The sequence below is a fragment of the Agrobacterium tumefaciens genome (assembly GCA_025560025.1).
GTDB lineage: Bacteria > Pseudomonadota > Alphaproteobacteria > Rhizobiales > Rhizobiaceae > Agrobacterium.
Window position 1 is genome coordinate 1 of record CP048485.1, and the last position, 115,343, is coordinate 115,343.

At 59.2% G+C, this 115,343-nt stretch carries 107 protein-coding genes, 3 tRNA genes and 1 riboswitch; of the genes, 76 read left to right on the top strand and 34 right to left on the bottom strand.

What is annotated here, in order from left to right:
• On the top strand, positions 1-1,464 hold the full coding sequence (dnaA, locus tag FY152_00005) for a chromosomal replication initiator protein DnaA (GenBank protein UXS30548.1): 1,464 nt from the start codon (positions 1-3) through the stop codon (positions 1,462-1,464).
• A 222-nt stretch (positions 1,465-1,686) separates the two neighbouring features.
• On the opposite strand, the gene FY152_00010 is transcribed toward dnaA, so the two are convergent.
• Genes FY152_00010 through rph form a run of 3 tightly spaced genes read right to left on the bottom strand, consistent with a single transcriptional unit; the run spans position 1,687 to position 4,269 of the window.
• Entirely contained in the window at positions 1,687-2,886 is a 1,200-nt protein-coding gene (locus FY152_00010) for a coproporphyrinogen III oxidase (protein ID UXS33165.1), read from the bottom strand.
• A gap of 5 nt (positions 2,887-2,891) precedes the next feature.
• Positions 2,892-3,536, bottom strand: coding sequence for an RdgB/HAM1 family non-canonical purine NTP pyrophosphatase (rdgB, locus tag FY152_00015; GenBank protein UXS30549.1), 645 nt, complete (start codon positions 3,534-3,536; stop codon positions 2,892-2,894).
• Positions 3,537-3,552: 16 nt separating this feature from the next.
• Positions 3,553-4,269, bottom strand: coding sequence for a ribonuclease PH (gene rph / locus FY152_00020; protein UXS30550.1), 717 nt, complete (start codon positions 4,267-4,269; stop codon positions 3,553-3,555).
• 136 nt (positions 4,270-4,405) lie between these two features.
• On the opposite strand from rph, the gene hrcA reads away from it, so the two are divergent.
• Positions 4,406-5,497: a heat-inducible transcriptional repressor HrcA gene (hrcA, locus tag FY152_00025; GenBank protein ID UXS30551.1), complete on the top strand. Its 1,092-nt coding sequence runs from the start codon at positions 4,406-4,408 to the stop codon at positions 5,495-5,497.
• Positions 5,498-5,610: 113 nt separating this feature from the next.
• Positions 5,611-6,246 carry a nucleotide exchange factor GrpE gene (grpE, locus tag FY152_00030; GenBank protein UXS30552.1) on the top strand — a complete coding sequence of 212 codons (636 nt, stop codon included), beginning with the start codon at positions 5,611-5,613 and terminating at the stop codon, positions 6,244-6,246.
• A gap of 88 nt (positions 6,247-6,334) precedes the next feature.
• Here grpE and ptsN read toward each other — a convergent pair whose 3' ends face one another.
• The 6 genes from ptsN to FY152_00060 form a co-directional block, all read right to left on the bottom strand.
• Positions 6,335-6,796 carry a PTS IIA-like nitrogen regulatory protein PtsN gene (ptsN, locus tag FY152_00035; protein UXS30553.1) on the bottom strand — a complete coding sequence of 154 codons (462 nt, stop codon included), beginning with the start codon at positions 6,794-6,796 and terminating at the stop codon, positions 6,335-6,337.
• Positions 6,797-6,879: 83 nt separating this feature from the next.
• On the bottom strand, positions 6,880-7,452 hold the full coding sequence (gene raiA / locus FY152_00040; GenBank protein UXS30554.1) for a ribosome-associated translation inhibitor RaiA: 573 nt from the start codon (positions 7,450-7,452) through the stop codon (positions 6,880-6,882).
• A gap of 245 nt (positions 7,453-7,697) precedes the next feature.
• Entirely contained in the window at positions 7,698-9,248 is a 1,551-nt protein-coding gene (gene rpoN, locus FY152_00045; protein ID UXS30555.1) for an RNA polymerase factor sigma-54, read from the bottom strand.
• Positions 9,249-9,400: 152 nt separating this feature from the next.
• The gene (lptB, locus tag FY152_00050; protein UXS30556.1) at positions 9,401-10,159 is read right to left on the bottom strand and encodes an LPS export ABC transporter ATP-binding protein; all 759 of its coding nucleotides are present in this window, start codon (positions 10,157-10,159) and stop codon (positions 9,401-9,403) included.
• Positions 10,160-10,219: 60 nt separating this feature from the next.
• Positions 10,220-10,777: a hypothetical protein gene (locus tag FY152_00055; GenBank protein ID UXS30557.1), complete on the bottom strand. Its 558-nt coding sequence runs from the start codon at positions 10,775-10,777 to the stop codon at positions 10,220-10,222.
• Positions 10,778-10,790: 13 nt separating this feature from the next.
• Positions 10,791-11,456 carry an LPS export ABC transporter periplasmic protein LptC gene (locus FY152_00060; GenBank protein UXS33166.1) on the bottom strand — a complete coding sequence of 222 codons (666 nt, stop codon included), beginning with the start codon at positions 11,454-11,456 and terminating at the stop codon, positions 10,791-10,793.
• A gap of 245 nt (positions 11,457-11,701) precedes the next feature.
• Between FY152_00060 and sppA the strand changes: the two genes are divergently transcribed.
• The 27 genes from sppA (at position 11,702) to trmB (ending at position 40,968) form a co-directional block, all read left to right on the top strand.
• Positions 11,702-12,655, top strand: coding sequence for a signal peptide peptidase SppA (gene sppA / locus FY152_00065; GenBank protein UXS30558.1), 954 nt, complete (start codon positions 11,702-11,704; stop codon positions 12,653-12,655).
• Between the two features lie 26 nt (positions 12,656-12,681).
• Entirely contained in the window at positions 12,682-12,984 is a 303-nt protein-coding gene (locus FY152_00070; protein UXS30559.1) for an integration host factor subunit beta, read from the top strand.
• A gap of 63 nt (positions 12,985-13,047) precedes the next feature.
• Positions 13,048-13,389: a LapA family protein gene (locus FY152_00075; GenBank protein ID UXS30560.1), complete on the top strand. Its 342-nt coding sequence runs from the start codon at positions 13,048-13,050 to the stop codon at positions 13,387-13,389.
• A 92-nt stretch (positions 13,390-13,481) separates the two neighbouring features.
• Entirely contained in the window at positions 13,482-14,615 is a 1,134-nt protein-coding gene (locus FY152_00080; protein ID UXS30561.1) for a class I SAM-dependent rRNA methyltransferase, read from the top strand.
• The gene (locus FY152_00085) at positions 14,612-15,472 is read left to right on the top strand and encodes an RNA methyltransferase (protein ID UXS30562.1); all 861 of its coding nucleotides are present in this window, start codon (positions 14,612-14,614) and stop codon (positions 15,470-15,472) included. Before FY152_00080 ends, FY152_00085 begins: the two co-directional genes overlap by 4 nt.
• A complete protein-coding gene (locus FY152_00090) occupies positions 15,472-15,960 on the top strand; it encodes a signal peptidase II (GenBank protein UXS30563.1) in 489 nt (162 codons plus the stop codon). The genes FY152_00085 and FY152_00090 overlap by 1 nt, the downstream gene beginning before the upstream one ends.
• 55 nt (positions 15,961-16,015) lie before the next feature.
• Positions 16,016-18,265, top strand: a complete 2,250-nt coding sequence (locus FY152_00095; protein ID UXS30564.1) for a response regulator — start codon at positions 16,016-16,018, stop codon at positions 18,263-18,265.
• A gap of 94 nt (positions 18,266-18,359) precedes the next feature.
• Positions 18,360-19,241 carry a GNAT family N-acetyltransferase gene (locus FY152_00100; GenBank protein ID UXS30565.1) on the top strand — a complete coding sequence of 294 codons (882 nt, stop codon included), beginning with the start codon at positions 18,360-18,362 and terminating at the stop codon, positions 19,239-19,241.
• A gap of 127 nt (positions 19,242-19,368) precedes the next feature.
• Complete coding sequence (gene mutS / locus FY152_00105; GenBank protein ID UXS30566.1) at positions 19,369-22,083, top strand: DNA mismatch repair protein MutS; 2,715 nt, start codon at positions 19,369-19,371, stop codon at positions 22,081-22,083.
• A 96-nt stretch (positions 22,084-22,179) separates the two neighbouring features.
• Entirely contained in the window at positions 22,180-25,008 is a 2,829-nt protein-coding gene (locus tag FY152_00110) for a [protein-PII] uridylyltransferase (GenBank protein UXS30567.1), read from the top strand.
• 7 nt (positions 25,009-25,015) lie between these two features.
• Entirely contained in the window at positions 25,016-26,605 is a 1,590-nt protein-coding gene (gene murJ, locus FY152_00115) for a murein biosynthesis integral membrane protein MurJ (protein UXS30568.1), read from the top strand.
• Entirely contained in the window at positions 26,605-27,009 is a 405-nt protein-coding gene (locus FY152_00120) for a VOC family protein (protein UXS30569.1), read from the top strand. Before murJ ends, FY152_00120 begins: the two co-directional genes overlap by 1 nt.
• A 103-nt stretch (positions 27,010-27,112) precedes the next feature.
• Complete coding sequence (gene trpS, locus FY152_00125) at positions 27,113-28,177, top strand: tryptophan--tRNA ligase (GenBank protein ID UXS30570.1); 1,065 nt, start codon at positions 27,113-27,115, stop codon at positions 28,175-28,177.
• Between the two features lie 114 nt (positions 28,178-28,291).
• Positions 28,292-28,783: a universal stress protein gene (locus FY152_00130; GenBank protein ID UXS30571.1), complete on the top strand. Its 492-nt coding sequence runs from the start codon at positions 28,292-28,294 to the stop codon at positions 28,781-28,783.
• Between the two features lie 145 nt (positions 28,784-28,928).
• Positions 28,929-29,492: a NifU family protein gene (locus tag FY152_00135; GenBank protein ID UXS30572.1), complete on the top strand. Its 564-nt coding sequence runs from the start codon at positions 28,929-28,931 to the stop codon at positions 29,490-29,492.
• 21 nt (positions 29,493-29,513) lie between these two features.
• On the top strand, positions 29,514-30,182 hold the full coding sequence (gene tsaB / locus FY152_00140; GenBank protein ID UXS30573.1) for a tRNA (adenosine(37)-N6)-threonylcarbamoyltransferase complex dimerization subunit type 1 TsaB: 669 nt from the start codon (positions 29,514-29,516) through the stop codon (positions 30,180-30,182).
• 52 nt (positions 30,183-30,234) lie between these two features.
• The gene (locus tag FY152_00145; protein UXS30574.1) at positions 30,235-30,729 is read left to right on the top strand and encodes a GNAT family N-acetyltransferase; all 495 of its coding nucleotides are present in this window, start codon (positions 30,235-30,237) and stop codon (positions 30,727-30,729) included.
• Between the two features lie 70 nt (positions 30,730-30,799).
• Positions 30,800-31,228 carry a transcriptional repressor gene (locus FY152_00150; protein ID UXS30575.1) on the top strand — a complete coding sequence of 143 codons (429 nt, stop codon included), beginning with the start codon at positions 30,800-30,802 and terminating at the stop codon, positions 31,226-31,228.
• Positions 31,229-31,258: 30 nt separating this feature from the next.
• On the top strand, positions 31,259-32,053 hold the full coding sequence (locus FY152_00155) for a 1-acyl-sn-glycerol-3-phosphate acyltransferase (GenBank protein ID UXS30576.1): 795 nt from the start codon (positions 31,259-31,261) through the stop codon (positions 32,051-32,053).
• A gap of 65 nt (positions 32,054-32,118) precedes the next feature.
• Complete coding sequence (gene miaB / locus FY152_00160; GenBank protein ID UXS30577.1) at positions 32,119-33,522, top strand: tRNA (N6-isopentenyl adenosine(37)-C2)-methylthiotransferase MiaB; 1,404 nt, start codon at positions 32,119-32,121, stop codon at positions 33,520-33,522.
• A 40-nt stretch (positions 33,523-33,562) separates the two neighbouring features.
• On the top strand, positions 33,563-34,618 hold the full coding sequence (gene phoH, locus FY152_00165; GenBank protein ID UXS30578.1) for a phosphate starvation-inducible protein PhoH: 1,056 nt from the start codon (positions 33,563-33,565) through the stop codon (positions 34,616-34,618).
• Between the two features lie 10 nt (positions 34,619-34,628).
• The gene (gene ybeY / locus FY152_00170) at positions 34,629-35,135 is read left to right on the top strand and encodes an rRNA maturation RNase YbeY (protein ID UXS30579.1); all 507 of its coding nucleotides are present in this window, start codon (positions 34,629-34,631) and stop codon (positions 35,133-35,135) included.
• A gap of 15 nt (positions 35,136-35,150) precedes the next feature.
• Positions 35,151-36,290 (top strand): HlyC/CorC family transporter, encoded by a 1,140-nt coding sequence (locus tag FY152_00175; protein UXS30580.1) that lies wholly within the window; start codon positions 35,151-35,153, stop codon positions 36,288-36,290.
• Between the two features lie 210 nt (positions 36,291-36,500).
• The gene (gene lnt / locus FY152_00180; GenBank protein UXS30581.1) at positions 36,501-38,090 is read left to right on the top strand and encodes an apolipoprotein N-acyltransferase; all 1,590 of its coding nucleotides are present in this window, start codon (positions 36,501-36,503) and stop codon (positions 38,088-38,090) included.
• A gap of 134 nt (positions 38,091-38,224) precedes the next feature.
• Positions 38,225-38,644 carry a helix-turn-helix transcriptional regulator gene (locus FY152_00185; protein UXS30582.1) on the top strand — a complete coding sequence of 140 codons (420 nt, stop codon included), beginning with the start codon at positions 38,225-38,227 and terminating at the stop codon, positions 38,642-38,644.
• Positions 38,645-38,834: 190 nt separating this feature from the next.
• A complete protein-coding gene (locus FY152_00190) occupies positions 38,835-40,097 on the top strand; it encodes a methionine adenosyltransferase (GenBank protein UXS30583.1) in 1,263 nt (420 codons plus the stop codon).
• 172 nt (positions 40,098-40,269) lie between these two features.
• Positions 40,270-40,968 carry a tRNA (guanosine(46)-N7)-methyltransferase TrmB gene (trmB, locus tag FY152_00195; GenBank protein UXS30584.1) on the top strand — a complete coding sequence of 233 codons (699 nt, stop codon included), beginning with the start codon at positions 40,270-40,272 and terminating at the stop codon, positions 40,966-40,968.
• A 12-nt stretch (positions 40,969-40,980) separates the two neighbouring features.
• On the opposite strand, the gene FY152_00200 is transcribed toward trmB, so the two are convergent.
• Both FY152_00200 and FY152_00205 read right to left on the bottom strand, forming a co-directional pair.
• Positions 40,981-41,880 (bottom strand): ribokinase, encoded by a 900-nt coding sequence (locus FY152_00200; protein ID UXS30585.1) that lies wholly within the window; start codon positions 41,878-41,880, stop codon positions 40,981-40,983.
• Positions 41,881-41,933: 53 nt separating this feature from the next.
• The gene (locus FY152_00205) at positions 41,934-43,127 is read right to left on the bottom strand and encodes a DNA recombination protein RmuC (GenBank protein ID UXS30586.1); all 1,194 of its coding nucleotides are present in this window, start codon (positions 43,125-43,127) and stop codon (positions 41,934-41,936) included.
• A gap of 149 nt (positions 43,128-43,276) precedes the next feature.
• Between FY152_00205 and FY152_00210 the strand changes: the two genes are divergently transcribed.
• The 3 genes from FY152_00210 to truA are packed head-to-tail and all read left to right on the top strand — an operon-like array spanning position 43,277 to position 45,575.
• The gene (locus FY152_00210; protein UXS30587.1) at positions 43,277-43,789 is read left to right on the top strand and encodes a peptide deformylase; all 513 of its coding nucleotides are present in this window, start codon (positions 43,277-43,279) and stop codon (positions 43,787-43,789) included.
• 50 nt (positions 43,790-43,839) lie between these two features.
• Positions 43,840-44,775, top strand: a complete 936-nt coding sequence (locus FY152_00215) for a methionyl-tRNA formyltransferase (GenBank protein ID UXS30588.1) — start codon at positions 43,840-43,842, stop codon at positions 44,773-44,775.
• Positions 44,775-45,575 carry a tRNA pseudouridine(38-40) synthase TruA gene (gene truA / locus FY152_00220; GenBank protein ID UXS30589.1) on the top strand — a complete coding sequence of 267 codons (801 nt, stop codon included), beginning with the start codon at positions 44,775-44,777 and terminating at the stop codon, positions 45,573-45,575. The genes FY152_00215 and truA overlap by 1 nt, the downstream gene beginning before the upstream one ends.
• Before the next feature lie 21 nt (positions 45,576-45,596).
• Here the strand turns inward: truA and FY152_00225 are convergent, their stop codons facing one another.
• From FY152_00225 to dapD, 3 genes are read right to left on the bottom strand one after another with little or no spacing between them, the layout of a single operon-like run.
• On the bottom strand, positions 45,597-46,193 hold the full coding sequence (locus tag FY152_00225) for a hypothetical protein (protein UXS30590.1): 597 nt from the start codon (positions 46,191-46,193) through the stop codon (positions 45,597-45,599).
• Positions 46,177-47,373 carry a succinyl-diaminopimelate desuccinylase gene (gene dapE / locus FY152_00230; GenBank protein ID UXS30591.1) on the bottom strand — a complete coding sequence of 399 codons (1,197 nt, stop codon included), beginning with the start codon at positions 47,371-47,373 and terminating at the stop codon, positions 46,177-46,179. Before dapE ends, FY152_00225 begins: the two co-directional genes overlap by 17 nt.
• Positions 47,374-47,387: 14 nt before the next feature.
• Positions 47,388-48,242, bottom strand: coding sequence for a 2,3,4,5-tetrahydropyridine-2,6-dicarboxylate N-succinyltransferase (gene dapD, locus FY152_00235; protein UXS30592.1), 855 nt, complete (start codon positions 48,240-48,242; stop codon positions 47,388-47,390).
• Between the two features lie 143 nt (positions 48,243-48,385).
• On the opposite strand from dapD, the gene FY152_00240 reads away from it, so the two are divergent.
• Together FY152_00240 and FY152_00245 are read left to right on the top strand one after the other, a co-directional pair.
• Entirely contained in the window at positions 48,386-49,246 is an 861-nt protein-coding gene (locus tag FY152_00240; protein UXS30593.1) for an LOG family protein, read from the top strand.
• Positions 49,247-49,412: 166 nt separating this feature from the next.
• Positions 49,413-51,746, top strand: coding sequence for a methyl-accepting chemotaxis protein (locus tag FY152_00245; protein UXS30594.1), 2,334 nt, complete (start codon positions 49,413-49,415; stop codon positions 51,744-51,746).
• 70 nt (positions 51,747-51,816) lie between these two features.
• Here FY152_00245 and FY152_00250 read toward each other — a convergent pair whose 3' ends face one another.
• Positions 51,817-52,761: a nucleoside hydrolase gene (locus FY152_00250; protein ID UXS33167.1), complete on the bottom strand. Its 945-nt coding sequence runs from the start codon at positions 52,759-52,761 to the stop codon at positions 51,817-51,819.
• Between the two features lie 195 nt (positions 52,762-52,956).
• Here FY152_00250 and FY152_00255 point away from each other — a divergent pair, with 195 nt between their 5' ends.
• A complete protein-coding gene (locus tag FY152_00255; protein UXS30595.1) occupies positions 52,957-53,382 on the top strand; it encodes an Hsp20 family protein in 426 nt (141 codons plus the stop codon).
• A gap of 56 nt (positions 53,383-53,438) precedes the next feature.
• Positions 53,439-53,696 (top strand): DUF1150 family protein, encoded by a 258-nt coding sequence (locus FY152_00260; protein ID UXS30596.1) that lies wholly within the window; start codon positions 53,439-53,441, stop codon positions 53,694-53,696.
• 41 nt (positions 53,697-53,737) lie between these two features.
• On the opposite strand, the gene FY152_00265 is transcribed toward FY152_00260, so the two are convergent.
• Positions 53,738-54,355: a hypothetical protein gene (locus FY152_00265; GenBank protein UXS30597.1), complete on the bottom strand. Its 618-nt coding sequence runs from the start codon at positions 54,353-54,355 to the stop codon at positions 53,738-53,740.
• Between the two features lie 95 nt (positions 54,356-54,450).
• A complete protein-coding gene (locus tag FY152_00270; protein UXS30598.1) occupies positions 54,451-55,164 on the bottom strand; it encodes a pyrimidine 5'-nucleotidase in 714 nt (237 codons plus the stop codon).
• 106 nt (positions 55,165-55,270) lie between these two features.
• On the opposite strand from FY152_00270, the gene FY152_00275 reads away from it, so the two are divergent.
• Complete coding sequence (locus tag FY152_00275) at positions 55,271-56,188, top strand: DMT family transporter (GenBank protein ID UXS30599.1); 918 nt, start codon at positions 55,271-55,273, stop codon at positions 56,186-56,188.
• 52 nt (positions 56,189-56,240) lie between these two features.
• Here the strand turns inward: FY152_00275 and argB are convergent, their stop codons facing one another.
• Positions 56,241-57,125, bottom strand: a complete 885-nt coding sequence (argB, locus tag FY152_00280) for an acetylglutamate kinase (GenBank protein UXS30600.1) — start codon at positions 57,123-57,125, stop codon at positions 56,241-56,243.
• Positions 57,126-57,483: 358 nt separating this feature from the next.
• Between argB and FY152_00285 the strand changes: the two genes are divergently transcribed.
• Positions 57,484-57,861 (top strand): hypothetical protein, encoded by a 378-nt coding sequence (locus FY152_00285; protein ID UXS30601.1) that lies wholly within the window; start codon positions 57,484-57,486, stop codon positions 57,859-57,861.
• A gap of 13 nt (positions 57,862-57,874) precedes the next feature.
• Here FY152_00285 and FY152_00290 read toward each other — a convergent pair whose 3' ends face one another.
• Genes FY152_00290 through rpmH form a run of 4 tightly spaced genes read right to left on the bottom strand, consistent with a single transcriptional unit; the run spans position 57,875 to position 60,881 of the window.
• Positions 57,875-58,528 carry a YihA family ribosome biogenesis GTP-binding protein gene (locus tag FY152_00290; protein ID UXS30602.1) on the bottom strand — a complete coding sequence of 218 codons (654 nt, stop codon included), beginning with the start codon at positions 58,526-58,528 and terminating at the stop codon, positions 57,875-57,877.
• Positions 58,525-60,324 carry a membrane protein insertase YidC gene (gene yidC, locus FY152_00295; protein UXS30603.1) on the bottom strand — a complete coding sequence of 600 codons (1,800 nt, stop codon included), beginning with the start codon at positions 60,322-60,324 and terminating at the stop codon, positions 58,525-58,527. The genes FY152_00290 and yidC overlap by 4 nt, the downstream gene beginning before the upstream one ends.
• On the bottom strand, positions 60,324-60,707 hold the full coding sequence (locus FY152_00300) for a ribonuclease P protein component (GenBank protein UXS30604.1): 384 nt from the start codon (positions 60,705-60,707) through the stop codon (positions 60,324-60,326). The genes yidC and FY152_00300 overlap by 1 nt, the downstream gene beginning before the upstream one ends.
• Before the next feature lie 36 nt (positions 60,708-60,743).
• Complete coding sequence (gene rpmH / locus FY152_00305) at positions 60,744-60,881, bottom strand: 50S ribosomal protein L34 (GenBank protein UXS30605.1); 138 nt, start codon at positions 60,879-60,881, stop codon at positions 60,744-60,746.
• 351 nt (positions 60,882-61,232) lie between these two features.
• On the opposite strand from rpmH, the gene FY152_00310 reads away from it, so the two are divergent.
• The 17 genes from FY152_00310 (at position 61,233) to FY152_00390 (ending at position 80,835) form a co-directional block, all read left to right on the top strand.
• Complete coding sequence (locus FY152_00310; protein ID UXS30606.1) at positions 61,233-63,260, top strand: HAMP domain-containing protein; 2,028 nt, start codon at positions 61,233-61,235, stop codon at positions 63,258-63,260.
• 255 nt (positions 63,261-63,515) lie between these two features.
• Complete coding sequence (locus FY152_00315) at positions 63,516-64,934, top strand: HAMP domain-containing histidine kinase (protein UXS33168.1); 1,419 nt, start codon at positions 63,516-63,518, stop codon at positions 64,932-64,934.
• A gap of 217 nt (positions 64,935-65,151) precedes the next feature.
• Positions 65,152-65,228, top strand: a tRNA-Arg gene (locus FY152_00320).
• A 172-nt stretch (positions 65,229-65,400) separates the two neighbouring features.
• Entirely contained in the window at positions 65,401-66,213 is an 813-nt protein-coding gene (locus FY152_00325) for a class I SAM-dependent methyltransferase (protein UXS30607.1), read from the top strand.
• Positions 66,214-66,432: 219 nt separating this feature from the next.
• The gene (locus tag FY152_00330) at positions 66,433-67,578 is read left to right on the top strand and encodes an ABC transporter ATP-binding protein (protein UXS30608.1); all 1,146 of its coding nucleotides are present in this window, start codon (positions 66,433-66,435) and stop codon (positions 67,576-67,578) included.
• Complete coding sequence (locus FY152_00335; protein ID UXS30609.1) at positions 67,575-68,501, top strand: sugar ABC transporter permease; 927 nt, start codon at positions 67,575-67,577, stop codon at positions 68,499-68,501. Before FY152_00330 ends, FY152_00335 begins: the two co-directional genes overlap by 4 nt.
• Complete coding sequence (locus FY152_00340; protein ID UXS30610.1) at positions 68,501-69,322, top strand: carbohydrate ABC transporter permease; 822 nt, start codon at positions 68,501-68,503, stop codon at positions 69,320-69,322. The genes FY152_00335 and FY152_00340 overlap by 1 nt, the downstream gene beginning before the upstream one ends.
• 42 nt (positions 69,323-69,364) lie before the next feature.
• Positions 69,365-70,657 (top strand): ABC transporter substrate-binding protein, encoded by a 1,293-nt coding sequence (locus FY152_00345; GenBank protein ID UXS30611.1) that lies wholly within the window; start codon positions 69,365-69,367, stop codon positions 70,655-70,657.
• Between the two features lie 66 nt (positions 70,658-70,723).
• The gene (locus FY152_00350) at positions 70,724-71,524 is read left to right on the top strand and encodes a phosphodiesterase (GenBank protein UXS30612.1); all 801 of its coding nucleotides are present in this window, start codon (positions 70,724-70,726) and stop codon (positions 71,522-71,524) included.
• A gap of 286 nt (positions 71,525-71,810) precedes the next feature.
• Entirely contained in the window at positions 71,811-73,307 is a 1,497-nt protein-coding gene (locus FY152_00355; GenBank protein UXS30613.1) for an acetyl-CoA hydrolase/transferase family protein, read from the top strand.
• A 182-nt stretch (positions 73,308-73,489) separates the two neighbouring features.
• Positions 73,490-74,812, top strand: coding sequence for an alpha/beta hydrolase (locus tag FY152_00360; protein ID UXS30614.1), 1,323 nt, complete (start codon positions 73,490-73,492; stop codon positions 74,810-74,812).
• Positions 74,813-74,938: 126 nt separating this feature from the next.
• A complete protein-coding gene (locus tag FY152_00365; protein UXS30615.1) occupies positions 74,939-75,976 on the top strand; it encodes a proline racemase family protein in 1,038 nt (345 codons plus the stop codon).
• A 113-nt stretch (positions 75,977-76,089) separates the two neighbouring features.
• Complete coding sequence (gene pyrC / locus FY152_00370; protein UXS30616.1) at positions 76,090-77,127, top strand: dihydroorotase; 1,038 nt, start codon at positions 76,090-76,092, stop codon at positions 77,125-77,127.
• A 167-nt stretch (positions 77,128-77,294) separates the two neighbouring features.
• On the top strand, positions 77,295-77,993 hold the full coding sequence (locus FY152_00375; GenBank protein UXS30617.1) for an orotate phosphoribosyltransferase: 699 nt from the start codon (positions 77,295-77,297) through the stop codon (positions 77,991-77,993).
• 100 nt (positions 77,994-78,093) lie between these two features.
• Positions 78,094-79,020 carry a carbohydrate kinase gene (locus tag FY152_00380; protein ID UXS30618.1) on the top strand — a complete coding sequence of 309 codons (927 nt, stop codon included), beginning with the start codon at positions 78,094-78,096 and terminating at the stop codon, positions 79,018-79,020.
• A gap of 124 nt (positions 79,021-79,144) precedes the next feature.
• The gene (locus FY152_00385; GenBank protein UXS30619.1) at positions 79,145-80,110 is read left to right on the top strand and encodes an acetylxylan esterase; all 966 of its coding nucleotides are present in this window, start codon (positions 79,145-79,147) and stop codon (positions 80,108-80,110) included.
• Positions 80,107-80,835, top strand: coding sequence for an esterase family protein (locus FY152_00390; GenBank protein UXS30620.1), 729 nt, complete (start codon positions 80,107-80,109; stop codon positions 80,833-80,835). Before FY152_00385 ends, FY152_00390 begins: the two co-directional genes overlap by 4 nt.
• 61 nt (positions 80,836-80,896) lie before the next feature.
• Here the strand turns inward: FY152_00390 and pgi are convergent, their stop codons facing one another.
• Together pgi and FY152_00400 are read right to left on the bottom strand one after the other, a co-directional pair.
• Positions 80,897-82,522 (bottom strand): glucose-6-phosphate isomerase, encoded by a 1,626-nt coding sequence (pgi, locus tag FY152_00395; GenBank protein ID UXS30621.1) that lies wholly within the window; start codon positions 82,520-82,522, stop codon positions 80,897-80,899.
• A 142-nt stretch (positions 82,523-82,664) separates the two neighbouring features.
• Positions 82,665-84,377: a long-chain fatty acid--CoA ligase gene (locus FY152_00400; GenBank protein ID UXS30622.1), complete on the bottom strand. Its 1,713-nt coding sequence runs from the start codon at positions 84,375-84,377 to the stop codon at positions 82,665-82,667.
• Positions 84,378-84,732: 355 nt separating this feature from the next.
• On the opposite strand from FY152_00400, the gene FY152_00405 reads away from it, so the two are divergent.
• From FY152_00405 to FY152_00430, 6 genes are all read left to right on the top strand, one after another.
• Positions 84,733-85,782, top strand: coding sequence for an ABC transporter ATP-binding protein (locus FY152_00405; protein ID UXS30623.1), 1,050 nt, complete (start codon positions 84,733-84,735; stop codon positions 85,780-85,782).
• Positions 85,783-85,937: 155 nt separating this feature from the next.
• Complete coding sequence (locus FY152_00410) at positions 85,938-86,954, top strand: extracellular solute-binding protein (protein UXS30624.1); 1,017 nt, start codon at positions 85,938-85,940, stop codon at positions 86,952-86,954.
• Positions 86,955-87,113: 159 nt separating this feature from the next.
• Positions 87,114-88,790 (top strand): iron ABC transporter permease, encoded by a 1,677-nt coding sequence (locus tag FY152_00415; GenBank protein UXS30625.1) that lies wholly within the window; start codon positions 87,114-87,116, stop codon positions 88,788-88,790.
• Between the two features lie 179 nt (positions 88,791-88,969).
• Complete coding sequence (locus tag FY152_00420; protein ID UXS30626.1) at positions 88,970-91,159, top strand: TonB-dependent siderophore receptor; 2,190 nt, start codon at positions 88,970-88,972, stop codon at positions 91,157-91,159.
• A 102-nt stretch (positions 91,160-91,261) separates the two neighbouring features.
• Positions 91,262-92,143, top strand: a complete 882-nt coding sequence (locus FY152_00425; protein ID UXS30627.1) for a helix-turn-helix transcriptional regulator — start codon at positions 91,262-91,264, stop codon at positions 92,141-92,143.
• A gap of 127 nt (positions 92,144-92,270) precedes the next feature.
• Positions 92,271-92,663, top strand: coding sequence for a PRC-barrel domain containing protein (locus FY152_00430; GenBank protein ID UXS30628.1), 393 nt, complete (start codon positions 92,271-92,273; stop codon positions 92,661-92,663).
• A 105-nt stretch (positions 92,664-92,768) separates the two neighbouring features.
• Here the strand turns inward: FY152_00430 and FY152_00435 are convergent, their stop codons facing one another.
• The 4 genes from FY152_00435 to FY152_00450 form a co-directional block, all read right to left on the bottom strand.
• Positions 92,769-93,011 (bottom strand): DUF982 domain-containing protein, encoded by a 243-nt coding sequence (locus tag FY152_00435; GenBank protein UXS30629.1) that lies wholly within the window; start codon positions 93,009-93,011, stop codon positions 92,769-92,771.
• Between the two features lie 339 nt (positions 93,012-93,350).
• Positions 93,351-93,509, bottom strand: a complete 159-nt coding sequence (locus tag FY152_00440) for a YqaE/Pmp3 family membrane protein (protein UXS30630.1) — start codon at positions 93,507-93,509, stop codon at positions 93,351-93,353.
• 161 nt (positions 93,510-93,670) lie between these two features.
• A tRNA-Thr gene (locus FY152_00445) sits at positions 93,671-93,746 on the bottom strand.
• 136 nt (positions 93,747-93,882) lie between these two features.
• Positions 93,883-94,845, bottom strand: coding sequence for a nitronate monooxygenase (locus tag FY152_00450; GenBank protein UXS30631.1), 963 nt, complete (start codon positions 94,843-94,845; stop codon positions 93,883-93,885).
• A gap of 255 nt (positions 94,846-95,100) precedes the next feature.
• Here FY152_00450 and FY152_00455 point away from each other — a divergent pair, with 255 nt between their 5' ends.
• Entirely contained in the window at positions 95,101-96,237 is a 1,137-nt protein-coding gene (locus FY152_00455) for a hypothetical protein (GenBank protein UXS30632.1), read from the top strand.
• A gap of 66 nt (positions 96,238-96,303) precedes the next feature.
• Here FY152_00455 and ppk2 read toward each other — a convergent pair whose 3' ends face one another.
• Positions 96,304-97,185, bottom strand: coding sequence for a polyphosphate kinase 2 (gene ppk2, locus FY152_00460; GenBank protein ID UXS30633.1), 882 nt, complete (start codon positions 97,183-97,185; stop codon positions 96,304-96,306).
• 234 nt (positions 97,186-97,419) lie between these two features.
• Here ppk2 and phoR point away from each other — a divergent pair, with 234 nt between their 5' ends.
• From phoR to phoB, 7 genes are all read left to right on the top strand, one after another.
• On the top strand, positions 97,420-98,685 hold the full coding sequence (gene phoR, locus FY152_00465; GenBank protein ID UXS30634.1) for a phosphate regulon sensor histidine kinase PhoR: 1,266 nt from the start codon (positions 97,420-97,422) through the stop codon (positions 98,683-98,685).
• 195 nt (positions 98,686-98,880) lie between these two features.
• Positions 98,881-99,915, top strand: coding sequence for a phosphonate ABC transporter substrate-binding protein (locus FY152_00470; GenBank protein UXS30635.1), 1,035 nt, complete (start codon positions 98,881-98,883; stop codon positions 99,913-99,915).
• 272 nt (positions 99,916-100,187) lie between these two features.
• Positions 100,188-101,672, top strand: coding sequence for a phosphate ABC transporter permease subunit PstC (gene pstC / locus FY152_00475; GenBank protein ID UXS30636.1), 1,485 nt, complete (start codon positions 100,188-100,190; stop codon positions 101,670-101,672).
• Positions 101,669-102,988 carry a phosphate ABC transporter permease PstA gene (gene pstA, locus FY152_00480; GenBank protein UXS30637.1) on the top strand — a complete coding sequence of 440 codons (1,320 nt, stop codon included), beginning with the start codon at positions 101,669-101,671 and terminating at the stop codon, positions 102,986-102,988. Before pstC ends, pstA begins: the two co-directional genes overlap by 4 nt.
• A gap of 14 nt (positions 102,989-103,002) precedes the next feature.
• Positions 103,003-103,818: a phosphate ABC transporter ATP-binding protein gene (locus tag FY152_00485; GenBank protein ID UXS30638.1), complete on the top strand. Its 816-nt coding sequence runs from the start codon at positions 103,003-103,005 to the stop codon at positions 103,816-103,818.
• A 96-nt stretch (positions 103,819-103,914) separates the two neighbouring features.
• Entirely contained in the window at positions 103,915-104,640 is a 726-nt protein-coding gene (phoU, locus tag FY152_00490; GenBank protein ID UXS30639.1) for a phosphate signaling complex protein PhoU, read from the top strand.
• Between the two features lie 31 nt (positions 104,641-104,671).
• Entirely contained in the window at positions 104,672-105,355 is a 684-nt protein-coding gene (gene phoB, locus FY152_00495) for a phosphate regulon transcriptional regulatory protein PhoB (GenBank protein UXS30640.1), read from the top strand.
• Between the two features lie 387 nt (positions 105,356-105,742).
• On the opposite strand, the gene FY152_00500 is transcribed toward phoB, so the two are convergent.
• Positions 105,743-106,276, bottom strand: a complete 534-nt coding sequence (locus FY152_00500) for a GcrA cell cycle regulator (GenBank protein ID UXS30641.1) — start codon at positions 106,274-106,276, stop codon at positions 105,743-105,745.
• A 433-nt stretch (positions 106,277-106,709) separates the two neighbouring features.
• Between FY152_00500 and FY152_00505 the strand changes: the two genes are divergently transcribed.
• The 3 genes from FY152_00505 (at position 106,710) to FY152_00515 (ending at position 110,120) form a co-directional block, all read left to right on the top strand.
• Entirely contained in the window at positions 106,710-107,909 is a 1,200-nt protein-coding gene (locus tag FY152_00505; GenBank protein UXS30642.1) for an aspartate aminotransferase family protein, read from the top strand.
• A 57-nt stretch (positions 107,910-107,966) separates the two neighbouring features.
• Positions 107,967-108,884: an ornithine carbamoyltransferase gene (gene argF / locus FY152_00510; protein ID UXS30643.1), complete on the top strand. Its 918-nt coding sequence runs from the start codon at positions 107,967-107,969 to the stop codon at positions 108,882-108,884.
• A gap of 246 nt (positions 108,885-109,130) precedes the next feature.
• Complete coding sequence (locus FY152_00515) at positions 109,131-110,120, top strand: Hsp33 family molecular chaperone (protein ID UXS30644.1); 990 nt, start codon at positions 109,131-109,133, stop codon at positions 110,118-110,120.
• 60 nt (positions 110,121-110,180) lie between these two features.
• On the opposite strand, the gene apaG is transcribed toward FY152_00515, so the two are convergent.
• From apaG to FY152_00530, 3 genes are all read right to left on the bottom strand, one after another.
• Positions 110,181-110,573, bottom strand: coding sequence for a Co2+/Mg2+ efflux protein ApaG (gene apaG / locus FY152_00520; GenBank protein UXS30645.1), 393 nt, complete (start codon positions 110,571-110,573; stop codon positions 110,181-110,183).
• Between the two features lie 245 nt (positions 110,574-110,818).
• Positions 110,819-112,003: an O-succinylhomoserine sulfhydrylase gene (locus tag FY152_00525; GenBank protein UXS30646.1), complete on the bottom strand. Its 1,185-nt coding sequence runs from the start codon at positions 112,001-112,003 to the stop codon at positions 110,819-110,821.
• The gene (locus FY152_00530; protein UXS30541.1) at positions 112,000-112,200 is read right to left on the bottom strand and encodes a hypothetical protein; all 201 of its coding nucleotides are present in this window, start codon (positions 112,198-112,200) and stop codon (positions 112,000-112,002) included. Before FY152_00530 ends, FY152_00525 begins: the two co-directional genes overlap by 4 nt.
• Positions 112,047-112,125, bottom strand: a riboswitch (SAM riboswitch). (Overlaps the previous gene by 79 nt.)
• Here FY152_00530 and FY152_00535 point away from each other — a divergent pair.
• The 3 genes from FY152_00535 (at position 112,199) to FY152_00545 (ending at position 114,810) form a co-directional block, all read left to right on the top strand.
• The gene (locus tag FY152_00535) at positions 112,199-113,299 is read left to right on the top strand and encodes a 2'-deoxycytidine 5'-triphosphate deaminase (GenBank protein ID UXS30647.1); all 1,101 of its coding nucleotides are present in this window, start codon (positions 112,199-112,201) and stop codon (positions 113,297-113,299) included. The two genes, FY152_00530 and FY152_00535, sit on opposite strands and share 2 nt — an antisense overlap.
• Before the next feature lie 53 nt (positions 113,300-113,352).
• Positions 113,353-113,426, top strand: a tRNA-Gly gene (locus FY152_00540).
• 163 nt (positions 113,427-113,589) lie between these two features.
• Entirely contained in the window at positions 113,590-114,810 is a 1,221-nt protein-coding gene (locus FY152_00545; protein UXS30648.1) for an integrase arm-type DNA-binding domain-containing protein, read from the top strand.
• On the opposite strand, the gene vsr is transcribed toward FY152_00545, so the two are convergent.
• Positions 114,792-115,196, bottom strand: a complete 405-nt coding sequence (vsr, locus tag FY152_00550; GenBank protein UXS30649.1) for a DNA mismatch endonuclease Vsr — start codon at positions 115,194-115,196, stop codon at positions 114,792-114,794. The two genes, FY152_00545 and vsr, sit on opposite strands and share 19 nt — an antisense overlap.
• Positions 115,197-115,343: the final 147 nt, after the last annotated feature.

Below are 115,343 nucleotides of genomic sequence, written 5' to 3' on the forward strand. Positions count from 1 at the left end.
ATGAAGCACGATGCGCTGTTTGAACGTTTTAGCGCGCGGCTCAAGGCACAGGTTGGTCCCGAGGTCTATGCAAGCTGGTTTGCACGGCTCAAACTCCATTCCGTTTCGAAAAGCGTCGTCCGTTTTACCGTTCCGACGACATTTCTGAAGTCCTGGATCAACAACCGTTATATGGATCTGATCACCAACCTCGTGCAAAGCGAGGATGCGGATGTGCTGAAGGTGGAAATTCTTGTCCGCTCTGCCAGCCGTCCGGTCCGTCCCGCGCAGGCCGAGGAGAGGGTGCAGCCGGTTCAGGACATGGGCACTGTTGCGCGCAACAAGTCCTTCATTCCGTCGCAGCCCGCGACGACGCCTGCTGCGCAGCCCGCGGCGGCCCAGGCAACCCTGCGTCAGGGTAGCTCCGGCCCGCTATTCGGCTCACCGCTTGATACACGTTTCACCTTCGATACCTTTGTCGAAGGCTCGTCTAACCGTGTGGCTCTTGCGGCGGCGAAGACAATCGCGGAAGCGGGTGCTGGCGCCGTGCGCTTCAACCCGCTGTTCATCCATGCGGGCGTCGGCCTCGGCAAGACGCATCTTCTGCAGGCGATTGCCAATGCCGCCATCGACAGCCCGCGCAATCCACGCGTGGTCTATCTGACGGCCGAATATTTCATGTGGCGTTTCGCGACCGCGATCCGCGACAATGACGCGCTGACGCTGAAGGACACGCTGCGCAATATCGATCTGCTCGTCATCGACGACATGCAGTTCCTGCAGGGTAAGATGATCCAGCACGAATTCTGCCACCTGCTGAACATGCTGCTCGACAGCGCCAAGCAGGTCGTGGTCGCTGCTGACCGGGCGCCCTGGGAGCTGGAATCGCTCGATCCGCGTGTCCGTTCGCGTCTTCAGGGCGGTATGGCCATCGAGATCGAAGGTCCCGACTACGACATGCGTTATGAAATGCTCAACCGTCGCATGGGTTCGGCGCGTCAGGACGATCCGTCTTTCGAGATTTCGGACGAAATCCTGACCCACGTTGCCAAAAGCGTGACGGCAAGCGGGCGTGAGCTTGAAGGCGCCTTCAACCAGCTGATGTTCCGTCGCTCTTTCGAGCCGAACCTCTCGGTTGACCGCGTCGATGAGCTGCTGTCGCACCTCGTCGGAAGCGGTGAGGCCAAACGCGTCCGCATCGAGGATATTCAGCGCATCGTCGCCAAGCACTATAATGTGTCGCGGCAGGAGCTGGTATCCAACCGCCGTACACGCGTCATCGTTAAGCCGCGCCAGATCGCCATGTATCTGGCCAAGATGCTGACGCCGCGTTCCTTCCCCGAGATCGGTCGCCGTTTCGGCGGTCGCGACCACACCACGGTTCTCCACGCGGTGCGAAAGATCGAGGAATTGATTTCCGGCGATACCAAGCTCGGCCATGAGGTTGAGCTGCTGAAGCGCCTGATCAACGAGAACAACGCCTAATAAAAGCGGCCTTCGGGCCGCTTCAGCCTTTTGACAATCATATCCTGACACGCGATGTCATCCTCGGGCTCGTCCCGAGGATTCAACCACGTTTCGGAAAGTCAATCGTTTGCAGATGCTCGGGACAGGCCCGAGCACGACGCGAGGAGAGGTTTTCGGACTGTGTTATTACTCTCAGCGGCCTATGGGCCGCTTTTTTATTGGCTTTTCGGGTCCCGCAGGTCAGCAGGCGAGATCGGCCACCACCGCATCCAGAATGAGCATGCCGGAAGGCGTGCAGCGCAGGCGGGAATTGCCGAGCCTTTCCACGAAACCGTGCTGGAGAAGGAATTCTTCCTTTTCCGGGTCGAGATCGCGGCCGGAGAGGTCGCTCCAGCGGGCAAGATCGATACCCTCGCGCAGGCGAAGCCCCATCAGCAGCAATTCGTCTGCCTGCTCATCCACGCCGAGCATTTCCTGGTCGACCATGCCATGGCCTTCCCGCTCAACGGTTTCGAGCCAGTTTTCCGGATGCCGCTCGGTGGCGGTTGCGAGCTTGGAAGCGCCTCTCGTCAGGCGTCCATGCGCGCCGGGCCCAATGCCGGCATAATCGCCATAACGCCAATAGGTGAGGTTATGGCGGCTTTCCGCGCCAGGCCGGGCATGGTTGGAAACCTCATAGGCCGGCATGCCGTAACGCTCGGTGATTTCCTGCGTCGCCTCATAAAGCACGGCCGAATGCTCTCCATCCGGCACGATGAGCTTGCCTGCCTTGTGCAGCCCGTAAAAGGGTGTGCCTTCCTCAATGGTCAACTGGTAGAGCGACAGATGGTCGACGGCATAGGAAACCGCCTCCTTCAGTTCGGCGTCCCATTCGGCCACCGTCTGGTTCGGGCGGGCGTAGATGAGATCGAAGGACATGCGCGGAAAAATCTCCCGCGCCAGCCGTATGGCTTTCAAGGCATCGGCAACATCATGCAGGCGGCCGAGGAACTTCAGATCGCGATCGTTCAGCGCCTGTACGCCGAGCGAGACGCGGTTGACACCCGCTGCCCGGTAACCGCGAAAGCGCTCCGCCTCAACGCTGGAAGGGTTCGCCTCCATCGTGATCTCGATACCGTCGGGCACATGCCAGAAGCGTGAGACGCCATCAAGAAGTGCTGCGACCGTCTGCGGGTCCATCAGCGATGGCGTGCCGCCGCCCATGAAGATGCTGGTGACGACGCGCGGGCCGCTCAATGCCCGCATATGTTCCATTTCACGGAGAAAGGCAGCCGTAAATCGTTCCTGATCCACCGGGCGGTGGCGGACATGGCTGTTGAAATCACAATAGGGACATTTGGCCGCACAGAAGGGCCAATGCAGATAGATCCCGAAGCCGGGATCGCCCGTATCCGGCAGAAGCGATGCGCCGGGGGCAGAAAAATGATGCTCCCCGACCATCGGGTTCATGCCTCCAGGCAGGTTTCTACGAATTTTTTAAAGGCGCGGGCGCGATGCGACAGCGCTGCCGCGTCACCCGGCTTCCAGCCGTGTTTTTCGTCCGCCGTCATCTCACCGAATGTAGTGTCATAGCCTTCAGGTTTGAAGACGGGGTCATAACCGAAACCACTCGTTCCGCGCGGCGGCCACACCACAGTGCCCTCCACCTCGCCACGGAAATATTCGACATGCCCATCCGGCCAGGCGAGGCAAAGCACGCTCACGAAGCGCCCCGTGCGATCTTCCGGCTTTGATGCGCCACGCTCGGCAAGCGCATCCTCGACCTTCTGCATCGCCATGGCGAAGTCGCGCGTGCCATCGGCCGTTTCCGCCCAATTGGCGGTATAGACGCCCGGTGCTCCATCCAGCGCATCGATGACCAGACCGGAATCGTCGGACAAGGCGGGCAGACCCGATGCCTTTGCGGAGGCAAGCGCCTTGATGGCGGCATTGTCCTCAAAGGTGGTGCCCGTTTCTTCCGGCTCTTCGAAATTCAGCTCGGCAGCCGACTTGGCAGAGAAACCGAAAGGTCCGATCAGGTCAGCGATTTCGGCGATCTTGCCCTTGTTGTGGCTGGCGACGACGATCGTTCTGGTATCGAGCTTGCGCATGACGTTTTCCCGTGGCTCAGGCGATCGCCTGTTTCTGAAGGGCGACCAGTTCGCCGCAGCCCGTCTTGGCAAGGCTAAGCAGCGTCAGGAATTCCTCTTCGGAGAAGGGGGCGCCTTCCGCCGTTCCCTGAACCTCGACGATGCCGCCGGAACCGGTGATGACGAAATTCGCGTCGGTCTCGGCAGAGGAATCCTCCAGATAATCGAGATCGATGACCGGCTGTTTTGCGAAGATGCCGCAGGAGATCGCCGCGATATGATCCTTGAGGACCTTCTCGACCTTGATCATGTTGCGGGTTTCCATCCACTTCAGGCAATCATGGAGGGCTATCCAGGCGCCGGTGATCGAGGCGGTGCGTGTGCCGCCATCGGCCTGAATGACGTCGCAGTCGATGCTGATCTGGCGCTCCCCGAGCGCCTGCAGGTCGACCACCGCACGCAGCGAACGGCCGATGAGGCGCTGGATTTCCTGGGTACGGCCGCCCTGCTTGCCGGAAGCGGCCTCACGCTTCATGCGCTCATGGGTGGAGCGCGGCAGCATGCCATATTCGGCGGTGACCCAGCCCTTGCCGCTGTTGCGCAGCCACGGCGGCGTCTTTTCCTCAAGGCTTGCGGTGACGAGCACATGCGTGTCGCCGAATTTGACCAGACAGGAGCCTTCGGCATGTTTCGAGAAATTGCGCTCGAAGGAAACCTTGCGCATCTGATCGGTTTTTCTGCCTGAAGGCCGCATATGATCCACTCTCCATGTTGGTTCCTGCCTTCTAAGGCGAGGCCCGGGCATTTGCAAAGCCAATTTCCGTTTTGCCGCGGCGGCGCGACGCATTATATTGATGCAAACAGGATTTGGATGACAAAGAACGGACGAGATGGGCTTTTCTGCACCGCTTTCAAAAGATCAGGCATCGCTGCTGGATGAACGGTCGCGGGAGATTTTCCGGCGCATCGTTGAAGGTTATCTCGACACGGGTGAACCCCTGGGGTCGCGCAGCCTGTCGCGGCTGCTGCCCATGTCGCTCTCGCCGGCTTCCGTCCGCAACGTGATGAGCGATCTGGAGGAGCTGGGCCTCATCTATTCGCCGCATATCAGCGCCGGGCGCCTGCCCACCCAGACGGGACTACGCTTCTTCGTTGACGCCTTCATGCAGGTGGGCGATCTGCCTGCTGAGGAACGGGCAAACATCGACCGGCAGATCGGCCCGGTCGCCGGCCACGAGCAATCGCTGGAAGGGCTGCTGACGGAGGCGAGCCGCATGTTATCAGGCATGTCGCGCGGCGCTGGCCTCGTGCTGACGGCCAAGAACGACGTCATCCTCAAACATGTGGAATTCATCCGGCTGGAACCCACCAAGGCGCTTGCCGTGCTGGTGGGCGACCACAATCAGGTCGAAAACCGCATCATCGAGTTACCTGCGGGCATTTCCTCGTCGCAATTGATAGAGGCGGCGAATTTCATCAATGCGCATCTGTCCGGCCAGACGCTGCAGGAGTTGCGAACTCAGTTCCAGAGGCAGCAGGCGGAGTTGCAATCGGAGCTCGGCACGTTGGCGCAGGATCTCATCGAGCGCGGCCTGGCTGTCTGGGCGGGCGACAATGAGGAGGGCAAGCTCGGCCGCCTCATCGTGCGCGGGCGCTCCAACCTGCTCGAGGGTCTCGCCGGTGAGGAAGACATTGATCGCGTGCGCCTGCTGTTCGACGATCTCGAGCGCAAGGAAAACCTCATCGAAATCCTCAATCTCGCGGAAAGCGGCTCGGGGGTCAGGATTTTCATCGGTTCGGAAAACAAGCTGTTTTCGCTGTCCGGTTCCTCGCTGATTGTCGCGCCCTACCGCGATGAGGAAAATCGCGTTGTGGGTGCGGTCGGCGTCATTGGTCCCACCAGGCTCAATTACGCCCGTATCGTACCTATGGTGGACTATACTGCGCAGATCATGGCCCGCCTTTCCCGGAAGCAGAGATAGGATAAGCCCGCAAGGCCAGAGAATGCGGCAAGCTTTTCGCCGCAAGCCTTGATTTTTGCCCGTCAAACCTCGATATCGGGCGCAACCAACAACATTCAAATCTGGAGAACGTCATGACCGACGATACAAAAAAGCCCGGACCTGACGCTGATGTCGCCGAAGAGTTTGTCGAACCCACGCTTGCCGGGGAAGAGCCGTCTGAAATCGCCGAACCCGATCCGGTCGAGCTGCTGAAGTCTGAAAATGCCGATCTGCGCGACAAGTTCCTGCGCCTCGCAGCCGAAATGGACAATCTTCGTCGCCGTACCGAGCGTGACGTCAAGGACGCCAAGTCCTATTCGCTCGCCGGTTTTGCGCGCGACATGCTCGCCGTTTCCGATAATCTTCGCCGCGCTCTCGAGGCCATTCCCGACGAACTCAAGACCAATGGCGAAGCTGGTCTCAACGGCCTGATTGAAGGCGTGGAAATGACCGAGCGCTCGATGCTGTCGACGCTGGAACGCCACGGCGTCAAGAAGATCGATGCTGAAGGCCAGAAGTTCGACCCGAATTTCCACCAGGCCATGTTCGAAATCCCCAACCCGGCGGTTCCGAACAATACCGTGGTTCAGGTGGTTCAGGCCGGTTTCACCATCGGTGATCGCGTGCTGCGCCCCGCCATGGTCGGTGTCGCCAAGGGCGGCCCGAAGGCGGAGACCGCCGCATCGGCCGAGCCGGGCACCTCTTCTCTCAATGAAAAGGATGCCTGAGGCATTCTCTTCATTACCCTAATAAAAAACGCGCCTTAAGGGCGCGTTTTTTATGTCATGAAAACTGAGGCCAGCAGGGAAGCGGCGATCAGGCCGCCGTCGCCTGCTCCTGATTGAGGAAGGCGTAGATTGCCGTGTCGGAATCGGTGGCGCGCAGCTTGGCCACCAGTTCGGGGTCGCGCAGGGCGCGCGCAATTCTGGACAGGGCCTTGAGGTGATCCGCGCCGGCACCCTCGGGCGCGAGCAGCAGGAAAACCAGATCGACCGGCTGGTCGTCCAGTGCTTCGAAATCGACCGGCGTTTCAAGACGTGCGAAAACACCGGTGATCTGATGAATGCTGTTGAGCTTGCCATGCGGAATGGCGATGCCGTGGCCCACACCGGTGGAGCCGAGCTTTTCACGCTGGAGGATGACGTCGAAAACTTCCCGTTCCGAGACTCCGGTAATTCTGGCTGCCTTTGCGGCCAGCTCCTGAAGCAATTGCTTTTTGGAATTCACCTTGAGGGCGGGAATAATCGCATCTTGTTGCAGCAAATCTGCCAACGCCATTCTCTTTTTCCTTCATGCCATCGAGACGATGTGGGAGGCAGATACGCTTTCGCGCCCTGCCTCCCACAGTCCTGTCAGACTGTTCAGCTCTTGATCGTTTCCGCGTCGATCCAGCCGATATTGCCGTCATGACGTCGGTAGACGATGTTGAGATATTCCTTGCCCGGGCTGCGGAAGAGCAGAACCGGTTCGTCCGTCATGTCGAGCGCCATCACGGCGCTTGCAACGGACATTGTCTTTATCTGTTTCGAACTCTCTGCCACGATGGTGGGTGCGTAATCTTCAGGGACCTCGTGATCCTCATCTGGAATAGCATCCATCACCGTATAGGCGATTTCCGGCATCACGCCATTTGCGCCGCTATGATGGTCTTTCAGCTTGCGCTTGTAGCGACGCAGGCGCTTTTCAATCCGCTCTGCGGCGGCATCGAAACTCGCTTGCGGATCATTTGCCTGACCCGCCGCATGCAATACAACGCCCGTATCGAGATGCAGCTTGCAATCGGCGGCAAAACGCGATCCCGACTTCTCCACGGTCACTTGGCCTGAATACCCCCCATCGAAGTATTTGGTAACCGCCAGACCTATATTGTCCTCAATCCGCTGACGGAAAGATTCACCGATCTCCATATGTTTACCAGATACACGCACACTCATGGAAATTTTCCTTTTTGTAGTGATTTGCGAGTACCAGCTTACGTCAAGCCGCGCGCGCATCCAAGCGTTTCGAAGACCTTAAAAAGCCCCCATTCGAATTTTACGCCCATGGACGGTGGAGATGAATCCGTTACAAATGACCTTGCTTACGTGTGCGGCGGGCTTCTAGCCCCTGGCGTGGCAAGAGTCAATGGTGCAGCCGGGATGCGGCAGCCAAGCCCTGAAAACGTGATCGTTTTCGCTGCTCAGTAGGCTGAGGCCCTCGCCAGCGCTTTCTTTTCCCGGCGCCTTTGCACGGAGGAGGGGATGTTCATCGCCTCGCGATATTTGGCGACGGTGCGGCGGGCGAGATCGATGCCGCTCTTTTTCAGATTGTCGACGATATCGTCATCGGAAAGCACGGCGTCGGCAGACTCCTGCGCAATCATGCCCTTGATGCGGTGGCGCACCGCTTCCGCCGAATGGCTGTCGCCGCCTTCCACGGAACTGATCGACACGCTGAAGAAATATTTGAGCTCGAACAGACCGCGCGGCGTCAGCATGTATTTTTTCGACGTCACGCGGCTGACGGTGGATTCATGCATCTTGATCGCATCGGCCACCGTCTTCAGGTTCAGCGGGCGCAGGTGATCAACGCCGTTGACGAGAAAGGCGTCCTGCTGGCGAACAATTTCGGTTGCCACCTTCATGATGGTGCGGGCGCGCTGGTCCAGGCTGCGGGTGAGCCAATGTGCAGTCTGCATGCACTCGGCCAGAAAATCCTGATCCTCGCCCTGACGGACCTTGTGCCGTGAGACCTCGGCGAAATAGGTCTGGTTGATGAGCACGCGAGGCAGCGTTTCGGGATTGATTTCCACAAGCCAGCCGCCTGTAGAGGAGGGGCGCACGATGATATCGGGGACGATTGTCTCCGAAACGGTCGAATCGTAGCCCGCGCCGGGGCGTGGATTGAGTGTGCGGATTTCCGCCAGCATGTCGAGAAGGTCTTCTTCATCGACGCCGCAGAGTTTTTTCAGAGCCGCAAAGTCCCGTTTGGCCAGAAGTTCCAGATTGTCGACAAAGGCCCGCATCGCCGGATCGAGCCGATCTTTCTGGGCGAGCTGGATTGCCAGACATTCGCTCAGCGAGCGGGAAAACACGCCCGGAGGATCGAAGCCCTGAAGGGTTTTCAAAACCTGCTCAACCGCCGAAGGGGTTGCTCCCAGCCGTTCGGCGACATCATCCACAGCATCCGTTGCGATATAGCCGGTTTCGTCGAGCTGGCCGATCAGCGCATCGGCGATCATCCGCTCCTCCGGGGAAGAAATGGCGAGCGGCAATTGCTGATTGAGATGGTCACCAAGGCTCTGTTTTGCGGCAACGAAGTCGTCGAGATCGTAACCTTCGCCGGACTCCTGTCCGGGCATGGATTTCCACTGGCCCGCCAGCTCGGGGGCGTCGGCTTTTCTGGGTTCGCCGTCGTCGGGAAAGACGTTTTCAAAGCTGGTATCCAGCTGTTCGCCAAGATTGGCGGCGCGCTCACCGTACCAGTCGTCGCTGTCAGCCGTTATCGCAGCGGATTTATCCGAAGCCTCGCTATCGGCATCGCCGAAATTCTCCGCATCCGCCGGGCTGTCACCGCCCAAATCGCCGTCGTTTGCCGCAATTTCAAGCAGCGGATTGCGTTCGACCTCCTGCGCAATAAACTGCGTCAGCTCGAAATGCGTCATCTGAAGCAGCTGGATGGACTGCATCAGTTGCGGTGTCATCACAAGAGACTGGTTTTGACGCAGCAAAAGGCTGGCAGATAATGCCATGGCGGACGCGAAACTCCCCTTACAGCTTCTCCATTGCCACAGTTTTCATAAATTTTGCGGAGGCAAGAGAACTTGGCCCAAAAATTGCTTTTTTATCTTGTTTGGTCAAGCGTCAGGGCGGGGCGCGATGAAGAATCTTTCGCGCCCGGGGGCTACAGGCTAAAATTATTGCCGAGATAGAGGCGGCGAACGTCCGGATTATTGACGATATCGTCCGCGCGGCCATGGGTCAGAACCTCACCGGCATGGATGATATAAGCACGGTCGATGAGGCCGAGCGTTTCGCGGACGTTGTGGTCGGTAATGAGAACGCCGATCCCGCGTGCGGTCAAATGCCGGACAAGATTCTGGATGTCGCTGACGGAAATCGGGTCGACGCCCGCAAAAGGCTCGTCCAGGAGCATGAAGGTCGGATCGGTCGCGAGAGCACGGGCGATTTCGAGGCGGCGGCGTTCACCACCCGAAAGTGCGACTGCCGGCGATTTGCGCAGCTGCGCAATATGAAACTCTTCCAGCAACTCATCGAGCTTGTGGTTGCGCTTGACGCTGTCCGGTTCGTGGACCTCCAGCACGGCGCGGATGTTTTCTTCCACCGTCAGTCCGCGGAAAATCGAGGCTTCCTGCGGCAGATAACCGACGCCGAGGCGCGCACGCCTGTACATCGGCATGCCGGTAACATCATTGCCGTTGATGGCGATCTTGCCGGTATCGACGGGCACGAGGCCGGTGATCATGTAAAAACAGGTGGTTTTGCCCGCGCCGTTGGGGCCGAGCAGCCCCACCGCCTCGCCGCGGCGCACGACCAGGGAAACGCCGTTGACGACCCGGCGCGTATTATAGGTCTTCGTCAGACCATGCGCGATCAGGGTGCCTTCATAACGAGCCTTGTCGGCTTGCGATGTCGCTTCCACGGATCGGTTGCGCCCGCCGCCAAATATTTTTGAGATCGAGGGTATCTTCACGAGGTGAGACTACTGTTTTTTCTGCGATTTCGGATCGAGCATGATCCGAACGGGGCCGCCGCAGCTTTCGAGCTTCGCCTGTCCCGTATTCATCAAAACAGTCAGCTTGCAGCCAGTGAAGACATTCGTGCCTTCAGACAGCACAACCTGCTTGCCCGTCAGGATGAAGGTCTGGGCCGCCATGTCGAATTCGCCGTGATCAGCCGTGGCCTTCTGGGTCTCGGACGTCAGATAGACATTATTATCGACGAAGATTTTTTCGATATTGGCATCGCCGCTGGTGAGCGACGAACCCTCTCCCTTGTAATTCACCGTCATCTTGCCGGCCTGAAGGGTGGTCGTGCCCTGCACCACTTTCACATTACCGGTGAAATAGGCCTTGCGCTCCTGATCCCGGATTTCGAGCTGATCGCTTTCAATGGCGATCGGCTGGTCGCCGGAGAGCTTGACGCCCTGCATGTTGCTCGTGGTGTTCTGGGCGAAAGCCACGGTTGCAAGACAGGAGAAAACAAAGGCCGTAAGGCCCGCGGATTTGCCAATGGAAACGGGACGGGAAATTTGCATCATCTGGACCGGGCTCTCACTTGCCTTCATTCTTGATATTGGATGCAGCGATACGTGCCCGTACCTGCCCCGAAAATGTAATCGTCTTGCCATTATCGGCGATATCAATCGATTGCGCAACAATCGAGCCGTCGTTTGTTTTGATCGAAACGGGCTCCTGGCTGCTCATTTTTCCGGCCTTCAAATCGACATCCGCAGACTGGAACTTCGCTTGTATGCCATTGCTGAGATTGATGTCAAAAGGTGCTGTCATCTTCAGCGTGTTGGTGGCCCTGTCGAAAATGCCTTCCTTGGCAATCACCTGGGCGACGCCATCGTTCACCGGCACTGCGGCCAGAACCTTCTCGAGCGTCATGAGGTTGGGGTTGGCGATATCCTGCAACGCACGGTCGGCGTTCATGGAATAATCGATCCCCTTCTCGTTGCGGCCGGCAACCGCGGGTTTTTCCATCACGATCTTGCCGTCCTCGATCCTCGCGCTTTCAAGCGAGACCTCATCGGGCGCCCAGGTCCGGATAAGCGAAACGGCGATGAAGGCAAGCGAAATGACCGCCGCGCCGAGGGGCAGGATGATTTTCAGCCGCTTCACGCGCGCAGAATGCCTGAGCGCGCGCTCGTAAGCGCCGTTCTGGTCATTGGGCAGCGGAAATGCTGGCGCTGGTTCGCGAAGTCTTTCAAGCATAAGAGTGGATCCGGAAACTTCCTGGGCACCATTCTGGCGCACAATTGAAGCTTGTATGTTTATCTTAAAGTCTTTGGCACGAGTGCTTTGTCCTGCCAATATGGTTTTTGTCTGGAAAGGTGCAAGGGAAATGCGAATTTTATCGTAATTCTGGTTTCCTTATTGTTTCCTTGCGGCTTCGCGCTAGAAGAACCATATGGCCGTGATGCTCATGTCGCTCAAAGGCCGGATGGCAGAGGTTTTCGATGGATAATATGGCGATAGCGGATCGCAGGCAATTGCGCCGCAAGCTGACTTTCTGGCGGGTTGCCGCCGTTCTCCTGCTCGTCGCCGGCATTTTCGGCCTTTACCGGTTTTTATGGACCGAGCCTCAGCAAAGCGCCAGACCGCACATTGCCCGTGTCGAGGTTTCCGGTCTGATCCAGGATAACACCGAACTTCTCGAGCGGCTCGACAAGATTGCCAAGAGCGACAATGTCAAAGGCCTGATTGTTTCGATCTCCTCGCCCGGCGGCACAACCTATGGCGGCGAGCGTATCTTCAAGGCCATTCGCGGCGTTGCGGAAAAGAAGCCGGTCGTCTCCGATGTCCGCACTTTGGCGGCCTCCGCTGGGTATATGATCGCGTCGGCCGGCGATACCATTGTTGCCGGTGAAACCTCCATCACCGGCTCGATCGGTGTGATCTTCCAGTATCCGCAGGTTGGCCAGCTTATGGAAAAGCTCGGCGTCTCGCTTCAGGAAATCAAGTCGTCGCCGATGAAGGCAGAGCCTTCGCCTTTCCATGAGGCGCCGGAGGAAGCGAAGACGATGATCCGTGCCATGGTGATGGACAGCTACGGCTGGTTCGTCGATCTTGTGGCCGATCGCCGCAAGTTGCCGCGCGAAGATGTGCTGAAACTGGCGGATGGATCGATTTTCACCGGCAGGCAGGCGCTCGCCAACAGGCTGGTCGATACGCTGGGCGGCGAAAAGGAAATTCGCGGCTATTTCGAAACACGCGGTGTTGCCAAGGATTTGCCGATCGTCGAATGGCGCGCGCCGTCGTCCCGTTCGCCTTTTGCGCTTTTCAGTGTTGCGCAAATAGCGAAGTTTCTGGGATATGACGATTTAATTCCCTTCGCAGGCCCCGGCCAGCTCGGTGCGGACAAGTTGTTTCTTGACGGTCTTGTTTCCGTTTGGCAGGTTGAGCCGCGTTAAAAATCCAATTCTTTCAGGGGGCAACCGTGATCAAGTCTGAACTGGTGCAGATCGTTGCTGCGCGTAACCCGCACCTTTATCACCGCGACGTGGAAAACATCGTCAATGCGGTGCTGGATGAAATCACCGATGCCCTTGCGGCAGGAAATCGTGTCGAGCTTCGTGGTTTCGGCGCATTTTCGGTGAAAAACCGTCCTTCGCGATCCGGCCGGAACCCGCGCACGGGTGAGTCGGTTTTCGTCGAGGAAAAATGGGTGCCTTTCTTCAAGACGGGCAAGGAACTGCGCGAGCGCCTCAACCCCGGCATGGGTGACGAAGAGGACGATTGATCGTCCTCACGCACGCGCCGGAAACGGAGCTAGCGGAGCCCCGCAGCGATGGAGTATTCTCGGATGTCGAAAAAAATCATCAACCTCATCATCCTGCTTCCGCTGGCGATTATTCTCGTCATCCTGTGCGTTGCCAATCGTCAGGCCGTGACGCTGGCGTTAAATCCCTTCCGGCCCGAAGATGGCGTTCTCTCTTTCACCGCGCCGTTTTTCGTCTTCCTGTTTCTGGCCGTCATTTTCGGTGTGCTGCTGGGGTCTTCGGCCACCTGGTTTGCGCAGGGCAAACATCGCAAACGCGCCCGTATCGAGGCGAAAGAAGCGGTTCGCTGGCATGATGAGGCCAACCGGCAGAAAGCCGCTGCGACCGGCCATGTTACCAATGTCGGTCAACTCCCGGCAAAGTGATGTAGCCGACATTCGTTCCGGCTCTAGGCGAGCGGCGCGTGGAATGCTATTTGCTGCGCCATAAGACGCGGGCAGAAGCGGAAAGATTTCCATTGAAGAAAAAAGACAGCCGGCCGGGCAATCGTGCACGTGCCGGGAGCGAGAAAAAACAGGTTCATGCCGCAAAGCCGGCACGGCGGGCGGAAGTGGCACCGAAAAAGCGCGAGCCGGACGCAGTCCGCAGCGTGCCAAAACCCGCGCCGAGGGAAAAGGTTACGCCGGCGGCAGCCGTTGAGCAGGTGCCCGCGCGGCCGCTCAAGCCTCGCACCGGCGAACGTCCCGCAGAACAGGTTCCGGTCATTCTGGAATCGAGTGGCGCTGGCGATTTTCACCTGATCGACAGTGGCAACGGCCTGAAGCTTGAACAATACGGCGAATACCGCGTCGTCCGTCCCGAGGCGCAGGCGCTGTGGCAACCGTCGGTCCCCGACCGCGTGTGGCAGAATGCCGATGCCATTTTCACGGGTGATACCGATGAGGACGGCATGGGCCGCTGGCGTTTTCCAAAGGCGGCGCTTGGCGAAACCTGGCCACTATCCCTGCTCGGGGTCGATTTTCTTGGCCGTTTCACCGCTTTCCGTCACGTTGGTGTCTTTCCGGAACAGATCGTCCATTGGGAATGGCTGAAAAACGCCGTCGAGACCGCCGACCGACCGCTGAAAGTGCTGAACCTGTTCGGTTATACCGGCGTCGCTTCGCTGGTCGCGGCGGCTGCGGGCGCCGAAGTTACCCATGTCGATGCTTCCAAGAAAGCGATCGGCTGGGCAAAGGAGAACCAGGCGCTTGCCGGGCTCGAACAGGCACCGATCCGCTGGATTTGCGAAGACGCGATGAAATTCATCCAGCGTGAGGAACGGCGCGGCAGCACCTATGACGTCATCCTCACCGACCCGCCGAAATTCGGCCGTGGCACCCATGGCGAAGTCTGGCAATTATTCGACCATCTGCCGCTGATGCTGGATATCTGCCGTGAAATCCTGTCGCCCAGAGCGCTCGGCCTTGTGCTGACGGCCTATTCCATCCGTGCCAGCTTCTATTCGATGCACGAACTGATGCGCGAAACCATGCGTGGCGCCGGTGGCGTTGTCGCATCCGGCGAACTCGTCATTCGCGAGGCCGGTCTTGATGGCAAGACGCCGGGCCGGGTGCTTTCCACATCGCTATTCAGCCGCTGGGAGCCGAAATGACGAAGGATATGCGCGAAAACACGACGCGCCGGGTTGGCCAGGTCAAGGAAGTGACCAGCCTTGCCAATCCCATTATCAAGGATATCAAGGCGCTCACCCAGAAAAAGGGCAGGGAAGAGACCGGCACTTTCATGGCGGAAGGCCTGAAGCTGGTCATCGACGCGCTTGAACTGGGCTGGACGATCAAGACGCTGGTTTATGCCAAGGCCGCCAAGGGCAAGCCGCTGGTGGAGCAGGCGGCGGTGAAGACGGTCGCATCCGGCGGTCTGGTGCTGGAAGTCAGCGAAAAGGTTATCGCCTCGATCACCCGCCGCGACAATCCGCAGATGGTCGTCGGCATTTTCGAGCAGAAATGGAAATCGCTGAAGGATATTCGCCCGGAAAAGGGCGAGACCTATATCGCGCTCGACCGGGTCCGCGATCCCGGTAATCTCGGCACCATCATCCGCACGGCTGATGCGGCAGGCGCTTCGGGCGTCATTCTGGTCGGCGATTGCACCGATCCCTTCTCGCTGGAAACGGTTCGCGCTACCATGGGTTCGGTTTTCGCCACGCCTGTTGCCCGTGCTTCGGTCGAGGAGTTCCTCTCCTGGAAAAAATCGGCCAATGTGAGCGTTGTCGCCACCCATCTCGCCGGTTCCGTGGATTATCGAAAGATCGACTACACCGGCAAGCCGGTCGTGGTCTTGATGGGCAATGAACAATCGGGCCTGCCGCCGGAACTGGCCGGCAAGGCCGACCAGCTGGCCCGCATTCCGCAGCAGGGCCGTGCCGACAGCCTCAATCTCGCCATCGCAACCGCCGTCATGCTTTTCGAAGCGCGGCGACATCTCCTCGAACTGACACCGGTGAAGTAATGGCCAAAGCGGCGTTGTTTTCGAAATTTGGCCCGGCTTTCGCGCTGATCGTCGCCGCACTGGTGCTGGACCAGATCGTCAAGCAACTGGTCGAAGCCTATCTGCCGTTACAGGAGATGGTGCCGGTCGTTCCGTTCCTGGCGCTTTACCGCACCTATAATCTCGGCGTGGCGTTTTCGATGCTGTCTGACATGCATGGCTGGTTCATCGTCAGCATGCGGCTCGTCATCGTGGTCTTTGTGCTATGGCTCTGGCGCAAGACGGCGGCGGACCGAACCTTTGCTCATCTGGGTTTTGCCTTCATCATCGCAGGCGCGGCCGGCAATCTTCTCGACCGCTTTTTCTACGGACACGTCATCGATTATATCCTGTTTCACACCGACACATGGTCTTTCGCGGTCTTCAATCTGGCCGACACTTTCATAACCATTGGTGCGGGTTGCGTTATTCTGGATGAGTTTCTGCACGCTCGCGCGGCAAAAAAGTAAAATTTTAGGGTTTCAGCCAAACATATCAAAACCGCTGCCGTGGTAGCGGTTGTTTATGAGCGAACCGGCAAGACTTCGGGAAAGAGTTTCAGATGGCCTCCACGCGGCTGCCCCGGCCGCGCAGCCGATGGATCATGCCAAGGCGACACCTCACCGCACTGATACGGCCCGTGAGATCAATGCTGGATCGATCGCGCTCCATGTCGCCGTTTCCTTGTCAGTCGGTGCGTTCTCTGCGGCGCTGATTGCGCTCGCGGTGCCCTATGCGGTCACCGTCGCGCTGGCATCCTTCTTTGCCGCCGTGCTCGTCGGCCTCCTGTTCTACGCGCTCTTCGGCAAAACGTCCCCTCAGCCCGGCGAACTGCAAGCCGATTATTCGGATGTGCGGCTGCGGCAAATGCAAAACCGGTCGCTGATCGCCGAGATGCAGGAAGCCATGGGCGATATTGTCGTGATCCGTAACATGGACCGGCGCATCGTCGAGGCGAACGCCGTCTTTCGCGAAATGACGGGTTGCTCGGCTCCCGAGGGACTGAGTTGCGAGGAAATTGGCATCGCGTTCCGGCCGGGCGGTAAAGCCCACGTTTATGACGTAGAAATCGCGACCCCCTTTGGCCAGCGCATTTTCTCCTGGCATGATGCCGTGACCCGCGATCTCGCAAGCAGCCGTCTTCTTATCAGCAGCATCGCCAGGGACGTGACCGAAGAGCGTCTGGCGCTTGGCGAAAGGGAGGACGCACGGTTGCGCGCCGAAAAGGCCGATGCCGAAAAAGCGCGATTGCTGGCCACCGTAAGCCACGAAATCCGCCTGCCGCTGTCAGGCATGCTCGGCATGAACCATCTTCTGTCGCAGACGAAGCTCAATGAAGAGCAGCGGAATTATCTCGATGGCATGAAACAGTCCGGCCAGTCGCTGGTGCAGCTGGTCGAGGACCTGCTGGACTATTCGACCATGGAGGCGGGCCGTTTCAAGCTCAATCCGCGGGCGGAGAACCTGCGACGGCTGATCGAGAGCATTGTCGAGATGCTGGCGCATCGCGCCCATGAAAAGGGCATCGAAATCACCTCCTTCGTCACGCCCGATGTGCCCGATTATCTGGATTTCGATCCGGCAAGGCTGCGTCAGGTCCTGTTCAACCTGCTTGGAAACGCCGTCAAATTCACCCGGGACGGCGGAGTCGTCATCCGGGCGCGCATGGTCGAGGGTGAATTGCTGATCACCGTCGAAGATACCGGCCCGGGCATGAGTGCGGCGGAGCAGGCCCGTATCTTCGGTGAGTTCGAGCAGGCTGGCCCCATGTCGCAGAGAAGTGCAGGAACCGGACTCGGGCTGGCCATTTCCGCTCGCATCGTGCGGGAATTCGGCGGCAGTCTCACCGTATCGAGCCGCAAGGGCAAGGGCAGCACCTTCACGCTCGCCTTCCGCCCCGGCAGCGCGCCTGCCGGAATGCCGGACCAAGGCCGGCGTCATTGCCTTCAGCATACGAATGTCCTGCTGGTCGCCCCCAGGGGGGTGGCGGCAGCGGTGACGATGGAGGCGATAGAGGCTTTCGGCGGCAAATGTATTCTCATCCATCAGCCGGAGGATCTGGAAAGGCTGAAGGACAAGACGGGTAGTTTGGCCGCCAGCCTCACCGATATCATCGTCGATCAACGCATTTCTGCTCTCTTCAGGGACGATCTGAAGGAGTGGCCACAACAAAATGTTCGCCGCACGCTGCTGGTCAGTCCCGAAGAGCGGCCTTCGACGATGCATGTATCCTTCGATGCGTGGCTGATCCGGCCGCTGCGCGAAAAATCCCTGATCGACGTCCTTTGCGGCCGCCTGCGTGGAATAGAACGGCGCGACGCCATCAACGACAATCACCCGGATGTGGGGTTTTCGTCGCGGGTGAGTGAAGGCGCAAGCGGCATCGAGATCCTCGTGGCCGAGGACGACGCCGTCAATGCCCGCATCATTCGCGCCGTGCTCGAAAAAAGCGGCTTTATTGTCCGCACCGTTGACGATTTTCACGCCCTGCAGCAGTCGGTGGCGCCGGGCGCCTCTCGATTGCCGCACCTCATCATTTCCGATCTCAATATGCCGGGTGGTGAGGGGCTGGAGGTGTTACCCGACCTTCTCCTGACGCTGAAGGGCGAGGCAAATGTTCCCGTTATCGTGCTGAGCGGCGATGCGAGTGCCGCGACCGCTGAAATCTTGCTGGAGGCCGGTGCGGCCAAGGTTTTGACCAAGCCTGCCGACCCGAGGCGGCTGGTCGAGGAAATTCGCCGCCTGCTGGAGGCGAAACGTGTGTCGCCATCATAATTTAACAGACTCGCTCTGGCTGCATTTTGTCACTATTCTGTCGTCAATTAGTGATTTATGACAGGAAAATTCTTTGGTGGCGGAGCGATTCCCCATGGTTGCCGAAATACTCAATCACGACATTTGTGAAAACAATGTTGTCATTCATCCTCGTCCTGAGACTGTGCAGGATAATGAGGGTCTTTTCGGTCGTATCGGTACACTTGAAACACGGCTCGCAAGAAATGAGCGTGAGATCGATGCCGCACAATCCGTGCGTTACCGGGTCTTTGTCGAGGAAATGAAGGCGCGCCTTCCGGCAGAAGCGATGCGCCGCAAGCGCGATATCGATGCCTGGGACAGCGTCTGCGATCATCTGCTCGTGCTCGACAAGGCGATCGAAGGCGACAGCGAGGACCAGATCGTTGGCACCTACCGTCTTCTGCGTCAGGAAACGGCGCTCGCCAATAACGGTTTTTATTCCGCCAGCGAATTTGATATTGCCGGTCTCGTTGCGCGCCATCCGGGCAAGCGCTTCATGGAGCTTGGCCGTTCCTGCGTGCTGCCGGAATATCGCACCAAGCGCACCGTCGAGCTTCTGTGGCAGGGCAACTGGGCCTATGCCGTGAAACACCGCATGGATGCCATGATCGGCTGTGCCTCCTTCCCCGGCGTGCAGCCGGAAGCCCACGCGCTTGCCCTGTCTTTCCTGCACCATAATTGCGTGGCCAAGGGTGAGTGGGAAGCCTCCGCCCTTCCCGAGCTTTACCATGAGATGGACCTCGTGCCGGCTGAGGCGCTCAACGCCCGCAAGGCGCTGAACGCCATGCCGCCGCTGATAAAGGGCTATATGCGCCTTGGCGCAATGTTCGGCTCCGGCGCGGTTGTGGACCATGCCTTCAACACCACCGACGTCCTCGTAGTCCTGCCGGTTTCGTCCATCGCCGGTCGTTACATCAGCTATTACGGTGGCGAGGCCGAGCGCATCAACGGCTGACCGGGTTTTGGCGCAGCCGGGCGGGATGTTCCTGTGGGCAGCGTCCCTGCGCGTGTTGTCTTAAGGTGGAGATTGCCGCTAGTGTCGGCGCTCCTTTTCCGCAACACGATATGACATCGGCAGGCCATTGACGGACGTTCTGACAACCGCTTCCCTGATCTCGGAAGAGAGCCGCGCGACGGCCACTCCGATGATGGAGCAATATATCGAGATCAAGGCGAACAATCCCGGTTCGCTGCTCTTCTACCGCATGGGCGATTTTTACGAATTGTTCTTCGACGATGCGGTCGAAGCCTCTCGCGCTCTCGGCATCACGTTGACGAAACGCGGCCAGCATATGGGGCACGATATTCCCATGTGCGGTGTTCCCGTCCATGCAGCGGATGATTATCTGCAGAAACTCATCCTGCGCGGTTATCGCGTCGCCGTCTGCGAGCAGGTGGAAGATCCGGCGGAAGCCAAGAAGCGCGGATCGAAATCCGTGGTCAAGCGTGATGTGGTGCGGCTTGTCACGCCCGGCACGCTGACTGAAGAAAAACTGCTCTCACCGACGGAATCCAACTATCTGATGGCGCTTGCCCGCATTCGCGGCAGTGCCGAGGCGCAGTTTGCGCTCGCCTGGATCGATATTTCCACCGGCGTCTTCCGCCTGGCGGAGACAACGCTGACACGGCTGCTCGCCGATATCTGGCGCATCGATCCGCGTGAGCTGATCGTCGCCGATAGCCTTTTCCATGACGAGGAACTGCGGCCGGTCTTCGATGTGCTTGGCCGCGTAGCAGTGCCGCAGCCGGCGATCCTCTTCGACAGCGCCACGGCGGAAGGGCGCATCGCGCGTTATTTCAACGTTTCGACACTGGATGGTTTCGGCGCCTTTTCGCGGGTGGAAATGGCGGCCGCCGCCGCTGCCGTCGCCTATGTCGAGAAGACCCAGATCGCCGAGCGCCCGCCGCTCGGTGCACCGGAGCGTGAAAGTGCCGCCTCCACGCTTTTCATCGATCCCGCCACCCGCGCCAATCTGGAACTGGTGAAGACGCTATCGGGCGAAAGGGACGGATCGCTGCTGCATGCCCTGAACCGCACGGTAACCGGCGGCGGTGCACGGCTTCTGGCCGAGCGGCTGATGTCGCCCTTGACCGACCCGGAAAGGATCAACGCCCGCCTCGATGCCGTCGCCTATCTCATCGATGACGTCTCGCTGTGCGACGGCCTGCGTGATGCGCTGAAACATGTCGCCGATATGCCGCGTGCGCTTTCGCGTCTGGCGCTGGAGCGCGGTGGGCCACGCGATCTCGGCGCCATCCGGCTGGGACTGGTTTCCGCCGAAAAAATAGCGGCCATTCTCGATGACGGGTTGTTGCCGGATGAGCTGGCAACGGCTCTGAAGGATTTGAAAGCCTTGCCCGGCGGGCTGGAAGCCATGCTCGGCTCGATGCTTGCCGACGATCTGCCGCTTCTGAAGCGTGACGGCGGTTTCCTGCGTGAAGGCGCCAATCCCGAACTCGACGAGGTGCGGGCGCTGCGCGACCAGTCGCGTCGGGTGATTGCCGGGTTGCAGCTCAAATATGCCGATGAGACCGGCATCAAGTCGCTCAAGATCAAGCACAACAATGTGCTGGGTTATTTCATCGAGGTGACGGCGGGCAATGCCGATGTGATGATGGCGACGGATGAGGCCAAGGCGCGCTTTATCCACCGCCAGACCATGGCAGGCGCCATGCGCTTCACCACCACTGAGCTTGCCGATCTCGAAAGCCGCATCGCCAATGCCGCTGCGCAGGCTTTGACCATGGAACTGGAAGCCTTTGAGCGCATGGTCAAGGCCGTGGTGCAGCAGGCGGAAGCGATCAAGGCCGGCGCACTGGCGCTTGCGGTGATCGATGTCGCCTCGAGCCTTGCCTATCTCGCAACCGAACAGGCCTATTGCCGACCGATCGTCGATGCTTCCATGACCTTTGCGATCAAGGGCGGGCGGCATCCGGTGGTGGAGCAGGCGCTGCGGCGGCAGTCGGCCGGACCCTTCATCGCCAACAACTGCGATCTGTCGGCCGTCAATGGCGGCAAGAACGGTGCGATCTGGCTGCTCACCGGCCCGAACATGGGCGGTAAGTCGACCTTCCTGCGCCAGAATGCGCTAATCGCCATTCTCGCGCAGATCGGCTCCTTCGTTCCGGCGGAAGCCGCCCATATCGGCGTCGTCGACCGGCTGTTTTCCCGTGTCGGCGCATCGGACGATCTGGCGCGCGGCCGCTCGACCTTCATGGTGGAAATGGTGGAAACCGCCGCCATTCTCAATCAGGCGACGGATCGCTCGCTGGTCATTCTGGACGAGATTGGCCGTGGCACGGCGACCTTTGACGGTCTTTCCATCGCCTGGGCGGCGGTGGAGCATCTGCACGAGGTCAATCGTTGCCGTGGTCTCTTCGCCACCCATTTCCATGAGTTGACCGTGCTGTCGGAGAAACTCGGCCGCCTTTCCAATGCCACGATGCGGGTGAAGGAGTGGGAAGGCGACGTCATCTTCCTGCACGAGGTCGGACCGGGCGCTGCGGATCGTTCCTATGGCATTCAGGTGGCCCGGCTTGCGGGCTTGCCCGCATCGGTGGTGGAGCGCGCCCGCGAGGTGCTGACGAAGCTCGAAGATGCCGACCGCAAGAACCCGGCCAGCCAGTTGATCGACGATCTGCCGCTGTTCCAGATCGCGGTTCGCCGCGAGGAAACCCGCAAGGCCGGACCATCGAAGCTGGAGGAAGCTCTGAAAGGCTTCAACCCTGACGAAATGACGCCGCGTGAGGCATTGGATGCGCTCTATGCGTTGAAGAAAGAACTTGGCAAGGCTTGAAGGGATAGATTGCCTGTCCATCGCCTTTAAAACTCGCTATAGGACACTCCCATCGCAAGTGGTGGGATTTCCCACAGGACATGGATACCGGCATAGATGGCCATCAAGGACCTGGATTTTTCCGACATTCTCGATGTATCGGCGCTGAAGCGCGAATGCGACATCATCTTCAAGGAAGACGGCAAACGCATTGCCGATATTCGCTCCGATCTGCTGCCGATCTTTCGCAAGGCCAGCACGGAAGGCCGGGAAAAGGCCAGGGAACTGCTGAAAGCCGATGGCAGCGGCATCGATTGCGCCAGACGCATTTCCTGGCTTCAAGATCGGCTGATCGAAATCCTCTATGATCTCGCCTGCCAATATGTTTATCCGAAAGATACGCCGCAGATCGCGGTCGCTGCGGTCGGCGGTTACGGTCGCGGCACGCTGGCGCCGGGATCGGACATCGATCTCCTGTTCCTGCTGCCGGCCAAGAACACACCTGACATGCACAAGGCCGTGGAGTTCGTGCTCTACCTCCTCTGGGACCTCGGTTTCAAGGTCGGCCACGCCACCCGCACGGTGGATGAATGCATCCGCCTGTCCAAATCCGATATGACGATCCGCACCGCCATTCTGGAAGTGCGGGCGATTTGCGGCAAAAAATCCCTGACCGACGATCTTGAAAAACGCTTCGAGTCGGAAGTCGTCACCGGCACCGGTCCGGAATTCATTGCCGCAAAGCTCGCCGAGCGCGACCAGCGCCACCGCAAGGCGGGCGATACGCGTTATCTGGTGGAGCCGAACGTCAAGGAAGGCAAGGGCGGGTTGCGCGACCTGCATACGCTGTTCTGGATCGCCAAATATTATTATCACGTCCGCGATACGGCCGATCTGGTGAAGCTCGGCGTCCTGTCGCGGCGCGAACTCAGGCTGTTCGAAAAGGCCGATGATTTTCTCTGGGCCGTCCGTTGCCAGATGCATTTCATCACCAATAAGGCCGAAGAGCGCCTTTCCTTCGACATTCAGCGCGAAATCGCCGATGCGCTCGGTTATCAGCCGCGCCCCGGCCTTTCCGCCGTCGAACGTTTCATGAAGCATTATTTCCTCGTGGCGAAGGATGTGGGCGACCTGACCCGCATCGTCTGCGCCGCCCTTGAAGATCGGCAGGCGAAGGATGTGCCGGGTCTTTCCGGCGTTCTCAGCCGCTTCGCCCACCGTGTGCGCAAGATTCCCGGCTCGGTGGAATTCGTTGAGGATCGCGGCCGCATTGCGCTCGCCAAGCCCGATGTCTTCAAGAACGATCCGGTCAATCTGATCCGGCTGTTCCACATTGCCGATATCAACAATCTGGAACTGCATCCCGATGCGCTGCGTGTCGTCACGCGTTCGCTGTCGCTCATCAATGACGAGCTGCGGGAAAACGAAGAGGCAAACCGGCTTTTCCTGTCGATCCTGACGTCGCGGCGCGATCCGGCGCTGACCCTGCGCCGCATGAATGAGGCCGGCGTTCTCGGCAAGTTCATCCCCGAATTCGGCAAGATCGTCGCGATGATGCAGTTCAACATGTATCATCACTATACGGTGGATGAGCATCTGATCCGCTCTGTCGGCGTGCTCTCGGAAGTGGATAAGGGAACGGCTGTCGATGCCCATCCGCTTGCCAACCAGCTGATGCCGAGCGTCGAGGAACGTGAGGCGCTTTATGTCGCCGTTCTGTTGCACGATGTGGCGAAGGGCCGGCAGGAAGACCACTCGATTGCCGGCGCGCGTGTCGCCCGCAAGCTCTGCCAGCGTTTTCGCCTCACCGGCAAGCAGACCGAAACGGTGGTCTGGCTGATCGAGCAGCATCTTTTGATGTCCATGGTCGCCCAGACGCGCGATCTGCATGACCGCAAGACGATCACCGATTTTGCCGACAAGGTGCAGTCCATGGAGCGGCTGAAGATGCTGCTCATCCTGACGGTCTGCGATATTCGCGCCGTTGGTCCGGGCGTGTGGAACGGCTGGAAGGGGCAGCTGCTGCGTTCGCTTTATTACGAGACCGAATTGCTGCTCTCGGGCGGCTTCTCGGAGGTCTCCCGCAAGGAGCGCGCGCAGATCGCCCGGCAGGCGCTCTACGACGCGCTCGAAGACTGGGGCCAGAAGGCGCGGCGCAAATACACCAAGCTGCACTACGAGCCCTATCTGCTGACGGTGGCGCTCGAAGACCAGGTGCGCCACACCCGCTTCATCCGTGAGGCCGACAAGCAGGAAAAAGCGCTGTCGACCATGGTGCGCACCCATTCCTTCCATGCCATCACCGAAATCACCGTGCTGGCGCCGGACCATCCGCGTCTGCTGTCCATCATCACCGGCGCCTGTGCGGCGGCCGGCGCCAATATCGCCGATGCGCAGATTTTCACGACGTCCGACGGGCGGGCGCTCGATACGATCCTGATCAACCGCGAATTTCCGATCGACGAGGACGAGACGCGGCGCGGCAACAATGTCGGCAAGCTCATCGAGGAGGTTCTGTCCGGCAAGCAGCGCCTGCCGGAAATGATTGCCACACGCACCAAAAGCCGCAAGAAGAAAAGCGCCTTCACCATTCCACCTTCGGTCACCATCTCGAATGGTTTGTCCAACAAGTTCACCGTTATCGAAGTCGAGTGCCTCGACCGGCCGGGGCTTCTGGCTGACATGACGGCTGTGATTGCCGACCTGTCGCTCGATATTCATTCCGCCCGCATCACCACCTTCGGCGAAAAGGTCATCGATACCTTCTATGTGACTGATCTCTTCGGCCAGAAGGTGACGAATGACAACCGGCAGGCCAGCATCGCCACGCGCCTGAAGGCCGTGATGAGCGAGCAGGAAGACGAATTGCGAGACCGTATGCCGAACGGCATCATCGCCCACCCAGACGTGGCGGCCCTGCCGGCCGCGCGCACGGCAAAGGCTTGAAGCGCCCATGAGTCTGATCGGCAAGTTCGCCACCGTCGGCACCGCCACGCTCGGCAGCCGCATTTTCGGCTTCCTGCGCGAAACCCTGATGGCAGCCGCCGTCGGCACCGGCCCGGTGGCGGATGCCTTCAATGCTGCTTTCCGTTTCCCCAATACCTTCCGGCGGCTCTTTGCCGAAGGTGCGTTCAACTCGGCTTTCGTGCCGCTTTTCGCCAAGGAAATCGAGGCGAACGGCATGGAAGGGGCAAGACGCTTTTCCGAGGAAGTCTTCGGCGTCCTGTTCACCGTGCTTCTGGCTCTGACGATCCTGATGGAACTGTCGATGCCGTTCATCGTGCGCACGGTGATCGCGCCGGGCTTTCTGGAAGACCCGGTGAAATTCGACAACACCGTCCATCTCGCCACCATCATGTTCCCCTATCTCGCCTGCATGTCTCTGGCGGCAATGATGGGCGGCATGCTGAACTCGCTGCATCGTTATTTCGCAGCCGCAATTGCTCCCGTTTTCCTCAACATCATCCTCATCGGCGTGCTCGCGCTTGCATGGTGGAAGAACTACGATCCGCTTCAGGTAGGCTATGCGCTCTCCTGGGGCGTGATGGCGGCGGGCGTGGTGCAGCTTGCCATCGTCTGGATTGCCGTGCGCAATGCCGGCATGCGCATCGGTTTCCGCAGGCCCCGGCTGACGAAGAATGTGCAGCGCCTTCTGGTTCTTGCCCTGCCGGCAGCCATCACCGGCGGCATCACCCAGATCAATCTTTTGATCAACACCAATATCGCCTCTGCCGGCGAGGGCGTGATCTCGTCGCTTGCCTATGCGGACCGGATTTATCAGCTGCCGCTCGGCGTGGTCGGCATTGCGGTGGCCACCGTGCTTCTGCCGGAGCTGGCGCGGGCCTTGCGCGGCGGGCATATGGTTGAGGCCGGAAGCCTGCAGAACCGCTCGGTCGAATTCGTACTGTTCCTGACATTGCCGGCTGCTGCAGCACTTCTCGTCATGGCGGAGCCTATCGTTCGTTTTCTTTATGAACGCGGCAACTTCTCGCCTTCGGCCACCATCACCGTCGCGCAAATCCTCGGTATCTATGGTCTTGGTCTGCCGGCTTTCGTGCTGATCAAGGCCTTCATTCCGGGCTTCTTCGCCCGCGAGGATACCCGCACGCCAATGATCTTCGCAGCGATTTCCGTCGTCGTGAACGTCTCCCTGGCGCTGACGCTGTTTCCGCGTCTTGGGGGCCGGGGCATCGCCATTGCCGAAATCACTGCCGGCTGGGTGAACGCCGCCCTGTTGTTCGGCATGCTTTTGTGGCGCGGTCACTGGCAGGTGGATATTCCGCTGCTCACCCGCATTCCGCGTTTGCTGCTGGCTGCGGCGTTGATGGCCGGTTTCGTGCACTATGCGCTGACCTGGCTGACTTTCGAACTGTCTTCCGCCTCGTCCATTTTCGTGCGGGCGGGCACCATCATGGCTCTCGTTTTCGCAGCCATGCTGGTTTATTTCGTGCTCGCTTTCGTTTCCGGCGGAGCCGATATCGGCATGGTCAAGCGAGCCATCCGCAAGCGCGGCAAAAAGAACGTCGAAACGGAGGCGGGCTGATGTCCTTTGCCGAAAACCGCCGCATCGCGCTTGTTACGCTTGTCGTGGATAACTACGATCGGGCAAAAGCGTTTTATTGCAATGTTCTCGGGTTCGAGTGCCTGTCCGATCAGCCGCTTGGTGATGGCAAGCGATGGCTGGTGGTGAAACCTGAAGGCAGCGATGGCGGTGCCCTGCTGCTTGCCCAGGCGGATGGTGAACCGCAGAGGCTTGCCATCGGCAACCAGACGGGCGGGCGTGTCGGGTTTTTCCTGCATACCGACAATTTCCAACGCGATTACGAGACCATGCTCGCCCGCGGCGTGCGCTTTCTGGAAGAACCGCGCCACGAGGTTTACGGCTCCGTTGCGGTCTTTGCCGACCCTTACGGAAATCGCTGGGATCTTCTGGAACCGCGCGGCTGACATGCCCTGAAACCGCTTGATTGCTGGGGGCTGCGGGTGCATAAGCGCGCGTGCAATTCCAACCATGGGGCGGGGCCCTCCACAAGCCTTTTCGAGGACGACAATGAACGCATTCAAGCCGCTGGTTTTCTCGGGCGTCCAGCCGACCGGCAATCTGCATCTCGGTAATTATCTCGGCGCCATCCGCAAATTCGTGGCGTTGCAGGAAGATAACGACTGCATCTATTGCGTCGTCGACATGCACGCCATCACCGCCCAGCTCGTTCATACGGACCTGAAGGCGCAGACCCGCTCGATTGCGGCCGCCTTCATCGCCGCCGGTATCGACCCCGTAAAACATATCGTCTTCAATCAGTCGGCCGTGCCGCAGCATGCGGAATTGGCATGGGTGTTCAACTGCGTGGCGCGCATCGGCTGGATGGAGCGCATGACCCAGTTCAAGGACAAGTCCGGCAAGAATGCCGAGCAGGTCTCGCTCGGCCTGCTCGCCTATCCGAGCCTGATGGCCGCCGACATTCTGGTCTATCGCGCCACGCATGTTCCGGTCGGTGACGACCAGAAGCAGCATCTGGAACTCGCCCGCGATATCGCCCAGAAATTCAACATCGATTTCAGCGACCATATCCGCAAGGCCGGTCTTGGCCTCGATATCACAGTCGGCGATGAGCCGGTGCACGCCTATTTCCCGATGGTGGAGCCGTTGATCGGCGGTCCGGCCCCGCGCGTGATGTCGCTCAAGGACGGCACCAAGAAGATGTCGAAGTCCGACCCTTCCGATCTGTCGCGCATCAACCTGATGGATGATGTCGACGCGATCTCGAAGAAGATCAAGAAGGCAAAGACCGACCCGGACGCGTTGCCGAGCGAAGTGGAAGGCCTGAAGGGTCGCCCCGAGGCCGAAAACCTCGTCGGCATCTATGCCGCGCTGTCCGACAGGACCAAGGCGGATGTTCTTTCCGAATTCGGCGGACAGCAGTTCTCGGCCTTCAAGCCGGCTCTGGTCGAGCTTGCCGTCAATGTTCTGGCCCCCGTCAACAACGAGATGCGCCGCCTTCTCGATGACCCGACCCATATCGACGCCATTCTCAGCCAGGGCGGCGAGCGGGCTCGCGCGATCGCTGAGAAGACGATGAACGAGGTGCGCGATATCATCGGCTTCCTGCGCTGAGCACAGGCCGCCTGCGAACGACGGCAGGCGGTTTGCGCCTGCCGTGATTTGATATAATCTCCGCCCGAACCGTCGGGCGGTTTTTTGGATCACGGCGGACTTAGGGAGTGCGGAATGGTTTCAAAACGGCTGTCGCGTCTGGAAGGGCATCGTCGCAAATTTCTCGCCGTTATCGATGACACACCGGAATGCGAAAGGGCCGTGCACTATGCCGGCCGTCGCGCCAAGAACTCCAATGGCGGACTGGTCCTGCTTTACATGATCCCGGAAGGGGATTTCCAGCAATGGCTGGGTGTCGAACAGATCATGCGGGCCGAGGCGCGTGAGGAGGCGGAAGCCACGCTTGCCAAGATCGCCCAGAAGGTGCGCGAGACAATCGGTATCGAACCGGAGTCGGTCATTCGCGAAGGCAGCGCCACCGAGCAGATCCACGGGCTGGTCGAGGAAGACCGCGATATCGCCATTCTCGTTCTGGCAGCAGGCTCGACCAAGGAAGGGCCGGGACCGCTGGTGTCCTCCATCGCCGGACGCGGTGCAGCCTTTCCCATTCCGGTCACCGTGCTGCCGGATACGCTGTCGGACGAGGAAATCGACGCGCTCTGCTGATCCTGGTTTCGGGCAAGATCTTGGGGCTGACGATTTCTTGAATGTAATTATCATGTCAGGGCTTGAAGTACGGCTTCGCCGGGCGTATTTTTTGGAAGAATTCTAAATTGCGGGGCGTGAACGGCGACCTCGAAGGAGACAGACGATGTTCATTCAGACGGAAGCCACGCCGAACCCCACGACGTTGAAGTTCCTGCCGGGCAAGGTGGTGCTGGAAAGCGGCACGGCAGAGTTTCTCAACCCGTCGCAGGCGCAGGCTTCGCCGCTGGCGGAGCGCCTCTTCACCATTCCGGGTGTGACCGGCGTTTATTTCGGTTTCGATTTCATCACCGTCACCAAGGATGGTGCGGAATGGCAGCACCTGAAGCCTGCTATTCTGGGCTCGATCATGGAGCACTTCATGTCCGGCCGCCCGATCATGGGCACGGCCGTTGCGGCCGAAGTGTCGGATGAGGAGGGCGAATTCTTCGAAGAGGGTGACGAAACCATCGTCGCCACCATCAAGGAGTTGCTGGATACCCGCGTCCGTCCCGCCGTGGCGCAGGACGGTGGCGACATCACCTTCCGCGGTTTCCGCGACGGTACTGTGTTCCTCAACATGAAGGGTGCCTGCTCGGGTTGCCCGTCCTCCACCGCCACGCTGAAGCATGGCGTTCAGAATTTGCTTCGCCATTTCGTGCCGGAAGTGCGCGAAGTCGAAGCGGTATGACATTGTAAGCCAGGCCACGCCATGATTGTTCTAGCACTCGACACGTCAGGTGTGGATTGTTCCGCCTGCGTTTATGACAGCGCCTCCGACAAGGTACTCGGCGAAGTGTGCGAAACAATCGGCAAGGGCCATGCCGAAAGGCTGATGGCCGTCATTGATGGTGCTCTGGAGCAGGCGCAACTGCCGCTCCAGAATGTCGAACGCATCGGCGTGACCATCGGTCCGGGGTCTTTCACCGGTATCCGTGTCGGTGTTGCCGCTGCGCGTGGTTTTGCCCTGTCCCTCGGCATTGAGGCCTTGGGTGTAACCACGCTGGAGACGCTTGCGCTGCATTACCTGCTTGCGAATCCCGGCCGGCCCGTGGCCGTCGGGCTGGATGCCAAGCGCGATGAAGCCTACCTCCAGACATTTTCGGCGGATGGATCGCCGCTTCGCGATGCCTCCCTCCTGTCTCTGGAGGACTCCAGACTGGCCATCGAAGGTTTCGATGGCGCCGTCATCGGCTCCGCTGCGCCGCTTTTCGCCGGGGCAGAGGCTGGTTCCGGACCGGATCATTTCCCGATTACCTCGGTGGCGCGCGCCGCCGCGCGCAAGCCGGCAGGCCAGCCGAAACCTGCGCCGCTTTATCTGCGCGGGCCGGATGCCCGGCCGCAGACCGGTTTTGCGCTGGCACGTCAGGGCGTTGCCTGATAGGGCATGGCTGAATGCCTGCGAATGATTCCCGTGATGCCCGATCCTTGCTATGTTTGATGATTATCTAAGCTGGAAGCCCTATTTCGAAATCGTGCCGATGCAGCATGAGGATTGCGGCGCGGTGGCGGAACTGCATGCGCTGCGCTTTCCGCGCCCCTGGAATGACGGCGAGTTTTCCGGCCTGTTGACGCAGGGATCGGTTTTCGGTGCCGTCGCCCGTCAGACCAACGCATTTTTCAGCAGGCCGCTCGGTGGCTTCGTGCTGGCGCGGGAGGTGGCTGGCGAGGCGGAAATCCTCACCGTCGCCGTCGCCGACAAGTTCGCGCGCGCCGGCCTCGGCTGGCGTCTGATGCAGTCGGCCATTCGCGAAGCGATGATGCGCGGTGCGGAAACCATGTTCCTTGAGGTGGACAACAGCAACGCTTCCGCCCTTGGGCTTTATAAAAAGCTCGGCTTCAAGACAGTCGCGGAGCGCAAGGCCTATTATACCGCCAAGGATGGAACCAAGTCGACGGCGCTTGTCATGCGCCGCGATCTTCGCTAGTTCCCTGCGACAGGCATTTTTTCGGCGAAAGCCGCAAAATTCAACCGGAATACTCAAAAGGCCAGAAGACGTGATAGACCTTTCGAAAACGCTGGAGGAGCTTTGTGCCGAACGCGGCATGCGGATGACGGACCAGCGCCGCGTCATTGCCCGTGTCCTGCAGGAATCGGCCGATCATCCCGATGTCGAGGAACTTTACCGCCGTTCCTCCGCCGTGGACCCGCGCATCTCGATTTCCACCGTCTACAGAACGGTGAAGCTGTTCGAAGACGCCGGCATTATCGAGCGTCACGATTTTCGTGATGGCCGCTCGCGTTACGAGACGGTGCCCGAGGAACATCACGATCATCTGATCGATCTGAAGAACGGCGTCGTCATCGAATTTCATTCCGCCGAGATCGAGGCCCTCCAGGAGAAGATCGCCCGCGAACACGGCTTCAAGCTCGTGGATCACCGGCTGGAACTTTACGGCGTGCCGTTAAAGCCCGGCGAACGCTGAGACGCCGGTGAACAGACGGGCGTTCCAATCATGATGTGGCTCCGGACAGCCTATATCGCGGTCGTTCTTCTGATCGTCACGCTCATATTGCTGCCGCTGCAACTATTGGGCCTCGCCTTCGACTGGCGGCTTCGTCGCCGCATTCCACGCATCTGGCATCGCATCGCCTGCCGTGTTCTCGGCATTCGCGTGCATGTCCATGGTGATGTGGAGCGGGCAAAACCACTGATGCTGGCGGTCAACCACGCCTCGTGGAAGGACATCCTCGTTCTCGGCAGCATTGCTGATGTCGTGTTCATCGCCAAGACGGAGGTGAGGGACTGGCCGGTTTTCGGCTGGCTCGCCCGCCTGCAGAAAAGCATCTTCGTTCAGCGCGAGCAGAAGCGTAGCACCGGCGAGCAGGTTGGCGAGATTGCCAGCCGCATGGCCGATGGCGAGATCGTCGTCCTGTTCCCCGAAGGTACCACCTCGGACGGCAACCGCATGCTCGCCGTCAAATCCTCGCTGTTCGGCGCGGCCTCCACGGCGGCCGAGCAGGTCCCGGGCAAGCTGGTTTACGTGCAGCCGGTCGCCATCGCCTATACGCGGGTACACGGCATGGCCATGGGTCGTTATCATCGGATCATTGCCGCTTGGCCGGGCAGCATAACGCTGATGCCGCATCTGCTTGGCGTCATCAGGGCAGGCGCCATCGATGTCGATGTGACCTTCGGTGACAGCGTTCCGTTCCACAGCACGGATAACCGCAAGCGCCTTGCGACCGATATCGCCGCTTCCATCCGTTCGATGCTGGCCTTCAGCCTGCGCGGTGGATGGCGGAAATAGCGAGATCATAGCTTTTCCGGCATTTTTCTGTTTAATCTGGCCGTGAAAAACACTAGATAGCCGCCATGACCCAGGAAACCATCAGCCTCGACGCCCCCCAATCGATCGCCCGCGAGGGTTCGAACAGCCGCAAGGTTTTTATCAAGACCTACGGCTGTCAGATGAACGTCTACGATTCCGTTCGCATGAGCGATGCGCTGGCGAAGGATGGTTACGTTCAGACCGAGGATATGGGCGAGGCGGATCTGGTTCTGCTGAACACCTGTCATATCCGCGAAAAAGCGGCTGAAAAGGTCTATTCAGCGCTTGGCCGTCTGCGCGACATGAAAAAATCGCGCGAAGAGCAGGGCCGTGAATTCATGATCGGCGTTGCCGGCTGCGTGGCGCAGGCGGAAGGCGAGGAAATCCTTCGCCGTGCGCCAGCCGTCGATGTCGTCATCGGCCCCCAGACTTACCACCGCCTGCCGGAAGCGCTGAAGCGGGTACGCGGCGGCGAGCGGGTCATCGAGACGGAATATGCGGTTGAGGACAAGTTCGAGCATCTGCCGGTCGCCGAAAAGGCGACGCTGCGCACGCGTGGCGTGACGGCGTTTCTGACGGTGCAGGAAGGCTGTGACAAATTCTGTACCTTCTGTGTCGTGCCCTATACGCGCGGTTCGGAAGTGTCGCGCCCCGTTCGCCAGATCGTCGATGAGGCGATGAAGCTGGTGGATGCCGGTGTGCGCGAGATCACGCTGCTCGGCCAGAACGTCAATGCCTGGCAGGGCGAAGGTCCGAAGGGCGAAAAATGGGGTCTGGCTGAGCTGCTTTACCGGCTGGCGGAGATTCCGGGTCTCGCCCGGCTTCGCTACACGACCAGCCATCCGCGTGACATGGATGATCGGCTGATCGGCGCGCATCGCGATCTGCGCATCCTGATGCCCTACCTGCATCTGCCGGTGCAATCAGGGTCGGATCGCATCCTGAAGGCGATGAACCGTCGTCATACGGGTGAGGAATATATCCAGCTTATCGAAAAAATCCGCGCTGCCCGCCCTGATATCGCCATGTCGGGGGACTTTATTGTCGGCTTCCCCGGTGAGACGGATCGCGATTTCGAAGATACGATGGCGATTGTCGAGCAGGTGAAATATGCGCAGGCCTTCTCCTTCAAATATTCCACCCGTCCTGGTACGCCGGGGGCTGACCTTACGGATCAGGTTGAGGAAGAGGTGAAGGCCGAGCGGCTGGAACGATTGCAGGCCCTGCTGCTGCGGCAGCAGAAGGAATTTGCGGAATCGCTGGTCGGAAAGACCATGGATGTGTTGCTGGAAAAGCCCGGCCGCATGCCTGAACAGTTGATAGGTCGCTCTCCCTGGCTGCAATCCGTGAATCTTGATGCAAAGACTTTGAAAATCGGTGACATTGTTCATGTACGAATCACCGCAACGGGTCCAAACAGCTTGTTTGCCGAGGTGGCAGGGAGTTAGAGTGAGGAGCCGACACTGATTGGGACAGGAGCCTGACCGCTTGAACGCACATGAATTGGTATCACCTTCATCGCGCCAGCCACGCCAAGCCGCGACCGACGCCAATCACTTCGTCCTCACGTTCGAGAATAACAGGATAGCGGGAGAGCTATTCGGTCAGTTCGATCAAAACCTCAAATTGCTGGAACAGCGCCTCAATATTGATGCGCGCCCGCGCGGCAATTCGGTTGCCATTACCGGTGATGTGGTCGCCACCAATCAAGCCCGTCGCGCGCTGGATTTCCTTTACGAGCGCCTGCTCAAGGGCGGAACCGCTGAGGTTTCCGACGTGGAGGGCGCGATCCGCATGGCGATGGCGGCAGACGATCAGCTGACCTTGCCGACGATGGAACGCAAGGCGAAGATTTCCATGGCGCAGATTTCCACCCGCAAGAAGACCATCGCTGCCCGCACGCCGACGCAGGATGTCTATATGCGGGCGCTCGAGCAGTCCGAGCTGGTTTTCGGCGTCGGCCCCGCCGGCACCGGCAAGACCTATCTTGCCGTGGCGCATGCGGCGCAGCTTCTGGAGCGTGGTGCGGTCGACCGCATCATCCTGTCGCGCCCCGCCGTCGAAGCGGGCGAGCGTCTGGGCTTCCTGCCCGGCGACATGAAGGAAAAGGTCGATCCCTATCTGCGCCCGCTTTATGATGCGCTTTATGACATGATGCCGGGTGACAAGGTGGAGCGTGCCATTCAGGCGGGCGTCATCGAAATCGCGCCGCTGGCCTTCATGCGCGGCCGCACGCTTGCTAACGCCGCCGTCATTCTGGACGAAGCCCAGAACACCACAACCATGCAGATGAAGATGTTCCTGACCCGTCTGGGCGAGAACGGCCGCATGATCGTGACGGGTGACCCGAGCCAGGTGGATTTGCCGCGCGGCGTGAAATCCGGTCTTGTCGAGGCCCTGCAAATCCTCACCGATGTGGAGGGCGTGTCGGTCGTGCGCTTCAAGGATGTCGACGTCGTGCGTCATCCGATGGTGGCGCGTATCGTCCGGGCCTATGAATCCCACACGGCGGTGCCGGATGAAAGCCTCGTGAAGGGCAGCTGACGTAAAGACAATGACAGCTCTGGATATTCAAATCAGTGTCGAGGCCGAAGGCTGGTCCTCGGAAGAGGACTTGGCTGTCTTTGCCACCAAGGTGCTGGATGCGGCGGTCGATTTTCTGAAGCGGGAAGAGGAACAACCCTTCCCGAAAATGCCGGTGGAGCTGTCGCTGGTCTTTACCGATGATGAAAATATTCGGGAAATCAATGCCGAGTGGCGCGACAAGGACAAGGCGACCAATGTCTTGTCTTTCCCCGCTTTTCCGCTGGAACCGGGCGGTATGCCCGGCCCGATGCTGGGCGATATCGTCATCGCGCGCGAGACGGTTGAGCGCGAGGCCCTTGAACTTGACAAGAGTTTCGAGGATCATCTGACCCATCTTCTCGTTCATGGTTTCCTGCATTTGTTTGGTTATGACCACATGGACGAAGAAGAAGCGGAAGAAATGGAGTCGCTTGAGACTCGCATTTTGGCGGTGCTTGGCCTATCTGATCCTTACGCGGGACAGGAACCGCTTTGAATATTGTCTGGAGCCATGAACGAACATTCTGCACGACCTGCCAATGAGGGCAGAGAAAACGGCGAGCAGTCCTCCTCGGAGGAGGGCAGTAGTCATTTACGTCACGACCTCACTGCAAAGCCGAGATCGACGATCTGGTCGCGCATCGCGCGGTTACTGAAACCGTCACAGGGCGAGCGCCTGCGCGAGGATTTGACCGACGCGCTGATGGACGACACTGAAATCGGTGCCGCCTTTTCGCCCGAAGAGCGGGCGATGCTCAACAATATCCTGCGTTTCCGGGAAGTCCGGGTCGAAGATATCATGATCCCGCGGGTCGATATCGACGGTCTCGATCAGAACATGACGATTGGCGACGCCCTCATTCTCTTTGAAGAAACCGGACGCTCCCGCATGCCGGTTTATGACGAGACGCTGGATGATCCCAAGGGCATGATCCACATCCGCGATCTCCTGGCCTATGTCGCCAAACAGGCCCGCAACAAACGCCGGGCGGGATCGCGAAGCGTTGCTTACGGCGAGACGAAAGCGACGCGTTCGCCGCGACCGAATTTCGACCTTGCCCGCGTCGATCTGGAACAGACGGTTGCCGATGCCGGGCTGGTGCGGAAAATCCTTTTTGCGCCGCCCTCGATGCTGGCCTCCGATCTCCTGAAGACCATGCAGGCGCAGCGGACGCAGCTCGCCCTCGTAATCGACGAATATGGCGGCACGGACGGCCTCGTCAGCCATGAGGACATCGTCGAGATGGTCGTGGGCGATATCGATGATGAGCACGACAAGGACGAGGCAATGTTCTCGCGCCTTTCCGCCGATGTGCTCGTGGCGGATGCCCGCGCCGAGCTGACGGAGCTTGCCGAGGCGATTGGCCCGGAATTCGATGTCCGCGAACATCTGGAGGAAATCGATACGCTCGGTGGTCTCATCTTCTTTGCGCTCGGCCGCATTCCGGCCAAGGGTGAGGTGGTGAGAGCGGTACCGGGTTTCGAGTTCCAGATCCTCGATGCCGATACAAGGCGTATCAAGGGGGTCCGCATCGTCCGGGATCACGGCTCGGAAGGGCAGGATGATCGTGCTCCGGGCGAAGCCAATGAGGTGATTGCGCTGCCGGCGCCGGATGTTCGCCTCATCACGCATCAGCAGAACGTCGACTGAGCAGGGCAGACGGGGAGTTCTCCGTCGCCGCTACCTCAAAACTGCACCAATCCAACGGTTTGCGGGGCCAAAGCACTGTATGGTGTTGCTGCCGCCGCCGCTCCTGTGGACTGTGAATCTTTTTTCATTTACGTCGGATCTGAGGGAAAATTTCTCGGCGCGGCCTTGCCGGGAACGGTCTTTTCCAGACGCGCATAAAACGGAGATGGTATGGAGCGTCTTGCAGGCAGGGTGATGCTGGCGGGTGGCATAAGCCGGGCAGCGATGGCAATTGCCGCTGGCGCGGTCGGTGCACTGGCCTTGCCCCCGTTCGGCTTTTTCGCAGCGCTGTTTTTGTCGTTCACACTGCTTGTCTGGCTGATCGATGGCTGCACCGGCAAGCCGGGCGGCGGCATCTTCAGCCGTATCATGCCGGCTTTCGGCATTGGCTGGTGTTTTGGGCTGGGCTATTTCGTGGCGGGCCTGTGGTGGCTCGGCAATGCGCTCCTGCTGGAGGCCGACGAATTCGCCTGGGCGCTGCCGCTAGCCATTCTTGGCCTTCCGGCTTTTCTGGCGCTGTTTTACGGTTTTGCGGTTGCGATCGCCAATATCGTCTGGTCGGATGGTTTCGGCCGCATCGCGGCCCTTGCTGCCGCATTCGGCCTTTCGGAATGGCTGCGCAGCTTTCTCGCGACCGGCTTTCCGTGGAACGCTATCGGTTATGGCATCATGCCCGTGCCGATCATGATGCAGTCGGCGCATCTGCTGGGTCTTTTCGGCGTCACCACGCTTGCCGTTCTCATCTTTGCTGCTCCCGCCTTGATCGGTACGAAAAAGGGCATGTGGCCGGGCCTTATTGTGGCGGCTCTGCTGTTGGCTTGTCATTTCGGTTATGGTTTTTACCGTCTTCAGGCGCCGGCCGAAACGCCGGCGGATGCGCTGACCGTCAGGATCGTGCAGCCCTCGATTGACCAGTCCCGCAAAATGCTGAACGCCGACCGTGCGGAGATTTTTGCCGAGCATCTGCGACTGACAGGCCTGCCGCCCGGTGAAGGGAAAAAACGCCCCGACATCATTGTCTGGCCGGAGACCTCCGTACCGTTTATCCTGACGCAAAACCCGGACGCCCTGGCGGAAATTGCGAGGACACTGGAGGATGGGCAGGTCCTGTTCACCGGCGCAGTCAGAATGGAAGATCAGGGAGCAGGCAAGCCACCGCGCTATTACAATTCGGTTTATGCGATTGACAGCCAGGGCGAGATTATCGGCGCGACCGACAAGGTCCATCTCACACCCTTTGGCGAATATGTCCCCTTTGAAGGCATCCTGCGGGAATTCGGCATCGACAATGTCATCAGCCTGCCCGGCGGCTTCTCAGCGGCGTCTTCGCGCACGCCCTTGACGCTTCCTTCCGGCAAGACCTTCTATCCGCTGATTTGTTACGAGATCATTTTTCCGGGTGAGATGACGCCGGGCCTGAAGGGGGCGGCCGCGATCCTGAACGTGACCAATGATGGCTGGTTCGGCGATACGCCCGGCCCGTACCAGCATTTTCTGCAGGCCAGAGTGCGCGCCGTCGAAACGGGTGTGCCGGTGATTCGCGGGGCAAATACCGGAATTTCCGCCGTCATAGACCCCTATGGCCGCATTATCGCTGGATTGGACTACGGGCGGGTCGGAATTGTTGACGCCACTTTGAGTGGTGGGTCAAGCGACGCATTTACTTACGACATACATCGGACGTATTTCTGGTTGATTTTTTCAATTCTTTTGATGGTTGCGGTATCGACTGCCTGGAGTTTTGCGCGGCGCCAGAATTGACCAGCAACCCCCACAATTGCATAGTGAATACGTCAGTCGTAAAACAAGTTTGGACGCTGTCGAAATGCCGGATCATTTCTTCGAGTGAGTAATGAAGCGAGATATCAACCCTTTCCGAGTGTCAGGACCGCATGATGACCGAAAATAAGAAAAAGCCTAACCCCATCGACATTCATGTCGGAAGCCGAATTCGACTTCGCAGAACCATGCTGGGCATGAGCCAGGAAAAGCTGGGTGAAAGTCTTGGAATTACCTTTCAGCAAATCCAGAAGTATGAAAAAGGCACGAACCGCGTGGGCGCCAGTCGCTTGCAGAATATTTCGGCCATCCTCAACGTGCCCGTTTCCTTTTTCTTCGAAGATGCACCCGGCGATCAGGTTGGCGGTGCTCCCGGCATGGCGGAAGCGTCGAGCTCAAACTACGTGGTCGATTTCCTGTCCTCGGCTGAAGGTCTGCAGCTGAACCGCGCATTTGTCAAAATCGCCGACCCGAAGGTTCGCCGTCGCCTCGTGGACCTCGTCAAGGCGCTGGCCGCCGAGGGAGACGCGGAGTAGGGCGAGCCCGCGTGACACACTAAATTTCCGGCACAGGATGCCGGGCACTCAACGGTCCGCAAGGACCGTTTTTTTGTGCCAGATTAGAAAGGAATTCTCACATAAAGATATATTTATGTGGTTGTGTCCTTGTTTTTCATGGCCGAAATGACTAACAAACTCCAAGACCATTCTTTGAGGGGAATCCCGCATGCGTGCCAATTATCTGTTCACCAGCGAGTCCGTGGCTGAAGGTCATCCGGACAAGGTTTGTGATCGTATTTCCGATGAAATCGTGGATCTCATTTACCGTGAAGCGTCCAAGACGGGCGTCGACCCGTGGACCGTGCGCATCGCATGCGAGACGCTTGCAACCACCAACCGCGTCGTTATCGCCGGTGAGGTTCGGGTTCCCGATACGCTTCTGAAGAAGGACAAGGACGGCAAGGTTCTCAAGGACGCCGCTGGCCATCCGGTCATCAACCCCTCGAAGTTCAAGTCCGCCGCCCGCAAGGCGATCCGCGACATCGGCTATGAGCAGGATGGTTTCCACTGGAAGACCGCCAAGATCGACGTTCTCCTGCATCCGCAGTCGGCTGACATCGCGCAGGGCGTTGACAATGCTTCCGACAAGCAGGGCGACGAGGGCGCCGGCGACCAGGGCATCATGTTCGGTTACGCCTGCAAGGAAACGCCGGACCTGATGCCGGCTCCGATCTATTATTCCCACCGTATCCTGCAGCTGCTGGCAACCGCCCGTAAAAGCGGTGAAGGCGAAGCGGCAAAGCTCGGACCGGACGCCAAGAGCCAGGTGACCGTTCGTTACGTCGACGGCAAGGCCGCCGAAGCCGTATCCATCGTTCTGTCCACGCAGCATCTCGATGCAAGCTGGGATTCGAAGAAGGTTCGCGCCGTCGTCGAGCCCTATATTCGCGAAGCTCTGGGTGACCTGAAGATCGCTGACGATTGCCAATGGTACATCAACCCGACCGGCAAGTTCGTCATTGGTGGTCCCGATGGCGATGCCGGCCTGACGGGCCGCAAGATCATCGTCGACACCTATGGCGGCGCTGCGCCCCATGGCGGCGGTGCATTCTCCGGCAAGGACACGACCAAGGTCGACCGTTCCGCTGCCTATGCCGCTCGCTATCTCGCCAAGAATGTTGTGGCCGCCGGTTTTGCCGATCGTTGCACCATCCAGATTGCTTACGCGATCGGTATCGCCCAGCCGCTGTCGATCTATGTCGATCTGCACGGCACGGGCAAGGTCAGCGAAGACCAGGTCGAAGGCGCCATCCGCAAGGTCATGGACCTGTCACCGTCGGGCATCCGCCGCCATCTCGATCTCAACAAGCCGATCTACGCCAAGACCTCCTCCTACGGCCATTTCGGACGCAAGGCAGGTCGCGATGGCTCCTTCTCCTGGGAGAAGCTCGATCTGGTGAAGCCGCTCAAGGAAGCTTTGAGCGCTTGAAGCATTTCCAGTAAAGCCGCGCAGCGGGTTTACGTCCGGAAAATGCGTGCACGGGATATCGCCCTTGTTATTTGACGGCGATTGAGAGATACCGTCACCAACCTTTTGTAACCCGCACAGTGCCTCATGTGGCGCTGTGCGGGTTAAGTCTATTTGTTCTTGAGAGTATGACATGACGGAAGAACGGCGTTCGCGCGCGACGGAAGCGTTTTTTGGCAGGCGCAAGGGCAAGCCCCTGCGCAATCAGCAGATCGACACGATCGAAAATCTGCTGCCCTTGCTGAAAATCGATCTGGAAAGCGCCCCGCCGCAAAATCTCGTTGCTCTCTTCCCTGCGGATGTGAAAGCGGTTCGTCTGGAGATTGGTTTCGGCGGTGGTGAGCATCTTGCCCACCGCGCGGTTGAAAATCCCGAGACTGGTTTCATCGGCGTTGAGCCCTTCGTCAATTCCATGGCGAAGTTGCTGGCAAGCGTGCGCGAAGGCGAGTTGATGAATATCCGCCTTTACGACGATGACGCAACGCAATTGCTGGACTGGCTGCCGGATGGATCAATCGATCACATCGATCTTCTTTACCCCGATCCCTGGCCCAAGAAGAAGCATTGGAAGCGCCGCTTCGTGTCTGACGTCAACCTTGCCCGCTTCCATCGCGTTCTGAAACCCGGCGGCAAGTTCTGCTTCGCTTCAGATATCGATACCTACATCAACTGGACGCTGCAGCATTGCGCCCGCCATGGCGGTTTCGAGTGGACAGCGACGAGCGCTGACGACTGGCGCACACCCTATGCCAACTGGCCGGGCACGCGTTATGAGAACAAGGCGAAAAGAGAAGGCCGAAGCTCGGCCTATCTCACATTCATTCGCACCTGACGGCCGAAACCCTCAGAGATTGGCGTCCACTTCGGCGGCGACTGGAATGGACGGCTGCGCGCCGGCGCGGGTGCAGGCGAGTGAACCAGCAACGGCGGCGCGTTTCAGCGCCTTTTCGAAATCCATCCCCTGGTCGAGACTGGCGGCAAGATAACCGCAGAAGGTATCGCCTGCGCCGACGGTATCGACCGGTTCGATCTTGAGGCCGGACGCCCGGAAAACCTTGCCGTTGCGAATGGCGATCACGCCGTCCGCACCAAGCGTCACGATCAATGTCTGGCCGCTCTTTTCATGCAGGGCCTTGATTTCGTTTTCCCGCTCGGAACCGGAAAGTCCGCTTTTGCCGATCAGCAGCTCGAATTCCGTTTCATTGGCGATGACGATATCGGCAAGTCCGGCAAGGCGCGGCCCGTCAGCAGTCAGCGGTGCGGTATTAATGACGGTGGTGATGCGTTTCGCCTTGGCGGCCGTCAGCGCCGCTTCGATGGCGGGCGCGGGTATCTCGAACTGCAGCATCAGAATATCGCCCGCTGACATTTCGGCCACGGCCTTGGCCGCATCGGCTGCTGAAACTTCACCATTGGCGGCAGGAATGACGGAGATCATGTTCTCACCGCCTTCGCCGATAAGGATCATGGCAGTTCCGGTCGGGCCCGGTGCGGTCTTGACCAGTGACAGGTCGGTGCCGGCCTCGCGCAGCAATGTCAGCGCCGGTGCGGCAAAGGTGTCGTCGCCTGCAGCGCCCGCCATCTTGACGGTTGCGCCCGCGCGTCTTGCGGCAAGCGCCTGATTGGCTCCCTTTCCGCCTGCCGCGGTGGCGAAGCTCTCTCCCGTCACCGTTTCACCGGGTTTGGGCAGCCGTTTGGCGGTGGCGACGAGATCCATGTTGATGGAGCCGAAAACAGTAATCATGGGGGGCATGTCCGTATAGAATTCAAGCAAGGCGGCGACTTTGCCCGAGGGCATCACTCGTCGTCAACCACCCGCAACTTGGTCGTTCCCGCCCTGTTCTCCGCAAAGCGCCGCGTCTGCTCGATTTCCCCATGTAAAGTTTCTTTTTCCGCCGACGAAAAATCGAGTCCCTCGATCTTCTGGCCACGCGCCAGCACCTTGTCGGAGGAGATCAGCATCATGTCGACGTCTTTCTGCGCCAGCCCGAAATGAGCCTGCAGCTTGCGTGTCCGATCATCTAGCCGCCGCACATCGTCCATGAGCAGAGCCACTTCACCCTGTATAAGATGCGCCTGCTCGCGCATGCGCTGATCCTTCAGCACGGACTGGATGACCTGCACCGAAAGCATCAGCAGCGATGGCGAAACGATGACGACGCGGGCGCGGTGGGCGCGTTGCACCAGATATTCGAAATGCTGGTGAATATCGGCGAAGATCGATTCTGAAGGCACGAAGATGAAGACCGTATCCTGCGTTTCGCCGCGAATGAGGTATTTCTCGGCCACGTCGCGGATATGCACTTCCATATCCCGGCGAAACTGCTGGGTGGCGGCCCGTTTCGTTTCCGGCGACTCGTCAGCCTTGATCGCGTTCCACGCCTCCAGCGGAAACTTGGCGTCGATGACAAGCGATGGGGCGTTGTTCGGCATTTTGATGATGCAGTCTGGCCGGTAACCGTTCGACAGCGTCGGCTGAAGCTGAAAGGCGCCAGCGGGTAGCGCATCAGCGATCAATGTCTCCATGCGTGCTTGTCCGAAAGCCCCGCGCGTCTGCTTGTTGGAAAGGATCGCCTGCAGACCGACCACGTCCTTGGCCAGATCCTGAATATTGCCCTGCGCGGCGTCGATAACCGCCAGGCGCTCCTGCAGCCGGCTCAGATTCTCGTGCGTCGAGCGGGTCTGTTCCGTCAGCGTTTCACCCAGCCGCTGCGACATGCCGTCGAGGCGCTGGTTGAGCGTCTGGCTCATCTCGCTCTGGCGTGTGCCGAGCGTCTCTGCCATTGCGGCGATCCGGCCGTGTAGCTCGGCCTGCGTTTTCAGGAGGTCGGAGGTTTCACCATCGGCCTGCGCTTTTTTTTCGCGGCTTTTCGTGGTCATCCAGACGGCAGCCAGGCCGAAAACCAGGGCCGCAAGCAGCGCGCCGAAGCTGATGTCGACGGAACCGGCCCGCAATGCTGGATCAAGGAGAACGGAGAAATCTATACCCATGTCTAAATCTAGCAGATTTCCTGTGATTCGTAAGATCAAAACAAGAACATTCCTGCGGCGGAAATGAGTCCGACGGAACGGGCGACAGGTGCCTGTTTGGCCTGCGTGTTTTTTATTTCCTCGGCGCAAGAGATACGTTATGGGAAGCCATGACTATCAAACCGCTTATCATTTTGCCCGATCCCGTGCTGCGCCAGCAATCGAAGCCCATCGAACAGGTGGACGCCGAAGTGCTACGCCTCGCCGACGACATGCTGGAAACCATGTATGATGCGCCGGGCATCGGCCTTGCCGCCATTCAGGTCGGCGTGGCGCGCCGCATGCTGGTGATTGACGTTGCGCGTGAAGGCGAGGAAAAGACCCCGATCGTCTTCATCAATCCGGAAATCCTCAAGGTGTCGGACGATATCTCGACCTATGAGGAAGGCTGCCTCTCCATTCCCGACTATTACGCCGAAGTCGAGCGCCCCGCAGCCTTGACGGTGCGATATGTCGGCCGTGACGGCAAGCAGCAGACCGTCGAGGCGGACGGGCTTCTGGCGACGTGTCTGCAGCACGAGATCGATCACCTGAACGGCGTTCTCTTCATCGACCATATTTCGCGGTTGAAGCGCGACATGGTCATCAAGAAATTCACGAAAGCGGCCCGCGCAAAGGTCTGATCCGTCCTCCTTATCTGGAGACGGAACGGCAAAAAGGGCAGGGGGCGACGATGGCTCTTCGCATCATCTTCATGGGCACACCGGAGTTTTCCGTCCCCACGTTGCGTGCATTGGTGGAAGCGGGTCACGAGGTCGTTGCCGTCTATACGCAGCCGCCGCGTCCCGGCGGCCGTCGTGGCCTCGATCTGCAAAAATCTCCGGTGCATCAGGCGGCTGAGCTTCTGGGCCTGCCCGTGCTGACGCCCGTAAACTTCAGGGCTGAAGAAGATCGCCAGCAGTTTCGGGAGTTTAATGCCGATGTGGCGGTCGTGGTGGCCTATGGGCTGCTGTTACCCGAAGCGATCCTCTCCGGCACGCGCCTTGGCTGTTATAATGGCCATGCTTCGCTGCTGCCGCGCTGGCGGGGCGCGGCACCCATCCAGCGGGCGATCATGGCCGGCGATGCCGAGACCGGCATGATGGTCATGAAAATGGAAAAGGGGCTGGATACCGGCCCCGTCGCGCTGACCGCCAGGGTCGCGATCGATGAGAACATGACTGCCGGCGAATTGCACGATAGCCTGATGCTGGCCGGCGCACGGCTGATGCGGCAGGCAATGGACAAGCTGGAAGCGGACGATCTTCCTCTGACCGTGCAGGCCGAAGAGGGTGTTGTTTACGCATCCAAGATCGACAAGGGCGAGACCCGTATCGATTTTTCCCGGCCCGCACAGGACGTGCATAACCACATTCGCGGCCTCTCGCCGTTTCCCGGCGCCTGGCTGGAGATGGACATCGGCGGCAAGGCGGAGCGGGTGAAGGTTCTGGCCTCCGAACTGGCGAGCGGCATGGGAGAAGCGGGCGCAGTGCTTGATGATGCCCTGACCATCGCCTGTGGCAGCGACGCGGTGCGGCTCACCCGTCTGCAGAAGGCGGGCGGCAAGCCGATGTCGGCGGCGGATTTCGTGCGCGGCACGCCGGTTCCCCCCTCAACGAGGCTCGGTTGATGCCACGTTTCCGCATGACCGTCGAATATGACGGTACGCCTTATTACGGCTGGCAGAGACAGGATAACGGGCCGTCCGTGCAGGGCGCTCTGGAAGCCGCCGTCCGGTCGCTGACCGGCAAGACCGTTTCCATTCGCGGTGCCGGCCGCACGGATTCAGGCGTACATGCTGTCGGGCAGGTCATACACGTTGATCTTGCTCGCGACTGGGAACCCTACAAGCTTCGCAACGCGGTGAACGCGCATCTGGCCATGGCGAAAGAGGCCGTCTCGGTTCTGGATGCGGCGGCGGTGACGGAAGATTTCGACGCCCGTTTTTCCGCCATCCGTCGCCATTATCTCTATCGTATTATCTGCCGCAAATCGCGGCTGGCGCTGGAGCACAAGCGTGCATGGTGGGTGTCGAAGGACATGGACCATGAGCGCATGCATGAAGCCGCCCAGATGCTCGTCGGCCGGCACGATTTTACTACCTTCCGCTCGGTCCATTGTCAGGCGAACAGCCCGGTCCGGACGCTCGACCGGCTGGATGTGACCCGCACCGGCGATCTCATTGAGATACGAGCGACGGCGCAGAGCTTCCTGCATAATCAGATCCGTTCTTTTGCGGGCACGCTGAAACTGGCGGGTGAAGGCACCATGACGCCGGAGGATGTACGCGCGGCGCTGGAAGCGCGGGATCGCAAGGCCTGCGGCCCCGTCGCACCGCCGGACGGTCTTTATTTCATGCAGGTCGATTATCCCGACGTCATTCCGCCACGCCGTCACCCCGCAGTTGAAATCACGGAAGATATGGACTGACCCGAAAGGTCGCCCTGTGTCTCAGGCCGGATAAACGCCGAGAAAACGCTGCAGCGCTTCCGATAGCAGCATCCCCGGCACCAGCAGCGTCATGACGATTGCCGAGACAAGCAGCGACTGGTCGCGGATGAAGAACCGCACAATGCGCGAAAAGGCAAAGACCAGCGACAAAAGCAGCGCCAGCCAGAGAATGGCGATCAACCCCTGCAAAGGCGGCAGGAAGAATGCAATCAGGATCAGAACGGCATAGGCATAGTAAAACGGCAGCGACAGCCAGTTCATGGTGGTGACCAGCGGTGCGAATTTTTCCCTTGCGCCGAAGGCGAACAGCAGCATGCCGATCAACAGCAGCGGCACGATCCAGCATATGGCCTCGACCATCGCCAGGCGGAAAAAGAAGATGAAGCCTGTTCCGGTGCCGGGCGGATAGCTGGCCAGGAAGGCAGCGCGCAGCCACAGCCAGGAAACCAGCATGGCGGGCAGGCACCACAGGGCCGAATAGAAAGATCGCCACATGCCGCGTTCGGACAGGTCCAGGTAACGCGCGCCGGCATGGTCGCCGAGCAGCAGAAGCCACAGGCCCTTCAGATAGAGCCTTATTTCACTTGCCGTCGGCATGGGCGAACCAGCGTTCGATAAAGGTTTCGTAAATGCGGGTCAGCGTCTCGAGATCGGCAACCGCCACGCGCTCATCGACCATATGCATGGTCTGCCCGACGAGGCCGAATTCTACCACCGGGCAATAATCCTTGATGAAGCGCGCATCCGATGTGCCGCCCGTGGTCGAAAGCCGGGGCTCCTTGCCTGTCACGGCCTCCACAGCGCCGGAAAGCGACGAGATGAGGGCATTGTTCCGTGTCAGGAAAACATGGGCCGGGCGGTCGGCCCAGACGATGTCGTATTTCACCGGGCTGCGGTCTGGGCGCAGCTCGCCGTCCGCTGCGGCGGCATCGAGGCGACGGATGATTTCCGCTCGCAGGCTTTCGGCCGTCCAGCTGTCGTTGAAACGGATATTGAAAGCCGCTGTCGCCCGCGCCGGGATCACATTGGTGGCGGCGTTGCCGGTGTCGACGGTCGTCACTTCCAGATTGGAGGGCTGGAAATTATCCGTACCGTTATCGAAGGGCGGATGCATCAGCGCATGGGTCAGCTGTAGCAGTCCGCGAATGGGATTGTCGGCGAGATGCGGATAGGCGGCATGCCCCTGCACGCCGTGCACGGTGATGCGGCCGGAAAGCGATCCACGGCGGCCGATCTTGATCATGTCACCCAGCTGGTCGGGATTGGTCGGCTCGCCCACCACGCAGGCGTCCCAGGTTTCGCCTTTGGCTGCAGCCCATTCCAGCAGCTTTGAGGTGCCGTTGATCGACGGACCTTCCTCATCGCCGGTGATCAGGAACGACACCGAACCCTTCGGTTTGCCATGTTTCTCGATATGGCGGGCAATGGCGGCGATAAAGCAGGCAATGCCGCCCTTCATGTCCACGGCACCCCGGCCGAACATCTCGCCGTCAGCAATCTCGGCCGCAAAGGGCGGATGGCTCCATGCGGCCTCGTCGCCCACCGGCACGACGTCCGTGTGGCCCGCAAACATCAGATGCGGACCTTCCGTGCCGAGCCGGGCATAGAGGTTTTCCACGTCAGGCGTTCCCGCTTCCGTCGCCAGCATTTTTTCCACCACAAAGCCAAGCGGTGAAAGCAGGGTGTCGAGCAGCGATAGCGCACCGCCTTCGGCGGGCGTCACCGAGGGGCAACGGATGAGGGCGGCGAGATTGGCAACGGGATCGGTCGTGGTCATGGCAGTCGCTTTTATCAGTCGCGCAGAAGCTCGTTGATACCGGTCTTGGAGCGGGTCTTTTCATCGACGCGCTTGACGATGACGGCGCAATAGAGGCTCGGGCCCGGCTCGCCGTTCGGGAAAGGCTTGCCCGGCATGGTGCCGGCAACGACGACGGAATAGGGCGGCACTTCGCCATAGGTGATCTCGCCGGTGGCGCGGTCGACGATCTTGGTGGACTTGCCGATGAAGACGCCCATGCCGAGAACGGCGCCTTCGCGCACGATGCAGCCTTCGACGACTTCCGAACGGGCGCCGATGAAGCAATTATCCTCGATGATGGTCGGGCCGGCCTGAAGCGGCTCCAGAACGCCGCCAATACCGACGCCGCCCGAAAGGTGGACGTTCTTGCCGATCTGCGCACAGGAACCGACCGTCGCCCAGGTGTCGACCATCGTGCCTTCATCGACATAAGCGCCGAGATTGACGAAGGACGGCATCAGCACCACGTTCTTGGCCACATAGGCGGAGCGGCGCACCACCGCGTTCGGCACGGCGCGGAAGCCGGCGGCGCGGAACTGGTTTTCGCCCCAGTTTTCGAACTTCGATGGCACCTTGTCCCACCAGGTAGATTCGCCCGGTCCGCCGGTCACGATCTCCATATCGTTCAGACGGAAGGAGAGGAGCACGGCCTTTTTCAGCCACTGGTTCACCTTCCAGTTTCCATCCGCCTGCTTCTCGGCCACGCGAACCTTGCCGCTGTCGAGAAGTTGAAGAGATGTGTCCACCGCGTCGCGAACCTCGCCCTTCGTCGATACGTTCACACCGTCGCGGTTGTCGAAGGCGGTTTCGATGATGGTTTCGAGGGAGGTGAGATCCGTAAGGCTCATGGAAAATTCCTTAAAGTCGCGTGTGTTCGTGGTCACGGATGGTCCCGCGCCGCTGGAAGGCTTTGGCCATTTGATCTAAGGGAGTGTTGGAAAGGCGTCAATGTGATTTGGGTGATTTGGCGCGTCAGACGAAAGGCATGGAAATGACACGACTGAAAAACGGCAAGTTGCGGCGCAAGGACGGGGTTTGGGACCCCTTGAAACGCAGTGCCGTCGACAAGCAGCAGGCCGAAGTCGTTCAAAAGACGCCGCAGTCGGATTCCCCGTCCTACAGGCTTGCCTATGTGGACATGGATTTTCTCTGCCGCGAGGAGTTGCGCCCCATCAGACTTCAATTGGAACTTCTGAAAACGGAAATGGCGCTGACGGAGCGCGGGATCAAATCCACCGTCGTCATGTTCGGCGGCGCCCGTATTCCTGAACCGGGCGGCGAGGCTTGGGCGGCGCGTAACGAGACGCAGAAGCGCAATCTGGAGCAATCCTCGGTCTATTATGACGAGGCGCGCAAGTTCGCCCGGCTTTGCACCGAATATGCCGCGAAATCCGATCACCTCGAATATGTCGTGGTCACCGGTGGCGGTCCAGGCGTCATGGAAGCGGGCAATCGCGGCGCTGCCGATGCGGGAGGCCCGTCAATCGGCCTCAACATCGTGCTGCCGCACGAGCAGGCCCCCAACCCCTATGTCACGCCGGAACTGAGCTTCAATTTCCACTATTTCGCCATCCGCAAGATGCATTTCCTCATGCGGGCAAAGGCCGTGGTGATTTTCCCCGGCGGTTTCGGCACGCTCGATGAACTTTTCGAAGCGCTGACCCTGATCCAGACGAAGCGCATGGAGCCCATTCCGCTCATCCTGTTCGGCGAGAAATTCTGGCGATCCGTGATCAATTTCGAGTTTCTGGCGGATTTCGGCACCATTGCGCCGGAGGATATGAATCTCCTGAATTTCGCTGAAACGGCCGATGATGCGTGGCGCATCATTTCCGAACATTATGAACATTGAATTTTAGCTTGATGCGGCGCGGCGGTTTTAGGGCTTAATTAGCAAAGATATTCTAGTTTTCCCTCGTCGCGCTGCAGCGCACTGCCCACACGGGCGGGCCTCCATGACGGAGATTAATCATCCGTTGACGTCAGTCGTTCTGACTGGCGATTTGATCGAGGCCAAAATGTTCAATTTCAAAGTGAAGTCGCTTGCGACCAAGCTGATCCTCGTAACCGGCTGTGCCATCACCACGGTTCTCGTCGCATCGAATTCCTTCCTTATTTCCCAGACCAGCGAGCGCGTCCACGCGCTGACCATGGATCAGGCCAATACCGAGGCACGCGCCATCGCCAACGTCATCGCCGCCGATGTGGGCGAACTCGGCAGCGCCGCGCGCTCCATGGCCGGCGTCATCGGTCGCGCGCATCAGGCGAAATCGATGGATCGCCCCGGCATCGTCAACATCCTCAAGGCCAATGTCGAGCAGAACACCTTCGCTTTCGGAAGCTGGTTCTGCGAGCAGCTCGGCCTTTTCGACGGACAGAGCAAGGAGATCGCCGGCAGGCTCGATCTCGGCACCAATGAAAACGGCGCCTTCGCACCCTACTGGTCGAAGACCCAGAAGGGCGATATCCAGTTCTCAACCTTCAAGAACGACTATGCGGCGGAATGGTATGCGCTTGCCGCCAAATCCGGCAAGGGCGCGATTACCCAGCCCTATCTTGCCGAAGGCACGGAAGTGCCCACCACCATGACCTCGCTTGCCTATCCCGTCATGTCGGATGGTAAGATGATCGGCGTGGCGGGCGTTGATATTTCGCTGGCCTCGCTGTCGCAGAAGCTGCAGGCGCTGCATCCTTTCGAGACCGGCCGCGTGACGCTGGTATCGCAGGGCGGTCAATGGCTGGTGCCGCCGACGCCCGAACAGAACATGAAGGCCTATGACGGAGACGGTGCTAGCACCGTTCAGGCGGCCATCACCTCGGGCAAACAGGGCCTTATCGAAAATCTCGGCCTCGATACCGATGCGCCCTATAACCGTCTTGTCTACCCCTTCGCAGTTCCTGGCCTCAATGCGACCTGGGTGGTTCTGGTCGATATTCCCCATCAGGCGCTGAACGCTCCGGTGGAAGAGCAGACCTACATGATGATCATCGGCGCGATCGTCATTCTCGCCGCAGTCATCACCGCCCTTTATTTCGCCGTCCGTCACTTCGTCGGTGGCCCGCTCGCCTCTCTGGTCGCGGATGTTCGCACGCTGAGCGACGGCCGTTACGACGCGCCCGTGTCCGGGCAGGACCGCAGGGATGAAACGGGTGCTGTGGCGACCGCACTGGAAGGCTTCCGTGCAAAGCTCGCCGGCATTCGTGAAATGGAGGCCGAGGCTGCAGTCCAGCGCGGCAATGCCGAAACGGCGCGCCAGCGGTCGGAATCCGAACGCAGCGAAAACAGCCGCATGCAGCAGCACATCGTCAGCGTGCTCGGTTCAGGCCTCAACGCGCTTTCGCAGGGCAATCTGACTTACCGGATCAACGACGAGTTCCCCGGTGAATATGCAAAGCTCCGCGATGATTTCAATTCGGCGCTCGCCAGCCTCGAGGAAACCGTCTCCACGGTGAATGCAACGGTTGTCAGCATCGGCAACGGCACCGGTGAGATCACCCGGGCCGCCAGCGATCTTTCGCACCGCACGGAACAGCAGGCCGCAAGTCTGGAAGAAACCGCAGCCGCCCTCAATGAGCTGACTGCGCAGGTCAATTCCAGCGCGGAAAATGCCGCACAGGCGGCCGGCGCTGTCAGCCATGCCTGCGACGATGCCGGCAAGTCGGGTGAGGTCGTGCAGCAGGCCGTGAATTCCATGGAGGGCATCGCGCAATCCTCGGCGGAAATCTCCCGCATTATCGGCGTCATCGACGAGATCGCCTTCCAGACCAATCTCCTGGCGCTGAATGCCGGTGTGGAAGCCGCCCGCGCGGGCGATGCGGGCAAGGGCTTTGCCGTTGTCGCGCAGGAAGTGCGCGAACTGGCGCAACGCTCCGCCAATGCGGCCAAGGAGATCAAGGGCCTGATCAATACCTCGGCAAGGCAGGTTGGCGAAGGCGTTCAGCTGGTTGGCAAGGCGGGTGAGACGATGAAGAACATCGCCGACCAGGTCTTGCAGATCAACCAGCTGATCAGGCAGATTTCCGCCTCCGCCAGCGAGCAGGCCGTGGGCCTGAAGGAGATCAATTCCGCCGTTACCCAGATGGACCAGGTCACCCAGCAGAATGCGGCAATGGTGGAGGAGACCACCGCAGCCAGCGTGACGCTGAATGGTGAGGCCGGAACGCTGAAATCGCTCGTCGCCGGCTTCTCCGTGTCGGGCGGTCATTCAAGCCAGCAATTGCGCGTCACTGCGGCGGCAATGCGCGCACCCGTCGCTCCCGCACATGCACCTGCGCGCTCCGCCGCGCCGCGTGCCCAGCCAAGAACCAGCGGCGCAAACGCGCTGGCGCAGGATGACTGGACCGAATTCTGACGGCTATCTCCCGATCGAATGAAAAGGGCCGCTGGTTTTTCCAGCGGCCCTTTTTATGTCCGGGTTCCGGTCAAAGCCGGGCGAAACGTTCGGTCAGCAATTCGAAGAAACCGTCCGCATCCACGTTGCGCATCACGCGCGCATTGGCGGAGCGCTCGGTCACGCGCCACCAGTCCACCACCGTCATGCCCATGGTCAGTTCAGAACTGACCTCGATTTCGACATTGCAGTCACGCCCCTGAAACAGCTCGGGCTTGATGAGATAGGCGATGACGGACGGATCATGCAGCGGGCCACCGTCCGAACCGTATTTCTCGATGTCGAAACGTTCGAAGAATTCCAGCATTTCCGCCATGGCGATCGCCGGGCGTGTGCCGATGTCGCGAATGCGGCTGACGCGTGCCTTGGTGGTCAGGAGCTTATGGGTGACGTCGAGTGGCATCATGACGACTGGAATGCCTGCACGGAAGACGATATCGGCGGCCTGCGGATCGACATAGATGTTGAATTCCGCTGCCGGCGTGATGTTGCCGCCTTCGAAGAAGCCACCGCCCATCATCACCAGCTCCTTGATACGGTCAGCGATCTCAGGTGCCTTCAGCAGAGCCAGCGCCACATTGGTCAGCGCGCCAAGCGTGCAGAGCGTCACGGTGCCGGCGGGTTCGCGCATCAGCGTTTCGATGATGAAATCGACCGCGTGCTGCTTTTGCGCTTCCATTGTCGGCTCATCGAGAACCGGGCCGTCGAGGCCGGTGCTGCCGTGAACATGTTCGGCGGTGATGGGCTTGCGCACCAGCGGCTTCTCGGCGCCCTCATAGACGGGAATATCGGTGCGGCCGCACAATTCGCAGATGATACGGATGTTGCGGCTGGTCAGTTTCAGCGGAACGTTGCCGGCGACGGCGCACAATCCGAGAATTTCGATTTCCTCCGGGCTTGCGAAAGCGAGCATGATTGCCGCCGCGTCGTCCTGGCCCGGATCCGTGTCGATGATGATTTTTCTGCGTTCTGCCATGTCTTGCCCGCCGTTGAGATGAGCGCTTTTTTCGAGCGGCAGGTGCTCACTTGTCAAGCCACATTCCTTTGCGCCCGTGTCCGTCTTGCGCATTGCTGCCTGGCTTCCCATATTGTTTGAGCCGGTGCGATTGACCGGCAAGGTTGCCGGAAGCGGGACCGCGAAACGTCGCTTGGTTGCAAGGACAGAAACGATATGAGCCGCATGACGCCATTCACCCACCCGCTGTTGCTGGGTTTTGATGCCATGGAAAAAACGCTGGAGCGTATGGCGAAGGCCAATGACGGCTATCCTCCCTACAATATCGAGCGCCTGCCGGGCAGTGACGATGTGCCGGAACGGCTGCGCATCACCATCGCGGTTGCCGGGTTTTCGCAGGATGATCTGGATGTAACGACGGCCGACAACCAGCTCGTCATTCGCGGCCGCCAGCAGGAACAGGAAAAGCGGGATTTTCTTTATAGAGGCATCGCAGCGCGCCAGTTCCAGCGGGTCTTCGTGCTTGCCGATGGCATGCAGGTCAGGGAAGCGCGCATGCGCAACGGCCTTCTCTCCATCGATCTCGTCCGGCCTGAAATTTCGAACGTGGTAAAGAAAATTAATATTTCCGTCTCAGAGTAGAACGTGAACGCCGGAATCGGACATGAATCGCTCGGCGTGAAGAAGGAGGCTGAAATATGCTTTTAAAAGAAGCGCATGCGCGTCTCACCCGATCACAGCTCGCCCATATCGGTGAGGGCGAAGTGGGATATATCCGCAAGATCCGTGCGGAAGACGTCAGCCGCTGTTTCCCGGAGGCGCCTGATCTCGATCCGCAACTGGATCTGTGGGCGCTGTTCGGTGCGGATGGTACGCCGATCCTCCTGACGGACAACCGGTCCAGTACGTTTTTCAAGGCTGCTGAAGACGATCTTACGACCGTCAGCCTGCATTGAAGAAAAAAGCCCGCTTTTGAGCGGGCTTTTTCTTTAGCGGATCAGAGGAATGGGCGGTCGGGCATATCGTCGATCGAGATGACGCCGTCCTTGTTCTTGTCCAGCCGTTCGAACATTTTTTCACCGGCTGCGGTGAATTCGGCCTTGCTGACCTGGCCGTTCTCGTCAGTATCGGCCCAGCGGATCAGCGCGTAGCCGGCGCCCTTGCCGCCATGCTTGCTCCAGCCCTGATGGCCGAAACGGCCGCCATGTTCGCGTTCGGCATGTCTTTCGGCGCGCTTGCCTTCAGGGGCCTTGCCGTCTTCGGCTTTGGCTTCCTCACGCTCGGGGCGCGGATTGGCGGCGCGGAAGGCCTCCATCTTTGCCTGACGATATTCGCGCATTTCCTTCGGCGTGATCGAGCCGTCCTTGTCCTTGTCGATCTCGGTGAAGAGTGCGTCCTGACGTGCGGCGAATTCCTCCTTGGAAATCTTGCCGTCCTTGTTGGTGTCGGCAACCTTCAGGAGGTGAACGAAGGCCGCTTCCTGGCGAATGGGCATGCGCTCGCCATGGCCTTTGCCCGGCGCAGGCGGGGCGGCAAAACCTGCCGTTGCGGCCGTGCCGACCAGAAGGGCTGCGCCAAGAGCAGAGAGGGCGATTTTTCGTGTGGTCATCGTCATTACCTTTCTTTGGTGTCCCTGAGAAAAAGATAATGACGTCGACCGCGCCCCACCACTTAAACATCGGTAAGGTGGATGAAGCTTCGGTAATGTTGTCAGCGCGGGATCGTTCTGGTCAGAAAGCCGGTCAGATCGTCGGTGATATAATCGATATGTGCATCCGTCTCGACGGGAATCTCCCAGCGTTCCATGATGACGCCCTCGAGATTGGAGGGAACGAGAAGAACGGTCTTCATGCCGAGCGCCTTGGGTGCCGCGAGATTGCGCGGCAGGTCCTCGAACATGGCGGCTTTTTTCGTATCGAGCTTTGCGAGCGCCGCGAATTTCTCGTAGGTCGCGCTGGCCGGCTTGGGTAGATAATTCGCGGCGACAATGTCGAAAATATCTTCGAAATGATCGAGAATGCCGAGCGCACCGGCGGCTGCCTGCGCATGTTTGACGCTGCCATTGGTCAGGATGAACTTGCGGCCCGGCAAGGCCTTTATTGCCTCGCCGAGTTCCGGATGCGGTTTCAGCGCCGAATAATCGATGGCATGGGCGCGTTCCAGAAACTCATCGGGGCTTATGCCGTAGTTGATCATCAGGCCCTGAAGCGTGGTGCCATGGTCATGATAATAGCGTTTCTGCAGCTTGCGGGCTTCGTCGGGATCAAGTTTCAGAAGCTCCGCCACATAGGCCGTCATATTACGATCGATCTGGGAAAACAGATTGACGTGATGCGGATAGAGCGTGTTGTCGAGATCGAAGACCCATTCGCTCACATGGGCGAAATCGGCGGCATCGGGCAGGTTTTGCGGCTTTGTGTTCATGGGCTGCTTTATGCCCGTTTCGAATGCCGAAGAAAATCGAAAAGACGACGACTGAAGGGAAAATCGGGCTTGGCCGCAGCCTTCAGCGCATGATACCGCCAATGCTATGGAACTCTGGATAGGCATAACCTTCGCAAGCGCGTTCTTGCAGAACCTGCGCTCGACCCTGCAAAAGCACCTCAAGGGCATGATGGGCACCACGGGCGCGACTTTCGTGCGCTTCGTATTCGGAATGCCTTTTGCTGTCGCTTACCTCGTTTTTCTGCATGGTGCGCTCGGCCGGCCGCTGCCGGTGCCGAACATGTCCTTTGCAATATGGGCAATGGTCGGAGCCATGGCGCAGATCGCCGCCACCTTCCTGCTCGTGCACCTGTTCTCCTTCCGCAATTTTGCGGTCGGCACGGCCTATTCCCGCACCGAACCGGCGCAGGCGGCGCTGTTTGCGCTGATTTTCGTCGGAGAAAGCGTCAACAGCGGAACTTTGGTGGCCATCGCCGTTTCAGTGGCCGGCGTCATGCTGATTTCGGTCGCGCGCACGGAAGTGACACCCGCTTCCATCCTCACCTCCATTTTCAGCCGCACGGCGGGCATCGGCCTGGCCTCGGGCGCGTTCTTCGGCCTCTCATCGGTTGCCTATCGTTCCGCCTCGCTGGCGCTGGCGCCCAGCCTGCCTGCCCCGGATGCCATGATGCAGGCCGGTTTTACCCTTGTCGTCGTCATTGTGACGCAGACCCTGTCGATGTTCCTTTGGATCGTCTGGCGGGAGAGGGACGAGCTGCCTCGCATCGCCAGAACGTGGAAACCGTCGCTTGCGGTCGGTTTCGTCGGCGCCACGGCGTCATTCGGCTGGTTCACGGCGATGACCCTGCAACAGGCCGCCGTGGTCAAGGCGCTGGCGCAGGTGGAAATGCTTTTTGCCTTCGCCTCGACCGTGCTTTTCTTCAAAGAGAAGATCAACCGGCTGGAAATTTCCGGCTGCCTGCTGATCGTCGTGGGCGTATTGTCGCTGCTGGCATTCGGCTGAAAAACCGTCTATGGCGGACAGGCTTGATCGCCCGCCACAGACAGGAGCCGTCTCAGGGCACGATAAGCGTGCCGGCACCTTCGGTAAAGATTTCCAGAAGGACGGAGTGGGCGGTCTTGCCGTTGAGGATCACCACGCCTTGAACGCCGGCCTTGATGGCCTCGATGCAGGTCTCGACCTTCGGGATCATGCCGCCGGAAATCGTGCCGTCCTTGATGAGCGCGCGCGCCTGGGAGACGGTCAGTTCCTTGATGAGTTCCTTGTTCTTGTCGAGAACACCCGGCACATCGGTCAGGAACAGGAGGCGGGTGGCGTTGAGCGCACCGGCGATGGCGCCGGCAAAGGTGTCGGCATTGATGTTGTATGTGGCGCCATCGCGACCGGGAGCAACGGGAGCGATGACCGGGATCATCTCCGACTTGGCGAGCAGGTCGAGCAGAGTGCGGTCGACTTCGACCACTTCACCGACAAAACCAAGATCGAGAACGCGCTCGATATTGCTATCGGGATCGATCACGGTCTTTTTCGCCTTTTCGGCAAAGACCATGTTGCCGTCCTTGCCGCACAGGCCGATGGCCCATTCGCCCGTCTGGTTGATGAGCGCGACGATCTCCTTGTTGATGGAGCCGGCCAGAACCATCTCGACGATTTCGACGGTCTTGGCGTCGGTGACGCGCAGGCCGCTTTCGAACTTCGATTCGATGCCCATCTTCGTCAGCATCGCGCCGATCTGCGGGCCGCCGCCATGCACGACGATGGGATTGATGCCGGACTGCTTCAACAGGGCGATATCTTCCGCGAAAGCCTTTCCGAGCGTCGAATCCCCCATGGCGTGACCGCCATATTTCACGACGATGGTCTTGTTCTCGTATTTCTGCATGAAGGGCAGAGCCTGTGCGAGCAGCCGCGCCTGAGTTTCGCTTTCGGAAGCAGTCATCTAAAAACCTCGGTCTGTGGTTGCGGCCTTCGAGAGCCTTGCATCGCTCTACAGCATCGGCGCAAAAATCGGAATCGATTTTTGCAGTGCAGGAGGCACGGATTCACCATGCCCGAGCTCTGGCAAGGACAGGTGAATGCCGGTGCTCGACGAATGAAATAACCTCCGGGCCTTATTGTGTCGGCCGATAGTAAAATTCTGCTTTTGGTCACCTCGGAGCGCGTAATAAGATTGACATAAAGCACCAATCGGACCAGCCTTGTGGGGAGCAGGGGAGGGGTTATTCAGCAGGGCGACGGGACGTGTCGCGCGTTGTGAAAACGATGCTGGCCTGAACGACCGAGGAGTTTGAAGACCTATGACGGCACCGGATCGAGACAAGCAAAGCGGTTTGCGGGACGAAGTGCTCGCTGGCGAATATGTGCTGGGTGCCCTGCCGCCGGAGAGCATGGCGGAGCTTGCCAAGCGCATCAAGCGCGACCGTCAGTTTGCCGCCATGGTCAGGCGCTGGCGGGACAATCTGGCGGAAACCGAATATCGCGAAAAGGCGACCATCACCGCATTGCTTGAGAGTGATCCGGCCCGATCCGGCCTGCCTTTCCGGGGCCAGCCGTTGCGCAATGGCAGCATGTTTGCGGCCATGGTGTCCGAGATATGGCATTCCGTGCGGTTCTGGCGCCTTCTGGCGTTGACGGCGATGCTCTGGACCGCCGTTCTGCTTTTCACCATCGCTTGAAGGCTGCGGCCTCCTAGAGGGAAACCGTTCTTACGATCTCTTCACGCAGGCTATCCAGCCCGAAGGATTTTTCCGAGGATGTGGCGAGAACCTCCGGATAGGCGGCGGGGCGCTTGCGGATTTTCTCCAGCGTTTCGTTGATCAGCCGGGGAACGCCGACATCCTTGATCTTGTCTGTCTTCGTCAGCACGACCTGGTAGGAAACGGCCGCCTTGTCGAGCAGGCTCAGAACCTCCTCGTCGTTCTTTTTGATGCCGTGGCGGGAATCGATCAGCACGTAAACCCGCTTCAGCGTCGCGCGGCCGCGCAGATAATCGAAGACAAGCTTCGTCCAGGCATCGACATGGTCCTTGGGCGCCTGCGCATAACCGTAACCGGGCATGTCGACCAGCGCCATCGGAGGCAGATCACCTGCCTCACCGGAATAACCTTCCGGCACGAAGTAGTTCAGTTCCTGCGTACGTCCGGGCGTGTTGGACGTACGGGCAAGTCCCTTGTGACCCACCAGCGCATTGATGAGCGAGGACTTTCCGACGTTGGAACGTCCGGCAAAGGCAATCTCCGGCGGCCCTTCGGGCGGCAGGAACTTCATTGCGGGAACGCCGCGAATGAATATCCAGGGACGCCCGAAAAGGGGCTTTTCAGTTGCCGGGCCGGTCTCACTCATTTCGATTGCACCGGCTTTCGCTTGAATAGCCCTTTGAGATTGTCGAACAGTTCGATCTTGGCACCGTGACGCTTCATGATGAGGGCCTGCTGCGAGATCGACAGCGTGTTGTTCCATGCCCAGTAGATAACCAGACCGGCCGGGAAGGAAGCCAGCATGAAGGTGAAGATCAGCGGCATCCAGGTGAAGATCATCGCCTGTGTCGGATCGGGCGGCGTCGGGTTCATGCGCATCTGCAGGAACATGGTGATGCCCATGATCAAAGGCCAGACGCCGATCATCAGGAAGTGCGGCACGTCATAGGGCAGAAGGCCGAACAGGTTGAACAGCGAGGTCGGATCGGGTGCGGAAAGGTCGTGGATCCAGCCGAAGAACGGTGCATGCCGCATTTCGATGGTGACGTAGATGACCTTGTAGAGGGCGAAGAAGACCGGGATCTGCAAGAGCATCGGCCAGCAGCCCGCGACCGGGTTGATCTTCTCTTCCTTGTAGAGCTGCATCATCGCCTGCTGCATGGCCATGCGGTCATCGCCATGTTTGGCCTTCAGCTCTTCCATCTTCGGCTGCACGCGCTTCATGTTCGCCATGGAAGCATATTGCTTGCTGGCGAGCGGGAAGAAGAGAGCCTTGACGACGATGGTGGTCAGCAGGATGGCCACGCCGAAGTTGCCAAAATAACGGAAGAAGAAATCCATCATTTTGAACATCGGCTTGGTGATGAAGTAGAACCAGCCCCAGTCGATGAGAAGGTCGAACTTCGGAATGGAATATTCGGTCTCGTAGCGGTCAACCAGCGGCACTTCCTTCGCACCGGCGAAGACAAGGCTTTTCAGCTCGATGGACTTGCCCGGTTCGACCGTCATCGGGTCGCTCTTGAAGTCGGCCTGATAGCTCGGCTGATTGCCGGTAATGTGCGAATAGCGGGTTTCGAAGGGTGTCGTCTGCGGCGGAACGATGGCCGCGGCCCAATATTTATCGGTGATGCCGAGCCAGCCGCCGGTTGCCTTGGCGACCGTTACCGGCGCTTCCTCGACATCCTTGTACTTCTCTTCCGTCAGGCTGCCATCGCTGCCCGAAACACCCAGAAAACCTTCATGGATAACGAAGACTGGGGGAATTGCCGGCTTGTTGTTGCGCGTCACGCGGCCATAGGTGGCAAACGAGATTGCTTCCTGCCCGGGGTTCTCGACCTTGTCGGCGACGGAGATCATGTAATGCTCGTCAATCGACACGGTACGGGAGAAAACGACGCCCTTGCCGTTGGTATAGGTGAGCGTGACGGGTGTGGTTTCCGTCAGCTTGTCGCCGCTTGCCAGCGTCCAGACCGTCGTCGGACCGGGAACGCCGCCGACTTCCTGTGCAGCGACATAACCGAGTTCGGTGAAGTAACCGTCCTTGGTGTCGGAGGGCGAGAACAGCGTGATGATCGGGCTCGAGTCATCAACGGTCTCATGGTAGTCCTTGAGCCGGATGTCGTCGAAACGGGCGCCGGTCAGATTGATCGAACCGGCAATGGCGTTGGTGTCGATGGTGACGCGCTGGGTTTTTGCGATCGCTTCTTCCCGCGTCGCCGTGGCGGCGGCCTGGGTGGAGGATGCGGGCGGTGTGCCTTCCACGGCCACGCCGGGTGCTGCACCCGGTGCCGGCTGCTGCTGCGTCGTCTGCTGCTGCGCCTGGCGGGCCTCTTCGGCGCGGCGCTGCTGCTCGATGCGCGGATTCATGTACAGGAATTGCCAGGCGAGGACGATGACAACCGATAGGGCTATCGCGATGAAGTAATTGCGGTTCTTTTCCATCATTCTTTCCTGGAGCGGGTCTCCTGGGACCGTTTCGGTTTCGCCGTTCCTTCAATTCGCTCGGCAAGGAGAGACTGAATTTTCGGGAATGCCGTATCGAGCACATCCCTGCGGGCGACAATCACATAGTCATGGCCGGGCTTCATTGCGAATCCGGCAGAAAGCCTGACGGCTTCCTTGAGACGGCGGCGCATGCGATTTCGCTCGACCGCGTTGCCTTGTCTTTTTGTTACGGTAAAACCGACCCGAGGTTCGGTCTCCGGGGTCTTTCGGTCAAGCACTTCCAGAAGAAAGGTGCTCCCCCGCCGTTTTTCCCCCGCCTGAACGGCAAGGAACTCCGACCGGTTTTTAAGCCGGCCGGGTCGTTTTTTTGTCTCACTCACGTGCCCGCGACTTTCATCGGGTCACAGAGGCGGCGATTAAGCCGACAGACGTGCGCGGCCGCGCGCACGGCGGGCTGCGAGAACCTTGCGGCCGCCAGCGGTAGCCATGCGGGCACGGAAACCATGACGACGCTTGCGAACAAGCTTGGACGGTTGGTAGGTACGCTTCGACATTTATTTAATACCGCGGTGTGCGGCCCTTCTTGAATTTGCAACTATTTGCAAGAGCGTTTCGTTTTTTGCACGGCTAACCCCGCCTGGGCGAGCTTTCAATGGCCGAGCGTGCGCGGCTTATAAGGGCATAGGCCGAGCAAAGTCAATTGCCGAAGGGGTTTTCGCACTTCACCTTTTGCGGAAAACGCGCGGCCATGTTCCCCGCTGAGCGGCATTAGATGCTGATTCCCGCGTACAATCGGTAAAATCCGAAATTCTTTCTTAACGCAGCATTGATAAATGTTGTGATGCGAAAAGTTATGCCAGCTTCCCATTTTTATCGCGCGGCTGGCTTTTGTTGGGGGAACGAAGTTGAGAATTCGCGGTCGTATTAATCTTCTTGTCGGGCTGATGAGCCTTGTGGCCTGTACCATTGGCGGGCTGTCTATATACGCGGTCAGCGAATTCCAGGTGCGCACGATCGGATACGAAAAGGCAGCGGAACGCGCCTACAAGGGCGAGGCGCTCAACCGTCTTGTCACCGCGGTCGTCATGGAGGCGCGCGGGGTCTACGCTGCGCCCGATATCGAAAAGGCGGCACCTTTCGCCGACGGCATCGTGAAGAACCTCGACGCCATGGAAAAGCTGATCGCGACATGGACACCTCTCGTTCCGGCGGAACAGAAGGCGGCCTTCGACAATCTTTCCAGCCGCTTCAAGGAGTTCAAGGCCTTCCGTCTGGAAACCGCGCGGCTTGCCCGCGAAGCCGGCCCGCAGGCCGCCAACCAGCAGGGCAACAACGAGGCGAACCGGGCCAACCGCAAAGCCTATCAGGCCGAAATCGATGCCGTCGTGAAGAATGACATCGCCGGGCTGGAGGCTGTCAGGGCCGGCATAGACGATTTTGTAACAACCACCTTCTGGCTGGTCATCATCGTCACCGGCAGCGGTATATTGGCCGGTGCGGCGTTTGGTCTCTACATCGGAACGCGCCAGCTGAGCGCCCCCATCCGCAAGGTTTCGGAAGTGATGAACGCTGTTGCGGACGGAAATCTGGACGCAGATGTGCCTTATCTCGGCCAGAACGATGAAATCGGCGAAATGGCAGCGGCCGTCGAGGTCTTCAAGAAGAATGGCCGCGAAGTTCGCCGCATGAATGCCCAGGAAGCCGCCATGCGCGCCAAGAGCGATGACCTGCAGGCCGGCATGGCCGTTGTCGTCGACGCGGCGGCGGGCGGTGATTTCAGCCGCCGCATCAACAAGGATTACGGCGATGAAAACCTCAATCGTTTCGCCGCGACCATCAATGCCCTGCTAACCGGTGTTGATAACGGCGTCTCTGAGACCAGCCGCGTCATCGAAGGTCTGGCTCGGGGTGATCTGACGGAAAAGATGGATGGCGAGTTCCGCGGCGTGTTCGCCGAACTGCAGGCCAACGTCAACGAGACACTCGCCAAGCTGCGCGAAACGATGCGGGAAGTGCGCAGCAGCACGGAAGGTATCAGCGGCAATGCGAACGAACTGCGCTCGGCGGCCGACGACCTGTCGAAGCGAACGGAACAGCAGGCCGCAGCCCTGGAGGAAACCTCCGCCGCTCTGGACGAAATCACCGCCGTCGTTCGCAATTCGACCGATCGTGCGCAGGAAGCCAGTACCATGGTGGCCGAGACCAAGCAGAAGACGGAGGAATCCGCCAATGTCGTCCGCGATGCCGTCTCCGCGATGGATCGCATCGAGCATGCGTCGCGTGAAATCAGCCAGATCATCAATGTCATTGACGAGATCGCCTTCCAGACCAACCTTCTGGCGCTGAATGCGGGCGTCGAGGCGGCGCGCGCAGGCGAAGCGGGCAAGGGCTTTGCCGTCGTCGCGCAGGAAGTGCGTGAACTGGCGCAACGCTCGGCAACGGCCGCGAAGGACATCAAGGCGCTGATCACCAAATCCGGCGAGGAAGTCGGCCGGGGCGTGTCGCTGGTGCAAAAAACCGGCAGCGCATTGAGTGAGATCGAGACGCGCGTCCTGGCGATCAACGATCACATCCATTCGATTGCCACTGCTGCGCGGGAACAGTCCACCGGACTGCACGAAGTGAACACGGCGATCAACCAGATGGACCAGGTGACGCAGCGCAATGCCGCCATGGTCGAGGAGACATCGGCTGCGACCCACAAGCTGAGCGGCGAGGCGGATCATCTGGTGACGCTGGTGGCACGCTTCAAGGTGGGCGTCGAGGAGGTCCACGCCCGGCCCCGCGCGGAACAGCCGATGCGGCCCGTGGCGGTTTCCGGCAGAACGGCGGCGGTTGCCTCGCCGGCCCGTAAATTGATGAACAGCGTTGGCCGTGCGCTTAATGCCCAGTCGGCCGCTGCGCCGGCGCATGGAGACTGGCAGGAGTTCTGATTGGACCCGGTTTACCCGTTCTCGTCAGATTAGCTCTGTTTCGAACGCCGCCCTCCCGGGCGGCGTTTGTTTTTCCTGCGATGAAAACGTTTGTTTTGCAGCGCATTGGAAAAAAATCAGTTAGGTCCTATTATTATACGTGCATATAAACCGAGCCGTTCAACCAAAGCGGCGGCGCGCATACAGGATCAGGGCCCGGTGTTTTCTAAAGGCGTAGACAGCTTGGACCGCACGGAGGACAATCCGGTGCACTGCATGCCGGGATTGACCGCAGGTCTTTCAGGACGCCTGCTGCTGCTGACGGTCATTTTCGTGATGATCGCCGAGGTGCTGATCTTCGTGCCCTCGGTCGCCAACATGCGCCTTTCCTGGCTGCGCGATCGGCTGAACACGGCAGCCGCTGCCGGTGCGGTGATTGACGGCTTGCAGGCAGAATTGCCGCGAAGCGTGCAGAACGACACACTGATGGCGACCGGGGCGAAGCTCATCGCACTGCGCAAGGACGGCACCTCGCGCCTCCTCGCCGTGGCCGAAACGCCGCCCGGGGTGGATGAGCAATATGATCTTTCCGATGTCTCGCAGCTGGCGGCGGTGCGGGATGCCTTTTCCACATTGCTGTTCGGCGGCAACCGCGTCATCCGGGTTTTCGACGTTGTCGGTGACAGCGACACCATCATCGAACTGGTGCTGGGCGAAAACAAGCTGCGGGCGGCGATGCTTGCCTATGCTCGCAACGTCTTCCTGATTTCCATCGTCCTGTCGCTGATCACTGCCGGTCTGATTTTCGTTTCCATCAACCGCATCATGATACGGCCCATCCGCCGCCTGACGCTCGGCATGCAGCATTTCTCCGAAGACCCCGGCAATCCGGAACGGATTTTCGTCGCCGAGGACGGGACCGATGAACTGGCGGTTGCTGGCCGCCATCTGGCCGACATGCAGACCGAGTTGCAGAAAACGCTCAGGCAACAGAAGAACCTCGTGGATCTTGGCCTCGCCGTTTCAAAGATCAATCATGACATGCGCAACATTCTGTCATCCGCGCAGCTGATGTCGGACCGCCTGGTGGATGCAAAGGACCCGATGGTGAGAAGTTTCGCGCCGAAGCTGCTGCGCACCATCGACCGTGCGGTGGCCTATACGGGCGAAGTTCTGGCCTATGGGCAGGCGACGGAAGGCGCGCCGAAACGCAAGACGGTTCACCTGAGCCTTCTGGTGCGCGATGTGCGCGACATTCTGGCGCTTGAGCCGGAAAGCGGTATCGAATTTCACGACAGTGTGCCCACTGATCTGACGGTTGATGCCGATGCCGAGCAGCTTTTCCGGGTGATCCATAATCTCTGTCGCAACGCCGTTCAGGCCCTGCAATCGGACGCGGCGAATGCGGCGCCCCGGCATCTTTCAATCTCGGCCCAAAGGGCTGGCAGCGTCGTCAGCATCGTCATAGACGACAACGGGCCGGGAATGCCGCGCAAGGCAAAGGAAAACCTGTTCTCCGCTTTCAGGGGCTCGGCCCGTTCCGGTGGCACCGGCCTCGGGCTCGTTATTGCGCGGGAACTGGTGCTTGCCCATGGCGGCACGATCGCGCTTGTTGAAAAGCCCGGCCCAGGAACCCAGTTCCGCATAGAGATCGCCGATCGTGCAGCTTCCGTACATGCGGCCAGAACCGCCTGAGAATCCCGCTCGCGGACGGCCTGATGCAATCACCATATCAGCCTGAAAATGCGTGACACGGGGTCGCTCAAAAACAGCCCTTATGGAATATCTTTTGTAATCAATGGGATAAATGAATTGCTGCGGAAAAATGACAATTTCGAAACGAAATCGCTTGCAATCGGAATGAGGACGTTTTAGAGGATCGCCACGCCACCGGAAACGACCGGAACGGCACGCACCCGTAGCTCAGCTGGATAGAGCACCAGACTACGAATCTGGGGGTCAGGAGTTCGAATCTCTTCGGGTGCGCCATTTCTCTTTCCATAAAAAATCAAATAAAATGCCTTTCGGGCCGCCGTTTATAATGCGGTTCAATGTCGGCATCTCTGTTGCCCTCTCGAAAACCCACAAGGTCGAACAGACTCCGAACGTCGCCAATATGTGCTAAAATCATCCGGTCATTAGCTGGCCTCAGGTGAAAGCCATGTTGGAAACTGACCAGGTATTTGCAGGTTCTATTCCGGAAAACTACGACCGTTACATGGTGCCGTTGATTTTCGAGCCCTTCGCCCGTGATCTGGCGCGGAGAGCGGCGTCATTGATGCCGATCGATGTGCTGGAAATCGCTGCGGGGACCGGGGTTGTCACCCGCGAACTGGCGCCCAGATTGCCGCCCGCCGCACATTATGTCGTAACCGACCTCAATCAGCCGATGCTTGATTTTGCAGCGGCGCGACAGGCGCCTGACAATCGCATTGATTGGCAGCAGGTGGATGCTCAGGCGCTGCCGTTTGAAGACGCGAGTTTCGATCTCGTTTTCTGTCAGTTCGGCGCGATGTTTTTCACCGACCGTCTGACCGCCTATCGCGAAGCAAAGAGGGTGTTGAAGCCCGGTGGACATTATTTATTGAACGTGTGGGACCGTATTGAAGAGAATGACTTCGCGAATGATGTGACGAACGCCCTTGCCGGTCTGTTTCCCGACGATCCGCCACGCTTCATGGCCCGCACTCCGCACGGCTATCACGATACGGCGTTGATCCGTGCCGAGTTGGAGAGTGCCGGCTTTTCCCGCGTGGCGATTGAGACGATAGCGGCGCAAAGCCGTGCATCGTCACCGCGCATTCCCGCCATGGCCTATTGTCAGGGAACCGTTCTTCGCACTGAAATCGAAGCCAGGGCGCCGGGAAAACTGGAAGCGGCGACGGCGTGTGCCGCATCCCGGATTGAAGCGAGGCACGGCAACGGCGAGGTTGCCGCCAAAATTCAGGCCCATGTGATTCTGGCTGTTGCGTGAGACACTTCGCCTGCTGATGCAGCCATGGCCGTCGAACAGGTCTTGAATCCGTATATTCGGGTTACCCCCTCATATTAGTGGATTTTTATGAAGGCCGGTATTGCAGGGCCTGGCGATGAGCCGGGATTATCGGGCTTTCCGGTGTCACCGAACTTTCTGCAAACCTTCGTCATATTGTCATACAATATAAGCATATGCGCTCCAGAAAAGGAGCGCAGAATGACGCCACAATCACTTGAACTTTCGGGTATCGGCAAAGGCTTCGGGGCTGACGATGTTCTGAAAGAGATCGAACTCTCCATCCGTCCCGGTGAATTCCTATCCCTCGTCGGCATGTCGGGCTGCGGCAAGTCCACGCTTCTGCGCATCATTGCAGGGCTGGAAACGCCGGATCGCGGTTCGGTCTCGATCGGTGGTCAGGATGTGACGGAACTCGATCCGAGTGACCGCAATCTGGCGATGGTGTTCCAGTCTTACGCCCTTTATCCGCATATGAACGTGCGCCAGAACATCGCAACGCCGCTCAGGATGCGACGTCTGCCCTTTGCAGCGCGCCTGCCGCTGATCGGGCGGTTTGTGGCCCCGGCCGAAACGCTCAGGCAGATCGATGCCGCCGTCGAACAGGCGGCAGAGACCCTGCAGATCGCGCATCTGCTGGACCGCAAGCCGGCGCAGCTTTCCGGTGGCCAGCGCCAGCGTGTGGCGCTTGCCCGGGCACTGGTGCGCTCGCCCGCCGCCTTTCTGATGGACGAGCCGCTTTCCAATCTCGATGCGAAGCTTCGCGCCCATATGCGTGAGGAACTGGCTGGCCTGCATCGCCGGTTGGGAGCAACCTTCATCTACGTTACCCACGATCAGATCGAGGCCATGACCATGTCCGACCGCATCGCGCTGATGGCGGAAGGCCGCATCGAACAGCTCGGCACGCCGGATGAACTTTACCGAAAGCCAGCGACGCTGACGGTCGCGCGTTTTATCGGCACGCCGTCGATCAATCTGCTGCCGGTCGAAATCGATGCACAGGGCAAGGTCACGGCTTTCGGCCGTGATCTTGGTGTGGATGCTTCTGGCCGCGATGCCGGTCCGGCAACGCTCGGCCTTCGCGCCGAAGACTTGCGTCCGGGTGCCGAAGGTTTCGCGGTGCGGGTGGTGCGCAGCGAAACCCATGGCGCTGACCGTTTTGTCAGCTGCCGCCTTCTGAGCGATGAGACGGTGGCCGTCACCCTTCGCCAGGGCGCGGGAGAGGTGCTGGGCGCTGATGCGGACGGCGTGATGAACCTCGGTTTTGCGCCGGAACGTGCCCATCTTTTCGCCGCCGACGGCCTGCGCCGCAAGACGACGGTGCGTGAACGGGTGCCGGCATGACGGCGGCCGATTTCTCCACGCTCACGCCTGCAAAGGCCCGGCCGCGCCTGTCGAAGGCGGACCGGCGCATGATCTGGCGCGGCCTCATGTTTGCCGCGCCGGCGAGCCTCCTGCTTCTGGCGATCTATATCATTCCCATGCTCGTTCTGGCGGGTTTTTCCGTCACCGATTACCAGCTTGGCGCACTCTCCACCCGCTTCGTCGGCATCGGGAATTTCGTCAAGGCTTTTGAGGATCCGGTTTTTTTGCGCGCACTGGCGAATACGGCCATTTATGCGGCCATCGTCATCCCCTTTGGCGTATTTCTGGCACTCGGCGTAGCCCTGCTCGTTTATAATCGCAAGCGTAGCCGCGCTTTTTGGGAAGTGGCCTATTTCCTTCCCGTCACTGCAACGCTCGTCGCCATGGCAACGGTGTGGCAATTTCTGCTGCACCCTTCGCTTGGGCCGGTGAATGCGGCGATCAAGTGGCTGGGTTTCGAACCCGTCGCATTCCTCTCCAACCCCGTTCTGCTCATTCCCACCATGGCGTTGATGGGTGTCTGGCAGATTCTGGGCTTCAACATGGTGCTGTTCCTCGCGGGCCTTACCGCCATCTCCAAGGATTTGCACGAAGCGGTACGGCTCGATGGCGCGAAAAACCCGATCGACCGGTTCCTGACGGTAACGTGGCCGATGCTTGGGCCAACGACGATGTTCGTTGTGGTCACCACCTCGATCTCGGCTTTCAAGGTGTTCGAGACGGTCGCCGTGCTGACCAAGGGCCGCTCCGGTTCCGAAACACTGCTGTTCGATCTCTATCTTGAGGGTTTCGAATATTCGAACACGGGTTATGCGGCGGCGCTGACCATTATCTTCCTCGCGATCGTGCTGATCCTGTCGATCGGCCAGACGCTGCATATGGACCGGAAGGTGCACTACTGATGGCCGCGCTCCGTAAATATCTCCCGCATCTCGTGCTCGCCCTCGGCGCATTCGTGATGCTCCTGCCGTTCTACTGGATGATACTGACGTCGATCCGCTCGCCAGCAGAAATATTCAACGTCTCCCTGTGGCCGATCCCCGAGAAATTCGATGCGGTCGACAATTATGCCCGGGCGGCCGGGCAGGTGCCGATGGCACGTTTCATGCTGAACGGCGTCATCGTCTGCTTCGGCATCCTCATCGTGCAGGTCCTGACATCGGTTCCCGCGGCCTATGCGCTGGCGAAGCTCAGATTTCCGGGCCGCAAGCTTCTCCTGGGCCTCGTCATCGCCGCACTCTGCGTTCCAATTCAGGCTCTTGCGCTTCCGCTTTTTGTCGGTCTGGCGAAAGCGGAGATGTTGAACACCTACTTCGCGATGATGATGCCGTTCTTCATCTCCGTCTTCGCCATCTTCCTGTTCAACCAGTCCTTCCGCAGTTACCCGGACGAAATCATCGAGGCGGCGCGCATGGATGGTTTCTCGGAAATGGAGATCTGCTGGGGGCTGGTTCTGCGCGGCTCGCTGCCCTCGCTCGCCGCTTTTTCGGTCTTCTCGCTCGTTGCCCACTGGAACGACCTTTATTGGCCGATGATCGTGGTTTCCGACACCAATCTGGCCCCGCCGCCGCTTGGCATGATGTTCTTCGCCGATGTCGAATCCGGTGCGAATTACGGTGCGCTGATGGCGGGCGCCACACTGATTACCGCGCCGATGGTGCTGTGCTTCCTCCTCGCACGGCGGCATTTCATCGCCGGTATTACCATGACCGGCGTCAAGTGACGCCGTTCAGACTTCCTCCTCCCAACCTTTCTGGAGATTGACATGAAACTCAACCGACGCGCCGTGATGGGCGGTCTGGCTCTTGGCATGGCTTTTGCGGGCCTCGCACAGCCGGTTCTCGCCAATGAAATCACGCTCAACGTTCTCTACAACCTGCCGGGCTTCACGAAATTCCATCAGCCGCTGGCCGATGAATTCATGAAGAAGAACCCGGATGTGAAGATCAACTTCCTCGCTCCGGCCGCCGGTTACAATGAAGGCCAGCAGCAGGTTCTGCGTTCCGCCGTCACCGGCAATCTGCCAGACGTATATTTCTCGGGTTACAACCTGACAGCGGAACTCGTTCACACGCTCGCACCGCGCAACCAGATCACCGATCTCGGCCCGTTCATCCAGGCTGAAGGCGGTCAGGCCTTCCTCGACAAGAACTACAGCCCGAAGATGGCCGCCCTCGGCCAGATCGATGGCAAGCAGTACGGCCTGCCGGTCAACGCTTCCTCGCCGATCATCTATATCAACTCCGACCTCGTCACCAAGGCTGGCGGCGACCCGGACAAGATGCCGACGACCTTTGCGGAACTCATTGCTCTCGCAAAGAAGATCAAGGCTCTCGACCCCAAGTTCGCCGGCATGAGCTACGACATCAACGGTTGGCCGGATGACTGGTTGTGGCAGGCGCTCATCGTCGAACAGGGCGGCAAGCTCGTTGACGAGAAGGCCAAGACCGTTGGCTTCGACAACGAGATCGGCCTCAACGCCCTGAAAATGACCCGTCAGTTCGTCACCGAAGGTGGTCAGAACCTGCTCGACTGGGATCAGTCCCGCCAGCAGTTCGGTGCAGGCCTCACCGGCTTCATCTTCTCGACGCCTGCGCATGTTCAGACGATCCAGGGTCTGGTCGGCGACCGCTTCAAGCTGAAGACCGCGACCTTCCCGCTCGACAACAAGGAAAAGGGCGGCGTTCCGACCGGCGGCAACTCTGCCGTTATCCTGACACAGGAAAAGGCCAAGCAGGACGCTGCCTGGAAGTACCTGAAGTGGATCACCGGTCCGGAAGCCCAGAACATCATCGTTCGCATCACCGGTTACCTGCCGACCAACAAGCTGGCAACCGGCCCGGACTTCCTCGCTCCCTATTATGTCGAGAACCCGAATGTGAAGACCGCTTCGCTTCAGGCTGACCGTTCCCTGCCCTGGGCCGGTTATCCGGGTGGCGATTCCGTCCGCATCTGGCGCACCCAGCGCGACATCATCGGCACCGTCATGCGCGGTGAGGTGACGCCTGAAGCCGGTCTCAAGCAGATCGTCGAGCAGACCAACGCCCTGCTGAAATAAGCAAAACCATCGAAAAGGCTGCGGGGAAATCCGTTCCCGCAGCCATTTTGCGCAGAGAGACAGACTATGAAGATCATCCAGATCACCGACACCCATCTCGTACCCCCCGGCATCGCTGTAAACGGCGTCGACCCTGAAAAGCAGCTGCGCGCGGCGGTGGCCGATATTGTCGAAAAACACGCCGATGCCGATCTTCTTGTCATGACGGGTGATCTTTGCAACTACGGCGAGCCGGAAGCCTATCAACTATTGCGCGATATTCTTGCGCCCGTCTCAATCCCCGTACGGCTGATGCTCGGCAATCACGACCGCCGACCGGAATTCGTGACGGCTTTTCCGGAACAGCTGCGTGACGACTACGGTTATATCCAGTCCTTTATCGATACCGAATTCGGTCGCCTGCTGTTCCTCGATAGCCATGAGCCCGATGTGATCGGCGGGATGTATGGCGCGGACCGTCTGACATGGCTGGACCGCGCGCTTGAAGGCGCTGGCGACCTGCCAGTGACGGTTTTCATTCATCACCCGCCTATGGATTGCGGCATCCGGCATTTCGAAAACATCGGCATGCATGACGACGGCGCGGTCATGCGTCGCCTCGCCGCTCACAAGGCTGGCGTGCGCCACATTGTTTTTGGCCACATTCATGTCCCGATGGCGGGCACCAGCGCGGAAGGCATTGCCTATAGTTCCGGTCAGGCATGCTCACATCGTTTCATCACCGATATCGAGGCTCTTGATCCGCTGTGGACGGGTGGCAACCCCTGTTACCGCATCATCAGCCTCGGTGCCTTCGGCTTGCGCGCCTATGATGCCGAGGTGGGGCAGGTCGTACTCGGTCAGGCGCCGGTTTGTGAAGGCCCCTGATCCTGGCCGATATCCACGAAGCGATGAGGCGCCGATGCGCCTCGTCACCCGCGGCAGAATACGGCAGTGTTTTCGCCGACAGGCCTCGACGCTGCAGAAGCCCCGCTGCCTGTCGCGCCTATGCGCCACTTGCGGTTTGTTGAGCAGGATTTGATGCGTCAAGGCCATAGTCCCGCTCGCACCCTTGATCTATGTCAGTTTCATCGTTGAAAGTACGCGCCATAGTCACCGGAGAGGTGGCAAGTCCGGTGACGTGCCATCGTGAGTGCAGATCATGGAGAAGTGCATGCTTGAAAAGCGTATCCGCAACGCGTCCCTCTTGAACCGGATCGTCAGCGCCGAAGAGGCCGCCAGCCTCATTCAGGATGGCATGACGGTTGGCATGAGCGGTTTTACGCGGGCAGGCGAAGCGAAGGCGGTGCCGCTGGCCTTGGCCGAACGCGCTAAGACGAACCCCATGAAAATCACCCTGATGACCGGCGCGTCGCTTGGCAACGATCTCGACAAGACCATGGTCGAGGCCGGCATGCTGGCGCGCCGCATGCCGTTCCAGTCCGATCCGGCTTTGCGCAAGGCGATCAATGACGGCCGGGTGATGTTCATCGACCAGCATCTTTCAGAAACGGTCGAGCAATTGCGCGGCGGCCAGATTCACGGGGTGGATATCGCCATCGTCGAAGCGGTGGCGATTACGGCGGATGGCGGCATCGTGCCCACGACATCCGTCGGCAATTCGGCAAGCTTCGCCATTCTGGCCGACAAGGTCATCGTCGAGATCAACCTGTCGCAGCCCGAGGTGCTGGAGGGGCTGCACGACATTTTCATCCCTGCCAAACGCCCGACCCGCATGCCCATTCCGGTGGTGGCAACGGATAGCCGTGTTGGCCTGCCCTTCATTCCGGTGCCGCCGGAGAAAATCGCCGCCATCGTTCTCAGCGACAAGAGCGACAGTTTTTCCACGGTGCTGCCGCCGGATGACGAGACCAAGGCCATTGCCGGTCATCTCACCGAATTTCTGCTGAACGAGGTGCGTCATGGCCGCATGACCCATGAACTCCAGCCGCTCCAGGCCGGCATCGGCACCATCGCCAATGCCGTGATGCATGGTTTCATCGATACGCCGTTTCACGATCTCAAAATGTATTCTGAGGTCCTGCAGGATTCGACCTTTGAGCTTTTCGACGCAGGCAAGCTGGTTTTCGCCTCCGGTTCGTCGATCACGCTCTCCTCAGCCATGAATGAACGGGTCATGCCGCGACTGGCAGATTACAAGAGCAGGCTGATCCTGCGTCCGCAGGAGGTGAGCAACCACCCGGAGGTGATCCGTCGCCTCGGCATCATCGGCATCAATACGGCGCTGGAATTTGATATTTACGGAAACGTCAATTCCACCCATGTCGGTGGCACCCATATGATGAACGGCATCGGTGGCTCGGGAGATTTCGCCCGCAATGCCTATATGTCGATCTTCGTCACCAAATCGATCGCCAAGGGTGGCGCCATTTCCAGCGTCGTGCCGATGGTCAGCCATGTCGATCATACCGAACATGATGTGGATATTCTGGTCACGGAGATCGGGCTTGCCGATCTGCGCGGCCTCGCCCCACGCGAACGCGCAGCGGTCATTATCGCCAATTGTGTGCATCCTGATTACCGTGATGCGCTGGCGGATTATTACCAGCGGGCGGTGGCGCGGGGTGGGCACACGCCGCATCTCATCGAAGAGGCGCTCTCCTGGCATAAAGCGCTCCGGGAAAAGGGCACGATGCTGTCGCTGCAATAAGCTCGTGACGGTTCTCCGACTGCCGGTTCAATCGTCCGGCAATTGGGTCCGTTTGGACACACCGGGTGGGGAAAGTGTCGCCGCTTTGCTTAGGCTGCTGGCGCGGCAGTTCCGCCTCCGGTAGAAAATCCTCTCCAACCGGCTGCTATTCGGCTGCTTCTGGGTTGTAGGAGAGTGATGTGATGCCCATTCGCTTCGTGGCCGTAATCGCCATTGTCGCCCTGCTTGCCGGGTGCGGCGGGCGTCCGATCGGTGTCATGACGCCGACCGGGCAGACCGTGGCGGGGACAACGCCTGTCAATCTGCTGGTTGCCACAACGCGTGCGCCATCGGAAAACGCCGCCGTGCTTTTCGGCGGTGAACGCGGAACGGGCTTGAAGGTCGATGCCGTCACCATTTCCATTCCACCCAATGCCAACCGCAAGGTCGGGCAGGTGCAATGGCCGAAAAAGCTGCCGCCGAACCCGTTGAAGGATTTCACCACGGTGGCGGTGGAGCCAATTCGCTCCGAAGCGGAGACACGAAGCTGGATCAGCAAACACATCCAGAAGGATCGCCGGGTGCTGGTTTTCGTGCACGGTTTCAATAATCGTTACGAAGAATCCGTCTATCGCTTCGCCCAGATCGTCCATGATTCCGGCACGGATGTCGTCCCGGTGGTCTTCACCTGGCCATCGCGGGCGAGCATTTTCGACTATAATTACGACAAGGAAAGCACCAACTACTCCCGTGATGCGCTGGAAGAGATGCTGACGCGTCTCGCCAAGGACAAGTCCATCGGTGAGGTCACCGTCATGGCCCACTCCATGGGCACTTGGCTTGCGGTGGAGGCGCTGCGCCAGATGGCCATCCGCAATGGCCGCGTCGACCCGAAGATCAGCAACGTCATTCTGGCCGCACCCGATCTCGATGTCGACGTGTTCAGCCGGCAATTCACGAGCCTCGGCAAGACGCCGCCGAAATTTACCCTGTTCGTCTCTCAGGATGACCGCGCGCTGAGCCTGTCGCGCCGTATCTCCGGCAATGTTGACCGGCTGGGCCAGATCGACCCATCGGTCGAGCCCTATCGCAGCCAGCTTGAAAAAGCCGGGATTACCGTTCTGGATTTGACCAAGCTGCAATCCGGCGACCGCCTGAACCATGGCAAATTTGCCGAAAGCCCTGAAGTTGTCCGCCTGATCGGCGACCGCCTTATCGCCGGTCAGACGGTGACGGATTCCGATGTCGGTCTGGGTGAGGCACTGGGTGCCGTCAGCATCGGCGCTGCGCAAACCGTCGGAACGGCGGCGAGCGTTGTGGTCAGCGCGCCGATTGCGGTGTTCGATCCGCGCACGCGTGAAAATTACGGCAGGCAGGTGGAACGGCTCGGCCGCTCCGTGGAAAACACCGTCGGATCGGTGGGCGATACGGCCGGTTCCGTAGTGGACGATCAGGCTATTCAGTCGTCGAGAGTGAATTGCGAGGCGGTCGCCAACCGAAATCGGGCGGAATGCCGTAGCCGCTAGATCGTGATTAAAGGGGCGACTTCGAACTTTCCGCGTTTTCGAGGCCGCACCCTCGCAGATTTGTATACAGCTTGTATTTTTATCTGTATGGTCGGGTCAACAACCCAACTTCCGGAGTAGACCCCCATGCGTTGGAAACGCACCCTCCAGCTTCTCGATGTTCATTGCGAAGGCGAAATCGGCCGTGTCGTCACCGGCGGCGCGCCGAAAATTCCCGGCAACACGGTGGCCGAACAGCTTCACTGGATGAATACCGATCCGCAGGGTGAGACACTTCGCCGCTTCCTGACGCTGGAGCCGCGCGGCACGCCGATGGGATCGGTCAATCTTCTCCTGCCCCCGAAGCACCCGGATGCGCACGCCGCTTTCGTCATTCTCCAGCCGGATCAGGCGCATGCCAGCTCCGGTTCCAATTCCATCTGCGCGACGACGGCGCTGCTGGAAAGCGGCATGGTGGAAATGCAGGAGCCAGAAACCGTCATCATCCTCGAAACGGCCGCCGGTCTGGTCAAGGCCACGGCCACCTGCCGCGATGGCCGTTGCGAAAAGGTCAAACTGACCATGGTGCCGTCCTTCGTGCATGAGCTGGATGTCAGCATCGACACGCCCGAATGGGGCAGGGTGACGATGGATATTTCCTATGGCGGGATCTTTTATGCGCTCGTCGATGTCCGCCAGATTGGCCTGACGATCGAAAAGGCCAATGCGGCCAAACTGGTCTCGGCGGGCATGATCCTGAAGGATCTGGTCAACCGTGAAATGACCGTCGTTCATCCGGAAATTCCGGCCATTTCCGGTGTCGCCTATGTCATGTTCCGCGATGTGGATGCAGATGGCTCCATCCGCACCTGCACCACCATGTGGCCGGGTCGGGCGGATCGTTCGCCCTGCGGAACCGGCAATTCCGCCAATCTCGCTACGCTTTATGCGCGCGGCAAGGTGAAGGTGGGAGACGAGTATAAATCCCGCTCGATCATCGGTTCGGAATTCGATGTCGGCCTTTCCGCCGTCACCGAAGTGGCGGGCCGCCCGGCCGTCATTCCCACCATTGCCGGGCGCGGTTTCACCTTCGGGCTGCATCAGGTGGGTCTCGATCCCTTTGATCCGCTGGCCGATGGTTTCGCCATGACCGATGTCTGGGGGCCGGAAGCGGGCAACATCTGAGGTACGCTCTAAAAAAATGACATTTACAGCCGCCGCATGAACTTTGGCGGCTGTTTTCCCGCGGCAAAAGATGCTAAGCGGGCGCCAATTCCGTCATGCTCCGAGGTATCCCGATGAAGTCGCTCACCCTGCGCCGCCCTGATGACTGGCACCTGCACCTGCGTGATGGGGCAATGCTGGAAGGGGTGATCGGGGATACGAGTCGCCATTTCGCCCGTGCCATCATCATGCCGAACCTGGTGCCGCCGGTCGTCACCACGGCCGATGCCCGCGCCTATCGCGAACGCATCGTCAAGGCAATTCCGGCGGGTGATCGTTTCGAGCCGCTGATGACCCTCTATCTGACCGAGGACACGCAGGCCGACGATGTGGAAGAGGGCAAAAAAAGCGGTCTCATCACTGCCGTAAAGCTCTACCCGGCCGGTGCGACCACCAATTCCCACGGCGGTGTGCGCGATTTCAACAAGGCCATGCCGGTTCTGGAGCGCATGGCGAAGATCGGCCTGCCGCTTTGCGTGCATGGTGAGGTGACGACGCCGGAAGTCGATATTTTCGACCGTGAGAAGGTGTTCATCGATACGGTTCTGGAGCCTCTGCGCCAGCGCCTGCCGGAACTCAAGGTGACGATGGAGCATATCACCACCCGCGACGGCGTGGACTATATCAAGTCGTCCAAGGCCAACATCGCCGGCTCCATCACCACCCACCATCTCATCATCAACCGCAACGCCATTCTCGTTGGCGGTATCAAGCCACATTATTATTGCCTGCCCGTCGCCAAGCGCGAGGAGCACCGGCTGGCGCTGCGGGCTGCCGCGACTTCGGGCGATGCACGTTTCTTCCTCGGCACGGATTCCGCCCCGCATGTCGATCCCGCCAAGGAATGCGCCTGCGGCTGCGCCGGTATCTATACCTCCATCAACACCATGAGCTGCCTTGCCCATGTCTTCGAGGACGAAAATGCCCTCGACAAACTGGAAGCCTTCGCCTCGCTGAATGGTCCCGCCTGGTATGGTCTCGCGCCGAATGAAGAGACGATCACGCTGGTCAAGCGCGAGGAAGCGGTGGCCTTTCCTGAAAAAATCGAGACGGGCGCCGGGCCGGTGACCGTGTTCGATCCGATGTTCCCGCTCCATTGGGATGTGAGCTGATTTTTTAGTAACCGCCGGCACTGCCGGCGGTTTTGTTATGGTCCCCAGGCATTTGCCTTTCGATGCCGCCTGCGGATGCCTGCAATGCTGAACCGAGACGTTGTGCTTTCCGAAAACCGGTCCGGGTTTTCGGAGCGATAAACTAAGGCCGAAAAAGGAGAACGCCTATGAACCATTTCACATTCACTGACCGCGCCGTCGTTGCGGAACTGGTTGCGAAGATGTTGTGGGAAATCAAGGCGGTCCACTTCAATTCCGAAAGCCCCTATACCTTCGCTTCGGGCATGAAGAGCCCGGTTTACATCGACATGCGCAAGCTCATCTCCTTCCCGCGCATCCGCTCGGCGGCGATGGATTTTGCGGCGGCGGCGGTGATGCGCGAGGCGGGTTTCGAAAAATTCGACTGTGTGGCGGGTGGTGAAACGGCCGGTATTCCTTTCGCGGCTTTCCTTGCCGAGCGCCTTGGCCTGCCGATGATCTATTGCCGCAAGAAGCCGAAAGGTCATGGCCGCAATGCCCAGATCGAAGGCCATATGCCGGAAGGCGCCCGCGTTCTCGTCATCGAGGATCTGACGACGGCCGGCGGCTCGATGTTCACCTTCATCGACGCCATCCGTGCGGCGGGCGGCATCGTGGATCACGGTATCGCGCTCTTCTATTACGGCATCTTCGAAGAGGCCGAAGCGCGCTTCGCCAATGGCAATGTCAAGCTGCATTACCTGACCACCTGGCGCGATGTTCTGGCCGTTGCCCGGGCTGAAAAACTGTTCGACGAAAAGACCCTCTCCGAGGTCGAAGCCTTCCTCGATAATCCGCTGCCATGGTCGGCAAAACGCGGTGGTGTCAGCGAATTGCCGCAATCTTAATTTCGGATGCGGCCAGCCCGGTTTTGCGGCTGGCCTTCCGATCGATCTTCGTCTAAATCGATTTAAGTCCATTTGATTTGCTGTTTTGAGGAGGACCGTAATGATCCTGTGTTGTGGTGAAGCCCTGATTGACATGCTGCCCCGGCAGACGACGTTGGGTGAGGCGGGTTTTGCCCCCTATGCAGGCGGAGCGGTTTTCAACACGGCGATTGCGCTGGGGCGTCTCGGCGTTCCCTCCGCTTTTTTCACCGGCCTTTCCGATGACATGATGGGCGATATCCTGCGTGAAACCCTGCGCGCCAGCAATGTCGACTTCAGCTATTGCGCCACCCTTTCGCGGCCGACCACCATCGCCTTCGTGAAGCTGGTGGATGGCCATGCAACCTATGCCTTCTATGACGAAAACACCGCCGGCCGAATGATAACCGAGGCGGAGCTTCCGGCACTGGGCGCCGATTGCGAGGCGCTGCATTTCGGCGCGATCAGCCTTATCCCGGAGCCTTGCGGCAGCACCTATGAAGCCCTGATGACGCGCGAGCATGAAAGCCGCGTCATCTCGCTCGATCCGAATATTCGCCCCGGCTTCATCAAGGACAAGCAGTCCCACATGGCCCGCATCCGTCGCATGGCGGCCATGTCGGATATCGTGAAATTCTCGGATGAAGACCTTGCCTGGTTCGGGCTGGAAGGCGATGAGGACACGCTTGCCCGCCACTGGCTGCACCATGGTGCGAAACTCGTCGTTGTCACCCGTGGCGCCAAGGGCGCGGTGGGGTATAGCGCCAATCTCAAGGTTGAAGTGGCTTCCGAGCGGGTGGAAGTGGTCGACACTGTCGGCGCGGGTGATACCTTCGATGCCGGCATTCTCGCCTCGCTGAAAATGCAGGGCCTTCTGACCAAGGCGCAGGTTGCCTCGCTGACGGAAGACCAGATCAGGAAGGCTCTGGCGCTGGGCGCGAAAGCGGCCGCTGTCACCGTTTCGCGGGCAGGCGCGAATCCGCCCTTTGCGCATGAAATCGGTTTGTGATGGGCGCGGTTGAACCATTTTGAAAAGGTGGTTCAACACTCTTCCCGGCTTTAGAACCGTAAAAAACCGTTATTTCGATATTATGAAGCTTGTGTCCGCTGTTTTTTCACGAAACAAGCATCGCATGAACGTTCCCAAGTCCCATCCTTTTGATTTCGACCCGACCTATGGCATGCAGCGCGAACAGCTGCTGGCCATCACCCCGCCCGAAGCGCCGCCGGGCTTCGATGATTTCTGGAAAAAGCGCTATCGCCGCGCGCTCGCCACGGATCCCCGGCCGGTGCTGCGCAAGAGCAGGCTCAGTGACCCCCGCTGGCATGTCCTCGATATGACCTACACCTCCACCGGCGGTTTTCGCATCGGCGGGTGGCTGCTTTTGCCGCGCGAAGGGCAGGTGCGTCGCGGCCTCGTAGTCGGCCATGGTTATGGTGGACGAGGGGAGCCCGATTTCGACGTGCCGGTGGAAGAAACGGCCGTGCTGTTTCCCTGTTTTCGCGGGCTGTCGCTGAGCGCCTGTCCGCCGATTTCGTCCGACCCGGCGCTGCATGTTCTCTATAATATCGACAGGAAAGATGATTACATCATCGGCGGCTGCGTCGACGATCTGTGGGTTGCCGTTTCCACGCTCATAAGCCTCTATCCGTGGCTGGAAGGGCAGGTGGGTTATAGCGGCATCAGTTTCGGCGGCGGTATCGGTGCCCTGGCCATCCCTTTCGACGAGCGTATAGATCGCGGCCATCTGGTGGTGCCGACATTCGGACACCGGCCGTTCTGGCTGACGCTGCCCACCGTAGGCAGCGCGGATGCGGTTCAGACCTACCAGAAGACCCATGCCAACCTGCTTGAGACGCTGCGCCTGTTCGACGCCGCCTGTGCCACCACCCGCATAAAAGTGCCGATGCTGGTCGCACCCGCACTTTTCGACCCGGCGGTCGCGCCGCCCTGCCAGTTCGCGGTGGCCAATGCGCTGCCAAAATCAAAATTTAATGAAATATTCATCCTCGACGCCGGGCATTTCGATTACCCTGACAGCGCATCGCAAGATGCGGTCCATAAGGACAAGGTCAGACGGTTTTTCAAGGTGCCATGAAACGCGAATATCTCCGTTGGTATAGTCAAAGGCTCCATCGCGACATGGAGCTGCTAATATTCGGACATTCCGGCGCCAAGGTGCTGATGTTTCCCACCCGCGACGGGCGTTTCTTCGAATATGAGGAACTTGGTCTTGTCGGCAGTCTCGCCGACAAGCTGGAGGCGGGCCACCTTCAGCTCTATTGCATAGAGGGGTTGGCGAGAGAGACCTTCTACGCGGCCGGGCATCATCCCGCCGATCGTATTCGCCGCCATGCCGCCTTCGAAGACTATATTCTGAACGAAGTGCTGCCGCTGATGGCCGAGAAAAACCCGAATAGCGATACGATCGTGCAGGGTTGCAGTCTGGGTGCGTTTCAGGCCGCCAGCCTCGTCTTCCGCCACCCGCATCTTTTTCGCAAGCTCGTCGCCTTTTCCGGCCGTTATGATCTGACGATGAAGGTGGAATCCTTCGGCGATCTGTTCGATGGTTATTACGACGATGATGTCTATTTCCACATGCCGAGCCATTTCCTGCCGGGCCTAGACTGCCCATGGCGACTCGATAGCCTGCGCCGCATCGACATGGTTTTCACCATCGGCGATGCCGATCCGTTTCTGGACAACAACCATCATCTGAGCCGGGTTCTGTCGGACAAGCAGGTGGGGCACCAGATGCATGTCTGGGATGGCCGCGCCCACCGGGCGGGCGCGTGGCGCAAGATGGCGGCGCTTTATATTTGAGCCACCACAATAAAAAAGCCGGAGGTGTCTCCGGCTTTTTAGATAACGGTCGTAACGCCCCTCAGCCCGCCAGTCCCGACAGCGCCTTCACCAGACCCTGGGTGGAGCTGTCATGGCCGGCCGCACTCTCCTTGCCTTCCACGACGGGAAGCAGGCCGGTTGCCAGTTCCTTGCCAAGCTCCACGCCCCACTGGTCGAAGGAGTTGATGCGGAACAGCACGCCTTCGACGAAAACGCGATGCTCGTAAAGCGCGATCAGGCGGCCAAGCGCGAACGGCGTCAGCTTGTCGTAGACGAAGGTGATGGAGGGGCGGTTACCGGTGAAGACGCGATGCGGCGCGATGAAATCGGCGAGTTTGTCTTCCATGCCCTTGGAGGTGAGCTGTGCTTTCGCTTCGGCGAGCGTGCGGCCCTTCATCAGCGCTTCCGATTGCGCCAGGCAATTGGCGATGAGAAGCTGGTGCTGATGGCGCAGTTCGGGCTCGAAACCGTTGGCCGCGATCATGAATTCGGCCGGAATGACGCTCGTGCCCTGGTGGATGAGCTGGTAGAAGGCGTGCTGGCCATTGGTGCCGGGCTCGCCCCAGACGACCGGGCCGGACTGGCCTTCGACGGGCGTGCCGTCGATGGTCACACCCTTGCCGTTCGACTCCATGTCGAGCTGCTGCAGATAAGCCGGGAAACGCGACAGCCGCTGATCATAGGGCAGGATCGCGCGCGTCGGATAATTCAACACGTTGCGGTTATAAAAACCGATGAGGCCGAGCAGCATCGGCAGATTTTCGCGGATCGGCGCTTCGCGGAAGTGCTTGTCCATGGCATGCGCACCATCCAGGAACTTGCCGAAATTATCCGGCCCGATGGCGATCATCAGCGGCAGGCCGATGGCCGACCAGATCGAATAACGTCCGCCAACCCAGTCCCAGAAACCGAAGATGCGGTCGCTTTCGATACCGAATGCGGCGACCTTGTCCAGCGCGGTCGAAACGGCGGCGAAATGGTGCTTGACGGCGCCTTCACCCAGCTTTTCGGCGATGAAGCGGCGCGCGGTGGCGGCATTCGTCATGGTTTCGATGGTGGTGAAGGTCTTCGACGCGACGATGAACAGCGAGGTTTCAGGGTCGACGAGCTTCAGCGTGTCGGCGATATGAGCGCCATCGATGTTCGAGACGAAATGCGCGCGCGGGCCGTCATGGAAAGGCGCGAGCGCCAGCGTCGCCATCACGGGACCGAGATCGGAACCGCCAATGCCGATATTGATGACGTCGGTAATCTTCTTGCCGGTCGCACCCTTCAGCGAACCGGAACGGATCGCATCGGCAAACTTGCCCATGGCGGCGAGAACGGCGTTTACGTCAGGCATCACGTCCTTGCCGTCAACGAGAACCGGCGTGTTGGAACGGTTGCGCAGCGCGGTATGCAGCACGGCGCGGTCCTCGGTGAAGTTGATGGCCTTGCCGGAGAACATCTCCTCGCGCTTGGCCTCGACGCCGCCCTCGCGGGCCAGCGTCTCAAGAAGCGTCACGATCTCCTCATTCACCGCGCATTTGGAATAGTCCATCAGCAGGTCATCGAATTTCGCGCTGAAACGGCTGAATCGTTGGTCGTCGGCCGCAAACGCGGCGCGAAGATCGGTTGCGGCTGTGCTGCTCGCCGTTGCTTTCAGTTTTTCGATGGTGGCCTGCATCTTGTGCTCCTCGGCTTCCGTGGAAGGATGAGGAAACTATTCTTTTTCAGGCGGCCAAATCAAGGCGACTTTGATAAAAGAAAAGGGCCGCGATAAAAGAAAAGAGCCGGTTTCCCGGCTCTCGTCATTGGCTTCAAAGCGCTCAGTTCAGATTGCGCAATTCGCGTCGCAAAATCTTGCCGACATTGGATTTCGGCAGTTCGGTACGGAACTCGATGATTTTCGGCCGCTTGTAATTTGTCAGGTTCTTGGCGCAGAAGGCCTTAAGTTCCGCTTCCGTCAGCGACTGGTCCTTCTTGACGACGAAAAGCTTGACGGTTTCGCCGGAATGTTCGTCGGGAACGCCGATGGCGGCGCATTCCAGCACGCCCGGGTGGCTGGCGGCCACTTCCTCGACCTCGTTCGGATAGACGTTGAAACCGGAAACGAGGATCATATCCTTCTTGCGGTCGACGATCTTGGTATAACCGCGATCGTCCATGAACCCCATGTCGCCGGAGCGGAAGAAACCGTCTGCCGTCATGGCTTTGGCGGTTTCATCCGGCCTCTGCCAGTAGCCGGCCATGACCTGCGGTCCGCGAATGCAGATCTCGCCGACTTCACCGGTAGGCAGGCTGTTGCCCTCTTCGTCGCGAATGTCGATTTCCGTCGAGGAGATCGGCAAGCCGATGGTGCCGCTGAATTCCTTGGCGTCGAGGCGGTTGACGGTGGCGACGGGCGAGGTTTCGGAAAGACCGTAACCTTCCGCAATCGGGCAACCGACCATGGAGAGCCAGCGTTCGGCGACCGGCCTTTGCACCGCCATGCCGCCGCCAAGCACGAGGATCAGCGAGGACAGGTCGAGCTTGCGGAAATCCTCATTGTTCATCAGCGCATTGAACAGCGTGTTGATGCCCGGGAAAATATGCGGCCGATAATGCGACAGTTCCTTGACGAAGCCCGGTATATCGCGCGGATTGGCGATCAGCAGATTGTGGCCGCCCAGCGCAATGCCCATCAGCGAATTGACCGTCAGCGCGAAGATATGGCAGAGCGGCAGCGCGCATATGAAATTGAGAACCTCCGGGCGGTCCTTGCGGCCGCTGAAGGCGGCGTCCAGCCAGAGGCTGATCTGCGCCTTGTTGGCCAGCAGATTGGCATGGGTAAGGATTGCGCCTTTGGAAATGCCCGTGGTTCCGCCGGTATATTGCAGGAAGGCGATATCCTGGGCGTTAAGGCTGGCGGGCTTCAGCGGAAGCTCCTGCCCTTCCTTCAGCACGGCCTTGAAACTGATGGAACCGGGGATGGCATAGGCAGGTACGAGCTTCTTCACCTTGCGCACCACAAGGTTGACGATATGCCCCTTGAGGCCGAGCAGATCGCCCATAGCCGCAACAACCACGTGCCGGACGGCGGTTTTCGGCACCGCCTGCTGCACCACATGTGCGAAGTTCTCCAGCACGAAAAGCGCCTTTGCGCCGGAATCTTTCAGCTGGTGTTCCAGTTCGCGCGGCGTATAGAGCGGATTGACGTTTACCACGATCATGCCGGCCCGCAGGATTCCATAAACTGCAACCGGATTTTGCAGGATATTCGGCATCATCACGGCAACCCGGTCGCCTTTTTCCAGCCCTCTGGATTGCAGCCAGGCGGCAATGGCGCGGGTTTCGATATCCAGTTCCCGATAGGTCAGCGACTTTCCCATGCTGGAAAAAGCTTTGCGATCGGCAAATTGCACGCAGCTCTTTTCGAGAAGTTCGACAAGGGAGGAATAGGCGGATGCGGGGATCTCGGCAGGCACCCCCTGCGGATAGGATGACAGCCAGCGTTTCTGGACGCTGACATTTTCCGGTTGTCCCAGGGACAATTCACTCATGCTTCTCCTCCCAGAGTCTTCTGTGCGCCGCGCGTTCGACGGAACGCATTAAAGGCGCTTTAGCCTGTCTGATTGTCACGAGGCTCCCGCATTTTCCGGTGTAATGACCGGATGGAGGGAACCGCTATGCGTCACCGGATCGACCGCTCCTCCTGCTCCCCGGTAACGAATGATAAACGCGTAATCCCGTGACGTCCATCGTATTGGCAAAGCCTATTTAACTCTAACGTAAACGTCAATATTGCTGCCCAACATCTCGCGGCCTCGTGAAGGAAAACCGTATTTTGCCCGGCTTTTTGACTTTAATCCTGATTTGAGCGATCAACATAATTCGTAGAGCAGGGCAGGATTTGAAATGGCAGGCAGCGCAGCGCTTGAACTGAAATCGGTGGGCAAAAGATTCGGTGATACGGATGTCTTGTCCGATATCGATCTGTCCGTCGAACGCGGCGAAATTATTTGTCTGGTGGGACGGTCCGGCTGTGGAAAATCGACCTTGCTGCGCATCGTCGCGGGCGTGGAGACGCCGGACCATGGCAGTGTTTCCCTGAACGGTGCTCCCGTTGCCGGTTCGGGTGTCTTCGTTGAACCGGAAAAGCGCAATATCGGCTTTGTCTTTCAGGACTATGCACTTTTCCCGCATCTGACCGTCGAACAGAATGTGATGTTTGGTCTGAGGTCGCTGCCAAAGGCGGAAGCCCGTCGTCGCGCCGGGGAAATGATCGAACATGTTCACCTGCAGGAGCTTGCAAAGCGCTACCCGCATACGCTTTCGGGTGGTGAGCAGCAGCGTGTGGCACTTGCCCGCGCCCTTGCGCCGCAACCCGGCCTTTTGTTGATGGACGAGCCCTTTTCCAATCTGGACCGGGGGTTGCGAGACAATGTGCGCGAGGAAACGCTTGGGCTTCTGCGAGAACTGGGCACGACGGCGATCATGGTCACCCATGATCCGGAAGAGGCGCTTTCGGCAGGCGACCGTGTGGTGCTGATGCAGCGCGGGCGCATCGTGCAGAGCGGCACGGGCTATGAAATCCACGATAATCCCAAAACCCGCTACGCCGCCGATTTTTTCTGCGCCTTCAACAAGATCGAAGGGCATGTCAGGCAAGGCCGCGTTGAAACGCCGCTCGGGCCTCTGGGCGATGCATCCGATCTGCCGGACGGTCTTGCCGCCGTCGCCTATGTGCGCCCCAATGCGATTTCGATCATCGGGGACAGCACTGCGAATGAGGGGATTGCGGGTGAAATATCCAGTCGCGTTTTTCTCGGTGAGATCGAGCAGCTTGCAATAACCGTGCCCGGCTTGCCGGCAGACCTGCGCGTCAGAACGATGCAACGTATGCCGGCCAAGGCCAAGGCGGTGCGTTTCGGTATCGATCCCAAGGGTGTTTTGATATTTACTTGAGGTTGAATGAGCGGATTTGCATGTTTATTTTCGCTCAATTTTCAACTCTTGGTGATCAAATCGCGCCTGAAAAGGGCTAAATAAAACTTGATTTGCGGCATCAGGTATGATGTTTGCTCCCTCTATACTGCCGCTATCGGAGAGGGAGACGAAACATGATCAAATTTGCCAAACTTACCCTGCTTGCCAGCACCGTTGCTTTCGCAGCCGGTTCGCTCAGCGCTGCGGAACTCAACATCTACACCACCAGAGAGCCGGGCCTGATCCAGCCGTTGCTGGAATCCTTCACCGCCTCGAGCGGCGTCAAGGTCAATACCGTGTTTCTGAAGGACGGCCTTGCCGAGCGCGTTCTGAGCGAAGGCGCAAGCTCGCCTGCAGACGTTCTGATGACCGTGGATGCCGGCAATCTTGTCGATCTCGCCGAAAAGGGTGTTACCCAGGCGGTCGAATCCGAAACTCTCAGCAAGGCTATCCCGGCTGAACTGCGTGACGCCAAGGGCCATTGGTTCGCGCTCTCCATGCGCGCCCGCGTTCTTTATGCGGCAAAGGATGTCGATCTTGCCTCCTTCAACTATGAAGACCTGGCGGATGCAAAGTGGAAGGGCAAGGTCTGCATTCGTGCCGGCCAGCACCCCTATAATACGGCCCTCTTTGCCGACTACATCGCTCACTACGGCGCGGCCGACACCGAGAAGTGGCTTGCCGGCGTCAAGGAAAACCTGGCCCGCAAGGCAGGCGGCGGCGACCGTGACGTAGCCAAGGATATTCTCGGCGGCATTTGCGATATCGGCATCGCCAACTCCTATTATGTCGGCCTGATGCGCTCGGGCAAGGGCGGTGAGGAGCAGGTGAAGTGGGGCGACGCCATCAAGGTGGTTCTGCCGACCTTCAAGAATGGCGGCACGCAGGTCAATATCAGCGGCGCGGCCGTGGCTAAGAATGCTCCGAATAAGGCGGAAGCCGTCAAGCTTCTCGAATATCTCGTTTCGGACGAAGCCCAGAAGATCTATGCCGAAGCCAATTACGAATATCCGGTCAAGCAGGGTGCGGCTCTCAACGAGATCGTCGCCTCTTTCGGCGACCTGAAGATCGACAACAAGTCGCTGACGGAAATCGTATCGCATCGCAAGCAGGCGAGCGAGCTGGTCGACAAGGTCGGTTTCGACAAGTAAAGGCCCATGAGAGCATAGGGCCGAAAATCGTACGCGGTTTCCGGTCCAATGCTTAAACAAACAGATAGAGTGTCGGATATGTTCCGTTTTTCTATCCGACGCTCTAGTAGGAAGGCGTTCGCACCCGCGGGCGCCTTTCCCTGTATTTTCAAGAAGCTCATGAATCCAGACGCCGTTCAGCCACTGACATCCCGCGCAAGACCAAGGTTTTCATCCTCCTTCTGGTGGCTGTGCCTGTCGCTCATTGCGGTCTGCGGTGCGATGGTGCCGGTTCTGGCGCTCGTCTCACAGGCCGTACAGGGTTCGGCGGGCCTGTGGGAGCATCTCGGCTCCACCGTTCTTTTGACGGCCCTGCCGGATACGGTCCTCCTGCTCGGTGGCGTCGGCTTGCTGGCCGGTATCATCGGAACATGTTCGGCCTGGCTGGTTACCGCCTATGATTTTCCCGGGCGCAGGATATTGGAATGGGCGCTGCTTTTGCCGCTGGCCATGCCCACCTATATTGTCGCCTATGCCTATCTCGATATTCTGCACCCGATCGGGCCGGTGCAGGGAGCGATCCGCTGGTTGCTCGGTTATTCCAGCCCGCGTGAATTCCGTCTGCCGGATATAAGATCCATGACGGGCTGCATTGTCCTGCTTGGCTTCGTGCTGTTTCCCTATGTCTATATTCCCGTCCGCGCTATGTTCCTGACCCAGGCGGGCAACCTGTTGGAAGCAGCGCGCACGCTCGGCGTTTCCAGGCGCGCGGCCTTCTTCAAGGTCGCAGTGCCGCTCGCGCGCCCGGCGATCGCGGTCGGCATCAGCCTCGCGCTTATGGAAGCGCTGAACGATATCGGCGCGTCTGAATTTCTCGGTGTCCGCACACTCACCGTTTCGGTCTACACCACTTGGGTCACGAAATCAGATTTGCCCGGTGCGGCACAGATCGCGCTTTCCATGCTGTTCATCGTCGTCGCCCTCGTGGCGCTTGAGCGCTGGGCGCGGCGCAAGCAGCGTTATGCGGTCTCGGCGCAGAAAAGCAGGGAATTGGAGCCGGTGCGGCTTGTCGGCGTGAAAGCCTTCGGCGCTTTTACCCTCGGCAGCCTGCCGGTCCTGATCGGCTTCGTGGCGCCGGCGAGCTATCTCGTCATCGAGGCATGGAAGCGATTTCGCTTCAGCGGCCTGTCTTCCCGTTTTACCGAGGAGGCTCTGAATACAATCCTGTTCGCCGGTCTGGCAACGGTAATCACCCTCGTTCTCGGCCTCGCTGTTGCTTACGCGATGCGCCTTGCTCCGGGGCGTCTCTCGCGCTGGTCCTATCGTCTTTCCACGGTGGGATATGCGGCTCCCGGCACGGTCATCGCCATCGGCGTTTTGATTGCGCTCGGCGGCTTCGACCGGTTTGTCGATCAGACAATGCGCGAATGGTTCGGCATATCCACCGGCCTCATTTTCATCGGCAGCGGGGCCGCCCTGATCTATGCCTATTCGGCGCGTTTCCTCACCATTGCGGCGGGCAGCGTCGATGCCGGCCTGAGCCGTATTCCGCAATCCTTCGATCATGCTTCGCGCACGCTCGGACGATCCGCGACCCAGACATTTCGCCAGATTCACCTTCCGCTTTCGAAGGCATCGCTTGCGGCGGCGGCGCTCCTGATATTTGTCGACTGCGTCAAGGAGCTTCCCGCCACGCTGCTGTTGCGGCCACTTAATTTCGAGACTTTCGCGACACATCTCTATGGTGAAGCGGCGCGTGGTACTTACGAGGAAGCGGCAATCGCGGCGCTGGCGATCGTGGTCATCGGCATCCTTCCCGTCATGCAGCTTGCAAGGATCGGGCGGCGCAAGGGCTGATACCCCGCGGCCGGCCCAAAAATGATGGGCGCAAAACTGTGCGAGAAGCCAATAAGCTTCAAATCCCCCCAGGAAACGACAAGCATCCTGCCTTAATCCTGATGTAAATACTCAGCTTAATTGAGGTGCTGCGGCCTGTCGTATAAGAACGTCGGCCGTGATCTGTTTCGGGGCATATCTTGAAAAATTTGCATGAGATGTTTTTGGGCCGCCTGGCTTTGGGAACGGCTGCCATTGTTTTGATGGCGCCAGTGATGGGTCAGGCACAGCAGACGACGGTTCTGCGTGAGATCACAGTTGAAGGGCAGGGCGCGGAAAACGCCACAGGTCCGGTCCGGGGATATGTCGCCAAGAAGAGTGCGACGGGATCGAAAACCGATACGGAAACGAAGGACATTCCGCAATCCGTATCGGTCGTCGGCCGCAAGGAAATGGATGACCGCGGCGCGGTGACGAAAATCGACGAGGTTCTACGCTATACGCCCGGCGTGACAGCGGAGCCTTTTGGCACCGACCCGGATACGGACTGGTTTTACATCCGCGGTTTCCAGGCAACCCAGACCGGCGTTTTCCTGGATGGGCTGAACCTGTTCAGCTACGGCTTCGGCGGCTTCCAGATGGATGCCTATGGTCTGGAGCGGGTGGAGATTCTCAAGGGCCCTGCTTCGGTGCTTTATGGCGGCGCCAATCCCGGCGGCATCGTGCAGATGGTTCGTAAGCGCCCGCAGGATGAGCCGGTCCGCGAAACGGAAATCGGCATCAATAATTTTGGCAATGCCTTCTTCGGTTTCGACCTCGTCGACAAGGTCGATGGCGAGGGCGTTTGGAAATATCGCGTCACCGGCAAGGTTTCGGGCGGCGACAATTACACCGACTATTCCGAGGATCTGCGCGGCTTCGTCATGCCGCAGATCACCTTCGAACCGGATGCGCAGACCAGTGCCACGCTCTACGGCTATTTTTCGGCGCTGGATCAGGTTCATGTCGGCAACGGTTTCCTGCCCTATGTCGGAACGGTGGTCGACGCACCGTTCGGCAAGCTGGACCGCAAGGCGTTTTATGGTGAACCTGACATCGACAATGGCCGCGTCTACCAGTCCATGGTGGGTTACGAGGTCAGTCATGAATTCGACAATGGCTGGAAGATCAGCCAGAACGCCCGTTATGGTCACCTCTACAAGCATGAAACCGGCCCCTATCCGGGCGGTTGGGCCAATGCGGACGCCAATGGCCAGCCGATCCGTGACGCCACCACCAACGACTATATGCTGACCCGCTTCGGTTATGACGGCCTGTCGAAAGTCGACAGCTTCGGCGTGGACAACCGGGTCGAAGGCCAGTTCGATACCGGCGCAGTCAATCACTCGCTGCTATTCGGTCTGGACTACAAATATTACAAGCTGGATCAGGTGCAGGCCTGCTGCGGATCGAATGCGATCGGCGCGCTCAACCCGGTCTATGGCTCGACGCAGGGAACGAATTTCGTCTACGCCGATAACGTCGTGACCCAGCAACAGATCGGCGTCTATGCCCAGGATCAGCTGCGTTTTGGCGATGGTTGGCTGGTCACGCTGAACGGTCGTTATGATTATGTCGATACCGAATTGAACAACAGGTTGCCGGCCGGCCTCTCCCGCCGCTCCAATGACGATGCGCTGAGCGGACGTGCGGGCCTTGCTTATGAATTCGACAATGGCCTGACGCCCTATGTCTCGGCGGCCACCTTCTTCAATCCGCTCATCGATACGCTTGCAGATGGCACGCCCGCTGCGCCGGAAGAGGGACACCAGTTCGAGGCGGGCATTAAATATGAGCCGAGCTTCTTTGACGGCAGCATCACGGCCTCCGTCTTCAAGCTGGTCAAGGACAATGCCATCGTTTCCTATACGGCCGGCGGCGTAACCACGAGCGGCCAGTTCGGGCAGGTGGAATCCACGGGCTTCGAGCTGGAGGCCAAGGCCAATCTCAGCGACAACTGGAAAGCGCTCGCCTCCTATTCCTATACGGATCTCGACATTACCAAGGATGCCAATCCCAACCTGATCGGCAAATCGCCGTGGATCGTACCGGCTCATACGGCGTCGCTATGGGTGGACTACGCCTTCACCGACGATACGTTTGAAGGCCTCAGCATTGGCGGCGGTGTGCGCTATCAGGGCAAGTCCTGGGCGGATGCGGCAAATACGCTGCGTGTGCCGGATGCTGCTGTGTTCGATGCCGCGATCCGCTACGAGAAGAACGACTGGACAGCGTCCGTCAACGTCGCGAACGTTTTCGACAAGGAATATGTCAAGAGCTGCGCCGGCGTGTCGGTTTGCGGCTGGGGTGACAGCCGCACCATCACCTTCAAGCTTTCCAAGAAGTGGTAATGGCCGGCCGGCAGTTGCGGGAAAAATAGTTTGCCACTATAAACATGAATAATCTTATCATGTTTATAGTGGCGCCATGGCGCCTTGCGGGATCAAGAGGCCATGGCTTTCCGCGTTCGGATGGAAAATGAGATCGAGGGCTTTGCCGTCATTGGCGGCCCGCGCTCAAGGATGTGGAACGGCATCGTTGCCGATCTCTGGGACGTGCGTTGCGCACCGAGGGCGGGCGGCCGTTATGTCGGCAAGGACCCGCGTTTCGTTTTCCTGCTCGATATGGATGGAGCGGATGGCGGCCGCTTCATGATGAACAGGCACCGCCGTGACAATTACGGCTCATCCGAGGCGAACCAGATTTCTTTCGTGCCCGCCGATCTGGATGTGCATGCGGAACTGAGCAATGTTTCCTTCGTGCGCCATCTCGATCTGCACTTCGATGCGGGATTGCTGGGTGCGCGGCTGGTGCAGGGCTTCGATCCCCACGGGCTGCTCGATCCGCATCTGATGTTCGAGGATGAGCGGCTGCTGGCGCTCGCGCGGCTGATCGCCGCCGAATGCGATAATCCAGACCCGTTGCACGATCTCTACGGCGAAAGCCTCGTGCTGGCGCTGTTGACGGATTTCCTCAAGGTAAAGCGCGAGCCGGTCAAGAAGCGCAGCAAGCTCGCCTCGTGGCAATTGCGGGCGGCGACGGATTACATTCGCGAACATTGCCTGCGGTCGATAAGGCTGGAGGAACTCGCGGAACTCACCAACCTGTCACAATCCCATTTCAGTCACGCCTTCAAGGCATCGACGGGCGTGCCGCCGCATCAATGGCAGATGCAGGCGCGTATTGACTGCGTCAAGGATCTGATGATGCGAACGGACATGGCGCTCACCGACATTGCCATAGCCGCCGGTTTTTCGGACCAGGCGCATTTCTCCCGTGTCTTCCGCAAGATGGTCGGCGTCTCACCTTCGGTCTGGCAGAAGATCAGGCAATAACGCCGTTTCGTTCCATGCTTATGCGAAAAAATTCCCGGTTCGCGGCTTAAAAAGCTTCGGAACGAATTGTACGTGCAGCGGTTTACCAGACGTAACATTTACGAGGAAAACCAAGGAGGAAGATGTCATGTTGCATCAGGAACCCCGTGCAGGACAGGACCCCTATGTCAAAGACACGCCAAGCCTTATCGCCAGCGACAAGGTTGAAGGAACACGCGTTTATGGCGCCGATGGCAAACACATTGGATCGATCCAGCGCATCATTCTGGAAAAGCGCGGCGGCCGTGTCGCTTACGCGGTATTGAGCTTCGGTGGCTTTCTGGGCATCGGCGATGATTATTATCCGCTGCCCTGGGAAAAGCTTCACTACGACGAGGAGCTTGATGGCTACCGCATCGATCTGACCAAGGAAGAGATCGAAAACGCGCCGCATTTCGCCAATCTCGATGATGACGATCTGCTGAACGCCAAGGACCGCAAGGTCTATGACTATTACGGCGTCGCGCCCTACTGGATGTAAGGCCCGGCAGCGTTACAAGCGGGCATTTCCGGCTTCTTTAAGGCCCGGAAATGCCGCACACAAAAACGGCTCCTGAGAAGGAGCCGTTTATCGTTTCACCGCACGTCAATGCGGGTTTTTTTGCATCTCTGAAACCGCATCGGTAAAGCACTTGCGGGCTTCCTCGGGAGACTTGCGTCCATCAAGGGCGGCGCGGCAGGCGCTTCTGGCTCTCACGAAACTCAATCCACGAATTTTAGGCCAGCCTTCGGTCAACAATATCAGGGCCTCGAAAGGACCGGCGACGACACTCTTGCCGTTCGCCTCGAGATTGACCTCGACAGGTTCTGTCCATCTCTCGTTCTTCATCGTGCACCTCCCAGAGCAACGCGATCCCGAAATACACTCGACAGCGCAGCAACCCATGAACGCGGTCGTGTGTTACTGCTGCTTAGGATAAGCGCAAGCGATCGAATTGACAACGGTGATCAGCGGAAGCCGAAAAACGACAGAATTGCCAGAACGATAACGACTAGGCCGACGATGTAGATGATCTGGTTCATGATTTTCTCCTTGGCTGGTGTCATCACCTTAACGTGAGGGCGAAGGTGAGGTTCCAGATCTGAAAGAATTTAATCACGTACTAAAATATTGCGGACATCCCTTTGGTATCGGCACGCCGCCGCGCCCAAGCGATCATCGTGAGTACTATTTCCGCAGGATCACCCAGATGGCGTGAATGATGCCGGGCACATAACCGCACAGCGTCAGGAGAATATTCAGCCAGAAATGCAGCCCAAGCCCGACCTGAAGAAACACGCCGACGGGCGGAAGGATGATGGCGATAAGAATACGAATGACATCCACGATGACCGGCTTTCCATTTGAGAGTGACTTGCCGGTCAACGTGTGGCGGGCGGTTTGGTTTCAAAGGTTTTGGTGATCGCAGGCAGCATGATGCTAACAGAAACGCCGACAGCGCCGATGGAAATCGGTCTGAGCATAAATTGCGATTTGGGGAGATAAAATGGTGCCGCTTACGTGACTCGAACACGTGACCCCGTCATTACGAATGACGTGCTCTACCAACTGAGCTAAAGCGGCCCGATTGTGACCCGTTTGTTACGGATCAGCTTCATGGCGGGCTGATACAGGCAATGCTGACGGATTTCAAGCCTTGAATGCGCTGGTTTTGAAAATTCCGTAAAAAGCTTTGCCTGTCCATTGTTTACCTGTGGCTTCAGGCCTTGCCGCAGATGCGCTTTTTGGCGTCCTCATATTCATTGGCCAGACGATCGACGAGGTCCGCTACAGGCTCGACAGATTTGACCGCGCCAATGCCCTGGCCTGCGCCCCAGATGTCTTTCCACGCCTTGGCGCCGCCGGTGGCGGTTTCGAAATCCATTTTCGAAGGATCCGCCTCGGGGAGATTGTCCGGGTCCATGCCGGAGGCGACGATGGAGCTTTTCAGGTAATTGCCATGCACGCCCGTGAAATAGTTCGAATAAACGATATCCTTGGCCTGCGCTTCCACAATCGCCTGCTTGTAGCCGTCGGAGGCGCGCGCCTCCTGCGTGGCGATGAAGGGGGAACCGATATAGGCCATATCCGCGCCCATCGCCTGTGCGGCCAGAATGGAGCCGCCATTGGCGATAGCGCCGGCGAGCAGCAGTGGCCCGTCGAACCATTCGCGGATTTCCTGGACGAGGGCGAAGGGCGAAAGCGTGCCCGCATGTCCGCCGGCGCCGGTGGCCACAGCGATCAGCCCGTCCGCTCCCTTGCGGATGGCGGAGCGGGCATGGCGATCATTGATGATATCATGCAGAACGATGCCGCCATAGGAATGCACGGCCGCGTTGACCTCCGGCACGGCGCCGAGCGAGGAAATCACCACCGGCACCTTGTATTTGACGCAGAGGCCGAGATCGTGTTCCAGCCGCCGGTTGGACATGTGCACGATCTGGTTGACCGCGAAGGGTGCAGCCGGGCGGTCGGGGTTGGCCTTGTTGTGGGCGGCCAGCTCCTCGGTGATCATTGCCAGCCATTCATCCAGCTGGCTTTCTGGCCGCGCATTCAGCGCGGGGAAAGCACCGATGACACCCGCCTTGCATTGGGCCAGTGTCAGTTGCGGATGTGAAATAATGAATAGCGGTGACGCTATGACCGGAAGACGCAGATTGTCTTTCAGCACGGACGGCAGCATGTCTCCTCCCACGGATTACGTTTACGCGCACGTAAGTCAATATCGCGTTCGCCAGCGGATTGAAAGCGAAAACGGCGTGGTGCCGGGCTCTCAAATCTGCGTTCGCAGCGCCACAATGGATCGATTTTCCCCAAAGCAATCCGGTCTTTATAACAAACTGTGCTTGCGGAGGCGCGGCATAGCCGTTACCGAATCGTGAATGTATGGCGCAACGCCGCATATTTTTTGCAAGGCGCAATAGAACAAGGATCGGTCGTGAGCGGACTGGAAACGGCAATCAGAAATGCTCTGGAAAAATCGGACAGATCGAACGCCGAAGTTCGTGCACGGATTTACCAATCCTCCCGTCAGGCACTGGAAGCGGGCCTGCGCAAGCAGGGCATAGACGATCCGCAGGTGGTGGCCCAGCAGCGCCAGCGGCTCGAGAGCCTGATCCATATTATCGAGAATGAAGAGCGCAACCGTCTTCTCGATCGGGTGGAGCAGCAATTGCGGCCGCCTCTGCCGGAAAGTCCGGTGCAGGATGATCACTCGGTCGATCCTGCCTCACAACCCCAGCATCACGGCGATATGGCTGTCGAACCGGAATTGCGCGGCGAAACGCGCGACGCGCGGCCGGTTGCTGCTGAAAACCTGAGCGCCGGCCGGCGCAATGGAAAGACGCCAAAGAGGGGCTCCAGTGCAGCCGACGCCTCGCTTGCCTTTCGTCCGGAAGGTGCTGTTGGCCGGCGCAAACGCCGCGGGCTTTTTGCCAGACTTTTCATATATTTGACACTCCTGGCCTTTATCGGTTTCGGCGCCTGGTGGGCCTATTCTTCCGGCCTGCTGCTGTCGCCGGAGCAACGCGATACCAGCGTGCCCAATCCGCCGGCGCAGGTGCAGGCGGAGGACTTCACCGGTGCGGAACCAGCGCCGAGCCTTTCCGCGGGCCGTGGTTTTTCCGATGACTGGGTCGAAATATTCAATGCCGAGCGCGGCAGTTCCGGAATTTCGGCAGGCGCGCGCGCCACTGTCGAGAATATTGCCACGCCGGCCGGCAAGGCGATAAAGGTGACGTCGAGAAGCGTCTCACAGGATGGTGCGGTCAGCATCGAGGTTCCGGTGGAGGTGATGCGGGATATGGCGGGCAAATCCTCGACCATATCAATCACGCTGCAATCATCCAGCGACCGGCAGACGCAGGTTTCCGTCGCCTGCGATTTCGCAACCCTTGGCGATTGCTCCCGTCACCGCTTTACGGCCACGGCCGAGCGTGCGGATATGCTGCTGAATGCGACATTTGAACGTTCGCTGGCCCCAAATGCGCCGGGCAAGGTCTTCATCAACAGCGATATTGATGGCAACAGCCGCCCGGTCAATCTTTATTCCGTGCGCATTCTGCCGGGTCAGTAAGAAGCGGGCCGGTAACAAAGGTGACAAGCGCCGCGGCCTTTGGGCGCCTGTCACTGTTGCTCTATCCTATTTGAGAAAGCCGGGTCCTGATCCCAGTATCTTGCCGTCGATCTCGCCGATTGCCTTCTTGTCCTTGCCGTCATAATCGAGCGCATTGAGAATGTGCCGGATGAGGTTCACCCTTGCGCGGCGTTTGTCGTTGGCGCGCACCACTGTCCAGGGGGCAGCGTCGGTATGGGTCTTTTCCAGCATCTCGTCGCGCTTGTCCGTGTAGTCATCCCATTTCGTCAGTGCGGCAATATCCATGTCGGAAAGCTTCCAGCATTTCAGCGGGCTGTGGCGACGATCGTGAAAACGCTCGATCTGCGTTTCCCGGCCGATGTCGAGCCAGAACTTGAACAGATGAACGTCCTCATGGACCAGCATCTTTTCAAGACGCGGCGTTTCCTTGAGGAAGCGCTTGTGCTCTTCCGGGGTGCAGAACCCCATGACCGGCTCCACCCCGGCGCGGTTATACCAGGAACGGTCGAACAGAACGAATTCACCCGCTGTCGGAAAATGCGAGATGTAACGCTGGAAATACCATTGACCGCGCTCGGTTTCCGTCGGTTTCGTCAGCGCCACGATACGGGCATAGCGGGGGTTGAGATATGCCCGGGTAGCGAAGATCGCGCCGCCCTTGCCGGCCGCATCGCGGCCTTCGAACACGGCCATCACCCGTTTGCCGGTGGCCTGCAACCAGAACTGTACCTTGACCAGCTCCACCTGCAGCGCTTCGAGGACTGCATCGTATTCCTCGCGCTTCATTTTTTTATCGTAGGGATAATCGCCGGCCGAAAGCTTGTTTTCCTCCACCCAGTCGGGAAGGACCGGATCGTCGATGTCGAAGCTGCGCGGCTTGCCGCCAATGGTGAGCTCCACCGAGCGCTTCTTCGTTTCCTCGACCATGTTTTCCTCCGGTTGTTGTTGTTGTGTAAAGGCAACTCGCCACCAATGAATTCATATCCATTGCCGGAATTCAAGTGAAAGAGGATTGCCTGGTCGGGGTGCGGCGGTACGGGCGATTGCAGCGCCGATTTTGCGCATATACGTTGTGGAAAATGCGCGGCGATGAATCTCTGTCATGAAGCTGGCCTATGAGGTTTCGATGCGCTGTCAGGTGGAAGTGGAAAGTGGGCTGAAATGGCAGTCATGGAAGGCGATAGTGGATTAAGGCTTTTGGGAAAAAAGCTTCGCCGAAACTGGTTGCCTGTTCTGGTTGTCAGCATGCTTGCCATCGTGGCGGTCTCGGAGCTTCACACGCCCTATATGCCGGCAATCCTGTGGCTCTGCGCCATCATCGCCATTCTCGCCGTTCGGGAAAGGCCGGCGGCGGCGAAGGACGAAAACGTGGGCGCGGAAACGGATCAGCCGGAAGTGCCCGGCGAAAACGTCATTTCCGGTGTCCGGGCGGGACTTGCCGTCCTCGATACGCCCGTCTTCATCCTCGACAGGAATGCCAGCGTGCTGTTTCAGAACGGCGCGGCGGAGCGTGCCTTCGGCCAGCTTCCGGCCGGTGCGCATATTTCCGCCCGGCTGCGTTCGCCTGGCCTGCTGGATGTCATTCGTGAAACCATCGCCACCGGCCAGCCCAATCAGGTCGAGCATTCCGAGCGTTTTCCTTCCGAGCGGGTCTTTATCGTTCGCATCGCCCGCGCCGATGCGGGCGAGGGGGCGGGTCCGCCATTCTATATCCTGTCGTTCCGCGATGTTTCGGAGCTTCGCCGCATCGACCGTATGCGCAGCGACTTCGTTGCCAATGCCAGCCATGAATTGCGCACCCCGCTCGCTTCCTTGCGCGGTTTCATCGAAACCATGCAGGGACCGGCGCGCAACGATCCGAAAGCGCAGGAACGTTTCCTCGCCATCATGCTGGATCAGGCAACCCGCATGAGCAGGCTGGTGGATGACCTCATGTCCCTTTCAAGGCTCGAATTGCGCGCCAATATCGCCCCGGACCAGAGGGTTGATCTCGTCCCTGTCATCGGCCATGTGCGCGATGCGCTGCTGCCGCTCGCCGATGAGCTGGATGTCGATATCACCCTGCATCTGCCGGACCGGCCGGCGGAAGTGCAGGGTGATCGTGACGAGCTGGTGCAGGTATTCCAGAACCTCGTTGAAAATGCTTGCAAATATGGGCAGGAAGGCAAAGTCGTTGATGTCTGGCTGCGCGCCGAACCCGGCAAGCCGGTGGAGGTAAGCGTCATCGACAAGGGGCCGGGCATTCCCGCCGAACATGTGCCGCGCCTGACGGAGCGTTTTTATCGTGTCAGCGTCGCCGACAGCCGCTCGAAAAAGGGCACGGGTCTCGGGCTTGCCATCGTCAAGCATATCCTCACCCGTCACCGCGCCCGCCTCATCATTAAATCGGAATTGGGCAGCGGCACGGATTTCACCGTGAGATTCTGACATAAAATATGCATCTGCTTTTAATGTCGTAAATATTTATAAATAAAATCAATAATTTAGATTGTCACAAATCTTTCGTCAAAGTGACATAAAAGGATGGGGCTACGGTGGTTAAGAAAAGGTCGCCGAGCGCATGCTAAGAGCGATTGCCGCAATCGGCTGCGTCCACAAACAAGCCCACGACGGGAGAGACAAATGAACATCGTAAAATTTTCCGCAGCAGCTCTGGTGGCTTCTGTCGCCTTCGCTGGCGCCGCCGCTGCTCGCGACCAGATTCAGGTTGCCGGTTCTTCCACTGTTCTGCCCTATGCCAAGATCGTTGCCGAGACCTTTGCTGAAACCTTCCCGAACTTTAAGGCTCCGGTTGTTGAATCCGGCGGCACGGGCGGCGGTCTGAAGGCGTTCTGCTCCGGCGTCGGCGAAGGCACCATCGACATTGCCAACGCTTCGCGCAAGATCAAGAGCGACGAACTGGCCGCCTGTAAGGCTGCTGGCGTTGCCGACGTTCAGGAAGTGAAGATCGGTTACGACGGTATCGTCTTTGCGATGGACTCTTCCAACAAGGACATCAAGCTTGAGCCGAAGGATCTTTACCTCGCGCTCGCTGCTGAAGTCGTCAAGGACGGCAAGCTCGTTGCCAACCCCTACAAGAAGTGGTCGGAAGTCAACAAGGAGCTGCCTGACGTCGCGATCGCCGCTTACATCCCGGGTTCCAAGCACGGCACGCGCGAAGTCTTCGAAGAGAAGATCATGGCTGACGGCTGCAAGGAAGCCGGCGCCACCGACGCCATCAAGACGCTCGTCACCGATGCCAAGCAGGCTGCCGCCAAGTGCGTTGCAGTCCGTAAGGACGGCGCCGCAGTCGACATCGACGGCGACTACACCGAGACGCTTGCCCGTATCGATGCCAACAAGACCGGCCTTGGCGTTTTCGGCCTCGCTTTCTATGAAAACAACGCCGACCGCCTGAAGGTCGCGACTGTTTCGGGCGTCGTTCCGTCCACCGAAACCGTTGCCAGCGGCAAGTACCCGGTTTCGCGCCCGCTGTTCTTCTACGTGAAGAAGGCTCACCTGGGCGTTATCCCGGGCCTCAAGGAATATGTCGAGTTCTTCGTTTCCGATGAAATGATCGGCCCGGATTCTCCGCTCGCCAACTACGGCCTCGTTGCCGCTCCGGACAAGGAGCGCGAAGAAATCCGCGCCAAGTTCGCAGCTGGCGCGTCCATGTAATAAGAAAGAGGGGCGCGGCATGCCGCGCCCCTCGTTCCGCTCCGGTGCCCTTCCGCTTTGGTGATTGTCTCCGGTTGACAGTTCCGATCCATCGTCGTCCACATAATTGTTGATCGATTACAGATGGATAGGATGTATCAACCTTGACGCTTGCCAGACTTTGATCCAGTCAGGCGGCAAGCATCTCCGGGTGGTTCAGCCGTCTCGTTTTGATGACTTTTTGATTTGCCCGATATCGCACCGTGCTCTTGAGGCACGCCGAGGGAACTCTAATGAACACATCGATCCTTTTGTTGATACTGGCGCTGATCGGCATCGGCAGCTACCTGCTCGGCAGCCGCCGTGCCGTTGCCCTGTCTGGCGGGCGTCCCGCCAACATGCATTCCCGTGCCGGTTATCACGGTTCCTACGCGGTCGTCTGGGCGGTTTTGCCCGCGGCGTTCATTCTTGCCGTCTGGCTCATTGTCAGCCCGCTCGTCGTCACCTCGGCGGTGCGCGGAAATTTCCCTGAGGATGTGCGGGCGCAATCCGAGGCGCAGCAGAGCCTGACCTATGGCATGGTGACCTCCATCGCCCGTGGCCTTCAGCGGCTGACGGCGGAGGAAACCGCGCAGGTCGATGCCGATACGGCGGCGGTAAGGCCGCTTCTGGCCTCGAAGGGTGTGGCGATCGCCGGTGATCCCGAGCGGTTTATGGTCGATGCCGCCCATACGCTCAACGACATGACCTCCACCAGCCGTTTCGCGATGGTCGCCATCGTGCTGTTGGCCGCACTCGGCGGTGCCGCTTATGCGCTGCGTTCGATTGCACCGCGCTTCCGGGCACGCAACAAGGTCGAGAGGGTCATTCTCGCGGCCCTGCTCGTCGCTTCTTCCATCGCGATCCTCACGACCATCGGCATCGTTATGTCGATGCTGACGGAAGCGATCCAGTTCTTCACCATGGTTCCGGCCCACCAGTTCTTCTTCGGTACGGTGTGGGATCCACGTTTCGCGGCGGCTGGCGCAACCGACTCCTCCGGTCAGTTCGGCCTGATCCCGCTGCTCGCCGGCACACTCTATATCGGTCTCGTCGCCATGCTGGTGGCTGTTCCGGTCGGCCTGTTTTCGGCAATCTATATGTCGGAATATGCGTCGCCGCGCTTTCGCTCCGTGGCAAAGCCGCTGCTCGAGGTGCTCGCCGGTATTCCGACCATTGTCTACGGCTTCTTCGCGCTGACGACGGTTGGTCCTTTCCTCAGAGACATTTCCACGCAGATCAACGGTCTGGCGACGGGTAACTACGCCAATTTCATCCAGGCGCAGAGCGTCATCACCGCCGGCTTCGTCATGGGTATCATGCTGATCCCCTATGTCTCGTCGCTGTCGGACGATATCATCACCGCCGTGCCGCGTTCCCTGCGTGACGGTTCCCTCGGCCTCGGCGCCACGCGGTCCGAAACCATCAAGAAGGTCATCGTTCCCGCAGCTCTTCCCGGCATCGTCGGCGCCGTGCTGATGACGGCATCGCGTGCGATCGGCGAAACCATGATCGTGGTTCTTGCGGCTGGTGTTGCCGCGCGCCTGCAGCTCAACCCCTTCGAACCGATGACCACGGTAACGGTCAAGATCGTCAGCCAGCTGACCGGCGACCTTGAATTCACCTCGCCGCAGACGCTTGTCGCCTTCGCGCTTGGCATCACGCTTTTCGCCATCACGCTTTGCCTGAATATCTACGCGCTTTACATCGTGCGCAAATACCGGGAGCAATATGAATGACCGACATCGTTTCTCCCGCGGCCGGTGCCGCCGTGAACAAGGCCACGCGCCGTGATATCGGCATCAAGCGCCGCTATGCCGCCGAACGCCGCTTCCGTGCTTATGGAATGGCAGCGATTTCCTTCGGCCTCATCTTTCTCTTCCTGCTGCTCTGGTCGGTCGTATCCAAGGGTTACACCGCGTTCCAGCAGACGATGATCACCGTTCCGGTCGAGTTCTCCGAACTGATCATCGACCCGAAGAATGAGCGTGCCGCCAATCCCGCAAAGCTGATGACGGCCAATTATCCCGTCCTCGCCCGCGATGCGGTTGCCAAGGTTCTCGGCGTCGCGCCAACGGACCGCGCCGGTCTGCGCGCCGTTAACGTCATGATCTCCGACAGCGTCCGCACCCAGTTGCGCGACATCGTCGTCGCTGATCCTGCCGTTATCGGCACCATACGCACCGTCACGCTTCTGGCATCGGGCGATGTGGATAGCGCCTTCAAGGGCCAGGTCGATCTGACGGTGGATGAGGCCAACCGCCGCATCTCGAACCAGCAGCTCGGCTGGATGAACCAGCTCGCAGAAGGTGGCCAGCTTGGCAAACATTTCAATACCGGCATCTTCGTTAACGGCAATTCGAGCCGTCCGGAAGCGGCGGGTGTCGGTGTGGCGCTGATCGGTTCCTTCTATATGATGATGATCGTGCTGGTTCTGTCGCTGCCGATCGGTGTCGCCGCCTCGATCTATCTCGAGGAATTCGCGCCGAAGAACCGCCTGACGGACCTTATCGAGGTGAACATCAACAATCTCGCGGCCGTTCCCTCCATTGTTTATGGTCTGCTCGGTCTTTCCGTCTTCATCAACTTCATGGGCTTTCCGCGCTCGGCCTCTCTGGTCGGCGGCCTGGTCCTGACGCTGATGACGCTGCCGACGATCATCATCGCCACGCGCGCCGCATTGAAGGCCGTACCGCCGTCGATCCGCGCCGCAGCACTCGGCCTCGGCGCCTCCAAGATGCAGACGATCTTCCATCACGTCCTGCCGCTTGCCATGCCCGGCATTCTGACCGGCACGATCATCGGCCTTGCTCACGCGCTGGGCGAAACGGCGCCGCTGCTCTTGATCGGCATGGTGGCATTCGTTGCGAATTATCCGACAACGCCGATGGATCCGTCCACGGCTCTGCCGGTGCAGATTTACATGTGGGCGAACGAAGCCGAACGCGCCTTTGTCGAAAGGACATCCGGCGCTATCATCATCCTGCTTTTGTTCCTCATCGTCATGAATGTTGGCGCAATCCTGTTGCGTCGCCGCTTCGAACGGCGCTGGTAGAGGGAGATTGAGCAATGAACATGTTGTCGGAAGCAGCAGTTGAAAAGGCGCTGGACAAGAAAATGAATGAAGTCTCATACAAGATGATCGGCAAGGACGTTTCGGTTTATTACGGCGAGAAGCGTGCGCTTTACGACGTGAACCTCAATGTCCGGGAAAACACGGTGACCGCCCTTATCGGCCCGTCCGGTTGCGGAAAATCCACTTTCCTGCGCACCTTGAACCGTATGAACGATACGATCGACGGTTGCCGGGTCACCGGTAAAATCACGCTCGATACCGACGATATCTACGATCAGGCGATCGACGTCGTGGAACTGCGCGCCCGCGTGGGCATGGTGTTCCAGAAGCCGAACCCGTTTCCGAAGTCGATTTACGAGAACATCTCCTACGGTCCGCGCATCCATGGTCTTGCCCGTAACAAGGCGGATATGGACCAGATCGTCGAACACAGCCTGCAGAAGGCCGGCCTGTGGAATGAGGTGAAGGATCGTCTTCACGAATCCGGCACGGGCCTTTCCGGCGGTCAGCAGCAGCGTCTGTGCATTGCCCGCGCGGTTGCCGTCAGCCCGGAAGTCATCCTGATGGATGAGCCTTGCTCGGCGCTCGATCCGATCGCGACAGCGAAGGTCGAGGAGCTGATCCACGAGTTGCGTACCAATTACACGATCGTCATCGTCACCCACTCCATGCAGCAGGCGGCGCGCGTTTCCCAGCGCACGGCCATGTTCCATCTTGGTCATCTTGTCGAGGAAAACGAAACGGACAAGATGTTCACCAATCCGGATGACCAGCGCACGCAGGATTACATCATGGGCCGCTTCGGCTGATCCCGGCCGGCGCTTTATCGAAACCGAACAAGACTGGTGCCTCTGCCGTGCCCGCTTCCGGGTCCGCGCATGCAGGCCAAGCCGGAGGACTAGACCATGACACAGACAACGACCCATTCGCATATCCTGTCGGCCTATGACGACGAATTGAAGTTTCTGACGCGCCGTATCGCCGAAATGGGCGGTCTTGCCGAGCAGATGTGCGGCGATGCCGTGCGCGCGCTTGTCAATTCCGATGCCGCGCTCGCGCAGAAGGTCATTTCGGACGATACAATTCTCGACCACGCCGAACGCGAAATCGGCGACAAGGCCATCGTCACCATCGCCAGGCGTCAGCCGATGGCGGCAGACCTTCGCGAGATCATCGGCACCCTGCGTATCGCCGCCGATCTCGAACGCGTCGGCGATCTCGGCAAGAACACGGCCAAGCGCGTCATCGCGGTTGCCGGAACCGGTGTGCCGCGCAAGCTCGCGCGCGGTATCGAGCATTTGTCGGAACTGGCGCTGGTGCAGCTCAAGGAAGTCCTCGACGTCTATTCCACACGCTCCGCCGAGAAGGCCAATGCCATTCGCGAACGCGATGAGGAAATCGACGCCATGTACACGTCGCTCTTCCGTGAGCTTCTGACCTACATGATGGAAGATCCGCGCAACATCACCACCTGCACGCATCTCCTGTTCTGCGCCAAGAACATCGAGCGTATCGGCGACCATGCCACGAATATCGCTGAAACGATCTACTACATGACCACCGGCAGCCAGCCGGAGGGCGAGCGTCCGAAGGACGACAGTTCCAACACTCTCGGTTCGGTGACCGAGTAACAGACAAGCAGAAGCTTGCGGAGTTCAGTATATGGTGCCCAAGATTGCAGTTGTGGAAGACGAGGAAGCGCTGAGCGTCCTGCTTCGTTACAATCTCGAGGCTGAGGGATACGACGTCGACACGATACCCCGTGGCGATGAGGCGGAAATCAGGCTGCAGGAGCGTATTCCGGATCTTCTCATCCTGGACTGGATGCTGCCCGGCGTATCCGGTATCGAACTCTGCCGTCGTTTGAGAATGCGGCCGGAAACCGAGCGCCTGCCCATCATCATGCTGACGGCGCGCGGTGAGGAAAGCGAGCGGGTTCGTGGTCTTGCCACCGGCGCAGATGACTATGTCGTCAAGCCGTTCTCGACCCCGGAACTCATGGCCCGCGTCAAGGCCATGCTGCGCCGGGCCCGTCCCGAGGTTCTCTCATCGGTGCTGAAATGCGGTGATATCGAACTGGATCGCGAGACCCATCGCGTTCACCGCAAAAGCCGCGAAGTGCGCCTCGGCCCGACGGAATTCCGCCTGCTGGAGTTTTTGATGACATCGCCGGGCAGGGTCTTCTCCCGTTCACAATTGCTGGATGGCGTCTGGGGTCACGATATCTATGTCGACGAGCGCACCGTCGACGTGCATGTCGGACGCCTGCGCAAAGCCCTGAATTTCTCCCATATGCAGGATGTCATCCGCACCGTGCGTGGCGCTGGATATTCGATGGAAGCCTGAGCGGAACTGAAACCTGTAGTTTCATTCGGATTACTCAGAAATCAGAAGGCCCGAAACCGGAATGGTGTCGGGCCTTTCGATTTTGAACCTTCCGCAAATAGGGCGCCCTCGTCCTTTTTGGAAGGGCGGCAGACGGTCCGCTGAAATCCGGATTAAGCGGTGAAACCTGACAGGGATGAAAAAAGGATGCGGCACGCCGCGGACGAATTCAGAGCATTTGCAGCAAGGGCGCGTTGCAGCTGTAAGTTCGCAGAGCGCGCAAGAGCAAGGATTGGCAACGCTTCTTGAACAACACGTGCTCCAAGTCGGAACCACCTTGGGTTTTGCCATAAAAAAAACGGGCCCGAAGGCCCGTAGTTTTTGAGTGCTGATAACGTGCCGCAACACTCAAGCCTTGCGGCGCTCGCTTACCGGCTGATAGGCGAGCTTCGCATGGAACTTGCAATAGGGCGAGGATTCCAGCGCTTCACAACCGCAGAAATGGAAGTCGTCCTTCAGCGGATCGCCAACCGGCCACTTGCAGGTGCGCTCGGTCAGTTCCGTCAAGGTCAGGCGACGGGAAATCGGCGTAACAACGTTTTTGGAAGGAACGTAATCGAGAACCTGTGCCGTCTCGATGTCGATCTCCTCGTGCAGTGCGGTCGCCGCGTTCGAACGGGTGAGAACCCGTGCCGGTGCCGCGTTGACGCGTGCCGCGAAAGTCGTCGCGCGCGGTGCAGGTGCGGCTGTGCGCTTGGGCGCGGAACGCGCCGAAGTAACCGGGCCGCCAGCCTTGACGCGTCCTGGCAGGTTGAGACGATGGACCTTGCCGATCACGGCGTTACGGCTGACGCCGCCCAGCTGCGCCGCAATCTGGCTGGCGCTAAGCCCTTCGGACCACAATTTCTTGAGTTTCTCGACTCGCTCGTCTGTCCAGTTCATGCCGCTTCTCCGCTTGTCGCGTATATTTTTTCGGCAGAATCCTTCTCCGTCTCGCGGGCGTGCCGCAAGCGTGGTTTCCGCCGGATTTTTGGTGACTAGTTCCGCCGCAATGCAGTCTAGTAATTAGCGATTAACCTAGTGCCACGCAGACTCCGTGGCAAGAGTCGGGGGAATCATCTGGAATCGATTTTCCGGTTTTCCCCAACTTGCTGGCGAGTTGAGTCTGAAAGGCAACACCTTGGGGCTCATCGGCCGTCGCATACTAGGGCTTGAGAAGCCCGGGAAATGCGGACTTTTGTTGACATCGGCAAACGAAGTGACAATAGTGCCCCTGCCGCCGCAAGGCGGCATTTTTGATTTTCAGGCGAGGGATAACCCTCAAAGCCTATTGACAACCGTCTGACAGCGCATCCGCGCAAGGAGTGATACAGCCATGGCCGAAGCCGCCGCGCCATTGTTCGATACGTTTGCAAGAGCCCCCCTGCGCTTCGAGCGAGGCGAGGGCGTCTGGCTGTTCACGGAAAGCGGCGAACGATATCTCGATTTTGCGGCCGGCGTCGCGGTCAACTCGCTGGGCCACGCCCATCCGCATCTCGTCGATGCGATCAAGACGCAGGCCGAGAAGGTCTGGCACGTCTCGAACCTCTATGAAGTGCCGGGACAGGAAAAGCTTGCCAGGCGCCTGACGGAAGCAACTTTTGCAGACAAGGTGTTCTTCACCAATTCCGGTGCGGAAGCACTGGAATGCGCAATCAAGACGGCACGTCGTTATCACTATTCCAAGGGCCATCCGGAAAAGTTCCGCATCATCACATTCGAAGGCGCCTTCCATGGCCGCACGCTTGCGACGATCGCCGCCGGCGGCCAGCAGAAATACCTTGAGGGTTTCGGCCCCAAGGTCGAAGGGTTCGACCAGGTGCCTTTCGGCGATGTCGATGCCCTGAAGGCAGCCATCACGGCCGAGACGGCGGCGCTTCTGATCGAGCCGATCCAGGGCGAGGGCGGTATCCGCGCGCCCAGCAAGGAATTCCTGCAACTCCTTCGCAGCCTGTGCGACGAGCACGGCCTGCTTCTGATTTTCGATGAGGTCCAGACAGGTGTTGGCCGCACGGGCAAACTGTTCGCCTATGAACAGACCGGTGTTGCGCCCGATATCATGGCGGTCGCAAAGGGCATTGGCGGCGGTTTCCCGCTCGGCGCATGCCTTGCAACGGCGGATGCCGCTTCCGGCATGACGGCGGGCGTACACGGCACCACCTATGGCGGCAATCCGCTGGCCATGGCGGTGGGCAATGCCGTGCTCGATGTTGTTCTCGCCGAAGGTTTTCTTGAAAAGGTCCGTGATGTGGCGCTGGTTTTCCGGCAGGGGCTCGCGTCGCTGAAGGACCGGTATCCTGACGTGATTGAGGAAATTCGCGGCGAAGGCCTGCTTCTGGGTATCAAGGCCAAGGTGCCTTCGGGTGATCTGCTGCAGGCCATGCGCGCTGAGCATCTGCTTGGGGTGCCGGCGGGTGACAATGTCATCCGCCTTCTGCCGCCGCTCGTCACCACGGCCGAAGAAGCCCGCGAGGGCTTGGCGCGCGTTGAGGCGGCTGCTTCCTCCCTGACCGCGAAACAGGCGAAAATCGCCTGAGGAAACAATAAAGGGCGGGCCTCTTCCCGGAGGCTCGCGAGCATGGGACAGTTTGAAATGGCTTCACCAAAACATTTTCTCGACCTCTCGGCCGTAGGGTCGGAGGACTTGCGGACAATTCTTGATGATGCGCGCACGCGCAAGATTGCCACCAAAACCGGCACGGCGGAAAAGCCGCTTGCCGGCAAGATGCTGGCGATGATCTTTGAAAAGCCGTCCACCCGTACCCGCGTCTCCTTCGATGTCGGCATGCGCCAGCTTGGCGGCGAGACCCTTTTCCTGTCGGGCACGGAAATGCAGCTCGGCCGCGCCGAAACGATTGGCGATACGGCCAAGGTTCTGTCGCGTTATGTTGACGCCATCATGATCCGCACGACGGATCATTCGCGCCTGCTCGAACTTGCCGAACACGCCACCGTGCCGGTCATCAATGGTCTGACGGACGATACCCATCCCTGCCAGATCATGGCGGATATATTGACGTTCGAGGAACATCGCGGCCCGGTCAAGGGCAAGACAATTGCCTGGACGGGCGATGGCAACAATGTGCTGCATTCCTTCGTGGAAGGCTCCGCCCGTTTTGGCTACCGCATGGCAATGGCGGTGCCGATGGGTTCAGAACCGCACGACAAGTTCCTGAACTGGGCGCGCAACAATGGCGGCGAGATCGCGCTGTATCACGATGCCGACAAGGCGGTGGCGGGAGCGGATTGCGTCGTCACCGATACCTGGGTGTCCATGAACCAGGAGCACAAGGCGCGCGGCCACAATATTTTCCAGCCCTATCAGGTCAATGAAGCCCTGATGGCGAAAGCCAATAAAGACGCGCTATTCATGCATTGCCTGCCGGCACATCGCGGTGAGGAAGTGACGGATGGCGTGATCGATGGCCCGCAATCGGTGGTCTTCGATGAGGCGGAAAACCGGCTGCACGCACAGAAGTCCATCATCGCGTGGTGCATGGGCGTCATCTGACGGCTTTTACCCTTCCAGCCCGGCGGGTGAGGAAGGGTTCTTGAACTTGGCCGCGCACGTTACCATCTGTGGGACTTCGAACAGGCTCGTCGGTTTTTCGCTGGCGGGCCACAATCACGATTTGCACGATTTTCCCCGGAGGCGGTTTCGCTTCCCGGATCTCTGTGCGACAAGCGGAAAAAGCACATTTAAAAAGCCGGACTTTTGGACGGTAGCGGCGCAACGGCTGCGCCAGGGAGTTATGATATGGCAGATGTAACGGTTGAACTGGACGATCTCGATTTTGCTGGCGACGACAAGGTCGTACCCTTTCAGGTCGAAGGTCTGGATGTGCGCGGCCGCGCCGTGCAGGTCGGCCCGCTGTTGAATGCCATTCTCGAAAGACATGATTATCCCGCCGTGGTCGCCCGCCTTCTCGCGGAAGCGACGGTACTGACGGCGCTGATCGGCACCTCCCTGAAATTCTCCGGCAAGCTGACCGTTCAGACCAAGGGCGATGGCCCGGTCGATCTTCTCGTGGCGGATTTCACCGCGCCCGAAAGCATGCGCGCTTATGCCCGCTTCGATGAGGAGCGGCTGGCGGAGGCGATTGCGGCGGGAGCGACATCTCCCGAACAATTGCTCGGCACCGGTATTCTGGCCTTCACCATCGATCAAGGCGCGGGAATGCAGCCTTATCAGGGTATCGTGCCGCTGGACGGCTCGTCGCTGGAGGAAATTGCCGGTGTTTATTTCCGTCAGTCCGAACAGCTTCCTACCCGTGTGCGTCTCGGTGTCGCGGAGTTCTTCGACCGTGACGGCGAAGGCAAGCCGCGCCATGGCTGGCGTGCAGGCGGCGTGATTGCCCAATTCCTGCCCCAGGCGCCCGAGCGCCTGCGTCTTCGCGATCTCCATGGAGGTGACGGTGACGAGGGTGGTTCCGAAGTGGCGGAAGACGATGCCTGGACCGAGGCGGTAACGCTGCTGAACACGGTGGATACCGATGAGCTGACCGACCCGCAGGTGCCGGTGGAGCGCCTGCTTTACAGGCTTTTCCATGAGAATGGCGTGCGCATCTATGATCCGCAGGTCATTTTCGACCGCTGCAGCTGCTCGCGCGAAAAGATCAAGGGCGTTCTCTCCGGCTTCACTGCCGAGGAGATCGAGGCGAGTGAGGAAGACGGCGCGATTGCCGTGACCTGCGAATTCTGCTCCACGACCTATCGCTACGATGTCAGCGAGTTTGAAAACGCCTGAAGCGGTTTGACTGGCGAGGCTGCGCTTTTGAATGCGCAGCTTCGCGCGGATGCGCCTGCTTCAGTTCAGAACCCGCAACAGGCCAGGTGAATCCAGCGAAAATGCGGGTATGGTGACATTGAACACCTCGCCTTTGTCCGTTTCCATTTCATAATGGCCGAACATCAGGCCGGACGGCGTATCCAGCGGGCAGCCGGATGAGTATTCGTAGCTGTCACCGGGGTTCAGCTGTGGCTGCTCGCCGACGACGCCGGGGCCGTAAACCTCGTCCACCTGTCCATTCTGGTCGGTGATGTGCCAGTAGCGGTTGACGAGCGTTACCGGAATATCGGAATTGTTCGAGATCACGACTTTATAGCCCCAGACGTAACGGTCGTCATCCGGGTCGGATTGTTCCTCGAGATAATACGGATCAACCGTAACCTCGATATCCCTTGTCAGAGCACGATACATACGCGCCACACCTCGATCTTATGCCTGCTGCCAATATCCTACACTATAGGCTCTGGCTATCGTCAAGAAAATGAATGACTTGACGGGCAGGGGGCATCTCCTGTTGCGCTGTTTTCCACCGTTAGGGATAACGATAAAGGTAAATATTGGTTGCGTCCCACCGGCTTTTGCCAGGATGGCGGAACCGGTTACGCACCATGGCCCGACGGTGAAGGCGGGCCATGGCGATTGTGTGGGTTTGATTTTCAGGCGGAAACAGCCGCCAGTCCCTTTGCCAGATCCTCCAGTAGATCGTCCGTATCCTCAATGCCGCAGGAAAGACGCAAGGTGCCGCCGGAAATGCCGAGTTCGGCGCGCGCCTCATCGGTCAGGTTCTTGTGCGTCGTGGTGCCGGGGTGGGTGATGAGGCTCTTGGCATCGCCCAGATTGTTGGAAATCTTCACGATTTCCAGTGCGTTCTGCAGCGCGAATGCCGCTTCCTTACCGCCCTTCAGCTCGAAAGCCACCAGCGTCGAACCGCCGGACATCTGCCGGGCGATGATGTCGGCCTGCGGATGATCGGCGCGGCCGGGATAGATGACCTTGGCGACCTTGCCGCTATCGGCGAGAAAATCAGCGATTTTGCCGGCATTGGCCGTCTGCTGCTTAACGCGCAGCGGCAGGGTTTCAATGCCCTTCAGAAGCGTCCAGGCGTTGAACGGCGACATGGCCGGGCCGGTGTGACGGAAATAGTCCTGCAACTCTTCCTCGATCCACTTCTTGTCGGAAAGGATCACGCCGCCAAGGCAACGGCCCTGGCCGTCAATATGCTTCGTCGCGGAATAGACGACGATATGGGCGCCGAGTTCCAGCGGCTTCTGGAAGAGCGGCGTTGCGAAGACGTTATCGACCACGACCTTCGCACCAATCTGGTTGGCAAGCTTCGCCACGCCGGCGATGTCCACCACTTCGAGCGTCGGGTTGGTTGGGCTTTCGAGGAAAAACAGCTTGGTGTTCGGCTGGATCGCCTTTTCCCAGTTACCAAGATCGCGTCCGTCGATCAGCGTGCATTCGATGCCGTATTTGGGCGCGAGCGTCTCGACCACCCAGCGGCAGGAGCCGAAGAGGGCACGGGCGGCAACGATATGGTCGCCGGCGCGCAGCTGGCACATGATGGCGGCAGTGACGGCGGCCATGCCGGAGGCCAGCGCCCGGGCGTCTTCCGCACCTTCCAGCAGGCACATGCGCTTTTCGAACATGTCATTGGTCGGGCTTGCATAGCGGGCGTAGATGAATCCATCCGTTTCACCCTTGAAGCGCGCTTCGGCGGCTTCGGAGTTTTCGTAAACGAAGCCCTGGGTCAGATAGATCGCTTCCGACGTTTCACCATAGGGTGAGCGTAGCGTACCGCCGTGAACGAGCTGGGTTGCCGGGCGCCATTTATTGCTCATGTGATCACCTTCAAAACAAAAAAACCGGCCGCAAAAGCAGACCGGTTCCTAGCACCCGGTCTTTTTAGCCACTTGTTTAACGTGGCTGCAAGCCGACCGGCCAAATCACCACGGGATAAGCTTGCCATACTGCCGTTACCGGCTTGCGTCAATGCTTTCCTTTTGGTTTTGTCGCCGTAAAAAGGAATGATGACCATGATCAGAACCACGGGCATTTTGGCGGACGGCGCAATCAGGGCGCTGTTTGCGGGCGGCAAGCTGAAAAGCGAGGCCGATCTGGATGCTGACCAGGTGCAGCCCGCCAGCCTTGATCTCAGGCTCGGCTCGAAGGCCTATCGCGTTCGCGCCAGTTTCATGCCCGGCCCCGGAACCCGCGTCATCGACAAGCTCAACCGCTTCAGCCTGCACGAGGTCGATCTCACCCAGGGTGCCGTGCTGGAAACCGGCTGTGTCTACATCGTTCCCCTGATGGAGAGCCTGGAACTGCCGGCGGAGATGTCGGCCTCGGCCAATCCCAAAAGCTCGACGGGGCGTCTTGATATCTTCACCCGCGTCATGACCGACAATGCGCAGGAATTCGACAAGATACCGGCGGGATATTCAGGTCCGCTCTATCTGGAAATCAGCCCGCGCACTTTCCCCGTCGTGGTGCGCCGCGGATCGCGCCTGTCGCAGATCCGCTTCCGCGTCGGTCACTCGCTGCTAAACGAAAGCGAACTGCTGAAACTGCACGAGACGGAAATGCTGGTCGCCAGCGACACCCCGAACGTGACCGGCGGCGGCATTGCGCTTTCCATCGACCTGAAGGGTTTCGGCGAGAACGGGCTGATCGGATATCGCGGCAAGCATCACACGGCGGTGGTGGATGTCGACAAGAAGGCCCAGCACGACGTTCTCGATTTCTGGGAACCGCTTCATGCGCGCGGCCGCGCGGAACTGATCCTCGATCCGGATGAATTCTATATTCTCGTTTCACGCGAAGCCGTACACGTGCCGCCGCTTTACGCGGCCGAAATGACACCGTTCGATCCTCTGGTGGGCGAGTTCCGTGTCCACTATGCCGGCTTCTTCGACCCCGGCTTCGGCCATGCCCAGGCCGGCGGCACAGGCAGCCGCGCCGTGCTCGAAGTGCGCAGCCACGAAGTACCCTTCATCCTCGAACACGGCCAGATCGTCGGCCGTCTGGTTTACGAGCACATGCTGCACAAGCCGGAAGGCCTCTATGGCACTGGCCTAGGCTCAAATTACCAGGCGCAGGGCCTGAAACTTTCCAAGCATTTCCGCGCGGAACAATGACCCTGCCAGGTGCTTGACACCCGGATCGAACTGTCCGATGTCTTATGCGCGGCGCGGGTGTAGCTCAATGGTAGAGCAGCAGCTTCCCAAGCTGAATACGAGGGTTCGATTCCCTTCACCCGCTCCAGCGACCTTTCCAACAAGATCAACGAGGTCCAACAAGCGCTGATTTTCCAGCGCTTTTGCCTCGCGCGCGCGTAAGTTCGTGCAACGGTATGCAGTGACATCCAGCAATTTTGTCGGTAAAAATTACGGTATTCGTCATCGTGGTAGGAAGCCGATACCGTAAAATGGCACTGACAGACATTCAGGTTAAGAACGCCAAAGCCGACAGCAAACCGCGCAAGCTGTCCGATGAAAAGGGGCTTTACCTCTACATATCGGTTGCGGGTGGCAAGTCCTGGCGCTTCGATTACGATTTTTTCGGCAAGCGAAAAACACTGACGATTGGGGTATATCCAACCGTAGGCTTGGCGGATGCTCGAAGATTGCGTGATGAAGCCAAGAAAAAACTCGCTGAGGGTTTGGACCCGTCGTTGGCCAAGAAACGCGATCAGCTTGCTGCCAAGGCCGCTGCCGGAAACACCTTCGGCATAATTGCAGATGAGTTCATTGAAAAGCTGAAACGCGACAAGCGCGCAGAGCCCACAATCACTAAAAACAAATGGATGTTGAAGGACCTCGCCGAAAAGCTTGGGCCTTATCCGGTTACTCAGATTTCGGCGCGTGACGTTCTTGCTGTGCTGACCAGCATTGAGAAGAGCGGCCGTGTGGAGAGCGCACTGGCTACTCGCGCTGCCATCGGTCGAGTGTTTCGCTACGCCATCGCAACAGCGAGGGCCGAGAATGATCCGACGTCGGCATTACGCGGGGCTCTCCAACGCCATGTGCCGGTCAATCATGCCGCCTTGACGACGAAGGTTGAGATGGGCGGCCTGATGCGGGCTATTTACGGGTATGAAGGGTGGCCTTCTTTGGTTGCGGCCTTGAAAATCCAAGCGTTATGTTTTGCTCGTCCCGGTGAGACACGTTCAATGCAGTGGACGGAGTTGGATTTTGATGCCGCCGTTTGGACCATTCCTGCCGAAAAAACGAAAATGCGCAGGGAGCATCATGTGCCCCTCTCGACACAAGCGGTAGAGGTTCTCACGGAGATGAAGGAGCTGTTTGGCAATAAGCCCTATGTCTTTCCTTCAATGATGTCTGGCAAAGAGATTCTTTCCGAGAATTCCATGAATTCGGCCTTGCGGCGGATGGGGGTCACAGAGGCGCAGCATACCGCCCACGGATTTCGTTCTTCCGCCAGCAGCATTTTGAACGAGTCTGGTGAATTCAGTGCCGACGCGATCGAGGCCCAGCTTGCACATCTCGACACGCAGTCGGTGAGGCGCATCTACAATCGAGCCAAATACTGGGAGGAAAGAACGCTTATGATGCAATGGTGGGCAGACCTACTAGATCGTGAACGAGCCTACCCACCGCTAGGTAACGGTCATAGTAATTCGTTATAAAGTCTCGAACGAAGCGTCGCGATATCGCGCGTTTCGCACTCCCAAATTACTAGCGATTTCCAACCAAGCGATTTAAGCGCTTCCTGAGCGGCCGCATCGCGAGCCACGTTCGCCCGAAACTTCTCTTCCCAAAAATCGACGCGGCTTTTCGGTGTCGACGTTTTCTTGCAGTTCGTATGGCGGTGCCAAAAGCATCCGTGCACAAAGATCACGATCTTTCTGCGCCGGATTACCATATCTGGCGTTCCCGGCATGCCCTTACAGTGAAGCCGATACCTGATACCCATGGAGTACACAAGCCGTCGGACCACTAATTCAGGAACGGTGTTTTTGCTTTTGACCCGCGCCATTATTGATGAGCGCTTTTGAACTTCCGCCGCGTCCATTGATTTCCAAGGCAATTAAAATCAGACTTAAATGATATCAAGTGAATGTGGCAATAGTCAGTGTTGGATTAACCATTCGACTTTGATAACCATAACGAATCGATCACTGATTACGATAAGGACGTATGATTTGCTCGCTTTTCGCGA

What these genes read in the sequence shown, in the direction of transcription:
- FY152_00090 (UXS30563.1), top strand. Translation starts at nt 15,472, where the DNA reads ATGGCCAAAGCGGCGTTGTTTTCGAAATTTGGCCCGGCTTTCGCGCTG.
- FY152_00485 (UXS30638.1), top strand. Translation starts at nt 103,003, where the DNA reads ATGAACATGTTGTCGGAAGCAGCAGTTGAAAAGGCGCTGGACAAGAAA.
- FY152_00350 (UXS30612.1), top strand. Translation starts at nt 70,724, where the DNA reads ATGAAGATCATCCAGATCACCGACACCCATCTCGTACCCCCCGGCATC.
- pyrC (UXS30616.1), top strand. Translation starts at nt 76,090, where the DNA reads ATGAAGTCGCTCACCCTGCGCCGCCCTGATGACTGGCACCTGCACCTG.
- rdgB (UXS30549.1), bottom strand. Translation starts at nt 3,536, where the DNA reads ATGCGCAAGCTCGATACCAGAACGATCGTCGTCGCCAGCCACAACAAG.
- FY152_00385 (UXS30619.1), top strand. Translation starts at nt 79,145, where the DNA reads ATGAACGTTCCCAAGTCCCATCCTTTTGATTTCGACCCGACCTATGGC.
- FY152_00435 (UXS30629.1), bottom strand. Translation starts at nt 93,011, where the DNA reads ATGAAGAACGAGAGATGGACAGAACCTGTCGAGGTCAATCTCGAGGCG.
- argF (UXS30643.1), top strand. Translation starts at nt 107,967, where the DNA reads ATGGCTTCACCAAAACATTTTCTCGACCTCTCGGCCGTAGGGTCGGAG.
- FY152_00100 (UXS30565.1), top strand. Translation starts at nt 18,360, where the DNA reads ATGGTTGCCGAAATACTCAATCACGACATTTGTGAAAACAATGTTGTC.
- FY152_00240 (UXS30593.1), top strand. Translation starts at nt 48,386, where the DNA reads ATGACACGACTGAAAAACGGCAAGTTGCGGCGCAAGGACGGGGTTTGG.
- ppk2 (UXS30633.1), bottom strand. Translation starts at nt 97,185, where the DNA reads ATGGTCGAGGAAACGAAGAAGCGCTCGGTGGAGCTCACCATTGGCGGC.
- FY152_00530 (UXS30541.1), bottom strand. Translation starts at nt 112,200, where the DNA reads ATGGTCATCATTCCTTTTTACGGCGACAAAACCAAAAGGAAAGCATTG.
- FY152_00245 (UXS30594.1), top strand. Translation starts at nt 49,413, where the DNA reads ATGTTCAATTTCAAAGTGAAGTCGCTTGCGACCAAGCTGATCCTCGTA.
- yidC (UXS30603.1), bottom strand. Translation starts at nt 60,324, where the DNA reads ATGGAAAAGAACCGCAATTACTTCATCGCGATAGCCCTATCGGTTGTC.
- rpmH (UXS30605.1), bottom strand. Translation starts at nt 60,881, where the DNA reads ATGTCGAAGCGTACCTACCAACCGTCCAAGCTTGTTCGCAAGCGTCGT.
- FY152_00255 (UXS30595.1), top strand. Translation starts at nt 52,957, where the DNA reads ATGAGCCGCATGACGCCATTCACCCACCCGCTGTTGCTGGGTTTTGAT.
- pstC (UXS30636.1), top strand. Translation starts at nt 100,188, where the DNA reads ATGAACACATCGATCCTTTTGTTGATACTGGCGCTGATCGGCATCGGC.
- FY152_00345 (UXS30611.1), top strand. Translation starts at nt 69,365, where the DNA reads ATGAAACTCAACCGACGCGCCGTGATGGGCGGTCTGGCTCTTGGCATG.
- FY152_00400 (UXS30622.1), bottom strand. Translation starts at nt 84,377, where the DNA reads ATGAGTGAATTGTCCCTGGGACAACCGGAAAATGTCAGCGTCCAGAAA.
- ptsN (UXS30553.1), bottom strand. Translation starts at nt 6,796, where the DNA reads ATGGCGTTGGCAGATTTGCTGCAACAAGATGCGATTATTCCCGCCCTC.
- FY152_00355 (UXS30613.1), top strand. Translation starts at nt 71,811, where the DNA reads ATGCTTGAAAAGCGTATCCGCAACGCGTCCCTCTTGAACCGGATCGTC.
- FY152_00545 (UXS30648.1), top strand. Translation starts at nt 113,590, where the DNA reads ATGGCACTGACAGACATTCAGGTTAAGAACGCCAAAGCCGACAGCAAA.
- argB (UXS30600.1), bottom strand. Translation starts at nt 57,125, where the DNA reads ATGACTGCTTCCGAAAGCGAAACTCAGGCGCGGCTGCTCGCACAGGCT.
- FY152_00275 (UXS30599.1), top strand. Translation starts at nt 55,271, where the DNA reads ATGGAACTCTGGATAGGCATAACCTTCGCAAGCGCGTTCTTGCAGAAC.
- FY152_00260 (UXS30596.1), top strand. Translation starts at nt 53,439, where the DNA reads ATGCTTTTAAAAGAAGCGCATGCGCGTCTCACCCGATCACAGCTCGCC.
- dapD (UXS30592.1), bottom strand. Translation starts at nt 48,242, where the DNA reads ATGAGCCTTACGGATCTCACCTCCCTCGAAACCATCATCGAAACCGCC.
- FY152_00330 (UXS30608.1), top strand. Translation starts at nt 66,433, where the DNA reads ATGACGCCACAATCACTTGAACTTTCGGGTATCGGCAAAGGCTTCGGG.
- FY152_00225 (UXS30590.1), bottom strand. Translation starts at nt 46,193, where the DNA reads ATGCCGACGGCAAGTGAAATAAGGCTCTATCTGAAGGGCCTGTGGCTT.
- dapE (UXS30591.1), bottom strand. Translation starts at nt 47,373, where the DNA reads ATGACCACGACCGATCCCGTTGCCAATCTCGCCGCCCTCATCCGTTGC.
- FY152_00135 (UXS30572.1), top strand. Translation starts at nt 28,929, where the DNA reads ATGTTCATTCAGACGGAAGCCACGCCGAACCCCACGACGTTGAAGTTC.
- FY152_00410 (UXS30624.1), top strand. Translation starts at nt 85,938, where the DNA reads ATGATCAAATTTGCCAAACTTACCCTGCTTGCCAGCACCGTTGCTTTC.
- FY152_00365 (UXS30615.1), top strand. Translation starts at nt 74,939, where the DNA reads ATGCGTTGGAAACGCACCCTCCAGCTTCTCGATGTTCATTGCGAAGGC.
- FY152_00010 (UXS33165.1), bottom strand. Translation starts at nt 2,886, where the DNA reads ATGGTCGGGGAGCATCATTTTTCTGCCCCCGGCGCATCGCTTCTGCCG.
- FY152_00205 (UXS30586.1), bottom strand. Translation starts at nt 43,127, where the DNA reads ATGGGTATAGATTTCTCCGTTCTCCTTGATCCAGCATTGCGGGCCGGT.
- FY152_00415 (UXS30625.1), top strand. Translation starts at nt 87,114, where the DNA reads ATGAATCCAGACGCCGTTCAGCCACTGACATCCCGCGCAAGACCAAGG.
- sppA (UXS30558.1), top strand. Translation starts at nt 11,702, where the DNA reads ATGGATAATATGGCGATAGCGGATCGCAGGCAATTGCGCCGCAAGCTG.
- FY152_00515 (UXS30644.1), top strand. Translation starts at nt 109,131, where the DNA reads ATGGCAGATGTAACGGTTGAACTGGACGATCTCGATTTTGCTGGCGAC.
- pstA (UXS30637.1), top strand. Translation starts at nt 101,669, where the DNA reads ATGACCGACATCGTTTCTCCCGCGGCCGGTGCCGCCGTGAACAAGGCC.
- FY152_00155 (UXS30576.1), top strand. Translation starts at nt 31,259, where the DNA reads ATGATGTGGCTCCGGACAGCCTATATCGCGGTCGTTCTTCTGATCGTC.
- vsr (UXS30649.1), bottom strand. Translation starts at nt 115,196, where the DNA reads ATGGACGCGGCGGAAGTTCAAAAGCGCTCATCAATAATGGCGCGGGTC.
- FY152_00120 (UXS30569.1), top strand. Translation starts at nt 26,605, where the DNA reads ATGTCCTTTGCCGAAAACCGCCGCATCGCGCTTGTTACGCTTGTCGTG.
- FY152_00060 (UXS33166.1), bottom strand. Translation starts at nt 11,456, where the DNA reads ATGCTTGAAAGACTTCGCGAACCAGCGCCAGCATTTCCGCTGCCCAAT.
- pgi (UXS30621.1), bottom strand. Translation starts at nt 82,522, where the DNA reads ATGCAGGCCACCATCGAAAAACTGAAAGCAACGGCGAGCAGCACAGCC.
- FY152_00055 (UXS30557.1), bottom strand. Translation starts at nt 10,777, where the DNA reads ATGATGCAAATTTCCCGTCCCGTTTCCATTGGCAAATCCGCGGGCCTT.
- FY152_00430 (UXS30628.1), top strand. Translation starts at nt 92,271, where the DNA reads ATGTTGCATCAGGAACCCCGTGCAGGACAGGACCCCTATGTCAAAGAC.
- FY152_00175 (UXS30580.1), top strand. Translation starts at nt 35,151, where the DNA reads ATGAACGAACATTCTGCACGACCTGCCAATGAGGGCAGAGAAAACGGC.
- FY152_00500 (UXS30641.1), bottom strand. Translation starts at nt 106,276, where the DNA reads ATGAACTGGACAGACGAGCGAGTCGAGAAACTCAAGAAATTGTGGTCC.
- FY152_00095 (UXS30564.1), top strand. Translation starts at nt 16,016, where the DNA reads ATGAGCGAACCGGCAAGACTTCGGGAAAGAGTTTCAGATGGCCTCCAC.
- FY152_00185 (UXS30582.1), top strand. Translation starts at nt 38,225, where the DNA reads ATGACCGAAAATAAGAAAAAGCCTAACCCCATCGACATTCATGTCGGA.
- lnt (UXS30581.1), top strand. Translation starts at nt 36,501, where the DNA reads ATGGAGCGTCTTGCAGGCAGGGTGATGCTGGCGGGTGGCATAAGCCGG.
- rpoN (UXS30555.1), bottom strand. Translation starts at nt 9,248, where the DNA reads ATGGCATTATCTGCCAGCCTTTTGCTGCGTCAAAACCAGTCTCTTGTG.
- FY152_00525 (UXS30646.1), bottom strand. Translation starts at nt 112,003, where the DNA reads ATGAGCAATAAATGGCGCCCGGCAACCCAGCTCGTTCACGGCGGTACG.
- FY152_00450 (UXS30631.1), bottom strand. Translation starts at nt 94,845, where the DNA reads ATGCTGCCGTCCGTGCTGAAAGACAATCTGCGTCTTCCGGTCATAGCG.
- FY152_00190 (UXS30583.1), top strand. Translation starts at nt 38,835, where the DNA reads ATGCGTGCCAATTATCTGTTCACCAGCGAGTCCGTGGCTGAAGGTCAT.
- rph (UXS30550.1), bottom strand. Translation starts at nt 4,269, where the DNA reads ATGCGGCCTTCAGGCAGAAAAACCGATCAGATGCGCAAGGTTTCCTTC.
- FY152_00325 (UXS30607.1), top strand. Translation starts at nt 65,401, where the DNA reads ATGTTGGAAACTGACCAGGTATTTGCAGGTTCTATTCCGGAAAACTAC.
- trpS (UXS30570.1), top strand. Translation starts at nt 27,113, where the DNA reads ATGAACGCATTCAAGCCGCTGGTTTTCTCGGGCGTCCAGCCGACCGGC.
- FY152_00380 (UXS30618.1), top strand. Translation starts at nt 78,094, where the DNA reads ATGATCCTGTGTTGTGGTGAAGCCCTGATTGACATGCTGCCCCGGCAG.
- FY152_00390 (UXS30620.1), top strand. Translation starts at nt 80,107, where the DNA reads ATGAAACGCGAATATCTCCGTTGGTATAGTCAAAGGCTCCATCGCGAC.
- FY152_00110 (UXS30567.1), top strand. Translation starts at nt 22,180, where the DNA reads ATGGCCATCAAGGACCTGGATTTTTCCGACATTCTCGATGTATCGGCG.
- FY152_00505 (UXS30642.1), top strand. Translation starts at nt 106,710, where the DNA reads ATGGCCGAAGCCGCCGCGCCATTGTTCGATACGTTTGCAAGAGCCCCC.
- FY152_00340 (UXS30610.1), top strand. Translation starts at nt 68,501, where the DNA reads ATGGCCGCGCTCCGTAAATATCTCCCGCATCTCGTGCTCGCCCTCGGC.
- dnaA (UXS30548.1), top strand. Translation starts at nt 1, where the DNA reads ATGAAGCACGATGCGCTGTTTGAACGTTTTAGCGCGCGGCTCAAGGCA.
- FY152_00285 (UXS30601.1), top strand. Translation starts at nt 57,484, where the DNA reads ATGACGGCACCGGATCGAGACAAGCAAAGCGGTTTGCGGGACGAAGTG.
- phoU (UXS30639.1), top strand. Translation starts at nt 103,915, where the DNA reads ATGACACAGACAACGACCCATTCGCATATCCTGTCGGCCTATGACGAC.
- FY152_00250 (UXS33167.1), bottom strand. Translation starts at nt 52,761, where the DNA reads ATGGCAGAACGCAGAAAAATCATCATCGACACGGATCCGGGCCAGGAC.
- FY152_00265 (UXS30597.1), bottom strand. Translation starts at nt 54,355, where the DNA reads ATGACGATGACCACACGAAAAATCGCCCTCTCTGCTCTTGGCGCAGCC.
- FY152_00085 (UXS30562.1), top strand. Translation starts at nt 14,612, where the DNA reads ATGACGAAGGATATGCGCGAAAACACGACGCGCCGGGTTGGCCAGGTC.
- FY152_00535 (UXS30647.1), top strand. Translation starts at nt 112,199, where the DNA reads ATGATCAGAACCACGGGCATTTTGGCGGACGGCGCAATCAGGGCGCTG.
- FY152_00075 (UXS30560.1), top strand. Translation starts at nt 13,048, where the DNA reads ATGTCGAAAAAAATCATCAACCTCATCATCCTGCTTCCGCTGGCGATT.
- FY152_00360 (UXS30614.1), top strand. Translation starts at nt 73,490, where the DNA reads ATGCCCATTCGCTTCGTGGCCGTAATCGCCATTGTCGCCCTGCTTGCC.
- tsaB (UXS30573.1), top strand. Translation starts at nt 29,514, where the DNA reads ATGATTGTTCTAGCACTCGACACGTCAGGTGTGGATTGTTCCGCCTGC.
- FY152_00315 (UXS33168.1), top strand. Translation starts at nt 63,516, where the DNA reads ATGCCGGGATTGACCGCAGGTCTTTCAGGACGCCTGCTGCTGCTGACG.
- miaB (UXS30577.1), top strand. Translation starts at nt 32,119, where the DNA reads ATGACCCAGGAAACCATCAGCCTCGACGCCCCCCAATCGATCGCCCGC.
- FY152_00200 (UXS30585.1), bottom strand. Translation starts at nt 41,880, where the DNA reads ATGATTACTGTTTTCGGCTCCATCAACATGGATCTCGTCGCCACCGCC.
- FY152_00270 (UXS30598.1), bottom strand. Translation starts at nt 55,164, where the DNA reads ATGAACACAAAGCCGCAAAACCTGCCCGATGCCGCCGATTTCGCCCAT.
- FY152_00145 (UXS30574.1), top strand. Translation starts at nt 30,235, where the DNA reads ATGTTTGATGATTATCTAAGCTGGAAGCCCTATTTCGAAATCGTGCCG.
- FY152_00215 (UXS30588.1), top strand. Translation starts at nt 43,840, where the DNA reads ATGGCTCTTCGCATCATCTTCATGGGCACACCGGAGTTTTCCGTCCCC.
- apaG (UXS30645.1), bottom strand. Translation starts at nt 110,573, where the DNA reads ATGTATCGTGCTCTGACAAGGGATATCGAGGTTACGGTTGATCCGTAT.
- FY152_00470 (UXS30635.1), top strand. Translation starts at nt 98,881, where the DNA reads ATGAACATCGTAAAATTTTCCGCAGCAGCTCTGGTGGCTTCTGTCGCC.
- FY152_00405 (UXS30623.1), top strand. Translation starts at nt 84,733, where the DNA reads ATGGCAGGCAGCGCAGCGCTTGAACTGAAATCGGTGGGCAAAAGATTC.
- trmB (UXS30584.1), top strand. Translation starts at nt 40,270, where the DNA reads ATGACGGAAGAACGGCGTTCGCGCGCGACGGAAGCGTTTTTTGGCAGG.
- murJ (UXS30568.1), top strand. Translation starts at nt 25,016, where the DNA reads ATGAGTCTGATCGGCAAGTTCGCCACCGTCGGCACCGCCACGCTCGGC.
- FY152_00130 (UXS30571.1), top strand. Translation starts at nt 28,292, where the DNA reads ATGGTTTCAAAACGGCTGTCGCGTCTGGAAGGGCATCGTCGCAAATTT.
- raiA (UXS30554.1), bottom strand. Translation starts at nt 7,452, where the DNA reads ATGAGTGTGCGTGTATCTGGTAAACATATGGAGATCGGTGAATCTTTC.
- hrcA (UXS30551.1), top strand. Translation starts at nt 4,406, where the DNA reads ATGGGCTTTTCTGCACCGCTTTCAAAAGATCAGGCATCGCTGCTGGAT.
- FY152_00335 (UXS30609.1), top strand. Translation starts at nt 67,575, where the DNA reads ATGACGGCGGCCGATTTCTCCACGCTCACGCCTGCAAAGGCCCGGCCG.
- FY152_00425 (UXS30627.1), top strand. Translation starts at nt 91,262, where the DNA reads ATGGCTTTCCGCGTTCGGATGGAAAATGAGATCGAGGGCTTTGCCGTC.
- FY152_00290 (UXS30602.1), bottom strand. Translation starts at nt 58,528, where the DNA reads ATGAGTGAGACCGGCCCGGCAACTGAAAAGCCCCTTTTCGGGCGTCCC.
- FY152_00210 (UXS30587.1), top strand. Translation starts at nt 43,277, where the DNA reads ATGACTATCAAACCGCTTATCATTTTGCCCGATCCCGTGCTGCGCCAG.
- truA (UXS30589.1), top strand. Translation starts at nt 44,775, where the DNA reads ATGCCACGTTTCCGCATGACCGTCGAATATGACGGTACGCCTTATTAC.
- phoB (UXS30640.1), top strand. Translation starts at nt 104,672, where the DNA reads ATGGTGCCCAAGATTGCAGTTGTGGAAGACGAGGAAGCGCTGAGCGTC.
- FY152_00375 (UXS30617.1), top strand. Translation starts at nt 77,295, where the DNA reads ATGAACCATTTCACATTCACTGACCGCGCCGTCGTTGCGGAACTGGTT.
- ybeY (UXS30579.1), top strand. Translation starts at nt 34,629, where the DNA reads ATGACAGCTCTGGATATTCAAATCAGTGTCGAGGCCGAAGGCTGGTCC.
- grpE (UXS30552.1), top strand. Translation starts at nt 5,611, where the DNA reads ATGACCGACGATACAAAAAAGCCCGGACCTGACGCTGATGTCGCCGAA.
- phoR (UXS30634.1), top strand. Translation starts at nt 97,420, where the DNA reads ATGGCAGTCATGGAAGGCGATAGTGGATTAAGGCTTTTGGGAAAAAAG.